106 protein-coding genes, 1 tRNA gene, 1 pseudogene and 1 riboswitch (2 of these 109 cut by a window edge) are annotated in these 114060 nt (G+C 64.6%); of the genes and pseudogenes, 42 read left to right on the top strand and 66 right to left on the bottom strand.

The annotated features are described in order from the left end of the window. Positions 1-80 (top strand): annotated as a pseudogene (locus DGI_RS19020) (sulfide/dihydroorotate dehydrogenase-like FAD/NAD-binding protein); its annotated part reaches 754 nt to the left of the window's first position; the annotation flags it as partial. Next, complete coding sequence (gene gltA, locus DGI_RS19015; protein ID WP_202961842.1) at positions 54-1529, top strand: NADPH-dependent glutamate synthase; 1476 nt, start codon at positions 54-56, stop codon at positions 1527-1529. The pseudogene DGI_RS19020 and the gene gltA, both read left to right, overlap by 27 nt. Positions 1530-1829: 300 nt before the next feature. Here gltA and DGI_RS07415 read toward each other — a convergent pair whose 3' ends face one another. The 8 genes from DGI_RS07415 to DGI_RS07380 form a co-directional block, all read right to left on the bottom strand. After that, entirely contained in the window at positions 1830-3191 is a 1362-nt protein-coding gene (locus DGI_RS07415) for an SLC13 family permease (RefSeq protein ID WP_021760254.1), read from the bottom strand. Positions 3192-3450: 259 nt separating this feature from the next. After that, complete coding sequence (locus DGI_RS07410; RefSeq protein ID WP_081696882.1) at positions 3451-4818, bottom strand: SLC13 family permease; 1368 nt, start codon at positions 4816-4818, stop codon at positions 3451-3453. 122 nt (positions 4819-4940) lie between these two features. After that, entirely contained in the window at positions 4941-6254 is a 1314-nt protein-coding gene (locus DGI_RS07405) for a malic enzyme-like NAD(P)-binding protein (RefSeq protein ID WP_021760250.1), read from the bottom strand. A 60-nt stretch (positions 6255-6314) separates the two neighbouring features. Then, entirely contained in the window at positions 6315-6860 is a 546-nt protein-coding gene (locus tag DGI_RS07400) for a Fe-S-containing hydro-lyase (RefSeq protein ID WP_021760249.1), read from the bottom strand. Continuing rightward, on the bottom strand, positions 6860-7696 hold the full coding sequence (locus DGI_RS07395; protein ID WP_021760247.1) for a fumarate hydratase: 837 nt from the start codon (positions 7694-7696) through the stop codon (positions 6860-6862). Before DGI_RS07395 ends, DGI_RS07400 begins: the two co-directional genes overlap by 1 nt. Then, positions 7677-8471, bottom strand: a complete 795-nt coding sequence (locus DGI_RS07390) for a fumarate reductase iron-sulfur subunit (RefSeq protein WP_021760245.1) — start codon at positions 8469-8471, stop codon at positions 7677-7679. The genes DGI_RS07395 and DGI_RS07390 overlap by 20 nt, the downstream gene beginning before the upstream one ends. Before the next feature lie 16 nt (positions 8472-8487). Then, positions 8488-10371: a fumarate reductase flavoprotein subunit gene (locus DGI_RS07385; RefSeq protein WP_021760243.1), complete on the bottom strand. Its 1884-nt coding sequence runs from the start codon at positions 10369-10371 to the stop codon at positions 8488-8490. Between the two features lie 9 nt (positions 10372-10380). Next, positions 10381-11037 carry a fumarate reductase respiratory complex gene (locus tag DGI_RS07380; RefSeq protein WP_021760241.1) on the bottom strand — a complete coding sequence of 219 codons (657 nt, stop codon included), beginning with the start codon at positions 11035-11037 and terminating at the stop codon, positions 10381-10383. Between the two features lie 385 nt (positions 11038-11422). On the opposite strand from DGI_RS07380, the gene DGI_RS07375 reads away from it, so the two are divergent. The 11 genes from DGI_RS07375 to pnp all read left to right on the top strand — a co-directional run bounded on the left by DGI_RS07375 (position 11423) and on the right by pnp (position 22527). Then, positions 11423-11498: transfer RNA gene (locus tag DGI_RS07375), tRNA-Gly, on the top strand. 175 nt (positions 11499-11673) lie between these two features. Then, positions 11674-12333: a ribosome maturation factor RimP gene (locus DGI_RS07370; protein WP_021760236.1), complete on the top strand. Its 660-nt coding sequence runs from the start codon at positions 11674-11676 to the stop codon at positions 12331-12333. Further along, a complete protein-coding gene (gene nusA / locus DGI_RS07365) occupies positions 12330-13670 on the top strand; it encodes a transcription termination factor NusA (RefSeq protein WP_021760234.1) in 1341 nt (446 codons plus the stop codon). The genes DGI_RS07370 and nusA overlap by 4 nt, the downstream gene beginning before the upstream one ends. Further along, positions 13660-13935 carry a DUF448 domain-containing protein gene (locus DGI_RS17880; protein WP_235619955.1) on the top strand — a complete coding sequence of 92 codons (276 nt, stop codon included), beginning with the start codon at positions 13660-13662 and terminating at the stop codon, positions 13933-13935. Before nusA ends, DGI_RS17880 begins: the two co-directional genes overlap by 11 nt. Further along, positions 13925-17104, top strand: a complete 3180-nt coding sequence (gene infB / locus DGI_RS07360; protein WP_027193196.1) for a translation initiation factor IF-2 — start codon at positions 13925-13927, stop codon at positions 17102-17104. The genes DGI_RS17880 and infB overlap by 11 nt, the downstream gene beginning before the upstream one ends. Positions 17105-17137: 33 nt before the next feature. Beyond that, positions 17138-17431: a DUF503 domain-containing protein gene (locus DGI_RS07355; protein ID WP_021760228.1), complete on the top strand. Its 294-nt coding sequence runs from the start codon at positions 17138-17140 to the stop codon at positions 17429-17431. 4 nt (positions 17432-17435) lie between these two features. After that, a complete protein-coding gene (gene rbfA / locus DGI_RS07350) occupies positions 17436-17837 on the top strand; it encodes a 30S ribosome-binding factor RbfA (RefSeq protein WP_021760226.1) in 402 nt (133 codons plus the stop codon). Next, on the top strand, positions 17752-18789 hold the full coding sequence (locus tag DGI_RS07345; protein ID WP_081696884.1) for a DHH family phosphoesterase: 1038 nt from the start codon (positions 17752-17754) through the stop codon (positions 18787-18789). The genes rbfA and DGI_RS07345 overlap by 86 nt, the downstream gene beginning before the upstream one ends. Next, on the top strand, positions 18782-19732 hold the full coding sequence (truB, locus tag DGI_RS07340) for a tRNA pseudouridine(55) synthase TruB (protein ID WP_021760222.1): 951 nt from the start codon (positions 18782-18784) through the stop codon (positions 19730-19732). Before DGI_RS07345 ends, truB begins: the two co-directional genes overlap by 8 nt. A 56-nt stretch (positions 19733-19788) precedes the next feature. Next, positions 19789-20058 carry a 30S ribosomal protein S15 gene (gene rpsO, locus DGI_RS07335; RefSeq protein WP_021760220.1) on the top strand — a complete coding sequence of 90 codons (270 nt, stop codon included), beginning with the start codon at positions 19789-19791 and terminating at the stop codon, positions 20056-20058. Positions 20059-20232: 174 nt separating this feature from the next. Further along, on the top strand, positions 20233-22527 hold the full coding sequence (pnp, locus tag DGI_RS07330; protein WP_021760218.1) for a polyribonucleotide nucleotidyltransferase: 2295 nt from the start codon (positions 20233-20235) through the stop codon (positions 22525-22527). 135 nt (positions 22528-22662) lie between these two features. On the opposite strand, the gene DGI_RS19520 is transcribed toward pnp, so the two are convergent. Then, entirely contained in the window at positions 22663-24555 is a 1893-nt protein-coding gene (locus DGI_RS19520) for a VTT domain-containing protein (protein WP_021760216.1), read from the bottom strand. Positions 24556-24740: 185 nt separating this feature from the next. Between DGI_RS19520 and DGI_RS07315 the strand changes: the two genes are divergently transcribed. After that, complete coding sequence (locus DGI_RS07315; protein WP_021760214.1) at positions 24741-25157, top strand: rhodanese-like domain-containing protein; 417 nt, start codon at positions 24741-24743, stop codon at positions 25155-25157. 173 nt (positions 25158-25330) lie between these two features. Here the strand turns inward: DGI_RS07315 and DGI_RS07310 are convergent, their stop codons facing one another. The 7 genes from DGI_RS07310 to DGI_RS07280 all read right to left on the bottom strand — a co-directional run bounded on the left by DGI_RS07310 (position 25331) and on the right by DGI_RS07280 (position 33167). After that, positions 25331-26215 (bottom strand): sirohydrochlorin cobaltochelatase, encoded by an 885-nt coding sequence (locus tag DGI_RS07310; RefSeq protein WP_021760213.1) that lies wholly within the window; start codon positions 26213-26215, stop codon positions 25331-25333. 130 nt (positions 26216-26345) lie between these two features. Next, positions 26346-26532: riboswitch (cobalamin riboswitch) on the bottom strand. A gap of 24 nt (positions 26533-26556) precedes the next feature. Then, positions 26557-27600: a GDP-L-fucose synthase family protein gene (locus tag DGI_RS07305; protein WP_021760212.1), complete on the bottom strand. Its 1044-nt coding sequence runs from the start codon at positions 27598-27600 to the stop codon at positions 26557-26559. A 67-nt stretch (positions 27601-27667) separates the two neighbouring features. Beyond that, complete coding sequence (locus DGI_RS07300) at positions 27668-28597, bottom strand: delta(1)-pyrroline-2-carboxylate reductase family protein (protein WP_021760211.1); 930 nt, start codon at positions 28595-28597, stop codon at positions 27668-27670. Continuing rightward, positions 28594-29382 (bottom strand): MBL fold metallo-hydrolase, encoded by a 789-nt coding sequence (locus DGI_RS07295; protein ID WP_051286601.1) that lies wholly within the window; start codon positions 29380-29382, stop codon positions 28594-28596. The genes DGI_RS07300 and DGI_RS07295 overlap by 4 nt, the downstream gene beginning before the upstream one ends. Further along, on the bottom strand, positions 29382-30158 hold the full coding sequence (locus tag DGI_RS07290) for an enoyl-CoA hydratase-related protein (protein WP_021760209.1): 777 nt from the start codon (positions 30156-30158) through the stop codon (positions 29382-29384). Before DGI_RS07290 ends, DGI_RS07295 begins: the two co-directional genes overlap by 1 nt. 34 nt (positions 30159-30192) lie before the next feature. Then, positions 30193-31359, bottom strand: coding sequence for a metallophosphoesterase (locus tag DGI_RS07285; protein ID WP_021760208.1), 1167 nt, complete (start codon positions 31357-31359; stop codon positions 30193-30195). Positions 31360-31505: 146 nt separating this feature from the next. Then, positions 31506-33167 (bottom strand): ABC1 kinase family protein, encoded by a 1662-nt coding sequence (locus DGI_RS07280; RefSeq protein ID WP_027193197.1) that lies wholly within the window; start codon positions 33165-33167, stop codon positions 31506-31508. 233 nt (positions 33168-33400) lie between these two features. Here DGI_RS07280 and DGI_RS19410 point away from each other — a divergent pair, with 233 nt between their 5' ends. Next, positions 33401-35905, top strand: coding sequence for a transporter substrate-binding domain-containing protein (locus DGI_RS19410; protein ID WP_158407297.1), 2505 nt, complete (start codon positions 33401-33403; stop codon positions 35903-35905). On the opposite strand, the gene DGI_RS07270 is transcribed toward DGI_RS19410, so the two are convergent. From DGI_RS07270 to DGI_RS07260, 3 genes are all read right to left on the bottom strand, one after another. Next, positions 35886-36713 carry a PP2C family protein-serine/threonine phosphatase gene (locus DGI_RS07270; RefSeq protein WP_051286603.1) on the bottom strand — a complete coding sequence of 276 codons (828 nt, stop codon included), beginning with the start codon at positions 36711-36713 and terminating at the stop codon, positions 35886-35888. The genes DGI_RS19410 and DGI_RS07270 overlap by 20 nt on opposite strands. Continuing rightward, the gene (locus DGI_RS07265; RefSeq protein WP_027193198.1) at positions 36706-37659 is read right to left on the bottom strand and encodes a PP2C family protein-serine/threonine phosphatase; all 954 of its coding nucleotides are present in this window, start codon (positions 37657-37659) and stop codon (positions 36706-36708) included. Before DGI_RS07265 ends, DGI_RS07270 begins: the two co-directional genes overlap by 8 nt. A gap of 176 nt (positions 37660-37835) precedes the next feature. Continuing rightward, complete coding sequence (locus DGI_RS07260) at positions 37836-42113, bottom strand: acyl-CoA dehydratase activase (protein WP_235619956.1); 4278 nt, start codon at positions 42111-42113, stop codon at positions 37836-37838. A 344-nt stretch (positions 42114-42457) separates the two neighbouring features. On the opposite strand from DGI_RS07260, the gene DGI_RS07255 reads away from it, so the two are divergent. From DGI_RS07255 to DGI_RS07240, 4 genes are all read left to right on the top strand, one after another. Continuing rightward, positions 42458-42874: a hypothetical protein gene (locus DGI_RS07255; RefSeq protein ID WP_021760202.1), complete on the top strand. Its 417-nt coding sequence runs from the start codon at positions 42458-42460 to the stop codon at positions 42872-42874. A gap of 241 nt (positions 42875-43115) precedes the next feature. Next, the gene (locus DGI_RS07250) at positions 43116-44195 is read left to right on the top strand and encodes a phosphotransferase (RefSeq protein ID WP_021760201.1); all 1080 of its coding nucleotides are present in this window, start codon (positions 43116-43118) and stop codon (positions 44193-44195) included. 95 nt (positions 44196-44290) lie between these two features. Continuing rightward, positions 44291-45025 carry a superoxide dismutase gene (locus DGI_RS07245; protein ID WP_021760200.1) on the top strand — a complete coding sequence of 245 codons (735 nt, stop codon included), beginning with the start codon at positions 44291-44293 and terminating at the stop codon, positions 45023-45025. A gap of 136 nt (positions 45026-45161) precedes the next feature. Beyond that, positions 45162-45605, top strand: coding sequence for a response regulator (locus DGI_RS07240; RefSeq protein ID WP_021760199.1), 444 nt, complete (start codon positions 45162-45164; stop codon positions 45603-45605). Between the two features lie 87 nt (positions 45606-45692). On the opposite strand, the gene DGI_RS18735 is transcribed toward DGI_RS07240, so the two are convergent. Beyond that, positions 45693-46499, bottom strand: coding sequence for a glutaminyl-peptide cyclotransferase (locus tag DGI_RS18735; RefSeq protein WP_034607723.1), 807 nt, complete (start codon positions 46497-46499; stop codon positions 45693-45695). Between the two features lie 105 nt (positions 46500-46604). Between DGI_RS18735 and DGI_RS18730 the strand changes: the two genes are divergently transcribed. The 3 genes from DGI_RS18730 (at position 46605) to DGI_RS07220 (ending at position 48013) form a co-directional block, all read left to right on the top strand. Next, the gene (locus tag DGI_RS18730) at positions 46605-47171 is read left to right on the top strand and encodes a hypothetical protein (RefSeq protein WP_021760197.1); all 567 of its coding nucleotides are present in this window, start codon (positions 46605-46607) and stop codon (positions 47169-47171) included. Between the two features lie 202 nt (positions 47172-47373). Beyond that, positions 47374-47715 (top strand): hypothetical protein, encoded by a 342-nt coding sequence (locus tag DGI_RS07225; RefSeq protein WP_021760196.1) that lies wholly within the window; start codon positions 47374-47376, stop codon positions 47713-47715. Between the two features lie 10 nt (positions 47716-47725). Further along, a complete protein-coding gene (locus tag DGI_RS07220) occupies positions 47726-48013 on the top strand; it encodes a hypothetical protein (RefSeq protein WP_021760195.1) in 288 nt (95 codons plus the stop codon). 64 nt (positions 48014-48077) lie between these two features. Here the strand turns inward: DGI_RS07220 and DGI_RS07215 are convergent, their stop codons facing one another. Beyond that, entirely contained in the window at positions 48078-48764 is a 687-nt protein-coding gene (locus DGI_RS07215) for a metallophosphoesterase (RefSeq protein WP_027193200.1), read from the bottom strand. A 65-nt stretch (positions 48765-48829) separates the two neighbouring features. Here DGI_RS07215 and DGI_RS07210 point away from each other — a divergent pair, with 65 nt between their 5' ends. Both DGI_RS07210 and DGI_RS07205 read left to right on the top strand, forming a co-directional pair. After that, positions 48830-49453, top strand: a complete 624-nt coding sequence (locus tag DGI_RS07210) for a 5-formyltetrahydrofolate cyclo-ligase (RefSeq protein ID WP_021760193.1) — start codon at positions 48830-48832, stop codon at positions 49451-49453. Continuing rightward, on the top strand, positions 49438-50187 hold the full coding sequence (locus tag DGI_RS07205) for a polyphenol oxidase family protein (protein WP_021760192.1): 750 nt from the start codon (positions 49438-49440) through the stop codon (positions 50185-50187). Before DGI_RS07210 ends, DGI_RS07205 begins: the two co-directional genes overlap by 16 nt. A gap of 157 nt (positions 50188-50344) precedes the next feature. On the opposite strand, the gene hisF is transcribed toward DGI_RS07205, so the two are convergent. Continuing rightward, positions 50345-51124 (bottom strand): imidazole glycerol phosphate synthase subunit HisF, encoded by a 780-nt coding sequence (hisF, locus tag DGI_RS07200; protein WP_021760191.1) that lies wholly within the window; start codon positions 51122-51124, stop codon positions 50345-50347. After that, the gene (gene hisH / locus DGI_RS07195; RefSeq protein WP_021760190.1) at positions 51114-51755 is read right to left on the bottom strand and encodes an imidazole glycerol phosphate synthase subunit HisH; all 642 of its coding nucleotides are present in this window, start codon (positions 51753-51755) and stop codon (positions 51114-51116) included. The genes hisF and hisH overlap by 11 nt, the downstream gene beginning before the upstream one ends. A 158-nt stretch (positions 51756-51913) precedes the next feature. Here hisH and DGI_RS07190 point away from each other — a divergent pair, with 158 nt between their 5' ends. After that, positions 51914-53233, top strand: coding sequence for a M12 family metallo-peptidase (locus tag DGI_RS07190; RefSeq protein ID WP_158407296.1), 1320 nt, complete (start codon positions 51914-51916; stop codon positions 53231-53233). 50 nt (positions 53234-53283) lie between these two features. On the opposite strand, the gene rlmD is transcribed toward DGI_RS07190, so the two are convergent. After that, positions 53284-54681, bottom strand: coding sequence for a 23S rRNA (uracil(1939)-C(5))-methyltransferase RlmD (gene rlmD, locus DGI_RS07185; protein ID WP_021760188.1), 1398 nt, complete (start codon positions 54679-54681; stop codon positions 53284-53286). Between the two features lie 142 nt (positions 54682-54823). Here rlmD and DGI_RS18930 point away from each other — a divergent pair, with 142 nt between their 5' ends. After that, positions 54824-54970: a hypothetical protein gene (locus DGI_RS18930; RefSeq protein ID WP_021760187.1), complete on the top strand. Its 147-nt coding sequence runs from the start codon at positions 54824-54826 to the stop codon at positions 54968-54970. Between the two features lie 451 nt (positions 54971-55421). Here DGI_RS18930 and rfbA read toward each other — a convergent pair whose 3' ends face one another. Further along, the gene (rfbA, locus tag DGI_RS07180) at positions 55422-56321 is read right to left on the bottom strand and encodes a glucose-1-phosphate thymidylyltransferase RfbA (RefSeq protein WP_021760186.1); all 900 of its coding nucleotides are present in this window, start codon (positions 56319-56321) and stop codon (positions 55422-55424) included. Positions 56322-56378: 57 nt separating this feature from the next. On the opposite strand from rfbA, the gene DGI_RS17870 reads away from it, so the two are divergent. Continuing rightward, positions 56379-57191 (top strand): MogA/MoaB family molybdenum cofactor biosynthesis protein, encoded by an 813-nt coding sequence (locus DGI_RS17870; protein ID WP_021760185.1) that lies wholly within the window; start codon positions 56379-56381, stop codon positions 57189-57191. A 30-nt stretch (positions 57192-57221) separates the two neighbouring features. After that, complete coding sequence (locus DGI_RS07170) at positions 57222-58085, top strand: 4-hydroxybenzoate octaprenyltransferase (RefSeq protein WP_021760184.1); 864 nt, start codon at positions 57222-57224, stop codon at positions 58083-58085. A 93-nt stretch (positions 58086-58178) separates the two neighbouring features. Here DGI_RS07170 and DGI_RS07165 read toward each other — a convergent pair whose 3' ends face one another. Further along, a complete protein-coding gene (locus DGI_RS07165) occupies positions 58179-59372 on the bottom strand; it encodes a response regulator (protein WP_027192823.1) in 1194 nt (397 codons plus the stop codon). Positions 59373-59646: 274 nt separating this feature from the next. Here DGI_RS07165 and DGI_RS07160 point away from each other — a divergent pair, with 274 nt between their 5' ends. The 3 genes from DGI_RS07160 to DGI_RS07150 all read left to right on the top strand — a co-directional run bounded on the left by DGI_RS07160 (position 59647) and on the right by DGI_RS07150 (position 61602). Continuing rightward, the gene (locus tag DGI_RS07160; RefSeq protein WP_021760182.1) at positions 59647-59985 is read left to right on the top strand and encodes a TraR/DksA family transcriptional regulator; all 339 of its coding nucleotides are present in this window, start codon (positions 59647-59649) and stop codon (positions 59983-59985) included. A gap of 523 nt (positions 59986-60508) precedes the next feature. Beyond that, entirely contained in the window at positions 60509-60850 is a 342-nt protein-coding gene (locus DGI_RS07155) for a DVU0772 family protein (protein WP_021760181.1), read from the top strand. A gap of 86 nt (positions 60851-60936) precedes the next feature. Then, positions 60937-61602: a GNAT family N-acetyltransferase gene (locus DGI_RS07150; RefSeq protein ID WP_021760180.1), complete on the top strand. Its 666-nt coding sequence runs from the start codon at positions 60937-60939 to the stop codon at positions 61600-61602. A 201-nt stretch (positions 61603-61803) separates the two neighbouring features. On the opposite strand, the gene DGI_RS07145 is transcribed toward DGI_RS07150, so the two are convergent. The 16 genes from DGI_RS07145 to hcp all read right to left on the bottom strand — a co-directional run bounded on the left by DGI_RS07145 (position 61804) and on the right by hcp (position 77481). After that, complete coding sequence (locus DGI_RS07145) at positions 61804-63270, bottom strand: ammonia-forming cytochrome c nitrite reductase subunit c552 (protein ID WP_021760178.1); 1467 nt, start codon at positions 63268-63270, stop codon at positions 61804-61806. A 14-nt stretch (positions 63271-63284) separates the two neighbouring features. Then, positions 63285-63713, bottom strand: coding sequence for a cytochrome c nitrite reductase small subunit (nrfH, locus tag DGI_RS07140; RefSeq protein WP_034606889.1), 429 nt, complete (start codon positions 63711-63713; stop codon positions 63285-63287). Positions 63714-64141: 428 nt separating this feature from the next. Beyond that, positions 64142-65023, bottom strand: a complete 882-nt coding sequence (gene hisG / locus DGI_RS07135) for an ATP phosphoribosyltransferase (RefSeq protein ID WP_021760174.1) — start codon at positions 65021-65023, stop codon at positions 64142-64144. Further along, positions 65023-65412 (bottom strand): phosphoribosyl-AMP cyclohydrolase, encoded by a 390-nt coding sequence (hisI, locus tag DGI_RS07130; protein ID WP_021760172.1) that lies wholly within the window; start codon positions 65410-65412, stop codon positions 65023-65025. The genes hisG and hisI overlap by 1 nt, the downstream gene beginning before the upstream one ends. 135 nt (positions 65413-65547) lie before the next feature. Beyond that, positions 65548-66594, bottom strand: a complete 1047-nt coding sequence (gene rlmN, locus DGI_RS07125; RefSeq protein ID WP_144284139.1) for a 23S rRNA (adenine(2503)-C(2))-methyltransferase RlmN — start codon at positions 66592-66594, stop codon at positions 65548-65550. Between the two features lie 75 nt (positions 66595-66669). After that, positions 66670-68016: a tRNA nucleotidyltransferase/poly(A) polymerase family protein gene (locus DGI_RS07120; protein ID WP_021760168.1), complete on the bottom strand. Its 1347-nt coding sequence runs from the start codon at positions 68014-68016 to the stop codon at positions 66670-66672. 42 nt (positions 68017-68058) lie between these two features. Further along, complete coding sequence (locus DGI_RS07115) at positions 68059-69324, bottom strand: dihydroorotase (RefSeq protein WP_021760166.1); 1266 nt, start codon at positions 69322-69324, stop codon at positions 68059-68061. 2 nt (positions 69325-69326) lie between these two features. Next, positions 69327-70268: an aspartate carbamoyltransferase catalytic subunit gene (locus tag DGI_RS07110; RefSeq protein ID WP_021760165.1), complete on the bottom strand. Its 942-nt coding sequence runs from the start codon at positions 70266-70268 to the stop codon at positions 69327-69329. A 241-nt stretch (positions 70269-70509) separates the two neighbouring features. After that, positions 70510-71217 carry an adenosylcobinamide-GDP ribazoletransferase gene (locus DGI_RS07105; RefSeq protein ID WP_021760163.1) on the bottom strand — a complete coding sequence of 236 codons (708 nt, stop codon included), beginning with the start codon at positions 71215-71217 and terminating at the stop codon, positions 70510-70512. A 44-nt stretch (positions 71218-71261) separates the two neighbouring features. Then, the gene (locus DGI_RS07100) at positions 71262-72182 is read right to left on the bottom strand and encodes an SAM hydrolase/SAM-dependent halogenase family protein (RefSeq protein WP_235619900.1); all 921 of its coding nucleotides are present in this window, start codon (positions 72180-72182) and stop codon (positions 71262-71264) included. A gap of 58 nt (positions 72183-72240) precedes the next feature. Next, positions 72241-72900 carry a redox-sensing transcriptional repressor Rex gene (locus DGI_RS07095; protein ID WP_021760159.1) on the bottom strand — a complete coding sequence of 220 codons (660 nt, stop codon included), beginning with the start codon at positions 72898-72900 and terminating at the stop codon, positions 72241-72243. A gap of 84 nt (positions 72901-72984) precedes the next feature. Then, positions 72985-73317: an ATP synthase F0 subunit C gene (gene atpE, locus DGI_RS07090; RefSeq protein ID WP_021760157.1), complete on the bottom strand. Its 333-nt coding sequence runs from the start codon at positions 73315-73317 to the stop codon at positions 72985-72987. A 67-nt stretch (positions 73318-73384) separates the two neighbouring features. Further along, positions 73385-74089: a F0F1 ATP synthase subunit A gene (gene atpB, locus DGI_RS07085; RefSeq protein WP_021760155.1), complete on the bottom strand. Its 705-nt coding sequence runs from the start codon at positions 74087-74089 to the stop codon at positions 73385-73387. Next, entirely contained in the window at positions 74090-74560 is a 471-nt protein-coding gene (locus DGI_RS07080) for an ATP synthase subunit I (protein WP_021760152.1), read from the bottom strand. Then, on the bottom strand, positions 74557-75306 hold the full coding sequence (locus DGI_RS19515) for an AtpZ/AtpI family protein (RefSeq protein ID WP_327022670.1): 750 nt from the start codon (positions 75304-75306) through the stop codon (positions 74557-74559). Before DGI_RS19515 ends, DGI_RS07080 begins: the two co-directional genes overlap by 4 nt. Positions 75307-75843: 537 nt before the next feature. Then, positions 75844-77481, bottom strand: coding sequence for a hydroxylamine reductase (hcp, locus tag DGI_RS07070; protein WP_021760146.1), 1638 nt, complete (start codon positions 77479-77481; stop codon positions 75844-75846). A gap of 193 nt (positions 77482-77674) precedes the next feature. Here hcp and DGI_RS07065 point away from each other — a divergent pair, with 193 nt between their 5' ends. Continuing rightward, the gene (locus DGI_RS07065) at positions 77675-78349 is read left to right on the top strand and encodes a Crp/Fnr family transcriptional regulator (RefSeq protein ID WP_021760145.1); all 675 of its coding nucleotides are present in this window, start codon (positions 77675-77677) and stop codon (positions 78347-78349) included. A 113-nt stretch (positions 78350-78462) separates the two neighbouring features. Here the strand turns inward: DGI_RS07065 and DGI_RS07060 are convergent, their stop codons facing one another. From DGI_RS07060 to DGI_RS07050, 3 genes are read right to left on the bottom strand one after another with little or no spacing between them, the layout of a single operon-like run. Beyond that, positions 78463-79551, bottom strand: coding sequence for an A/G-specific adenine glycosylase (locus tag DGI_RS07060; protein ID WP_027192830.1), 1089 nt, complete (start codon positions 79549-79551; stop codon positions 78463-78465). 18 nt (positions 79552-79569) lie between these two features. Further along, positions 79570-80487 (bottom strand): DUF362 domain-containing protein, encoded by a 918-nt coding sequence (locus DGI_RS07055; RefSeq protein ID WP_034606905.1) that lies wholly within the window; start codon positions 80485-80487, stop codon positions 79570-79572. Between the two features lie 8 nt (positions 80488-80495). Continuing rightward, positions 80496-81404, bottom strand: a complete 909-nt coding sequence (locus DGI_RS07050) for a rhodanese-like domain-containing protein (RefSeq protein ID WP_021760142.1) — start codon at positions 81402-81404, stop codon at positions 80496-80498. Positions 81405-81791: 387 nt separating this feature from the next. Here DGI_RS07050 and DGI_RS07045 point away from each other — a divergent pair, with 387 nt between their 5' ends. Then, on the top strand, positions 81792-83594 hold the full coding sequence (locus tag DGI_RS07045) for a methyl-accepting chemotaxis protein (protein WP_021760141.1): 1803 nt from the start codon (positions 81792-81794) through the stop codon (positions 83592-83594). A 225-nt stretch (positions 83595-83819) separates the two neighbouring features. Here DGI_RS07045 and flgM read toward each other — a convergent pair whose 3' ends face one another. Continuing rightward, the gene (flgM, locus tag DGI_RS07040) at positions 83820-84137 is read right to left on the bottom strand and encodes a flagellar biosynthesis anti-sigma factor FlgM (protein WP_021760140.1); all 318 of its coding nucleotides are present in this window, start codon (positions 84135-84137) and stop codon (positions 83820-83822) included. Between the two features lie 45 nt (positions 84138-84182). Next, the gene (locus tag DGI_RS07035; RefSeq protein ID WP_021760139.1) at positions 84183-84599 is read right to left on the bottom strand and encodes a DVU0524 family FlgM-associated protein; all 417 of its coding nucleotides are present in this window, start codon (positions 84597-84599) and stop codon (positions 84183-84185) included. A gap of 142 nt (positions 84600-84741) precedes the next feature. On the opposite strand from DGI_RS07035, the gene DGI_RS07030 reads away from it, so the two are divergent. Both DGI_RS07030 and DGI_RS07025 read left to right on the top strand, forming a co-directional pair. After that, entirely contained in the window at positions 84742-85419 is a 678-nt protein-coding gene (locus DGI_RS07030; protein WP_021760138.1) for a Maf family protein, read from the top strand. Next, positions 85416-86165 carry a CbiQ family ECF transporter T component gene (locus DGI_RS07025; protein ID WP_021760137.1) on the top strand — a complete coding sequence of 250 codons (750 nt, stop codon included), beginning with the start codon at positions 85416-85418 and terminating at the stop codon, positions 86163-86165. The genes DGI_RS07030 and DGI_RS07025 overlap by 4 nt, the downstream gene beginning before the upstream one ends. An 8-nt stretch (positions 86166-86173) precedes the next feature. Here the strand turns inward: DGI_RS07025 and pspC are convergent, their stop codons facing one another. From pspC to DGI_RS07010, 3 genes are all read right to left on the bottom strand, one after another. Further along, on the bottom strand, positions 86174-86554 hold the full coding sequence (gene pspC, locus DGI_RS07020) for an envelope stress response membrane protein PspC (RefSeq protein WP_027192831.1): 381 nt from the start codon (positions 86552-86554) through the stop codon (positions 86174-86176). Positions 86555-86615: 61 nt separating this feature from the next. After that, on the bottom strand, positions 86616-86858 hold the full coding sequence (locus DGI_RS07015; RefSeq protein ID WP_051286238.1) for a hypothetical protein: 243 nt from the start codon (positions 86856-86858) through the stop codon (positions 86616-86618). 33 nt (positions 86859-86891) lie between these two features. Next, positions 86892-87557 carry a PspA/IM30 family protein gene (locus tag DGI_RS07010; protein ID WP_021760134.1) on the bottom strand — a complete coding sequence of 222 codons (666 nt, stop codon included), beginning with the start codon at positions 87555-87557 and terminating at the stop codon, positions 86892-86894. Positions 87558-87717: 160 nt separating this feature from the next. On the opposite strand from DGI_RS07010, the gene DGI_RS07005 reads away from it, so the two are divergent. Next, on the top strand, positions 87718-88734 hold the full coding sequence (locus DGI_RS07005) for a sigma 54-interacting transcriptional regulator (RefSeq protein ID WP_021760133.1): 1017 nt from the start codon (positions 87718-87720) through the stop codon (positions 88732-88734). A 189-nt stretch (positions 88735-88923) separates the two neighbouring features. Here DGI_RS07005 and DGI_RS07000 read toward each other — a convergent pair whose 3' ends face one another. The 6 genes from DGI_RS07000 to DGI_RS06975 form a co-directional block, all read right to left on the bottom strand. Then, positions 88924-89943 carry an Electron transfer flavoprotein alpha/beta-subunit gene (locus tag DGI_RS07000; RefSeq protein WP_021760132.1) on the bottom strand — a complete coding sequence of 340 codons (1020 nt, stop codon included), beginning with the start codon at positions 89941-89943 and terminating at the stop codon, positions 88924-88926. 9 nt (positions 89944-89952) lie between these two features. Next, positions 89953-90759, bottom strand: a complete 807-nt coding sequence (locus tag DGI_RS06995; protein ID WP_021760131.1) for an Electron transfer flavoprotein beta-subunit — start codon at positions 90757-90759, stop codon at positions 89953-89955. A 42-nt stretch (positions 90760-90801) separates the two neighbouring features. After that, positions 90802-92658 carry a 4Fe-4S dicluster domain-containing protein gene (locus tag DGI_RS06990; RefSeq protein ID WP_021760130.1) on the bottom strand — a complete coding sequence of 619 codons (1857 nt, stop codon included), beginning with the start codon at positions 92656-92658 and terminating at the stop codon, positions 90802-90804. Positions 92659-92775: 117 nt separating this feature from the next. After that, entirely contained in the window at positions 92776-94845 is a 2070-nt protein-coding gene (locus DGI_RS06985) for an acyl-CoA dehydrogenase family protein (RefSeq protein ID WP_021760129.1), read from the bottom strand. Positions 94846-95036: 191 nt separating this feature from the next. Beyond that, on the bottom strand, positions 95037-95822 hold the full coding sequence (locus tag DGI_RS17085; RefSeq protein WP_158407295.1) for an AraC family transcriptional regulator: 786 nt from the start codon (positions 95820-95822) through the stop codon (positions 95037-95039). Positions 95823-95848: 26 nt separating this feature from the next. Continuing rightward, complete coding sequence (locus tag DGI_RS06975) at positions 95849-96244, bottom strand: cupin domain-containing protein (RefSeq protein WP_021760127.1); 396 nt, start codon at positions 96242-96244, stop codon at positions 95849-95851. Between the two features lie 137 nt (positions 96245-96381). Here DGI_RS06975 and DGI_RS06970 point away from each other — a divergent pair, with 137 nt between their 5' ends. Then, positions 96382-97251 (top strand): B12-binding domain-containing radical SAM protein, encoded by an 870-nt coding sequence (locus DGI_RS06970; protein ID WP_021760126.1) that lies wholly within the window; start codon positions 96382-96384, stop codon positions 97249-97251. A gap of 29 nt (positions 97252-97280) precedes the next feature. On the opposite strand, the gene DGI_RS06965 is transcribed toward DGI_RS06970, so the two are convergent. From DGI_RS06965 to DGI_RS06940, 6 genes are all read right to left on the bottom strand, one after another. Then, positions 97281-97724, bottom strand: coding sequence for a DUF488 domain-containing protein (locus DGI_RS06965; protein WP_021760125.1), 444 nt, complete (start codon positions 97722-97724; stop codon positions 97281-97283). Further along, on the bottom strand, positions 97717-98334 hold the full coding sequence (locus DGI_RS06960; protein ID WP_021760124.1) for a DUF488 domain-containing protein: 618 nt from the start codon (positions 98332-98334) through the stop codon (positions 97717-97719). Before DGI_RS06960 ends, DGI_RS06965 begins: the two co-directional genes overlap by 8 nt. Positions 98335-98350: 16 nt before the next feature. Next, complete coding sequence (locus DGI_RS18350; protein ID WP_144284138.1) at positions 98351-98776, bottom strand: hypothetical protein; 426 nt, start codon at positions 98774-98776, stop codon at positions 98351-98353. A gap of 356 nt (positions 98777-99132) precedes the next feature. Beyond that, entirely contained in the window at positions 99133-100032 is a 900-nt protein-coding gene (locus tag DGI_RS06950) for a phosphoribosylaminoimidazolesuccinocarboxamide synthase (RefSeq protein ID WP_021760122.1), read from the bottom strand. A gap of 8 nt (positions 100033-100040) precedes the next feature. Further along, positions 100041-101384 (bottom strand): histidinol dehydrogenase, encoded by a 1344-nt coding sequence (gene hisD, locus DGI_RS06945; RefSeq protein WP_021760121.1) that lies wholly within the window; start codon positions 101382-101384, stop codon positions 100041-100043. A 125-nt stretch (positions 101385-101509) separates the two neighbouring features. Continuing rightward, entirely contained in the window at positions 101510-102952 is a 1443-nt protein-coding gene (locus DGI_RS06940; protein WP_021760120.1) for an outer membrane homotrimeric porin, read from the bottom strand. Between the two features lie 329 nt (positions 102953-103281). Here DGI_RS06940 and uvrC point away from each other — a divergent pair, with 329 nt between their 5' ends. After that, positions 103282-105186: an excinuclease ABC subunit UvrC gene (uvrC, locus tag DGI_RS06935; RefSeq protein WP_021760119.1), complete on the top strand. Its 1905-nt coding sequence runs from the start codon at positions 103282-103284 to the stop codon at positions 105184-105186. A gap of 7 nt (positions 105187-105193) precedes the next feature. Here uvrC and DGI_RS06930 read toward each other — a convergent pair whose 3' ends face one another. The 3 genes from DGI_RS06930 to DGI_RS06920 form a co-directional block, all read right to left on the bottom strand. Next, a complete protein-coding gene (locus DGI_RS06930; protein WP_051286240.1) occupies positions 105194-105709 on the bottom strand; it encodes a DUF1499 domain-containing protein in 516 nt (171 codons plus the stop codon). A gap of 2 nt (positions 105710-105711) precedes the next feature. Then, positions 105712-106629, bottom strand: coding sequence for a nitroreductase family protein (locus tag DGI_RS06925; protein WP_021760117.1), 918 nt, complete (start codon positions 106627-106629; stop codon positions 105712-105714). 62 nt (positions 106630-106691) lie between these two features. Continuing rightward, positions 106692-107258 carry a DUF3426 domain-containing protein gene (locus DGI_RS06920; RefSeq protein WP_051286242.1) on the bottom strand — a complete coding sequence of 189 codons (567 nt, stop codon included), beginning with the start codon at positions 107256-107258 and terminating at the stop codon, positions 106692-106694. Between the two features lie 525 nt (positions 107259-107783). Here DGI_RS06920 and DGI_RS06915 point away from each other — a divergent pair. After that, positions 107784-108191 (top strand): cytochrome c3 family protein, encoded by a 408-nt coding sequence (locus tag DGI_RS06915; protein WP_034606893.1) that lies wholly within the window; start codon positions 107784-107786, stop codon positions 108189-108191. Positions 108192-108438: 247 nt separating this feature from the next. Here DGI_RS06915 and DGI_RS06910 read toward each other — a convergent pair whose 3' ends face one another. Beyond that, entirely contained in the window at positions 108439-111057 is a 2619-nt protein-coding gene (locus DGI_RS06910; RefSeq protein WP_144284137.1) for a glycosyltransferase family protein, read from the bottom strand. 149 nt (positions 111058-111206) lie between these two features. Here DGI_RS06910 and DGI_RS06905 point away from each other — a divergent pair, with 149 nt between their 5' ends. The 3 genes from DGI_RS06905 to DGI_RS06895 all read left to right on the top strand — a co-directional run. Continuing rightward, positions 111207-112352, top strand: coding sequence for a glycosyltransferase family 4 protein (locus DGI_RS06905; protein ID WP_235619901.1), 1146 nt, complete (start codon positions 111207-111209; stop codon positions 112350-112352). A 28-nt stretch (positions 112353-112380) separates the two neighbouring features. Further along, positions 112381-113520 carry a glycosyltransferase gene (locus tag DGI_RS06900; RefSeq protein WP_034606895.1) on the top strand — a complete coding sequence of 380 codons (1140 nt, stop codon included), beginning with the start codon at positions 112381-112383 and terminating at the stop codon, positions 113518-113520. 83 nt (positions 113521-113603) lie between these two features. Continuing rightward, positions 113604-114060: the start of an SO_0444 family Cu/Zn efflux transporter gene (locus tag DGI_RS06895; RefSeq protein WP_021760107.1), read on the top strand. Its footprint extends 635 nt past the window's final position; 457 of the gene's 1092 nt are visible here — the first part of the coding sequence; the start codon lies at positions 113604-113606; its stop codon lies off the right edge, out of view.

Genomic DNA, 114060 nt, shown 5'->3' with positions numbered 1-114060 from the left:
TTGCCGAGCTGGGCATGCGGCTCAGGGCCTTCAAGCCCATGGAAAGCCAGTCCATGGAGGCCTACCGGGAATGCCGCTGCAAGGCCGCCGAGGGCAAGCCGGTGAAAAAGAAGAAGGCACTCGCCCCCCGCGTGCCCATGCCGCATCAGGCCCCGGCGGAGCGGATCAAGAATTTTAACGAAGTCGCCCTGGGCTACACCTCCCAGCTGGCCATGGAAGAAGCCCGGCGCTGCCTGCAGTGCAAAAAACCCGCCTGCGTGGAAGGCTGCCCGGTGGAAGTGCCCATCCCGCAGTTCATCGCCCATCTGGCGGCCGGGCGCATTGAGGACGCCTACAAGACCATCAAGACCACCAACAGCCTGCCCGCCATCTGCGGCCGGGTCTGCCCCCAGGAAGTGCAGTGCGAGGGCAACTGCATCCTGCTCAAGAAGGGCCAGCCCATCGCCATCGGCCGGCTGGAACGCTTTGTGGCCGACGAATACCTGCACCGCGACGCCTGCGACCTGCTCGCCGATGGCGCCAAGGAAACCTGCCCCGTCATCGACCCCGAAAAGAAGGTGGCCTGCATCGGCTCCGGCCCGTCCTCCCTCACTGTGGCCGGCTATCTGGCCTCGCGCGGGTGCAAGGTGACGGTGTTCGAGGCCCTGCACGAGCTGGGCGGGGTGCTGGTGTATGGCATTCCCGAGTTCCGGCTGCCCAAGAACAGGATCGTCCATAAGGAAATTCACGCCCTCAAGCAGCTGCAGGTGGAGTTCAAGGTCAATGCCGTGGCTGGCAAGACCTTCACGGTCCAGGATTTGTTCGCTCAAGGCTTCAAGGCGGTGTTCATCGGCGTGGGCGCAGGCCTGCCGCGGTTTTTGAACATTCCCGGGGAAAACGCCATCGGCGTCTTTTCCGCCAACGAATACCTGACCCGCGTGAACCTGGGCCGGGCGTATGACTTCCCCAATTACGACACCCCCATCATCTGCGGCAAACACGTCACCGTGTATGGCGGGGGCAACGTGGCCATGGACGCCGCGCGCACGGCCCTGCGCCTGGGGGCGGAGAGCGTGCGCATCGTGTACCGCCGCACCGTGGACGCCATGCCCGCCCGGCACGAGGAAATCGAACACGCCATCGAGGAAGGCGTGATCATGGAGTGCCTGGCCGCGCCCCTGGAATTCACCTGCAATGAACATGGCCACCTCAAGGCCGTGCGGCTCCAGCGCATGGAGCTGGGCGAGCCGGACGACTCCGGCAGACGCTCTCCGCGTCCCATTCCGGGCGACACCTACGAGCTTGAGACGGATCTGGCCGTCATCGCCGTGGGCACCCGGTCCAACCCGGTGATGCTCGACAACGAACCCCTGCTGACCACCAACAAGTGGGGCTATGTCCAGGTGGATGAAGCCACCTGCGAGACGAGCATTCCCAACGTATTTGCCGGCGGCGACATCGTCACCGGCGCCGCCACGGTCATTCTTGCGGCCGGGGCGGGACGCACGGCGGCCAAGGAAATGGCCCGCCGGCTGGGCGTGGATTCCTGACCCAGGAATCCTGCCTGGTGCTCTGCAAGCCAATGGCCAGCCGTGCTGGCTTGAGGCGGACGGTCCCGGCACTATCTCCCTTGGCCCCGCCGGGGCCGTCCACTCTTATACGACAATACAGCGTTGCTCTGGCAAGGCCCCTGCCTTGGCAACACCCCTGGATCGCCGGGAACGTGGCCCCAACCGCCGCGTTTCCGGCGTGTTTCATTTCCCGTCGCGTGCAGGCCTTATAAACACGACGGGGATGCAGGCGCAAGCCCCGCATCCCCGACATGACAAGAGAAAACAAGAATTGAGCAGTTACTTGAAGGGCCAGATCATCGGGATCAGCACCACGCACATGATGTAGCTGATCACCTGCAACGGCCAACCGGCCTTGAAGTAGTCCATGAACCTGTAGTTGCCCGGTCCCAGCACGATGGTGTTGGGCGGGGTGGCGATGGGCGTGAGGAAGCAGGCCGAGGCGCTCATGGCCACGCCCATGAGCAGCGGCAAGGGAGACACGCCGCCCTGCATGGCAATGGGCACCGCAAGCGGCGCCATCAGCGCTGCCGTGGCCGTGTTGGACATGAAGTTGGTGACAATGGCCGTCAGCGCACAGACCACCGCCATCAGCGCGTACGGGTCGCTCACCTGGGAGACCACACCTGTGGCGATGAGCTTGGCCGCGCCGCTCTTTTCCAACGCCGTGGAAAGCGCCAGGGTGCCGGCGAACAGGAAGATGGTGGTCCAGTCAATGGACTTGAACGCTTCCTTCATGGTCATACAGCCGGTGATAACCATCAAACATGCGCCAAGCATGGCTGCGGTCACCAGATCGATGAATTCCGAGGCCATCACCGCCACCACAAAGGCGAAGATGCCCAAACAGATCCACATCTTTTCCGGCCGCTGTACCTTGGGCACCTGGGTTTCCAGGCGCTCGTCGTCTTCCAGCTTGCCGGCGACGGTGTTGGGCAGAAACTTCTTGCCGATGAGGGCGAAGTACAAAATGCCGACGATGGTCAAGGGAATGCCAAACATGGCGAACTCGAAGAAGCCGAAGGGCTTGAAGCCGCCATCGCCCATCTTGCTGAGCACGGAGTTCACCAGCCCGTTGGGCGGCGTGCCCACCAGGGTGATGCACCCGCCAAGCCCGGCGGCAAAGGCCACGGGCATGAGGATGCGGCTGGCAGGGATGTTGGCCCGCATGCACATGCCCATGATCATGGGAATGGCCACCACCGTGGTACCGGTGTTGGACAGGAAAGCCGAAAGGCCGGCGATGGCGATCATCGAAAAGATGAGCAGCTTTGCTTCGCTGCCGCCGGAGAGCTTCACCGTGAGCTGGCCGACCTTGTCCGCAAAGCCGGTGACGAAGGTTGCCTCACCCACCACGAACATGGCCATGAAGATGACCACCCACTCGTTGCCGAAGTTGGCAAAGGCAGCCTTTGCCGGGATGATGTTGAACAGACTCAGGGCCACCGGAACGAGCATGGCGGTAATGGGCAGGGGCACCAGTTCCGTAAAGAACAGGATGCCGGCGACGGCGAGAATCGCCAATGTGATGTAAGCATGGCTGGCTGGCGGTGGAGGAGGCGCGTCAGCAGCAAAGCAGATGCCTGCAGTCACAAGCAGCGTGATCGCAACGAAACCCAGCAAGGTCAGAAACCTTTTCATAAATCCTCACTCCTTGGGGAGCATGTGGATGCCACGAATCGCAATGCGCACGAATTCCGCTTCACAATAATGACCCGCCAGCCCCTATCGTGTGATGGGCAAGCGGATCTGGTGCTGAGCCCTCCTGGGCGCTCTCTTGTTGGTTATACGCCGGTGCTCGTCCGTACAAGGCCGGCGCGGATCAGGGCTTCTCGCTCCCCGCCCTGCCCTGTGCATGCAAGGACAGGACGGGGAGCGCATGGACGCGTTGGGTTGGGCGTTAGAACGGCCAGATCATCGGGATGAACACCACGCAGATGATGTAGCTGATCACCTGCAGCGGCCATCCGGCCTTGAAGTAGTCAATGAACTTGTAGTTGCCGGGTCCAAGCACGATGGTGTTGGGCGGCGTGGCCACCGGCGTGAGGAAGCAGGCCGAGGCGCTCATGGCGATGCCCATCAGGAGCGGCAGGGGCGAAACGCCGCCCTGCGTGGCGATGGGCACGGCCAGGGGAGCCATGAGCGCCGCCGTGGCCGTGTTGGACATGAAGTTGGTGACGACGGCCGTCAGCGCGCAGACCACGGCCATGAGCAGATACGGTTCGCTCACCTGGGAAACCACGGCCGTGGCGATGAGCTTGGCGGCGCCGCTCTTGTCCAGCGCGGTGGAAAGCGACAGCGTGCCGGCGAACAGGAAAATGGTGGTCCAGTCGATGGCGTTGAAGGCTTCCTTCATGGTCATGCAGCGGGTGGCCACGATGAGACAAGCGCCCAGCATGGCCGCCGTCACCAGGGGCATGAAGTTCGTGGCCATGGCCACCACCACGAAGAGAAAGATGCCCAGGCAGATGTACATCTTGTTTTCGCGCCGCGCCTTGGGAGCCTGCTCGGCCAGGGACTCTTCCACCGTGCAGGTGGCCGCCGTATCCGGCAGAAATTTCTTGCCGATGAGGGCATAATAGCCGATGCCGGCCAGGGTCAGGGGGATGCCGATCTTGGCGAATTCAAAGAAGCCGAAGGGAGCCAGCCCCTCGCCGCCCATCTTGCCCAGCACGGAGTTCACCAGCCCGTTGGGCGGCGTGCCCACCAGGGTGATGCACCCGCCAAGCCCCGCGGCAAAGGCCACAGGCATGAGGATCTTACTGGGACGAATCCCCGCCGAGGCGCACATGCCCATGATCATGGGAATGGCCACCACCACGGTGCCGGTATTGGACAAAAAGGCCGACAGCCCGGCCATGGCCACCATGGAGAAAATGAGCAGCTTCGCCTCGCTGCCGCCGGAGAGCTTCACCGTGAGTGCGCCCACCTTGTCGGCAAAGCCAGTGATGAACGTCGCCTCCCCGATGACGAACATGGCCATGAAGATGACCACCCATTCGTTGCCGAAGTTGGCAAAGGCCGACTTGGCCGGGATGATGCCAAAAAGCCCCAAGGCCACCGGAATGAGCATGGCCGTGATCGGCAGTGGTATTATTTCCGTAAAGAAAAGAATGGCCCCCACGCCCAGGATGGCCAGGGTGATGTAGGCATGTTCAATGGGAGGCGGAGCTTTGTCCTGGGCGAAACACACACAGGCGAAGGCCAGCACCATAAAGGCGGCCAGGCCGGCAATTTTAAGATACTTGTTCACCACAACAACCCCCATACCGGTATGCTTTCATGTGCGAGACACAGCGGGGCGAAACACACAGTCACAGCGATTTTTTCGGAACCCCGCCCGGCCCATAACGGGCCGGGCGGCGCAAGTCTCAGCCAGTCGCTACATGGCTATTTGTAGCTCTCCACAAAGGCGTTGATACGTTTACGGGACGCGGCCACGCGGTCGCGCAGGGCCACACGATAGGCATCCAGATCGGCAATGGGCTTCTTGGCCACGCCGGTTTCCATGGCCGCCTTGGCCACAGCCACGGTTTCCCATTCCAGAATGCGGGAATCCAGCGGCTTGGGAATCACGTAGTCCACGCCGAAGGTCAGTTCCTTCACGCCGTACATGTCGCAGATCTCCGCCGGCACCGGCTCCTTGGCCAGTTCGGCCAGGGACCTGGCAGCGGCGATCTTCATGGCTTCGTTGATTTCCGTGGCGCCCACGTCCAGCGCGCCGCGGAAGATGTACGGGAAGCCCGAGACGTTGTTCACCTGGTTGGGGTAGTCCGAACGGCCGGTGCCCATGATGCAGTTGGGGTTGGCGTCCTTGGCATCGTTGTAGGTGATTTCCGGATCCGGGTTGGCCATGGCGAAGATGACCGGCGACTTGTGCATGCTCTGGACCATCTCCTTGCTCACCAGATTCTTGGTGGAGAGGCCGAGGAACACATCCGCACCCTTCATCACGTCGGCCAGGGAGCCGAGGTCTTTTTCCTGGGCAAAGGCGTCCTTGTACTTGTTGCCCGTGGGACGACCCTTGTGGATGAGGCCCTTGGTATCGAACATGAAGATGTTCTTGGGGTCCACGCCCAACTGCACGTAGAAGTTGGAGCAGGCGATGCCCGCGGCGCCGGCGCCCACCACCACGATCTTCAGGTCTTCCAGCTTGCGGTTGCAGATTTCGCAGGCGTTGATCAGGCCCGCGCCGGAGATCACGGCCGTGCCGTGCTGGTCGTCATGGAAAACGGGGATGCCCATTTCCTTTTTGAGTGTTTCTTCAATGTAGAAGCACTCGGGGGCCTTGATGTCTTCCAGGTTGATGCCGCCGAAGGTGGGCTCCATGGCCTTGACGATCTGGATCAGCAGCTCCGGATCGTTGCAATCCAGGTTGATGTCGTAGACGTCGATGTCGGTAAAGGTCTTGAAGAGCACGCCCTTGCCTTCCATCACCGGCTTGCCGGCCAAGGGGCCGATATTGCCCAGGCCGAGCACGGCGGTGCCGTTGGAGACCACGGCCACCAGGTTGTCGCGGCCGGTGTACAGGCTGGCCTTGGACGGATCTTCCTTGATGGCCTTGCAGCACTCGGCCACGCCGGGGGAATAGGCCATGGAGAGGTCTTTCTGGTTGTTGCAGGGCTTGATGGGCACCACTTCCACCTTCCCGCGGCGGGGAAACTCGTGGTAGGCCAGTGCTTCTTCTTTGGTGAACAACGCCATGAGTCTGTCTCCTTGCTGCGCCGCCCCCCGATGCGGGGGGCGGGATTGATTACCGGATCTTTACAGGGGGTAATTGGGTTTGGCGTACAGTTCGCCGCCGTGGGCATCGTTGATGACCAGCAGCGGGAAGTCCTTGACCGTCAGCTTGCGGATGGCTTCGGGCCCGAGATCATCATACGCGATGGTTTCGGAGGCGGTGATGCATTCCGCCAGCAGTGCGCCGGCGCCGCCCGTGGCGCCGAAGTACACGCCATTGTGCTCCTGCAGGGCATCGCGCACGGCCTGGTTGCGTTTGCCCTTGCCGATGGAGGCCTTGGAGCCCAGGCTGTGCAGCCGGGGGGCGTAGGTATCCATGCGGCCGGAGGTGGTGGGGCCGGCGGAGCCGATGGGCTTGCCGGGAGGGGCCGGCGTGGGGCCGACATAGTAGATGACCGAGCCCTTGAGGTCGAACGGCAGCTGTTCGCCGGCGTCCAGGGCGGTCATGAGTTTTTTGTGCGCCGAGTCGCGGGCAGTGTAGATGATGCCGGTGAGGTACACCACGTCGCCGGCTTTGAGCATTGCCACGTCTTCTTCGGTCATGGGGGCGTTCAGATGGTAGGTGGCCATTAGAGCACAACCTCCTGGGTCCGGGCGGAATGGCACTGCACGTTCACGGCCAGCGGCAGGCTGGCGATGTGGCAGGGATGCATTTCAATCTTCACGGCCAGGCTGGTGGTCTTGCCGCCCAGGCCCATGGGGCCGATGCCCAGATTATTGATGGCTTCCAGCAGTTCCTTTTCCATGGCGGCGATTTCCGGGTCCGGATTGGGCACGTCCAGGGGGCGGAACAGGGCCTTCTTGGCCAGGGTGGGGGCGAGGTCGAAGCTGCCGCCGATGCCCACGCCCACGATGGTGGGGGGGCAGGGGTTGGGGCCGGCCTCGGCCATGCGCCGGACCACGAAGTCCTTGATGCCTTCCCAGCCCTGGGCCGGGGTGAGCATGGTGCAGCGCGACATGTTTTCCGAGCCGCCGCCCTTGGCCATGAACTGGATCTTCAGCTTGTCGCCGGGGACGAGTTCAAGGTGGATGATGGCCGGGGTGTTGTTGCCCGTATTCTTGCGCTGCAGCGGATGGCACATGGACTTGCGCAGGTAGCCTTTGTCGTAGCCTTCCACCATGCCGGCGGTCAGGGCTTCCTTGAGGCCACCTTCCACGCGCACGTCCTCGCCCATTTCCACAAACAGCACGGCAGAGCCGGTGTCCTGGCACAGGGGCATGTTGGTGGCCTTGGCCAGATCCGCGTTCTTGATCAACTGGTCCAGCACCTCGCGGGCGCTGTCTGTGGTTTCGGAGTCCCGGGCCTCCACAAAGGCCTTGTAGATGGGCTCGGGCAGAATGCGGCAGGCCGTGATGATCATGTCACGCACGGCAGCGCTGACATCCTCAGCTTTGAGCATGCGCATGGCAGCATCCCTTCTTCTTGATGGTTTCAATGAGCGGCCGCGGCAGCACACCCTTGACCGAGTGCATGGCCATCATGCGGCGCATGATGCCCAGCTGGTCCTGCAGGGGGATGCCCTTGGGGCACACGTCTTCGCAGGCCAGCAGGCCCATGCAGCCGAACACGCCCTGATCGTTGCCAATGACGTCGTAGTAGTCGTCCTCGGAGCGCTTGTCCCGCGGGTCCAGGTAGAACCGGGCCACGCGCATGATGGAGACCGCACCCAGGAAGTCCGTGCGCATGCGGGCCGTGCCGCAAGCCGCCACGCAACAACCGCACTCGATGCAACGGTCCAGCTCGAAGATCTCGTTGGCCAGGTCGTTGTCCATGCGCATTTCGTCGGCCGTGGGATCAAAGGCCTTGTCGTCGCTGTGGCACCAGGCTTCAATCTGCAGGCCGGTCTTGCGGAACCACGAGCCCGTATCCACGGACAAGTCGCCCAGCAATTGGAAGAACGGCAGCGGATGCAGGGTGATTTCCGCGGGCAGGTCTTTGGTCTGGGTGTGGCAGGCCAGGCCCGGACGGCCGTTGATGACCATGGCGCACGAGCCGCAGATGCCGGCGCGGCAGCAGAAGTCCACTTTGAGGGTGGGATCCTTTTCATCGCGGATCTGCGTGAGCGCGATGAAGAGGGTCATGGAATCGTACTCCTGCACCGTGAAAGTCTGCATCCGGGGCTGGGAATCCGGATCCAGCGGATTGTAGCGAAAGATGTTCAACGTCAACATGCGATTCATGAGGCTGCTCCTTGTCCTACAGCTTGGCCTTCTTGAGGTTTTCCTTTGCCGCTTCAGGAATGACAAACTTTTCCGGGGGCAGCTCGTTGGCAATGGTCACGCCGCCACCGTACCCGCGGTCGCCCGGGGGCATTTCGTAGTACGGGGAGGCCTCTTCATATTCAAGGGTCGGCATGCTGGCGCCTTCCTTCCAGTACGACAAGGTGCGGTTCAGCCATTCCTTGTCGTTGCGTTCGGGGAAGTCTTCGCGGGTATGCGCGCCGCGGGATTCCGTACGCATGAGCGCGCCGTACGCCGTGCACTGCGCCAGCTTGACCATGCCGCGAATGCGCAGGGCCGTGGAGAGCTCCGGATTCATGCCCTTGCAGGCCGAGGACAGGCTGATCTTCTGGGAGCGGTCGTACAGTTCTTCCAGCTTGTTCACGGCCTTCTGCAGATCCGTGCCGTTGCGGAAGATACCCACGCCCTCCATCATGATGTCGTGCATTTCGTCGCGGATCTTGAAGGTGTTTTCCTTGCCCTTGCGACCGGTGACGATATCCGTGATGCGTTCCTGCACCTTCTTGTGGGCATCCTCCACGTACTGCATGCCGAAGGACGGCGTGGCGCCCTTGGTGAATTCCACCATCCGCTTGCCGATGTAGCGGCCAGCCACCACGGTTTCCGCCAGGGAGTTGCCGCCCAGCCGGTTGAAGCCGTGCATGTCCCAGCAGGCGGATTCGCCGGCCGAGAACAGCCCCTTGAGGCCGTAGGCTGCGCCGTCGCGGTTGGTGCGCACGCCGCCCATGGAATAGTGATGCGTGGGCCGCACGGGGATGAGCTGATGGATGGGATTCACGCCCAGGAAGTTGGTGCAGATGTCGTACACTTCCCGCAGCTTGGTGGTGATGTGCTTCTCGCCCAGGTGGCGGATGTCCAGCCAGAGGTGATCGCCGTAGGGGCTCTTCACGCCCAGGCCCTTGCGCATGTGCTCGGTCATGCGGCGGGACACCACGTCGCGGGAGGCCAGTTCGGCCTTGTCCGGCTCGTAATCGGGCATGAAGCGGTACTGGTTCACGTCCAGCAGGGTGCCGCCGTCGCCGCGGCATCCTTCGGTCACCAGGATGTCGGTGGGCACGGTGCCGGTGGGGTGGAACTGCACGGCTTCCATGTTGCCCATGGGGACGAGGCCGGTATCCAGGGCGATGATCTGGCCGCCGCCGTCGCAGATGACGGCGTTGGTGGTGGCCTTGTAGATGCGGCCGTAGCCGCCGGTGGCGATGAGCGTGGACGTGGCCAGATACGCCACCAGCTCGCCGGTGCGCAGGCAGCGCGCGATGCAGCCCAGGCAGTTTTCGCCGTCGTGAATCAGGGCCTCGGCCTGCATGCGGTCATGCACCGTCACGCCGTATTGCAGGCATTTGGTGTCCAGGGTGTTGAGCACGGAACGGCCGGTGCCGTCCGCGGTGTAGCAGGTGCGCCACTTGGCCGTGCCGCCAAAAGCGCGGGCGTGGATAAGGCCGGCCTTCTCGGCCTTTTCCTCGGCCTCAAAAGGCTTGCCGCCTTTGTAATAGGTGTGCTTGCCAGGAACCACGCGGTTCCAGGGCACGCCCCAGTGGGCCACTTCGCGCATGACGATGGGCGCGGTATCGGCAAAAATGCGGGCCACTTCCTGGTCGCAGCCCCAGTCGGAGCCTTTCACGGTATCGGCAAAGTGCACGTCGGGGCTGTCGCCGTCGCCCATGATGGCGTTGCCCAGCGCCGCCTGCATGCCGCCCTGGGCAGCAGAGGAGTGGGAACGCCGCGGCGGCACCAGGGAGAGCATGATGGTCTTCAGGCCGGCCATGGAGGCTTCCACGGCCACGCGCTCCCCGGCCAGACCCGCGCCGATGCACAACACGTCGGTATGGTAAATCTGCATTGCCTCACCCTATCCTTGAATATTCAACAGCATGAAGCGCACAAGCGTCAGCAGGCCGATGGTGATGAAGCCGATCATCATGAGGTTCTCGGTCTTCTGGAACCACTTGCGCTTGTTGCGGCCGACGAAGCCATATTTGACGCCAATACGGTAAAAGCCCACGCCCACATGCAGCTCGGCCAAAGGCAGCAACACCAGATACAAATACAACCAACCGCTCTGAATGCGCGCCGCGCTCTTGGCTGCCGTGATGGGCAGATCCGTCAGCACCACGAACATATGCACCGCGCCAAGCACCAGGATAAAGATGGCGCTGATCACCTGCACCAGCCACATGGTGGTGTCCTTGTGATGCAGCATGCAGGCATGCACGCGGAAGGTCTTCCATTCATCCTGCTTGAACGGCATCTTGCGCGCCGCCAGGATGAAGTGGACCACCATGAGCACAAAGATGGCCGGCCCGCCAATCTGCGCCATGTACGTCGCCTCGAAGAACCAGGCGATCCCGTTCATGAGACTGGGGCTCAAAATGACGCTGGAAACCAACATCATGTGCGCCCACAAGAACAGGATCAACAGCACGCCGCTGACCATCTGGAAAAAATCCATCCGGCCGGCAATCTTGCTGCGTTGGGGGACATGCAAGGTAATGGTGCTTGCATTCATGAAATGACGCCTCCCTTCTAGGGTCTTTCGTTCGTGCATGGCCAACAAGCCCATGCCATCCTCTACCGGGTTGCAGGTGTGTCTTCCGTCTGTATGGGGCGGCGCGGGCCTGCCCGGGACTCCTGCCGCCGTCAACCCTCCTAGCATGCCGCGTACCAAGTCCCCCCGCAAAAAAAATTTGATTTATTCTATGACCGTACACCGTTATGTTGATTGGCCGATCAGCCATTTTCCTGCATCACAGGAATGCACCTTTCCTGTAGGAAAGGAATTCGGCGGGCCGGAATCCGCCTGACCAGCCCTGCTGCCTGCCGCACCTTCTCATGCACAACCATATTGGGCTTGACAGACCCCACTGCAGCGGGTAAATACTTTCGTTTGGAGAGCGGGTGTAGCTCAGTTGGTAGAGTACAAGCTTCCCAAGCTTGGTGTCGCGGGTTCGAATCCCGTCGCCCGCTCCAGGTCGTTCATCTTTCTCGCTATGCGAGCGCCCACCAAGCTGCTGCAGTTTGTGTTACAGGGTGGATGAGCAACCGCATCCTGGCCGTTGCCGAAACGTCGGGGTGGGCGATTCGCCCCCCCTTTTTTTTCATTTGCTTGCTGAGATATCGTAACCGTTTGCAAGGATTGACGCCTTTGGCAGAGACGCATCCCGCTTCCGCATGCTCCTCCCCCCGGGCCGCCCTGGATCGCCTGGCGCGTTCCATGGCCACGGGCCTGGGCTACGCCGTTTGGGGCGTGGAGTTCACCGCCGGCCAGCACCGCGCCGTGGCCCGCATTTATCTGGATTTGCCCGGCAACGAACATATTCCCTCCGGCCCGGACCGCCCGGAAGTGGATGTGGACCAGTGCGCCGAGTTCTCCCGTCACCTGAGCGTGGCCCTGGACGCCGAGGATGTCATCCCTGGCGCATACACGTTGGAAGTCTCCTCCCCCGGCATGGAGCGGTTGTTTTTCCGTCTGGAGCAGCTGCCCCCGTACGTGGGCCGCGAGTTGGCGCTGCAGCTGGATCGTCCCTTGCAAGGCCCGGCCTTCCAGGACGCCTGGTACGCAGACCGCAAGCGCCTGCGCGGCCGGCTCCTGGCGGTGGAGGACGGCGCCCTGACCCTGGAGAGCGAAGGCCACACCCCGGTTATCTCGTGGGCGCAGGTGCGCCAATGCCGGCTCATTCATGAATTCGAGGCCCCCAAGAAGCCCAAGGGCGGATCGTCCAAGAAGAAATCCGCCTCCCCTGCTCCCGCAGCCCCCGGTGAGCCCTCTTTTCCCGAGCACAATGATGAGGAGGACGCGTCATGAGCTCCGAGCTCAGAAAAGCCATCGATCAGATCAGCAAGGACAAAGGCATCGACCGCGACCTGCTCATCGACACCCTGGAAGAGGCGGTGCGCTCGTCCATTACCCGCAAGTACGGCCATGCGGACGACTTTGAAGTCGGTTTCAACGAGGAAACCGGCGAAATCGAAGTCTTCCAGTTCAAGGTCGTCGTGGACGACGTGTACGATGAAGACAGTGAAATCTACATCGAAGAAGCCCGCGAGCACGATCCCAACGTGGAGCTGGACGACGAAATCGGCTTCCGCCTGAAGATCGAGGATCTCGGCCGCATTGCCGCCCAGAGCGCCAAGCAGGTCATCATCCAGCGCATGCGCGATGCCGAGCAGGAAATCATTTACGAAGAATACAAGGACCGCAAGGGCGAGATCGTCTCCGGCATCATCCAGCGCCGCGACCGCGCCGGCTGGATCATCAACCTGGGACGCACCGAAGCCCTGCTGCCCAAGGAAGAGCAGATCCCCAAGGAACGCTTCAAGCGCGGCGACCGCGTGCAGGCCTTCATCGTGGATGTGCGCAAGGAAGGCCGCGGCCCGCAGGTGGTCGTCTCCCGCTCCCACCCGGACTACATGGTCTCGCTGTTCAAGCGCGAAGTGCCCGAGGTGGACGACGGCACCGTGCGCATCATGGGCGTGGCGCGCGATCCGGGCAGCCGGGCCAAGGTGGCCGTGCTCTCCCGCGACCGCGATGTGGATCCCGTGGGCGCCTGCGTGGGCATCCGCGGCTCGCGCATCCAGAACGTGGTGCAGGAGCTGCGCGGCGAACGCATCGATATCGTGGTCTGGAGCCCGGAAATCGCCACCTATGCAGCCCATTCCCTCTCCCCGGCGGTCATTTCCCGCATCATGGTGGACGAGGACGAAAAGCTCCTGGAAGTGGTGGTGCCGGACGACCAGCTCACCCTGTCCATCGGGCGCAAGGGCCAGAACGTAAAGCTGGCCTCCAAGCTCCTGGGCTGGAAAATCGACATCTACACCGAGTCCAAATACAACGAAATCAACGCCGGTCGCGAAAAGCTGGACCAGCTTGCCAGCGTCATCGACGCCCCCGCCGACATCTTCTCCAACGCCGGATTCACCTGCGTGGAGGAAGTGATCGACTCTGAGGACGACGAACTGGCAGAGCGGCTGAACCTCACGCCGGATCGTGTGGGCAACCTGCGTTACGCCCTGCGCATCATGGGTTTTGAACCAACCCTGCAGATGAATGCCCCGGCCGACGAGGCTGATGAGACCGATGAGACCGACGAGGCTGATGACGCCACGCCGCAAACCCCGGGAGGCGATGCCAGTGGCAACTGATGTTCCGGCGCGCTCGCCCATGCGCAGTTGCGTCATCTGCAGGCAGACCCTGCCCAAACACGCGCTGACCCGCTACGTCCTTGCCAGGGCGCAGTCGGGTGCCGCAGGGGCTGCCCTCATGGAAGATCCGCGCAAGCGGCTCCCCGGCAGAGGCTGGTACTGTTGCGCCGAAGACCTGTGCCGGCGCAAAATCTCTTCATACCAAGGCTGGCGGCGACGGGCCAAGGCTGGAGACGGCGGCGAAACGGGGGTGCATCGTGTCTGATGAAATACGAGTCAAAGATCTGGCGGACGACCTTCACGTCAACGCCAAGGATATTCTCCAGGCGTTGCGAGAGCTTGGCCATCCTGCCAAAAGTTTGGTCCATGTACTGTCCGAGGAGGACGTGCAGGCGGTGAAAATGCATTTGAAAGATCACGCGGGCGGCGTGGACGACGGTCGCCGCGTTTCCAATTCCGGCGTCATCGTACGCAGACGGCGCAAGCCCAGCGGCCCCGAACATGCTGACATGGCTGCAGACGCTCCCGAGGCCGCAGCCGCCACGCCGCACGACATGTCCCAAGGCGTGTCCCAAGGCGTGTCCCAAGGCGTGTCCCATGATGAGAGTGCCGCTGCAGAACACGTCGCGGAATCTGCCGATGCCGCCATGGCCGAACAGCCCGCGGAAACCGCGCCAGTCACGCCGCGCCAGCAGTCGGAAAGCCCCCGCAAGGACCGTGAGGCCAGGCCCCGCGACGCCGCGCCAGCCAGAGCCCGGACGGGCCGCGCCCCCAGCGAGCCCGCCCCTGCCGCGCGCATCATTTCCACCCCGGAAAGCCAGGCTGCCGCCGAACGCAAGGCTGCCGAACGCAAGGCCGCCGAGGAAAAAGCCGCCGCGGAAGCACAAGCTGCAGCCGCAGCGCAGGCCGCTGCGCAGGCAGCAGCGCAGGCCGCCGAGCAGGCTGCCCAGCCCGAGCCGACGTCCGAACCTGCGGCCGCACAGCCTCAGGCTGCGACGACCGAGCCCGGCGTGCCCGTCGAATCCGAGCAGGCTGCCCAGACTGCCCAACCTGTCCAATCCGACCAGCCTGCGGAAGCAGCCGCCCCTGAAGGCGCTGCCAAGGCGCCGGCCGACGAGGACGGCACCCCCCCGGCGCAACGCAAGAAAAAGCCGCGCGTCGCGGAGAGCAGCCCCCAGGTGCGCATCATTTCCATGCCCGACCCGCAAGCCCCGCCCCGGCAGCGTCCCGAAGCCTCCCGCCCCGGCGGCACCGGCTCCGGCGGACCGGGCGGACCCGGCGGCCCCCGCCAGGGCCAACGGCCCCATGGTCCGCGCCCCGGCGGTCCCCAGGGCGCAGGTGCGCCTGGCGCTGCACGGACCGGTGCGCCCGGTGGTGCGCCGGGAGCCCCCGGAGCGCCGGGAACCCCCGGCACCCCTGCGGCCCCTGGCACGGAATCCGAGGCAGACCGCAAACGCGGCCGCAAGGATCGGCGCGTGGTGGAATTCACCTCCGGCCTGTCCGAGGAAGAAGATCGCCGCCGCGCCAGCCTGCAGGCCAAGAAGAAAAAGTCTTCTCCCATCCGGGACAAGACCGGCGGGCGTGCACGTGCCGGCGGCAAACGCCGCCGCGACGGCTTCGGCGATTTCGAAATGGTCTCCACCACCATGGCCGAGCAGGCGGCGCAGCCCCTCAAGCAGGCCAAGCGAAAAATTCGCGTGGACGAGGCCATCCGTGTATCCGACATGGCGCATCAGATGGGTGTCAAGTCCCAAAGTCTCATCAAGGTGCTGTTGGGCCTGGGCATCATGGCCACCATCAACAGCTCCCTGGACATGGACACCTCCACCCTCGTGGCCAATGAGTTCGGCTACGAAGTGGAACGCGTGGGCTTCACCGAGGCAACCTACCTCGCCGTGCAGGCAGAGGAAGATCCCGAAGCCCTGCGGCCCCGGCCTCCCGTGGTGACCATCATGGGCCACGTGGACCATGGCAAGACCTCGCTGCTGGACGCCATCCGGGAAACCAACGTCACCGAGGGCGAAGCCGGCGGCATCACCCAGCACATCGGGGCGTATCACGTCTCCACCCGCAAGGGCGACGTGGTCTTCCTGGATACTCCCGGCCACGAAGCCTTCACCGCCATGCGCGCCCGCGGCGCCCAGGTGACGGATATCGTCGTCCTGGTGGTGGCTGCAGACGACGGCGTGATGGACCAGACCCGCGAGGCCATCAGCCACGCCCGTGCTGCCGGTGTGCCCATCGTGGTGGCCGTGAACAAGATCGATAAGGAAGGCGCCGACCCCGACCGCGTGAAGCGCGAGCTCTCGGACCTGAACCTGCTTCCTGAAGACTGGGGCGGCGAGACCATCTACGCCCACGTCTCGGCCAAGCAGCGTGTCGGCATCGATGAACTGCTGGAGCTCATCCTGCTGCAGGCTGAAGTGCTGGAACTCCAAGCCAACCCCGAAAAGCCCGCCCGCGGCCACATTGTGGAAGCCCGGCTGGACAAGGGCCGCGGCCCCGTGGCCACCATCCTGGTGGCGGAAGGCACCCTGCGCCAGGGCAACGCCTTTGTCTGCGGCGTGTTCTCCGGCAAGGCCCGCGCCCTGTTCAGCGACCAGGGCAAGAAGATGAAAAAGGCCGGCCCGGCCTGGCCTGTGGAAGTGCAGGGCTTTGAAGGCGTGCCCGAAGCCGGGGACGAATTCGTGGTGGTGGAAGACGAAAAGGTGGCCCGCCGCATTGCCGAAACGCGCCTGATGAAGCAGCGCGAAAAGGAGCTGGCCAAGGAATCCCGCATCACCCTGGAAACCTTCCTGGCCCGCCGTGGCGACGTGGCTTCCCAGAACCTCAACCTCATCCTCAAGGCTGACGTGCAGGGTTCCCTGGAAGCCGTGACCGAAGCCCTGGCCAAGCTCTCCACGGATGAAGTCAAGGTCAAGGTCATCCATAGCGGCGCCGGCGCGGTGAGCGAGTCCGACGTCATGCTGGCCAGCGCGTCCGAAGCCATCATCATCGGCTTCAACGTGCGGCCCACCGTCAAGGCCAAGGAACTTGCCGAGCGCGAAAGCATTGACATTCGCTTCTACGACATCATCTATCAGTTGGTGAGCGACATCAAGGACGCCATGAGCGGCATGCTCTCTCCCACGGTGCGCGAAGTGTACCTGGGACAAGCCGAAGTGCGCGAAACCTTCAGCGTGCCCAAGGTGGGCACCATCGCCGGCTGTGCCGTGGTGGATGGCAAGCTCGTCAGAAACGCCGGTGTGCGACTGCTGCGCAATGGCGTGGTCATCTACACCGGGGCAATCTCATCCCTCAAACGTTTCAAGGACGATGCCAAGGAAGTGCTCAAGGGCTACGAATGCGGCATCGGCCTGGAAAAGTTCAACGATATCAAAGTGGGCGACTACATCGAGGCCTTCGACCACGTGGAAGAGGCCAGAACGCTGTAACACCAAGCCCGCCTGGCGCGGCACGCCTGCATCATGGTTATTGGCACCCTGCTCCTGGAGTTCACCCTGCACGGCAACGACTCGCTCAAAGGCAAGCGCAACGTGGCCCAAAGCCTCAAGCGCAAGCTGCGAAACAAGTTCAATGTGGCTGTGGCAGAGGTGGACTCCATGGAGAGCCATACTCGACTGGTGCTGGCCTGCGTCACCGTCTCCAACGACGCGGCGCATGCCCAAGGCTTGTTGACCAAGGTCCAAAACATGGTGGAAGCCGCCACCGACGAAGAATTGACCGACAGCCAGATGGATATTCTGCGCTGCGAGAACTGACAGCATGAAGCGAACCGACTCCCTGCACGCCCGCCGGCTGAGCGATCTGATCCTGCGCGAAGTGGCAGACATCCTGGCCCGGGACATGGGCGACCCCCGACTTGAAGGCGTGGTCATCAGCGGGGTTCGGCTCAACCCGAACTTGCGCGTGGCTGAAGTGCTCTATACCATGGAGAACGACGAGGCCCGCCGCCAGGCCACGGCCAAAGCCTTGGCCACCGCCTGCGGCCGCATCCGTACCCTGCTCGGCCCCCGGCTACGCTCCCGCGCCTTGCCGGAACTGCGCTTTGTGTTGGACAGTTTTCTTGAGGAAGTCATCTATGCGAGACCACACGAAGAATCCGGAGACGACGCCCCGGACGGCACCCCAGGCGACCCCCCTGGTCCGGATTCGTCAGCTCATTGACGCCAACCAGCGCTTCCTGGTGGCCTCGCATGCCAATCCAGACGGCGACGCCCTGGGCTCCAGCGCCGCCCTGGGTGCGCTACTCCAAGCCCTGGGCAAGGACGTGCGGCTGTACAACAGCACCGGCCGGCCCAAATTCCTGGAATGGCTGCCCCTGCCCTGCCCCCTGGTCACCAGCCTGGACGAGCTGGGCGATTTTGTCCCGGACTGGGCCTTTGTGCTCGACTGCGGCGACATGGCCCGCGTGGGCGAGGAAATCGCCGGCAGCTCCCTGCAGTTGGTGAACATCGATCATCACCTGGGCAATCCGGATTTCGGCGCGGTCAATTGGGTGGATCCCTCCCAGGCTGCCGTGGGCTGCATGATCGCCGCCCTGGCCCGGGAATTCGGCGTGCCCCTCACGGGGGCGCTGGGCGAGTCCCTCTATCTGGCCATCGTCAGCGATACCGGACAGTTCAGCTACGGCAACACCACCCCTGATGTCCTGGCCCTGGCCTCGGAAATCGTCGGCAGCGGTCTGGATGTGGGCGAATTCACCGCCCGCTGGCAAAACCAGTGGACCCTCTCGCGGCTGCGGCTGTGGTCCCTGGCCCTGGCCAACGTGCAGGTGTATGATGACGGCGCCATCTGTGTGGTCGGCATCACCCGGGCCATGCTGGAAGCCGCCCAGGCCACCAAGGAAGACTGCGAAGGCCTGGTGGAAACCATCCGCAGGGTCCGCGGCGTGCGCATGTCCATCACCCTGCGCGAGGAAGTGGCAGGGCAGATCCGCATCTCCTTGCGCTCCTTCGGCGACGACGACGCCCAGGCCGTGGCGCAACATTTTGGCGGCGGCGGACACCGCAACGCCTCCGGGGCCACGTTTGTCGGCACCATGACCGAGGCGGAAGCAGCCGTGGTGGCTGCGGCATCCGCCGTGCTGACGTCCATGCAGGAACCGGCGCATGGCTAGGCGCTCCCGTCATCGCGGCAGCGACCGCCAGCTCCATGGCGTGCTGGTGCTGCACAAGCCGGAAGGCCCCACCTCCGCGGCGTGCCTGGAACGCGTGAAGCGCGTGTGCGGCCAGCCGCGCATCGGCCATGCCGGCACCCTGGACCCCCTGGCCACAGGGGTGCTGGTGGTGCTGCTGGGCCAGGCCACCAAACTTTCCAATTACCTGACCGGCGCGGACAAAACGTACGTGGGCGAACTGGAACTCGGCCGCACCACGGACACCTATGACATCCAGGGCACGGAAACCAGCCGGGCGGACTGGTCGTCCCTCACGCCGGAGACGGTCGCCGCCGCCGTGACCGCCTGGCAGGACGACACCACCCAGGAAGTGCCGGCCTACTCTGCCGCCAAGCACCAGGGCGAGCCCCTGTACAAGCTGGCGCGCGAGGGCCGTGACGCCCCGGTCAAGGTCAAGGAAATCACTATTTACGAGGCAGAAGCAGTCACGCTGGATCTGCCTCGATGCATCTTTCGGGTCCGCTGCAGCGCCGGCGCTTATGTCCGGTCCCTGGTCCACAGCCTGGGGATTCGGCTGGGCTGCGGCGCTGTGATGACGGCGCTGACCCGAACCCAAAGCCACCCCTTCACCCTGGACATGGCCGTCTCCCTGGACGACATCCTGGCCGAACCCGAACGTCTTGGGGAACGCATCATTCCCCTGGAACACGCGCTGCCCCACTGGCCGCGCGTGGCCCTGGACGCCCGGCAGGCCGAGGAACTCAAGCGCAGCGGCAGGCTGCCCTGGGAGGCCGGAACCACGGACGCGCAGGCTTTTGCACCCGGCCAGCGCGCCCTGTTTCTGGACCAGCACGGCAAGGCCCTCGGGCTCATGGAAACCGGGATCGAGAAGACGGGCGGCGCCGCGGTATGGACTGTGCTCAGAGGCCTCTGGGAGGCTTGAGACAGTGCAGCCGCGTCCAACTCAATCGGCGCACGACGCCCAAGGAGGTTGACGCTGTGGTCATGACGACGGACGACAAGGCCAAGGTCATCGAAACGTACAAGACGCACGAAGGCGACACCGGTTCCCCGGAAGTGCAGATCGCACTGCTTTCGTCCCGCATTTTGTACCTCACGGATCACTTCAAGGTGCATTCCAAGGACTTCCACTCCCGCACCGGCCTGCTCAAGCTGGTCGGTCAGCGCCGGAAGCTCCTCAACTACTTGAAAAAGAAGGACGTTCAGCGCTACCGCGATATCATCGCACGCCTGAACCTGCGCAAGTAGCTCGCGCCAGGGGGGATGTCTTGTCGGCATCCCCCCGCACCACAACACCACGCGCAGCGCGCATCACCCCGGCCGGCTGCCCCCTCGCGCAATCTGGCGCTGCATGGAACATTTCCGTGCACTCCCAGATTGCGGGACAGGACCAGCGGCCCTACCCCAGGAGTTTCTCCCTCTATGCAAAGTGCTTTCAATCCCTTGCGCCTCACCACCACCGTTGCCGACGTCCCCTACATCCTGGAAACCGGCCGCCTGGCCAACCAGGCCGATGGCGCCGTGTGGCTGCAGTGCGGCGGCACCGTGGTACTGGTGACCACCGTCACCCAGACCACAGAACGCGACATGGGCTTCTTCCCCCTGGTGGTGGACTACCAGGAAAAGATGTATGCCGCCGGCCGCGTGCCCGGCAGCTTCTTCCGCCGCGAAATCGGCCGCCCCAGCGAACGCGAAACCCTCTGCTCCCGGCTCATCGACCGCCCCATCCGCCCGCTCTTCCCCAAGGGCTTCAAGGATGAAGTGCAGGTCATCGCCACGGTGCTGTCCGCGGATCAGGAAAACGATCCCGACGTGCTGGCCATCACCGCCGCCTCTGCCGCCCTGCACATGAGCCGCGTGCCCTTCCTGGGGCCCATCGCCGGCGCACGCATCGGCTACGTGAACGGCGAGTTCGTCTTCAACCCCACCAGCGAAGTGCTGGCCCAGTCCAGCCTGAATCTGGTCATGGCTGCCTCCCGCGAGGCCGTGGTCATGGTGGAAGGCGCAGCGTCCTTCATCCCGCAGGATGTCATCGCCAGCGCCCTGCAGTGGGGCCATGAAAAGCTGCAGCCCCTGCTGGATCTGCAGGAGCAGCTGCGCGAAAAGGTCGGCGTGGAAAAGATGGCCTTCAACCCGCCGGTGGAAGATGCGGAGCTGAAGGAAGCCATTGAAGGATTGGCCATGGCCGGCCTGTCCGAAGCCCTGTACGTGCCGGAGAAGATGGCCCGCAAGAAGGCCAAGTCCGCCGTCAAGGAGCTGGTGCACAAGGCCCTGGCCGAGGACGCCCGCTTTGCCGAGACCCCCGATCGGCTCAAGCGCACCAACGAGTTCCTCGCTGCCCTGGAAAAGCGCATCGTCCGCCAGCGCATCAAGAACGAAGGCGTGCGCATCGACGGCCGCAACACCTCCACGGTGCGCGAAATCAAGACCGATATCGCCCTGCTGCCCCGCACGCATGGGTCCGCCCTCTTTGCCCGCGGCGAAACCAAGGTGCTCTGCGTGGCCACCCTGGGCTCCAGCCGCGACGAACAGCGCGTGGAAGGCCTGATGGGCGACGGCGCCAAGCGCTTCATGCTGCATTACAACTTCCCCCCCTATTCCGTGGGCGAAGTGAAGATGCTGCGCGTCTCCCGCCGGGAAATCGGCCACGGCGCCCTGGCCGAACGCGCCCTTACCCCTGTGCTGCCCTCGGCGGAAGACTTCCCCTTCACCATGCGCGTGGTGGGCGAAGTGATGGAGTCCAACGGCTCCTCCTCCATGGCCACGGTCTGCGCCGGTTCCCTGGCGCTCATGGACGCCGGCGTGCCCATCTCCGCCGCGGTGGCTGGCATCGCCATGGGCCTGATCAAGGAAGGGGACGACTACTTCGTCCTCACCGACATCCTGGGTGATGAAGACGCCCTGGGCGACATGGACTTCAAGATCGCCGGCACCCGCGAAGGCGTGACCGCGTTCCAGATGGACATCAAGATCGCCGGCATTCCCCCCGAAGTGATGGCCAAGGCCCTGGCCCAGGCCACGGACGCCCGCCTGCACATCCTGGGCGAGATGGACAAGATCCTCGCCGCGCCGCGCCCCCAGCTCTCCGAGTTCGCGCCGCAGCTGGAAGTGGTGCAGGTGAACCCGGACATCATCCGCATGATCATCGGCCCCGGCGGCAAGAACATCAAGGCCATCACCGCGGACACCGGCGCAGCCATCGACATCGAAGACTCGGGCAAGGTCTCCATCTTCGCCCCCACCCTGGAGGCCCTGCAGAAGGCCAAGGAACGGGTGATGCACTTCGACCAGCGGCCGGAAGTGGGCACGATCTACGAAGGTCCGGTGCGCAAGATCCTGGAAATCGGCGCCATTGTGGAAATTCTGCCCGGCGTCGAAGGCCTGGTGCACATCTCGCAGCTGGCCCTGGAACGCATCGACAAGGTGACGGACGTGGTCAAGCTGGGGGACACCCTCAAGGTCAAGTGCCTGGAACTGCTGGATGGCGGCAAGATGCGCCTCTCCCGCGCTGCGGTGCTGGCCGAGGAACAGGGCGTTGAGTTCAAGGATTCCCCGCCGCGTTCCGGCCGGCCTCCGCGCCGTGAAGGCGACCGCAACGACCGCCCCCGTGGCGACCGTGGCGGCCGCGGTGATCGCAACGACCGTCCCCGCGGCAACCGCGAAGGTGGCGGCAGCCGTGGCGGCAGCGGCGGCGGCTTCACCGGCTTCGACGAATAGCGCGCTTCAACCCTCCGGGGAAGGCACCTTTCAGCAGAAAGGTGCCTCCCCCGGAACCCCTTCCCGGAGACGTGTTCCGTGGGAAGGATCTCGCGAGGGGGAACCTGTTCCAGGGTTTCCCCTCGTGTTGTTTCCTCACCCTTTCGCCTCCATCCGCGCCAACCGGCGCTTGAGCCGCAAGCGGTGCACATAGGTCATGGGGGCCTTGGCCACCTTGCTGCGGCCGGCCAACGCCCGTTCCGGCGACTGTGTCGGAGACTGTTCCGGGGCAAAGAGCACTTCGCCCAGGTGCATGGTGGGGGCCACGCGGGCCAGGAATCCCGCACAGCCGGCGCAGTAGGTGACGATGGGAGTCGAGCCAGCCAGGGACGCCCGGCGGGACGTCCAGGCCTTGGCCAGGTCCGGCCGGTGCAGCCCCACGCCGCCGCCCTCCCCGCAGCACAGGGTCCGCCGTCCGGAATGCTTCATGGATTTGACGGCCACGCCGCGCGCCGCCAGCAAGGTGCGCACCGCCCGATGGATGCCCTCTTCCCGGCGCAGGGGGCAGGGATCGTGCACCACCACGGCCGGGCCGGAGGCAGACGGCGACAACTCCGCCGGCATGGTCCCGGCCAGATGCTCATACACCGTCGTCACCGTCAGAGGCGCGCCGTAGCGGGCAAAGACCTTGTGGCAATTGGGGCAGGCCGTCAGCACCTGCGTCACGCCCAGGGCCAGCAACCGGTCGCGGATCAGGCCGAATCGTTCCAGAAAATACGCCTGCCGGCCCAGGTCGTGCGACGGTTTGTGGCAGCAATCCAGCACCATGGTCAGATCCGGGATATCCTGCCGCAGCCGTTCAAAAAACCGCCAGGTGATGTCCGGCCGCGTGCCGGGCAGGGTGCAGCCGGGAAAAAACACCGTGCCCGTCCCCCCGGCCTGCCGCGGCGGATACCAGGCAAAGCGGTGGGAATGGCCGCGCCGCTCGTAGCCCAGCAGCCGGGCATAGCGGGACAGATCCACCCTGCCCCCGGCCACGGCCTCCCGGCGCAGGGTCAGGAAAAATTCCGCCGGCGTCACCCCCTCGGGGCACACCGCCTCGCACAGGCCGCACAGGCTGCAGGCGTGGGGATCGACGATGGCGCGACCCTCCAGCACAGATCGGGCGATGGCTCCCGGCGTGCCGGCATCCTGCAGGAACGGGCACTGCCGCACGCAGGCGCCGCAATCCGTGCAGGCAGCGGCGATGGCTCCAGCCTGGCGGGAGACCTCTTCTGACGGCACAGGCGCAGACGATCCCTGCCCGCCCGGCACGGCCGGCCCAGAGGGTGCAACCTGTCCAGATGGCACGGCCGGCCCGGATGGCGCATTTCCCGTGCGCCGCCGGTACCACGCCAGCCCCTTCTTGCCGGCCAGGGGCAGCAGCCCCAGCAGGGCCAGGGCCAGGAGCAGGCGCGGGGAAAAGATGTCCGCCGGCGAGGTCAGCCGGCCCAGCTCGCTGCCTGCGTTCACGTAAACGATGGTCCCCGGCAGCATCCCCAGCTGCGAGACCCAATAGAACGTCCGCAGCCGCATGGCCGTGAGGCCCATGGCCAGATTGATGACAAAAAACGGGACCACCGGGATAAGCCGCAGGGAGAAGAGATAGAACGCGCCCTCGCGGGCCATGCCCTGATCCATTGTGGCGATGACCTGGGGAAACATGCGTTGCACCCAGCCGCGCAACAGATATCGGGACATCAGACAGGCCAGGGTGGCCCCCAGGGAACTGGCAAAGGACACCACCACCGTGCCCACCAGCCCGCCGAAGATGGCCCCGGCCAGCAAGCCCATGATGGTGGCCCCGGGCAGATTCAAGACCACCATCGCCAGGTAGCCGGCCGCGAAGCCCAGAAGCGCCGGGCCGGGGTGCTCGTGATAGAAATCCTGCAGCCTGGCCTGGGACGCCTTGGCGGCCTCGAAGGTCAGATGCTCCTGCAACCCCAGGGCGAAGAAGCCGCCCGCCAGGGCCAACAGGACCACGCCCAGCGCGATTTTTTTCCAGGGCACGACGGCGCTCCTCCCGTTGCAGGTCCTGCGGCCGCATCAGCCGCCTTGTTTCCGTATCAGAAAAAGGGGAGAAACCTAAATCGATAATTGCGCCCACTTTGACGGACTCTGATTCGCATTATGGATTTCTCCACTGCCGGCAGGCCTGTTATGCTGCGGCAACCATATCCTGAGGAGGATCGTTCATGCGCAACATCGCGTCCCTTGTGCTTGCCTGTGTGCTGTGTCTCGCGTCCGGGGCTGTCGCCGCCGAGGCGAAATTCAACTACATCGCCCCGGAGGCGTTGCAGCAGCGCCTGCAGGCAAAAGACACCATGATCCTGGTGGACATCTGCTCCGTGGAACAGTTCAAGAGCGGGCACATTGCTGGGTCCCTGGAAACCAACGCCTATCCTGTGGACACGGACGAGGAAAAAGCGCGGCTGGCCGCCCTGCTGCCGACCATTGAGGCATCCACGGCGGACGTGATCATCGTCTGCCCCCGCGGTGGTGGCGGCGCCAAGAAGACCGTCGCTTTCTACATCTCCAAGGGCGTGGACCCCAAACGCCTGTTGATCCTGGAAAAAGGCATGGACGGCTGGCCCTTTGACAAGACATCCTAGGGCATTTTGCTTTTGAAAAAGGAATTTGCGAGAGGGGAAACCTTTTTGCAAAAGGTTCTCCCCTCTCGCGCTCTCCCCTNGGGAAGAACCTTTCTGTAGAAAGGGTTTCCCCCGAGAACTCCTTTCAAAGAGAACTTGCCCCAGGCGTCCCCTCTTGTCCTGCGACGCCGTGCCTACTCCTGCAAGGACGCCATTGCCGCTTCCAGATGGGCCAGCCACAGATCCGCCAGATCCGCGTTCTCCAGCGTCCCCGCAAGCACCATCTGCACCGTGTAGCCGGCCTTGGTGAGGACGGACTTCCAGCTGTCCTCCTCGTCCCCGGCCATATCGTTGTTGGCGTGGTCCCCGGCCACGGCCATGAAGGGCAGCAACCAGACCGTGGCCGGCTTTTTCCGCGCCAGATCGGCCACGATATCGTCCAGCGAGGGCGAACCCTCCACCGTGCCCATGAAGGCCATGGCATCGCGCTTCCACAAATAATACTGCAAGGCCGGATACATGGCATTGCCCACATGGTGCGTGCCGTGGCCCATGAACACCACGGCGTCCTTGGCGGTGCGGGTCTTGGGCAGGCCGGCCAGCAGGGCATCGGCCACCACGTTAAAATCCTCGGGCGACCCAAGCAGGGGCAGACCCACGGCAACGCGCTTCAAGCCCTTGGGCATGCCCTGGAACCGCCGGGCCGTCTCCATCAGCATGTGGAATTCCTGCCCCGGGATGGTCTGCAAGGACTGCACGGCCACGTGGGTGAATCTGTCTTCCATGAGCCGGGCCAGGGCCTCGGCCGGGGAATCCACCTCTTCTGCCCCTTCCATCTGGCGAATCTGATGCGAGGACCATGCCCAGCGCACCTCCACGCCGGGGAACTTCGCCCGCACCCTGGCCTCGAAGTCCTGCAGCGGCCCACGGGCCGTGGCATACGAAGTGCCGAAGGCCACCAGCAGGATGGCCGTTCTGGCCTCCTCCCGCGACTTGTGGCCCCCATGAGCCTGGGCCGGCCGCAGGCCCAGCATGCAGATGACCAGCAGCAGCGCGACAAGGCACAATGCCTGTTTCATGATAATACTCCTTGCATTGCGCGGACGGACGGACAACGAAAAGCCCCTTCTCCGGTATGAAAACCAGGAGAAGGGGCCGTTTTTCCCTTGTCCAAACAGGGCCGGGCCGGCAAAGTCCGCGTTGCCGGTGGCGAGTCTCTGGTGCCGGGCAGGTCTTCCGACTCGTCCCCCGCCGCCCCGGCCTTCCCGGATTCACACGAACCCAGTGGCACACGAAGGGGTGGCGGTTGTACGGGACTCACGGCGGCGGGTCCGCTCCCGACTTGCACGGGATTCCCTATTAAGCCTTTGCAGGCGCCCGCCTCTTGAAACCACATTCCCGCCGGGGGGTCAAGCTGCCGTCACGCCAGCTGCGCAAGATACCAGGCATAGGCGCGGCGGATGCCCGTCTCCAGGGGGATGGACGGCCGCCAGCCCAACCCCTGCAGCCGGCTCACGTCCAGGAGCTTGCGCGGCGTGCCGTCGGGCTTGTCCGCATCCCAGACGGTCTCGCCGGCAAATCCCACGATGCGCCGCACGGTCTCGGCCAGCTCGGCAATGGTCAGGTCTTCGCCGCAGCCCACATTGAGCAGGCGCGGCGGCGCGGCGGCATCCAGCTGGAGGACATGGACCACGGCGGCAGCCAGATCGTCCACATGCAGAAATTCCCGGCGCGGCGTGCCCGTGCCCCAAAGCACCACCCTGGGCGTCCCGGCAAGGCTGGCGCGGTCCTCGGCGAGGCCCATGCAGGCGGCGATATCCGCCGGGATGGGGCCGAAGCGGGCTTCGTCCGTGCGGATCCCCGGCAGGTCGCCCTGGCTGGCCAGTTTGGCCAGGTGGAACTTGCGCAGCATGGCCGGCAGCACATGGCTCTTCAGGAGGTCGAAGGAATCGTTATCGCCATAGAGGTTGGTGGGCATGAGCTGCCAGAAGTTCGCCCCGTACTGCTGATGATAGAACTGGCACATGCGCACGCCGGCGATCTTGGCGATGGCATAGGCCTCGTTGGTGGATTCCAGGGGCCCGGTGAGCAGGTCTTCCTCGCGGATGGGCTGGGGCGCGAGCTTGGGGTAGATGCAGGACGATCCCAGAAACACGAGCTTCCTGACGCCGCACTCCCAGGCACTGTGGATGACATTGTTTTGAATCGCCAGATTTACATAAATAAAATCGGCAGGATATGTCTTGTTTGCCAGGATGCCGCCCACGTGCGCCGCCGCCAGGATCACGTACTCCGGCCGGGTTTCGCGCATGAAGGCTTCCACCTCGGCCTGGCGGGTGAGGTTCAGCTCTCTGGACGTGGGGCCGATGAGATTGGTGCAGCCGGCCTGTTCCAGGGCGCGCCAGCAGGCGCTGCCGACCATGCCGCGACGGCCGGCCACAAAAATGCGAGCATGTTGTTCCACAACCGTATCCTTGGCAGTGTCTTGAGTGCGTGGGGGAGGCCCACCGTAGCGCGCGGCCGCCGGAGAATCAAGACGCCGCAGCGGCCACCCGGCCGGCGGCAAGGTCGAAGTAGGCGCAGCCCACGCTTTTGTAGACCACCAGTCCCGGCGTTCGAGGAGTGGGCGGCGCATCCAGCAGGGTTTCCAGGGCCGCAATCCGCGCCCAGTCCAGCCCGGCCAGGAGCACATCCCCGGCTTCGTGGCGGGCGGCCTCCAGGGAATCCACCACCACCCGCGCCCGGCGCATGAGCGAGGCCGGAATTTCCGCCTGATCGGCATGAAAGCTGCCCACGGCCACGATGCAGGTGCCATCTCGCATCTGCCCCGGCGCATCCGGCAGCACCGGCACGGGACTGGTGGTGGCGGTGACGACAAGCGGACACCGATCCAGCACGGCCGCAGGATCGGCGACGGTCTCGGCCGTCATGCCCAGACTGCGGGCCTGGTCGGCCAGGGCCTCGGCGGACGCGGCGGAGCGTGCATGCACGAACACCCGTTCCACCCCCAACATCTCGCGGAAGGCTGCCACATGCGCCGCGGCCTGCACCCCCGCGCCGACGACCAGCAACGGGCCGCGCGGCCACGCAGCCAGCGTGCGCACGGCCAGAACACTGGCCGCGGCGGTGCGCCGGGCAGTCACGACGGCGCCGTCCAGCAACAGCAGGCGCATGCCCGTGCGGGCGTCCATGACGGTCATCTCGCCCTGAATCACCGGCAATCCCGCGGCCCTGTTGGCGGCATGCACGGTGATGAGCTTGGTCACAGCCACGTCATCATCCGCCGCGGGCATGCACAGCAGGGAGCCGCCCCGGGGATCCTGCGGCCGCAGCCGGACCACCAACCGCTCCGGGGCCTGGGCCGTACCGGCCGTCTTGGCCCGCAGCACACCGGCCACGGCTTCCACCAGGGCGGCATAGGGCAGCCGGGCAGCCGTGGCGGCGGCGTCGCACACAATCATACCCTGCTCCGCATGCGGGCAGCCCGTTCCAGATTGGCCTGATGCGTCTCGCGATAAAAAGACGGCATCTGCGCGGGCACGGCAGGCTCGCGGCCTTCCCGCAGCGCGGCGAGATACCGGAGGGTGACGTCCAGACTCTCGCGGCCGGCGGCAGGACCGTGGGCAGGGCCATGGGACGGGAGCACCATCGTCACGCGCGCATCGTCCCGCCAGCGCTGCAGGCCGGCAATCCAGCGGTCCAGCGAGGCCTCCTCCCAGTCCACGCAGGGCAGGGGCGCTTCGGCAGTGTCCCCGGCCAGGAGCAGGCCACGCTCGGGCACAAAAGCCACCAGGGAGTCGGCGGTGTGGCCGGGAAGGTGGTGCAACTGCAGCGTCAGGCCGCCCAGGTCCAGGGTCAGGGAATGGGAAAAGGTCAGGTCCGGGGGGATGAGGACCACGTCGTCGTACAGGCCGGGAGATTCGCCGCGCAGTCGGGCCAGACGGCGGGGCACGTCGTCCTCAAAACGGGCGCGGCAGGCCTCGTGGGCGATGACGGCCCGGCGATCCGCCAGGGCCGCCGTGCCCTGCACGTGATCCCAGTCGCCATGACTGTAGACCGCCAGCACGTCCCGCGCCTCCAGGCTGGCCAGCAGAGGCTGCAGCGCGTGCATGTCTGCGGGCCGGCAGCCGGTGTCGAAGACCACAGCCCGCCGGGATCCGGCGACCACGGCCACGCGTACGGCAAAATCAGGCAGCTCCAGGGTGAGGACGTGCACGCCAGGACAGCACGCCTGCAGGCCGGGCATCACGAGCCCGTCCAGACCGGCTCGCGCTTTTCCAGAAAGGCACGCGGCCCTTCCCGGGCATCCGTCGTGGCGGTGATCTGTTGCCAGAGGCGGTCGTTCAGCTCCCAAAGCCGGGCCTCTTCCGCGGCCAGGGCGGCCCGGGCCAGGGTCAGGGAGGCCCGCACGCCCAGGGGCGCCTGCCGGGCAATCTCCTCGGCCAGGGTCAGGGCGGCGTCCAGGGCCGTGCCGGCAGGAACCAGACGGTTGACCAGCCCCAGCTGGTGGGCCTCGGCGGCGGAAAGCCGCTTGCCCGTGCACAAAATTTCCATGCCCACGTTGGGAGGCACCTTGCGCATGAGCCGGAAGGCTCCGCCTGCGGCCGGGAACAGGCCCACGCGGACTTCCGGCACGCCGAAGAACGCGCCGTCGCCAGCCACAATCATGTCGCAGGCCAGGGCCGTTTCGAAGCCGCCAGCCAGGGCCGGGCCTTCCACGGCAGCGATGAGGGGCTGTTCCAGGCGATGCGCGGCCACGCCGGCAAAGCGGCCTTCGGCGTCATTGATGGCCGGCCACTGCCCGTCGAGGTAGGCGGCCAGATCCATCCCGGCGCTGAAGCAGGTCTCGCCGCCGGTGAGGATGACCGCACGCACGGCCGGGTCTGCGCCCACCTCGGCCAGGGCCTGCCGCATGGCGTCGGCCAGGGCGGCATCCACGGCGTTGCGTCGTTCGGGGCGATTGAGCCGCAGAATGGCCGTCGGGCCGCGGCGTTCCACCGCCAGCAGGGAGGATGCATCCATCAGGATCTCCGAGAAGGCGCAGGCGGCGGCGGGCTCAGGCCACAGTCGCCCTGCGCAGGGTGATGAGGGTCATTTCCGGCGGCACGCCCAGGCGGATGGGCGGTCCCCAGTAGCCAGTGCCGCGGCTCACGTACAGCCAGCTCCCCTGGTGGCGGTACAGCCCGGCCACATAGCCCTGGGTGAAGCGGGCCAGCAGGTTGCCGGGGAAGTACTGCCCGCCGTGGGTGTGGCCGGAGAGCTGCAGGTCCACGTTGTACTGGCAGACCTCATGAATGCTGGAGGGATGATGCGCCAGCATGATGGTGGCATCGCGCCGGCCGGTGTGTTCCAGGGCCTTGTCTGGCTTGGTCCAGTGATTTTCCAGATACCAGCCGCCCTGCACATCGTGCACGCCGGCAATGCACAGTCTGGCGTCGCCGCGCACCAGCATTTCGTGCTCGTTCTGCAGGGTGCGGTGGCCCATGGTCTGCATCAGATGCACCCAGTGGGCCGCGCCGGAATAGTATTCATGGTTGCCGGTGACAAAATAGACGCCGTACTTTGCCGACAGCTCGGCCAGGGGCTCCAGGTCGCTTTCCAGGGCGTGCACATGGCCGTCCACCACATCGCCGGTGACGGCGATCATGTCTGCGCCAAGGTCGTTGCACTGGCGCACCACGTCCAGACACTGGCGGCGCTTGATGGTGGGACCGATGTGGATGTCCGTGAGCTGGGCGATGGTGAAGCCGTCGAACTCCTTGGGCAGGTTGGCGATGGGCACGTCCACTTCCACCACTTCCGGCCGGCCCTTGGCCTGAGCCACGCCGCAGCCGGTGAGCAGCAGGGAGGAACCCACCACGCCCAGGTTGGCCATGTCGTAAAAAAAGGCGCGCCGCGGGGGCGGCAGGGCGCAGGCCTTGCCGGTGCAGCGACGGTGGGTGGCCCTGGCCAGCACGGCCGTATCCCGCAGGGCCTGGGCCAGGGTGAGCATGGTCATGTAGCCCAGGGCGCCGTACATGATCCAATAAAACGTGTCATGGTAGAAGAATGTGGAATAGTGCCATTGCAGGTGCGTCACCAGGGCCGGCAGACTGGCCAGAAAGACCAACAGCCCGACGCAGCACAACTTCCAGAGCAACGGCATGCGGGAGGGCCAGACCATCCGCACGCATAAATAGACGGCGCCGACGAAAAGCCCTGTGGAGACCCAATAATAGAACACATTCGCTCCATGCGGCGGCAGCCATGGCCTTCATGGGAGAACCGCCTGCGATCGGAAATTCCTGGTGCAGGAGGACTGTGTATCGCTTCTCCGGCCCTTGTCAATGCGAGCTGTGTAAGAGTTTTGTTTCAGAAATCAGGACCACATCAACCGCCCTTCATCACCATGTGCAGCACAAGCCAGACGCTGAACAATCCCGAGAGGATGAAGCCGATGAGTCCGAACACCGGCAGCTCGCCCCAGTGCGGCCCGATGTTGGACAAAAACAGCAGGGAGGACCCGATGACCAAACTGGCGGCGATGAGCGCCGCAGCCAGCCGGTTGGACACCTGGCGCAGGTTGGTCATCATGTCTTCGTGGTCCGCCATCCTCATGTCCATCCGCAACTGCCCGCTTTCGACGACGTTGAGCAGCGTTTCCAGCCGGGAAGGCAGGGTCAGCAGGCTTTTGGCGTTCTCCTGGATTTCCTCAAGCAGGGGCTTGTCCGAGAACAGCAGGGAATAGCGCTTCACCAGCCAGCGCAGGGCCACGGGCTGCAGGGACTGCACGGCGTTGAAGGGCGGATACAGGGCCTGGCCTGCGGCCTCCGTGGCGATGAGGGCCCGGGCCATGAGAATGTAATCCGACCGCACGGTGATGCCATAATTGCGGCACAGGCCGGTCAAATCCAGCAGAAAGCGACCCAGGTTCACCTCGCCGTGCAGGGGGGCGCGCACCGTGTCCAGCAGGAACATGATGTCTGTCTGAAAGCGCTCGCGGTCCAGCAGGGGGGGCACCTTCACGGCCATGGCCATGGCCACCTTGGACACCTTTTCGGCATCGTTCTCCACAATGGCCAGCACGTAATCCACCAGGGCCGAGCGCTGGGCGCGGGTGAAGTGCCCGGCCATGCCCCAATCCATGTAGCACAGGGTGTCCTTGCCCACGATTTTCAGGTTGCCCATGTGCGGATCGGCATGGAAGAACCCGTGGACCATCAGCTGACGCACCACGGCGTCCAGGCCCTTTTCGGCCAGGGCGCGGCGGGTTTCCAGATCGCCCTGGAACTCGTCGATGCGCACGCCGTCAATGAATTCCATGACCAGCACGGCGCTGGTGGTCAGCTCCGGGAACACCTCGGGGGCTGTCACCTGCGGGTCGTCCTCGAACATCTTTCTGAAGAGTACGATATTGCGGGCCTCGTTGCGAAAGTCCAGCTCACGGGTGAGGGTCTTGCTGATCTCGGCCACCACGTCCGGCAGGTTGTATGGCCGCAGGGTCTGGGCGCGTTCGTGGATGCGCACGGCCAGAAAGCGCAGGATCTCCAGATCCGCCAGGATGGTGTCCATGATCTTGGGCCGGCGGACCTTCACGGCCACCACGCGGCCATCCTTGAGAATGGCCTTGTGCACCTGGGACAAGGACGCCGCGGCCACAGGCTTGACGTTGAAGGAGGCGAACACGTCCGTCAGTCGTTTGCCATAGCTGTCTTCCACCACCTTGACGATGGCGGTGTATTCCTCGTGATAGACGTCTTCCTGCAGTTCGCGCAGGGTGTCGCACAGCTCGGCCGGCACCAGATCCGGCCGCATGGAGAGGATCTGCCCGATCTTGATGGTCGTGGGGCCCATGTCCTCCATGATGTTGCGCAGGCGTTCCCAGATCGTCAAATGCGGGGTGGCGTCCGGCCCTTCCTGGCGACGGGGAAAGAGCTTGTACCGATGCCCCAGCAGCCCGGCCAGCTCGCCCATGCCGTATTTCAGGAACAACGTCACCAGCGACTTGAGCCGGCGCGCCGCCAACACTGAACGCAGTTGGAAAAATTGCATGGACGATTCGGCCCTTTGCTGGTTGCAGGATGACGCCAGCCCTGCGCCGGCGGCGAGGCGCTGCCCCTTTCGCTTCGGCGGACAGGATGATACAAGCAACTGCCGAACGGGGACCGGCACGACGGGACGCCGCGGGCACACTCGCGCTGCTGCAGGGTTCGGACAAGACTAGGGGATCCGTCGCAAGGCGGCAAGGGGCAAGAGGGGCTGGTTCAAGAAGCAGCAGGATCGACGTGACGAAACGGCATATCTTCCCCTGGAGGGAGCTGCGGGTGCGGGCCTTCGGCATGGCGCTGGCCTGGATCCTGGCATGCGTTGCGCCCTGCCTGGCAGCCTCGCCGACGCTCACCACCGAAGAGCAGGGCTTCCTCGCCGGGCACCCCATCCTCCGCGTGGGCGTGGACCCCGGCTTCCCGCCCATGGAATTCATGGATCGCACCGGCCGCCTCCGGGGCATGAGCCTGGACTACCTGCAGCTCCTGGAAACACGGCTGGGCCTGCGGCTTGTGGTGGCTGGCGACATCCCCTGGGATGAGACGATCAAGAAAATCCGCGCCCGCGAACTGGATATCCTGTCCTGCGTGGCCGAGACGGAGCGGCGCAAGGGGTTTCTGGTCTACACCCAACCGTATCTGACCGTGCCGTCGGTCATTGTCGTGCGCAACGATTTCCCCCTTACCTGCAACGGCCCGGCCGTCACCCTTGCCAGCCTGGCCGGGCGCACCATGGCCGCGGCCGAAGGCGGCTACTCCTTTGACCGACTGCGCACCGACTTCCCGCAAATCCCCCTGCTCATCACCCATTCCCCCGGTGCGGCCCTGGAGGCGGTGGCGTTGGGCAAGGCCGATGCCGCACTGGAAAACCTCGTCACCGCGTCCCAGTTCATCAAGGATCTCGGCCTGCTGAACCTAACCATCGCCGGCCGCAGCGAATATGGTGACGACCACTTGACCATGGGCGTGCGCAGCGACTGGCCCATCCTGGTGGAAATCCTGAACAAAGGCCTGGCTTCCATCACCAAGGAAGAGCATGCCGCCATCCTGGCCCGGTGGTCCACCGCCCAGCTGACCCCGATACAGGAACCGATCTTTTTTTCCACGCCCACGTTGATGACAATCCTGCTGGTCTTCGGCACCGCACTGCTGCTCTTTTTCGGCTGGAACTGGTGGCTGCGCCGTCAGATCCACCGCCGCAGACAAGCCGAAACCGCCCTGCGGGACAGCGAAGCCCGGGTGGCCATGATCCTGGCGGCCACCGGCGACGGTCTGTGGCAATGCGACCTCGCCACCGGCGCCTGCCACTTTTCCCCCAGCTGGTACAGCCTGTTCGGCTATGCCCAGGGCGACATGCCCGCCCGCTGGGGAGCCTTTGAACACCTGACCCATCTTGAAGACCAACCCGCCCTGCTGGCCCTGCGCAAGGGTGCCTGCATGGACGAGAACGGCCGCTTCCGCGTGGAGCTGCGCATGCTGCGCAAGGATGGCGTCTGGCTGCCCGTGCTGGCCCGGGGCAAGGTGGTGGAGTACGACGCCGACGGCGCGCCCCGCGTGGTGGCCGGGGTGCATTCGGACATCACCATCCGCAAGCAGACCGAGCAGGCCTTGTGCGCCAGCGAGCAACGGGCCCGGTCCCTGTTCGAGAACTCCCCCGTCTCCCTGTGGGATGAGGACTATTCAGACGTCAAACTGTATCTTGACGGCCTCAGGACCCAGGGCGTGCGCGACATCCGCGCCTATTTCGAGGCCCATCCCCAGGCCCTGCGCTACGTCGTGGCGCTCGTCAAAGTCCGTCAGGTCAACGCCACAACCCTGGCGCTCTTCGAGGCCCCGGACGAGCAGACCCTGCTGCGGAGCATCGATGCTGTCCTGTGCGAGAGCGCCTACCAGGCCGTGCTCGAAGGCCTGACGGCGTTCTGCAACGGATCCACCACCTTTGAGGTGGAAACCCAGCACATGACCCTGACCGGCAAAACCCTCCAGGTGCTCCTGCGCGCCCGGATCGCCAAGGGCAGCGAAGACACCTGGGACCAGATGCTGGTGAGCATGCAGGACATCACCGCCCTCAAGGAGGCCGAGACCCTGCGCCAGGAGATGGACCGCATCACCCACCACGACCTCAAGAACCCCCTGGCAGCCATCATCGGCCTGCCGCGCCTGGTCCTGGAAGACGAGACCCTGCCCCCGCAGCATCGCAAGACCATGGAGATGCTGCACGAAACAGGCAGGCGCATGCTTCGCATGATCAACCTGTCCCTGGACCTCTACAAAATGGAGCGCCGTGCCTACCGGCTGGCCCCCGTGCCCGTGGACATGGCAGCCGTGGCCGCAGACGTGGTGGCGCAGGCCCGCGCCACCGCCGCCGAGCGCAATCTGACTGTCCACCTGCTCCGCGAGGACGGCCCCGGCGCCTACATGGCCCTGGGCGAGGAATTGCTGATCTTTTCCCTGCTCTCCAATCTGGTCACCAACGCCATGGAAGCCTCGGACAAGGGAAGCACCGTGAGCGTGAGCCTGGAGCGCAACCTGCACTGGATCAGCTGTCGCGTGCACAACCATGGGCTGGTGCCGGACCACATCCGCGATCAGGTGTTCGAAAAACACGTCACCACCAAGCCCGGTGGCACGGGCCTGGGCTGCTACTCCGCACGGCTCATGGCCGAGACCATGCGCGGCGATATCGCCCTCGCCTCCTCCCCGGCCGCCGGCACCACCGTCACGGTCAGGCTGCCCCGGACCTGATCCCGCCGCGCTCCTGCACCTGCAGCCGCACGGCCAGACAGGTGATGTTGTCTTCCCCGCCGCGGGCCAGGGCCAGGGCCAGCAAGGCCTCGCACGCCCTGCGGGGCGTATGCCGCAGCAGCACGTTCTGCAGTTCCTCACGACGCACCGTGCCGGCAAGGCCATCGGAACACAGCAGCAGCACATCGTTGTGGCGGGGAAACGTCTCGAAAAAATCAGGCGTCACGACCTCGCGGGTGCCCACGGCCCGGGTGAGCATGTGCCCCAGCTTTTCCCGCAGCGACTCGGGCAGCCGACGGCCCAGCGCCGCCTGTTCCGTGGCCACGGTATGCGCGACGGACAGCTCCCGCAGCACGCCGCCGCGGAGCAGATAGATGGGACTGTCGCCCACGTTGGCGGCCACCAGCACATTGCCGCGCAGATACACCACGGCCACGGTGGTGCCCATGCCCTGCAGCTCTGGCGAATCCTGCGCCCTGGCCAGCACCGCCCGGTTCGCCGCCAGAATGGCCGTGCGGACCTCGTTGGCCGCGACGCTCAGGCTGGGATCGCGCTGCGAATCCGGCCCGCTTGCGGCAGACTCAGCGGCCTGCATGTGGAGCATGTGCTGGTGGATGGTCCGGACCGCAAGCTGCGCCGCCACCTCCCCGGCCTGATGCCCGCCCATGCCGTCCGCCACCACGTACAGCCCCAGCCCGTCATCCATGAGCAGGCAGTCTTCGTTGCGACTCCGGTGCAATCCGACATCCGTGATGCCGTGGCTTTCCACCACAATGTGCGGCGCGTGCCGTGCGTGCAGGTCAGCCATGGATCCTCGCGCCCGACCGGCAAAGGGGTCCCGCGGTCGCCTGTCGCAGGGAGAGGGCCGCCCCGGAAGACACACCGACCAGACGACGCAATACCCGCCCAATGAAGGGGATCACTCCCCGCTTCTGATCGTCCTGCACCATGCCGAGCCGGCAGACGATCACCGTCACGTTGTCTTCACCGCCCCTGGCATTGGCCAGCATGATCAGATTCTCGCAGGCCATGCGGAGGGGAAAATTCAGGCAGATGGCCATGATCTCCTCCGGCGTCACCTTGTTGGAAAGCCCGTCGGAGCACAGGCAGACGATATCCCCTGCCCGGGCGGGCATCTGGCAATGATCCGCCGTCACCTGCCGCTCCACACCCATGGCCCGGGTGAGGAGATGCCGGGCGCGGGCCATGTCCTCCGGGTCCACGGGCTCGCCAGTGCGGAGCAGCTCTGCCTCCAGGCTATGGGTCGTGTGCATGGGCACCACGCAGCGGTCGCGAAAGAGATAGATGGGACTGTCGCCCACGTTGGCGGCCAGCCAATGCCCCCGGTGCAGCAGCACCACCGAGGCCGTGGCGCCCATGCCCCGGCAGCGGGGCTGCCGCAGGGACTCCGCATGCACCCGGACATTGGCCTGCAGGAAGGCGTCCTGCAGGGGCTGGGCGTCCGGACCGGCCAGACAGGTGTACGTGGAACTGCCGCAGGGGCGGGGCAGGTCGGCGGCAGGCAGGATGGCGGCGGCATCGGCGGCCCGTTGCAACGGCAGCAGCAGTTCGCGCAGGCTGTCCACTGCCACGGCGCTGGCCACCTCGCCGCAACAGGCGCCGCCCATGCCGTCGGAAAGGATGCAGATGCCGGCCTCGGCATCCACAAAAAACGCATCCTGATTGGACAGGCGCACGCGGCCCTGGTCCGTGCAGCCGCAGGCCTCCACGATGGGATCCTGTCCCGGCCGCACAACACCCATCCTGGCGGGTGCAGAGCGAACAGTGGAAGCATCCATCCCGCTGCCCATACAGAAAGCCCTGGCGGAACACAAGTGCTGTAACAGTCCGGCAGCCGCAACAAACAGGGGGAGATTCCCGCATGCGCAGCAATCTCCCCCTACTGGTGATGCCGTTGCCGCTGGCAGAATCAGGTCTTGAGGCCTCGTTGCAGGCGCTCGAAGCGGGAATGGGCCTGCTCCATGAAGGTTTCCAACTGCAGCCGCGAGGTGGGCGAGGCCGTGCCGTCGAAGGGCATGGCCACGGCCGGGGCATTGAACCGTTCCGAGAGGGCCCTGAGCATGGCCGAGACGATGGATCCGGGCATGCAGCCAAACGGCATGGCGTTGACGATGCCCACGGCGCCGCGGCTCAGCATGTCCACGCTTTTGCCCACGGAAAGGATGGCCTCGCCGCGGAAGGTGGGATGCAGGTACTGCATGGCGTTGTTGATGACCTCGTTCACATGCGGTTCCTGCATGGTGGGATGGAAGGCAGCCACCACGCTTTCCTGCTTGTGGGCGATGCGGTCCTGGAACCAGTGCTTGAGGGAGAGCTTGAGGAAGCGCGACCAGTCCTTGGCCATGCGGGCATCCACGCGCGCGCCCCAGTTGATGTACTTGACCCATTCGTCGATGGGCGCCGTCCACACCTCGCCGCCCATGGCCTCGATGCGGCCGATGAGTTCTTCGTTGGCGAAGCGGTTGGAGCGGACGTAGATTTCCCCCACCACGCCCACACGCGGCTTGAGCGGGGCGTTCGTGTCTCGAATATCATCGAATTCCTTGCGGAACTGATCCAGCAGGGGCAGGAAGTCCACCTTGCCCGGCGTGGCGATGTGCTTTTTCAGCCGGGCGAAGGCGTCGTCATAGAGCTGGTTGGTGGAGCCGGCCACCTTCTCGTACGGCCGGGTGGCGTAGAGGAACTTGAGCAGGATGTCCACGGCCACCAGGCCTTCCCAGCTGCGCTTGGCAAAGCCTTTGCCGATGGTGCCCAGGGTCTTGTACAGGTTGGCGTCCTGCACCGGGGACACCATGGGCACGTCCCCCATGCCGGCCTTGGCCAGCAGCATGCGCTGCAGCACGTTGTATTGGCCGAACCGGCAGGGACCGGTACCGCCCCACATCAGGAACGCCGCGCGAGACGGGTCGAAGTCCTTCTGCATGCCGCGATGGATCATGTCCCCCAGGGTGACGCAGAAGGGGTAGCACTCCTTGCCGGACACATGCTTGCGGCCAAGGGCCAGACTCTCGGGGGTGGTTTCCGGCAGCACCTCGGAATTGACCCCGCAGGAGGCGAAGGCTGCCTCCAGGGCATAGGCATGGTTGCACATGTGCGGGATGTACACCGTACGGCGCACGCCCTCGGCCAGACCGGCATGGGAACGGCTGAGGGGCGCGGGCGGCGTGATGCGCCGGGAGGTCTGGGCCCGCTCCTGCATCTCCAGGCTGTCCAGGAAGGCTTCGCAGCGGGTGACCACGCCGGCGTCGGCGGAGTGCTCGTCGATCTCGATATGCAGGGACGGCTTGCCGCCCAGCTCGCGCTCCATGTACGGCTCGATGAACGAATCCGGCCCGCAGGAGAAGTTGCCGATGATGAGCGGGTGCAGCTTGGGATGCTTGCGGATATGGCGCACGGCCGACAGCATGCGCTGGCCGGAACGCCAGTACATTTCCGGCCATTCAGTGTGGATTTCCTCGGGGGGCAGGAAGTCCATGGGAATGGCCTGAACATTCAACGTGGCCAGTTTTTTGGGAATCTCCAGGTTCAGGCCCATGTCGAAGGCATTGTAGGGCCGTCCGACAACAACCAGGGTCCGGCCGGAGGAGGCGTCCGCCTCTGCCAGGGCCTGCCGGCCGCGGGTCTGAATCTTTTCCCGGAACGTCCGCTGGGCGTGCTCGGCGGCGTCCATGGCGCGCTGCAATTCGTCGTCGCGGATGCGGAAGGGCGCGGCCAGGGCATCCTTGAGCCCCTGGAAGAGCTGCTTGCGGCCAAAGCGGTGCGCCTGCACCGGCGCCAGAATGCGCGTCCCGCCCGCGGCAGGTTCCGCGGCTTCGGCCAGGGCCTGCCGCACCTGATAGGGGAAGCTCTGCGTCAGGGGACAGGCATGCCCGTACTGGAAGGGGCCGTTCTCCTCGGCCATGTTGGTGAAGCTGGGCAGGAAGATCTGCTCCACGCCGTTGTTGAGGAGATGCCGCACATGCCCCAGGGCGGCCTTGATGGGGAAGCAGGTGTCCGCCATGGTGGCCTGCACGCCCAGGCCGATCACCTGCCGGTTGGTGCGGGGCGAAAGCACGGGCTCGAAGCCCAGCTCCCACAGCAGGGTGGCGTAATAGGGCAGGAAATCATGGAAGAAGAACACCCGGGGCAGACCGATGCGGCCGCGTTTGGCCGGCCGGCCCACGGCCTCGTGGCGGTCCGTGTAGGCCTGATGCGCGGCCTCCAGGGCCTGTTCGCGGAAGCCGAAGAGATCCGGCAGGGTGGTCTGCACGGCCTTGCGGATGTCGTACTTCTCGCAGCGGCCGCCGTAGAAGAGGAAGCCGTCTTCGCCGTCAATCTTCAGCCGGTTGATCTCGCACTGGTTGTCGCAGGCCTTGCAGGCGAAGCTGTTCTGGGTGTAGCCGCGGTCGGCCACTTCAAAGCCCTTGAAGGTGGAGTCCTTCCCGGTGGTCTGGTGGTGCTCCCGGGCGATGAGGCCCATGCCGATGGCCCCGGTATTGTCATGATGCGGCGGGACGGTGATCTGACGATCCAGGAATTTTTCGAAGGCCGCCACCACGCCCTTGTTAAAGGCCGTGCCGCCCTGGAAGAAGATGTTCTTGCCCACGGGCCGGCCCTGGACCACGCGGTTGATGTAGTTCTCCACGATGGAATAGGAAAGCCCGGCCAGCAGATCATCCTTGCCTGCACCCTGCTGCAGGGACGCCTGCAGGGAATTCTCCATGAACACGGTGCAGCGCTCGCCCAGACGGCAGGGATTGCCCGCCCCCAGGGCCATGGGGGAGAACTCGGACTTCACGCACACGTCCAGCTTCTCGGCCTGTTCCTCCAGGAAGGAGCCGGTGCCGGCGGCGCAGGCCTTGTTCATCTCAAAATCGACGATGACGCCATCCTTGAGCTGGATGTATTTGGAATCCTGCCCGCCGATTTCAAAGATAGTGTCCACCGTGGGATCAAGGTGCACCGCACCCATGGCCTGGGCGGTGATCTCGTTCTTGACCACATCCGCAGCGATGTAGTCCGCAATCATGTAGCGGCCCGAGCCGGTGGTGCCCACGCCCTTGATGACGACCTTCGGCCCCTGGCGTCCGGCCAGCTCCTGGCCAATCTCGCGCAGGCCCTGGCGCACGGCCTCGATGGGCCGGCCGGCGGTGCGCAGGTACCGGGTGGTGAGCACGCGGCCGGCGTCGTCCACCAGGGCCAGGCAGGTGGAGATGGAGCCGATGTCGATGCCCATGTACGCAGGCAGCTCGCCGCCGGCGGTTTCATCCACCGGGGCCAGCTCATGGCGTCCGCCGTTCAGGTGGCGATCGGCAAAGAGATCGCCATGCACCACCAACGGGACACGGCCGGAGTCTGTCAGCTCCTCGGCCGCGGCCAGGGTGGCCAGGGCGGCCACGTTCAGCGGGACAGCAGTCTTTTCCTGCAGGGCCTTGAAGGCCACGCCGGCGGCGCCATAGATGGTGGGCGGATCCGGCACAAAAAGATCGGGCTGGGCCAGCACGTCGCGCATGGCGGCCACCACACCGGCGTTCAGGGCCACGCCGCCCAAAAAGGCCACCCGCGGCAGCACCGTGCGGCTGCGGATGATGGCCCCCAGATAGTTGCGGGCCACGGCGTAACACAGGCCGGAGACGATGGCCTCCATGGGGGTGGCGATCTGCTGCAGGTGAATCATGTCCGACTTGGCGAACACGCTGCAGCGGCCGGCAATGCGCGCCGGCGCCCCGCCCTTTTCCAGATACGTCCTGGCCATGGCCGAGAAGGACTCGATGGTCAGCTGGAGGCGTTCTGCCTGCTGATCCAAAAAGGAGCCCGTGCCGGCAGCGCAGACGGAGTTGAGGGCAAAATCATACACCTGCCCGTCGCGCAGGAAGATGCACTTGGCATCCTCCCCGCCCATCTCAATGATGGTCTGCACGTCTGGATGCAGGGTTTGCATGGCCAGGGCCAGGGCGGCCAGCTCGTTGACGGCTGGCGCCTCCAGCTTCCTGGCGATGAACGCCCCGGCCGTGCCGGTGCAGGCCAGGCGTGCGCCGGGGAACCGGGCGGCATAGTCAGCCAGCAGGGTGGCGGCCACATGCAGGGGCTGGCCTTTGTGGCGCTGATAGACGGTATCCAGAAGCCGGCCGTCTGCTGAAAGGGCGGCGAGCTTGACGCTGACGGACCCGGCGTCAAGACCGAGGATCACGGGTGTGGACACATCCATGGAAAACGTCCTTCCTCAATGAAAATCGAGTAATGCGACTGGTCGTGTGCTCTGGGGCATGGCGTTGGCCGGGTGCCGAGGGTGCATGCCCCCACTGACTTCGGGGAACCTTCGGCAGCCAAATGGACAATATCCACAACCCGGCTGGTGTGCAACACGAAAAATGACCGAGTGGTCATATCGCGCAAACGTCAAAATTCCAACGCCTCCAGCAACCGCCCTCCTCCACTTCCGGCGGCAATCCCCCCGGACAGCGCCGGTCTGCGGTCGCACGCAATCTTGGCAGGATTCTTGCTTTTCACGAATCACCCCACCAACAGCACTACCCCAGGAGAGGCGTTGCCATGCTCTTTCTCTTGACCGGACAAGACAAGGCCAAGCGGCAAAAGGAAAGCTGCGTTGACGAAACCACAAAACGCGTCAAGGATCTCTTCATCGCCGGCCGGTTTCCCGTGGTGACCACGGATACCATGGAAGGCCGGTCCATTGAGCGCGTGCTGGGCCTGGTGGCCTGCCGTGGCTACGATTCCGAGGAAGCGTTCTTCGGCATGGCCTCCCGCGCCGTGGCCAAGGGCGCCCAGGGCATTGTGGGCTATACGGAAAACGTGGCGTTTCACCCGGATGGCAGCAAGTATTTCTCCTGCTACGGCACGGCCGTGCAGTTTGCCCGCGCAGGGGGCGGGGCAGGCGCTGGCCAGGGTGCCGGCCAGGGCGCTGCACCGGCAGCGCGGCCGGGCAACACCGTGAGCAAGAACGCCTGAGGCTGCACCGCCGGCACGCTCTCCCTCTCGTCCCTTCTTGTCCCCTGCCGTGCAACCATTCGCGGCAGGGGGCAGGCTGTCCGTGCCGCCATGCCGGCGCGACGCCTCCCCAAACATGTCGCCCGGACTTGACCAACGCCGCCTTCCTGCGTCATGCCTGTCTGGACGCCGCCTTCCACGCGCCGCAATCGCTTCGTTATCATCCACCACGCGTTGGATCGCCGCCGTCCCGAACCGCACCATGCCAGCACCACTCGACCGCAGCCCCGACGTGGCGGCCTTTCTGCAAGCCGCCGCCTGGATTCCCGGCACCCTGTCCGCCCCTCTGGCCCCCGGCGATGTCCGGTTTCTGGCCGCCGGGGAATACAACGAAAACTATCAGGTCATCGCACCGGACGGCGCCTGCTACGTCCTGCGCCTCAACCACGGCAGCCAGATCGGCCAGGACCGGCAGATCGAGTATGAATACAACGTGCTGCACGCGCTGATGCATTCCGGCGTCACGCCCAAGCCCCTCATGTGCGATCCCACGCCCCACGGCCTGGACCACGGCGCGCTGCTCATGGAATTTCTTCCCGGCCACGCCCTGGAATACCGGCGCGATGCCGCCCTGGCCGCCTGGATCTTCGCCCGCATCCACACCCAGCCCGTGCCCGCGCCCCGGGATTACGACCCGCCGCTGCTGGTGCAGCCCGAGCCCGTGGCCGCCATTGCCCGGGAAAGTCTGGGGCTCTTGTGGCGCTATCCCGAGCATCCGCGGCGCGACATCTTCACCCGGCTCATGGCCTATCACGACGAGGTGATGGACCTGCATCGCGCCCAGGGAGGCATGTTCGCCGACGAGCCCCTGGTCATCGTCAATACCGAGGTCAACTCCGGCAATTTCCTGGTGGATCGCAGCCCCTACGGCAATCCCGAGCAGGACCGCGGCTGGCTGGTGGACTGGGAAAAGGCCGTCATCTCCGTGCGGTATCAAGATCTTGGACACTTTCTCGTCCCCACCACCACCCTGTGGAAAACGGATTGGCAATTCTCGAACGCCGATCGGCTGGAATTCCTGCGCGCCTATGGCGAGGCATTGACGGAGGCCGGCGGACCAGCCATCCCCCTGGACGAGCTGTCTGCCAAGACCCGGCTGCTGGAACGCGCCATCCTGCTGCGGGCGCTTTCCTGGTGTTACATGGCCTGGTTCGAATACGTGCGCATGGATCGCGGGCTCAAACATCCCCGGACATTCCAGGTCATTGAGCGCTATCTCGACAAGCTGGATGCCTTCCTGGCCCACGCCCGGGCCGGCACCGGCCCGGGCTGCAGCCCGTGAAGCAGGCTTGACAGCCTGCGCAGATGCCGTCACAACGAAGACACTGGAAATCTCCCTCGTTCCCTCTTTCCGGATTTCTTCACAAGGAGACGGCAATGCATTCCTGCAATTCTTCCTGTCTGCCCCGTCGTGAATTCCTGAAGACCGTGGCCCTCGGCACGGCCGTGGCAGCGGTGGCTGCGTCGAGCATGTCTTCCATCGCCTTCGCCCAGACACCGGCAGACGGCCCCGTGGTCCTGCCGGCCCTGCCCTATGCCCCCAATGCCCTGGAGCCGGTGATTTCCGCCAATACCCTCGGCTTCCACCACGGCAAGCACCACGCCGGGTATGTGGCCAACACCAACCGCCTGCTCAAGGACAGCGGCATCGCCGCCACGTCCCTGGAAGACATCGTCAAGGCTGCGGCCGAACAGAAGAAACAGGGCCTCTTCAACAACGCGGCCCAGGTGTACAACCACAACCTGTACTGGCAATCCCTCACGCCCGGCGGCGGCAACATCCCCGCTGCCATGCAGGAACTGCTGACGCGGGACTTCGGCTCTGTGGACGCCGCCAAAAAGGCCCTGGCCGACTGCGCCGTGAACCGCTTTGCCTCGGGTTGGGCCTGGCTGGTGGCGGACCCGGCCGCCAAGAACACACTGAAGATCGTGGATACCATGAACGCGGAGACGCCCCTGACCATGGGACTGACGCCGCTGCTGGTCATCGACGTCTGGGAACATGCCTACTACCTGGACTATCAGAACAAGCGCGCCGACTACGCCAAGGCCGTCATCGACAAGCTGCTGAACTGGGACGCCGCCCTGGCGCGTCTCCAAAAGACGGCCTGACGCATTCTCACACGGGGATGCCGGTCCGGCCGGCATCCCCGTCCTTTGCTCGAAAATGTCTCGATTTGCTTGACCATGTTGCGCGCTGGGGCTATCTGATAGACATCGTCATGTCACGCGCGAGACCATACCGCCCATGATCTGTCCCATCGAATATCCCCTGCCCAGCGACGCCGCCGGCCTGACCTTTCTGGTGGTGGACGATTCCACTATCATGCGGCGGGTGGTGTGCAATCATCTCAAGGCATTGGGCATCACCACGTTCCTGCAGGCTGCAGAGGCGGAAACCGCCTGGACCCTGCTCCAGTCGTCCCCGGTGGACTGCATCCTGTGCGACTGGAACATGCCCGGCATGAAGGGCATTGAATTGTTGAGCCGGGTTCGCGAGGCGCCGGCGTTGCGCCACATTCCCTTCCTCATTGTTTCGGCCGAGGCGCAGCCAGACTACATTCTGGAAGCCATCAGCCGGGGCGTGACCAACTACCTGACCAAGCCCTTCACCGGCCCGGCCCTGCACCGCAAGGTGGCGGCGGCCCTGCAGGTGCGCCGTAAGGCCCAGGCCGGCGCGAATTATCCGTGAAAAAGCATGTTGCGAGAGGGGAAACCTTTTTGCAAAAGGTTNTTCAAAAGGTTTTCCCCCGAGAGTTCTTTTCAAAAACAACGTGCCCTAGTGCGGCAGGGCAATCTGGAACAGCAGGGGCCAGCGCTTCCCGGTAACGAAGAGCCGGCGGCCGGCCTCGTCCCAGGCAATGCCATTGACCACGTTGTCCGCATTGCTCACGCCGCGCGGCAGGGCCTGCTGGCAGGGCGTGAGATCCAGAAATCGTTCCACCACGCCGGTCCCTGGATCGATGACGGCCACATACGGCGCCTGCCAGATATTCGCATACAGCTTGCCCTCCACCCACTCCAATTCATTGAGATTGTGCAGGGGTCTGCCATTGGCGGTGACGGGCAGGCGGCCGGTGACGCGAAACGTCTGCGGATCCAGCAGCAGCACCTCGGCTTTGCCCTGGGTCAGGTACAGGTGCTCGGGACCCATGGCCAGGCCCCAGCCCTCGCCCTCCACGTGAAAGGTGCCGGCCAGCTCCAGCGTCTCGGCATCCCACAGCAATCCCAGACCCTCGCGCCAGGTGAGTTGCGCCAGACGGCCGCCAATGAGGGTCAGGCCCTCGGCAAAATACCGTGCGTCCAGCTTTTTTTCCGCCAGCACGCGGCCGGTCTCCAGGTCTGTCTTGCGCAGGCGGGATTCGCCGTACAGTCCCCCGCTTTCATACAACACGCCTTTGTGAAACAGCAGCCCCTGAGTGTACACGGCGGCATCGTGCGGGTATGTGGCCACGATCTCGCACGGCGTCACCGGCGCAGCCGGAGCCGCCAGGGCCGGCGACAGCCGCCACTGGCACAGCACCATGCAGACCAGCAGCACGCCGGCGGCAGCCTTTACGCAGGCAGGAAAAGTGCGTACGCTCATAAAAATGTCCTCATGTTCGTTGCCAGGGCTCCATGGCGACACTGGTGCTCCATGCACAGCCGGCATTGCGCCGGCGCAACACCACAACCCCACAGGACGCCACCCATGCATTGCACGCTTCTGCAGGCCGCACGCCGCTCCCGGACCATTCTTGCCACCCTGCTGCTGGCAGGAGCCCTGTCTCTGCCATGCGCCGGACCAGCCCACGCCGAGCAAGACCCCCGCGTGCTGCAGCTCAAGCACCTGATTCTTGATATCCAGAACAACAGCACCCTGGCCATAACCAATATGACCCTGTGCAGCAAGATAGAGGGATTCGCGTCCTACGAGCCGCTGCCCACCACCGTCATCCCCCCGGACGGCAAGTTCCTGGTGTATTACGAACCGCTGAACTGGTTCACCCGGCAGGCTGACGGCCGCTACGAGATTTCCGTGGTGCAGGACATGCGCATCAAACTCGGCGAGGAAGTAATTTACTTCCGCGAGAATCTGTACACCCACGCCCTGACCTCGCAGCATCCGGTGCTGGACTTTTTCGCCATGAACACCCTGGATCTGCATGCCCTGCCGCCCGGCGAATACACGTATGAAGTCATCTTTAAGGACCTGCTCAAGAAGCAGGAAGTCACGGCGTCCACGCCGTTCCAGATCGTCAAGCCTGCGGGGCAATAGGGCAAGCTCTCTTTGAACGGAGTTCTCGGGGGAAAACCTTTTGCAAAAAGGTTTCCCCTCTCGCAATGTCCTCTTTCAAAATTACAATGCTCTAGCCCAAGCACTGCCTCGCACCTGCTACGCCGCGCCCGGGATGCTGCATCCTTGGCGCGGCTTTTGCTTGCTCCTGGCATCCTGTCAATTTGATGTCAAGGAGACCGCCATGTCCCATTTCGCCCCTCCAGCCGGGCAGTTTGCCGGCCAGTCCCTGCAGGAACAGCTGCGCCGCCAGATGCTCCGCCAGCTCAAGGACGCCGGCCTTCGCGAAGCCATGCTTTCGGAATACAAGGAAATGGCTTCCACAGTGAGCGCGTTGCTCCACGTGCTGGCCCAGGAAGGCGTGCCCGACCGCCTGCCCGCCGAGGCCCAGGCACAATATGGCGAGTGCATGGCCCGGCTCACCCAATCCAGCATCCGCTGCCAGATGCTGGCCCAGGAATCCATCAATGCGGACGCCGTGCTGCACCTGGCCGTGGCAGACACCAGCGGCGACCGCGTGCAATAAGGAGTTGCTTATGGACGGCATTTCCCGTCTTGCCGGCACCTTTCCCAGCCTTGCGCCCGACCGCGCCTCCCAGCGAGACGAGGTGCAGGTGCAGGAACAGGAAGAGGCGCCCCGTCAACGTCCCGACACCGTCACCCTGCGAGGCAAAGCCCTGGCGGATCAGACGGCGCCTATGGACATGGCCGAGGCCCGGACTCTGCTGGAGCGCATTGCCGCCGAGCCCGAAGCCCTGCTGCATGCCCACGACACCTTTTCCCCGGCCAGCGTGGCGCGCCTGCTGGAGCTGGACGCGGCCTGATCCAGGACACCTCACGGGGATTCCTCAATGATGCCGAGGCCTCCCCGTGAGCTTCCCCTGCCCCTCACTGCTGCAGCAGGCGGGCGGTGAAGCCGCCTGGCCGCAGGTCGATGCGCGCGTAGCCACCGGCATCCAACGCACCGGGATTGATAAGAATGGTGCGGCCGAGTCGGTCTTCGCAGGCGCTTTCGTGGATATGCCCGGTGAGGCACACATCCGGCTGCACCCGCTCCAGAAAGGCCCGCACCGCCGGGCTGCCCACATGCACCCCGCCGCCAATGGTGTCCGCCTGGGTATCCTTTGGCGGATTATGAATGACCACAAGCAGATGCCGGAATGTCCTGGCCTGCTCGTAGGTGGTCTCCAGCCAGTGCTGCAGCCGCTCCTCGCTCACCTCGCTGGGGGTGCCGAAGGGGGTGAAGGTGGATGCCCCCACGCCCATGACGCCCAGGGCCGGGTATTCGGAGTCCAGCACCCGGGCGGCGCAATGCAGGTTGATGCCTTCGCGCTGAAGCAGACCGGTCACGATGGGCATGTCCATGTTGCCAATCTGGGCCAGCACGTTGGGATTGGCCTTTCTGGCGGCCGCCAGGATGCGGGCTGCCTCCTTTTCGCCGCCGCGGTTGGTCAGGTCGCCGCTGAGAATGATGCCGCGGGCCTGGGCCACGCCGGGGATGCTGGCCAGACGGTCCACCTGTTGATGAATATCACCCACACCGATCCAATAATCACCGATTCCTGCTTGCTGCATCGTGCCTTGCTCCGGTATGCTTTGTCCTGCTGATACGGGCATACTGTTTCAAAATCGACGCCATCATGCAAGCATCCACCTCGCCGCCCCCACCTGCCCCGGACTCGGACGCCCGCAAGGCCGCCCTGCGCCGGGAAATGCTGCGCCTGCGGACCGGCATTGCCGGCGAGGCGCACGCCCGTTATTCCCGTGCTGCCCAGGAACGCCTGCTGGCCCTGGACGCCTGGCAAGCCGCAGCGGAAATCTTCTGCTACTGCGCCGTGCGCAGCGAACTGGACACCCGCCTGCTGCTGGAGGATGCCTGGGCCCGCGGCGTGCGGCTGCTGCTGCCGCGTTGTGTGCCCGACCAGCCCGGGGTCATGGATCTGGCCTGTGCCTGCGACGCCGCCGTGCTGCGCCCCGGCGCCTTCAACATCCCCGAGCCGGATCCTGCCCACTGCCCTGCGGCGGGAGCCTGCGCGCCGGATGTGGCCGTGCTGCCCGGCGTGGCCTTCGATCGCGCCGGCCATCGCCTGGGGTACGGCGGCGGCTATTACGACCGTCTGCTCGCCAAGGGCCGGGTGCAGCCCAGGTTGCGCGTGGGTTTGTGCTTCTCCGTGCAGCTTGTGGACGCCCTGCCCGCAGACCCCTGGGACGCGCCCGTGCATGTGATTGTCACCGAATCGGAGGTTGTGTGGATATCCAGGTGATTCCCTTCGCCTTTCCCAACGTGCCCGGCGTCCGCTGCGCCTTTTCCACACGCCTGGGCGGGCTTTCTGACGGGGCGTATGGCCGTGCGAACATGAGCTTCGACGTGGGCGACTCCCCCGAGGCCGTGCGCGCCAACCGCCGCGCCCTGCAGGCATCCCTGGGCTTTTCCGTCTGGACCGAATGCCGCCAGGTGCACGGCGACGTCACCCTGTTTGATCCCGACTTCGGCGACGTGGACGCCCCCGGCAGCATGGACGGCGACGGCTTGGCCACCACCGAACCGGGCCGGGCGCTGATCATCAAGACCGCAGACTGCCAGCCCGTATTCATCGCCCATGCCGGCGGCCGGCATCTCCTGGCCCTGCATGTGGGCTGGCGCGGCAACCGCATCGGCTTCATCCAGGCTGCCATCGGCCAGTTCTGCGCCCGCTACGACCTCGCGCCGGCAGACCTGCTGGCCGTGCGCGGCCCCAGCCTGGGGCCGGCCGCCAGCGAATTCATTCATTTTGACGCCGAATGGGGCGAGACATTCTCTCCCTGGTTCCAGCCCCAGACGCACCGCGTGCACCTCTGGCAGCTCACCCGGGATCAACTCCTGGCCGCCGGCCTGCCGGCCTGTCACATCTATTCCCTGGATCTCTGCACCGCCAGCCTGCCCGGGCACTTCTTCTCGTACCGCCAGTCCCGCATCACCGGCCGCATGGCCAATGCGATTTGGCGGGAAGAGGGATAGGAAAAAGCAAAAGGAACCAGGGGGGATAATCCCCCCTGGCCCCCCTGATAGTGTTGGCCCCTGCGGCGGAGCATATACTCCGCCGCAGGGGCCAACACTATTGGAGGGGGCTTGGGGGAAACCAGTTCCCCCAAACACGCGCTTTTCTCTTCTCTCTCTACCAGATCTGCCGCACTTTCACGCCGCAGCCGGCGATGTGCTCCTTGAGCTGGCGGATGGTGTACGTGCCGTAGTGGACAATGGAGGCGATGAGGGCGGCGGAGGCGCGGCCCTGGGTCAGGGCATCCACCATATGATCGGGGTTGCCCGCGCCGCCGGAGGCGATGACGGGGATGGTCACGGCGTCGCTGATCATGCGCGTCAGGGTCAGCTCGTAGCCTTCCTTGGTGCCGTCGGCATCAATGGAATTGAGGCAGATTTCACCTGCGCCCAGGGCCTCGCCGGTCTTGGCCCAGTCCAGGGCATCCAGGCCGGTGTGGGTGCGGCCGCCATGGATGACGATTTCGTAGCCGCAGGGAATCTTTTCGGAAACAGGCACCTTGAGCACGTCCATGCCCAGCACCACAGCCTGGGAACCGAAGGCCGCCGCGCCCTGGGAGATGATGTCCGGATGCTTCACCGCGCCGGAGTTCACGGAGACCTTTTCCGCCCCGGCCAGCAGGCAGGCGCGCATGTCTTCCACGGTGTTAATGCCGCCGCCCACGGAAAAGGGAATGAAAATCTTGGACGCGACCTCGTTCACCACATCCAGAAAGGCCATGCGGCCTTCATGGGAGGCGGTGATGTCGTAAAAGACAATCTCGTCCGCGCCTTCCTCGTAATAGATGCGGGCAGATTCCACGGGATCGCCGATGTCCACGTTGCCCACGAACTTGACGCCCTTGGTGAGGCGGCCGTTGCGCACGTCCAGGCAGGGGATGATGCGTTTAGACAGCACGGCGTTCCTCCTGGCAGTATTCCCAGAAATTTTTCAGGAGCCTCAGGCCCGGGCGGCCGCTTTTTTCCGGGTGAAACTGCACGGCCCACAAGCCCGGCGCACCGTGCACGGAACAAAAGGCCTGGCCGTACGTGGTGGTCCCGATGACGAATTCCGCCTTAGGATCGGGATAATACGAGTGCACAAAGTAAAACTCACTCTCCGGGGCAATACCCTCGAACAGCGGGCAGGGGGCGTGCAGGTGCACGCGGTTCCAGCCCATGTGCGGCACCCGGATGGACGAGCCAGTTTCGTCGGTCCAGGCCGGATTGAACAGCACGCATTCGCCGGGAATGATGTCCAGGGCCTTGGTGTTGTTCTCCTGGGAATAGGACAGCAAAATCTGGCAGCCCACGCAAATGCCCAACAGGGGCTTGTCCGCCTGGACCATCTCCCGTATAAGATGATCTAGGCCCGTGGCCTGCAGCTCCCCCATGGCCTGGCCCGCCGCGCCGACCCCCGGAAAAATCAGGCCGCGCGCCGTGCCGATGACGGCAGGATCGTTGGTGATGGCATTGGGAATGCCCAGGTGGTCCAGCGCCCGCTTGACGCTGGTCTGGTTTCCGGCCTTGTAATCTAGGATGGCAAGCATGCTGCTCCTCCCGAAAGTTAGGCTGGTTGGATAGCAGAGGACGCAGGCAGGAGCAAGGGATGCCGGTGCGGCAGTTGCGGCGGGGCAGGCGTTGCGTCAACGCTTTGCAAGCCATGCCCGCATGTTGCGAAATGGCAGTTTTTCACGGCGGAGGGATTATGAAATGGCTCTTGTTGCTGATAGGAATGCTCTGTATCGGGCTGATGCTGCTTTCCCCGGGACAGGCCCTGGCGGCAGGCGCCGTCTTCACCCCGGCCCCGGACATGGCGGCGGACGCCAATAACGCCAGCGCATCCCAGCCAGCCAAAGTGCTCCGGGCGCGCGTTGTCACCGTCAACACCTTGCTGCTGTTTCCGGAGACCAAAGGCAACGCCACGCCGGATGCGGCCGCTGCGTTGGCGTTCAATCTGTTCGACAACATGACGGTGCAGGTAACGCCCACACGGTGGGAAACCTCCAGCGATGGCAACACGACGATCTTTGTGGGACAGAACGATGCCGCCGTGGGCGGCGAATCCCGCATCGCCAACACCGGCGGCGTGCTGTATGGCATGATCCGGACCGGCGGCAAACTGCTGTACGAGCTGCTCCCGGCCGGGGGAAATGCGTATCTGCTGCGGGAAATCGACCAGACCACCTACCCCGACGAGAAAGAGGCCCTCCCCCCAACGCCGCTGCCCCAACTTGATCCTGCAAGAACAAGCTCGCAGCGGGATGATGGCTCAGCCATCGACGTCATGATGGTCTACACTGCCGCCGCCAGAAATGCCGTGGGCGGCACGGCAGCCATGGCCTCCCTCATCAACCTGGCCTTCAGCGAAACCAACCAGGGGTACGCCAACAGCGGCATGGTGCAGCGCTACCGCCTGGTGCATGCTGCGGAAGTGAGCTACGACGAAAGCTCCGGCTTCGACGACGCCCTCTCGCGCCTGCAAAACACCTCCGACGGGTACATGGACGAAGTGCATACCCTGCGCGACCAGTACGGCGCGGACATCGTCACCCTGCTCATCGACAACAGTGACTATTGCGGGCTGGGCTACCTGATGACCTCCCTGAGCAGCGATTTCGCCGCCTGGGCCTTCAACGTGGTCAGCCATTCCTGCGCCACGGGCTACTACTCCTTTGCCCACGAATGCGGCCACAACCAGGGCGCGCATCACGACAGGGCCAGCACCAGCGGCCAGGGCGTCTACAGCTATTCTTACGGCTACCAGCAGCTTTCCGCTTCGCCGCAGTTTCGCACCATCATGGCCTATAACTGCTCTGGCGATGGCTGCGAGCGGGTGAACTACTGGTCCAACCCTGAGGTGTCCTACAACGGCTATCCCACTGGCGTGGTGTCTACCGCAGCGGACTCTGCGGATAATCGCATGACGCTGGACAACACCCGCACCACGGCGGCCAACTGGCGGCAGGCCGTTGCCCCCAAAAGCAGCACAACGGTTGCGCCGCAACTGCTTCTCTTGACAAACTGAGCAACATGAACACCGGGCCGGCGCTGGTGTGCCGGCCCGGTGCATTCCGATTATCCAAGACGTTCCAGCCGCACCGCCACTTCCACGTGCGGCGTGTGGGGGAACATGTCCACGGGCTGCACGGCAGTCACGGCATAGGCCTGCCCCAGCTTCGCCAGATCCCGGGCCAGGGTGGCCGGATTGCAGGACACCGCCACGATGCGCGCCGGCAACGCCTTGAGCAGCCAATCCACCACGGCCGGCTCCATACCGCCGCGGGGCGGGTCCACCACGACCACATCCGGTACAAAGGGCGCGCCCTCCACGCCGCGGCGCAGGTTCACCGCCTTGAAAGACGGGGCGACATCCCCCAGCACGGCCTTGTTGGCCGTGGCGTTCTTTTGCGCATCGCGGACGGCTTCGGCCGAGGCGTCCATCCCGGCCACGGCCGCGGCATGCCGGGCCAGCCACAGGGCGATGCCACCGGAACCGCAATACAGGTCCAGCACCTTTTCCGTCCCGGTCAGGCAGGCCATTTCCCGAATGGTTTCGTAGAGTTTGACGGCGCCCTGGGTGTTGGTCTGGAAGAATCCGTCCGCCGAGACGTGAAACACCAGATCACCCAACGGCATGGGCAGCCGCAGGGGGCCACCGTGCCGGCGCAGCTCCTCGCCCTGGGCCAGGGGCACGGGAGAGACCCGCACATGATGCACCACCGCCGCCACGCTCAGGAACCGGGCCTTGAGCACACGGGTCAGCTCGGCCACGGCCAGGTCTGCCTCCGGATGCCGGGCGGTGATGAGCTGCACGAACATCTGCATGGGCAGATCGGTCCCGGCATCGGCCTGACGCAGGGTGCAGAACCGCCAGCAGCCGGTGCGGGTGGCTTCGTCCCAGGCTGGCAGACCGCTCTGGGCCGTCCAGGCGCGCACCTGCTCCAGCACGGCCATGGCCTCGGGGTGCATGAGCTTGCAGGCCGTGACATCAAGCACTTCATGGCTGCCGCGCTTGCGCAGGCCCAGGTGCAGGGGGGTGCGGGAGTCGCCGGGCATGAAGGCGAACTCCATCTTGTTGCGATAGCCATACTCCAGGGGCGAGGCGATGCACGGGGCGACCAGATCGGCCGCAGCCTTGCCCGTCTCTCCGCCCAGGCGGGCCAGGGAGTCCTGTACCAGACGGGATTTCCAGCGCAGCTGCTCGGGGTAGGCCAGGTCCTGCCAGGTGCAGCCACCGCAGGGACCAAAATGCGGGCAGGCTGGCGTTGTCTGGTGTGGGGAGGGCTCCAGCACGGCCACGGCTTCGGCCTCGGCGAAACGGCCCTTGACTGTACCGGTCAGGGCTTTCACGCGCTGGCCGGGCAGGCCGCGCTCCACAAAGACCACCATGCCGCTGGCGGCGTCCCGCGCCACGCCGCGGCCTTGCAGTTCCAATGAATCAATGGACAATTCGACGATGTCGCCAGTGTGCATGTCGCTCCCGGGCGGCGGGGTCCGCCGCATCTTGAATCTTGACAGAAGGGGACATTCCGGCAAAGATGCCGTCCCAGTCCCTGTATGTGAAACCATTCACGTCCACTGCCTTGGGGTGTGGACAGTTCGAGGAGCCTCCGTTATGGAAACCCTGGCCGAGCTTTACCACAACATGCTGCAGTCCACCTTTGCCGGCACCTTGGGCGTGCTGGGTATTTTCACGTACATGGGGCTGATTCTTTCCACCGCCATGTACCGCATTTTCAAGGGCGACCACATGCATCATTAAGATACTCCGTATTATTCCCCCCGGCAACCCGGATGGAATGTGCGGAACACCGACTCCGTAGTATTCCCCCCGGCAACCCGGATGGAATGTGCGGAACACCGGTCAAGGCCTGCCCCCCATCTGGCGGGTGGCACTTGCCTGACGGTGAAGCTCCCCGCTGGCCATGTGCATGGCTGGTGCGGGGCTGATGTATTGTTGTTACGCCAAGATACGTGCAGCCATGGGCTGCCTGATCGTCGAAGGGAAGCCCGGCGCTGGTGCAGGGCTTCCCTTTTTGCACGGCCCGGGAGCGGCCCTGTGGGGCCCGGGTGCTCCCCTCTCGCGCGCTCCCCTTCCAACACTTTGCTGGTGACGTTGAATCACCATACAAGTCTTTGGAAAGGGGGTTCGGGGGAAGAACCTTTCTTTAGAAAGGTGTTCCCCCGAGGGTTCTTTTCAAAATCAATATGCCCTAATCTTTCTCTTTCCACCACAGGCAGCCGTCCTGATCTTCCGCCACCTGCATCAGGTACTTGCCGTATTCGTTCTTGATCATCTCCTGCGCCAGGGCCTTGAGCTGCTCCGCATTGATGTAGCCCATGCGAAAGGCGGTCTCCTCCACCGAGGAAATGCGCGTGCCCTGCCGGGACTGCACGGCCTGAACGAAGCTGGAGGCCTGGTGCAGGCTCTCGTGGGTACCGGTGTCCAGCCAGGCAAAGCCGCGACCCAGGAATTCCACGGTCAGCTCGCCGCGCTTGAGATACTCGTTGTTCAGATCCGTGATTTCCAGCTCGCCGCGCGCCGAAGGCTTGAGCCCCTTGGCCAGCTCCACCACCTTTTCATCATAGAAATACAGCCCGGTGACGGCAAACTTGCTCTTGGGCTTGGCAGGCTTTTCTTCGATGGACAGCACGCGGCAGTCCTGGTCGAACTCCACCACGCCGTAGCGTTCGGGATCATTCACCTTGTAGCCAAACACCACGCCGCCCTTCTCCACATTGGTGCAGCGGCGCAAGATCTCGGGCAGGCCGTGGCCGTAAAAAATATTGTCTCCCAGCACCAGGCAGGCCTTGTCCCCGGCCAGGAAGTCTTCGCACAGCACAAAGGCCTGGGCCAGGCCTTCGGGCTTGGGCTGGACGACGTACGTAAGCGACAGGCCAAACTGCGAGCCGTCCCCGAACATGGCCTCGAAGCGCGGCAGGTCCACAGGCGTGGAGATAATGGCGATCTCGCGCAATCCCGCCAGCATGAGCACCGAAAGCGGGTAGTAGATCATGGGCTTGTCGTAGATGGGCAGGAGCTGCTTGCAGACGCCCCGCGTCACCGGGTACAGCCGCGTGCCGGAACCGCCGGCCAGGATGATCCCTTTCATACTTCCTCTGCGCGTTGGTGGTTGCAATCACTGGCAGGCCTGATACCTTGTTTCCCCATGGAAGGAAACCCCGCCCCCGCTCCTGGCCCAGGGCTGCGCTGCCGCCGTGTGCGTGGCAGCGCCTTTGATGTGGACGACATCTTTCTGCTGGCCGACACGCCGGGCCACGGCGCGGATCTGCTGGCCCTGGCGCCCATCCCCCCCCTGCCCGTGGGCAGTCTGTGGGGCGATGGGACCACGCCATGGCTGCAGGTGCTGGGCCGCGTGCTGCTGCCGGCCTGCACGCCCCATGCATGCATCGGCTGGTGGTGCCGTTGTCTGGATCCCACCCCGTTCTTCCATGAACAGGAAGTGGACGGACGACTGTGGAAAACCGGCCTCTCCCTGGCCTGGATCACCCTGAGCGACAAGGGCGCAGCCGGCCAGCGCGAAGACAAGGGCGGTCCCCTCATCGAGGAGACGGCCCGGGCGCACATTGCCCTGTGCCACGCCGCAGGGTTTCTGCTGCCGGACGAGCCCCGGGCCCTCAAGGCCCTGCTCATGGATCTGGCGCTGCATCAGGGCTATGATCTGGTGTGCACCACCGGCGGCACCGGCCTTTCCCCGCGGGACACCACGCCAGAAGCCACCCTGGCCGTCATCGAGCGTCGGCTGCCCGGCTTCGAGCAGGCCATGATGCAGACCAGTCTGGCCAAGACGCCCACCGGCGCGATCTCCCGGGCCGTGGTGGGCACCCTGGGGAACGCCATCCTCATCAACCTGCCCGGCAGCCCCAAGGCCATCCGCGAGAACTTCGCCGCCATCCTGCCGGCCCTGCCCCACGCCCTGGCCAAACTGCAGGGCGACCCTGCCGACTGTGCCGCCCGTTAACCCCTACCCAAGACATCCCTGCACATCCCCATGAAGAACATCCTTTCCGCCATTGCTGTGCTCTGCCGCATGGTCAAGATTGAGCACTCCGTCTTTGCCCTGCCCTTCGCCTATCTCGGGGCCTTCGTGGCCGCCGGCGGCTGGCCGGGCTGGCAGCCCTTTGCCCTGCTGACCATCGCCATGGTGGCCGTGCGATCCTTCGCCATGGCCTGCAACCGGCTGGTGGATGTGCGCTACGACCGCGAAAACCCGCGCACCAAAGGCCGCCCCCTGGTGACGGGAGAGATCACCCCGGTCCAGACGCAACTGTTCCTGCTGGCCACGGCTCTGGTCTTCGTGGCGGCCTGCGCCGGCCTGAACCGGCTCTGCCTCGTGCTTTCGCCGGCAGCCCTGGCGCTGTCCGTGCTGTACAGCTACACCAAACGCTTCACCTGGCTGTGTCATTTCGTGCTGGGACTGGTCATCGGGCTGGCGCCGGCGGCGGGATGGATCGCCGTGCAGCCGGACTTTGCCATGCCGGCGGCCTTGTGGTCCCTGGGGGTGCTGTTCTGGGTGGCGGGATTTGATCTGCTGTATGCCTGTCAGGACGTGGACTTCGACCGCCGCATGGGCCTGTACTCCCTGCCCGCGGCCTTCGGCATCCCGACGACCCTGGCCGTCTCCACCTTCAGCCACGCAGTGACGGCGATCTTCTTCCTGCTGGCCGGCTGGGGTGCGGGGCTGGGCTGGCCGTATTTCGCGGCCTGGGGCCTGTGCTCCGCGCTGCTTTTGTGGGAACACACCCTGGTGAAGGCGGACGACCTCTCCCGGCTGACCCTGGCCTTCTTCACCCTCAACGGCGTCATCTCCATCGCCCTGTTCGCCGGGGCGCTGTGGTCCCTGCTGCAGGCATAGGCCAACGCCGTTAAGAAAAATCCGTGCGAGAGGGGAAGAGCCTTTCTTCAGAAAAGTTTTTCCCCTGAGCGCTCTTCTTAAAAAGACAAGGCCTTACCCCAGCCCTTCCAGCTCCTGCAGCTCTTCCAGGCGGTGCTGGCTCATGGGCAGGGCCTCGCCACGATTGACCTTGCGGTAGGTCGCAAAGGTGTGGCGGGCCACCATCACCACATCGTGCAGGGACGGCATGGCCGCCAGCAGGCTGCGGCGCTCCGGCAGCCGCTGCGGTGCGGGCTCGGCATCGTGCATGATGTCAAGGAACACATCCATCGACGTGGCGCCCACGCCCTCCCTGACCAGGGCATCCGCCAGCTGGCGGGCTGTGTCGTGCGGATGGGGCGTGAAGCAGCAGGCGCGGCGGGCAGCGTCATAGACCATGGCCGGCCGCTTGGTGCGGCGCAACGTCTGGCCCATCAAGCCGGCGGCAACCGTCAGCTCGCCGTCACGCACGCAGGCTTCGGCCACGGCGCAGGCAGGTTCCACCTGCGGATTGGCCTGCCGCAAGGGATCCAGCATGGCCCAGGCATCGTAGCTTTTGCCGGCCCTGGCCAGGGCCTTGGCGCCTTCCTGCAGGTGATGCCGCACCTTGTCCGGGCGGCCTTGTTCCTTCCATTCCCGGGCCAGCTGCCGATGCTGCGCCGCCGGGCATTGCGTTGCAGCGGGCGGAGGTGGGGGCGGGGTGAACGTCCGCTCAATCTCCACCTGAATGGATTCCAGAGCCGCCAGCTTGCCCGCGAAGGCCCCTTCGGAACAGGCCTGGCCGTTGAGGGAATCCAGAATCTCCTGCGCCAACACGGGCGCGCGCTGCACGGCCCGCAGGCTCTCGCGCAGCAGGGCTTCCGGCGAATAGGGCCGCAGGCAAAAACCGGAGCAGCCCGCAGCCATGGCCTGCAACACCGTGGAAGACCGGCTGTTGGTGGCCAGGGCCACCACCGGCGTCGTGGCCAGTCTGGGATGCAGCCGAATGAGCCGGACGAACTCCACGCCGCTCATCTCCCGGCAATCCTCATCCACCAGCACCAGATCCGCCCCATGTTCTGCCAGATGCCGGGCAGCTTCCAGTCCGGAAGCCAGCCAGCGAGGCTGCGGCAGTCCCAGTCCACGCAGCACCTTGGCATCGATGCGGGCATGGGTCTCCGCCTTGGCCACGCACAGGATGCTGGCGTTGGCCGGCAGGCCGCCCATGGCGGCGCGAGCGGCGGTATGCACAACGGCTGGCCGGGGGGCATGATAGGACGGTGCAGGCATGGCGGGCGCTCCTGGATTCACGATGTCGATCACCTTTGTTCATCGTCCATCCTGGCCAGGAGTTTAGAGCCGGGCTGCACCTTTGGCCAGCTCCCGGGGACTCGTCTCGCATCCGTCATACGAATCCCTGGCTGCGGGGCGGCATAAAAAAACCTACATGAATCCATGCCACTCCGCATCACGACGGAGGAGCCCTGTTTTTTGGAACCCGCCATGGTCCTGTAACAACGCAATGCTACAAGAGTGCATCCATTTTTATTGAGGAGGATCAGTCATGACGCATTCCCATCTCCACGAAATCCGCTCCTGGCTGGAAACGCAACTTGCCCGGCTGGAGTCCGAACGCTACGATCTGGAAGTGGAATCCTGCGCCGACGAGAACGAGTTTGCCTCCCAGGTGGCAGAAGCCCACATCAAGGTGGCCGTGCGTGAACGCGTGGCCCAGCAAGTGCGCGAAATCCAGACCGCCCTGCGCCGGCTCGACCGCAGCGACTTCGGCTGCTGCGAGGAATGCGGCTGCGAAATAGGCGTGGCCCGGCTCAAGGCACGGCCCACGGCGCTGCTGTGCGTGGACTGCCAGACCGAACGCGAAAGCCAGGCCGCCGGCTTCTAACACAAACGACTGCTGAAACGAGCCCTCGGGGGACAACCTTTCTGGAGAAAGGTTCTTCCCCCGAACCCCCTTTCCAAAGACTNAAGGAGTTCTCGGAGGAAGAACCTTTCTGAAGAAAGGTTCTTCCCCCGAACCCCCTTTCCAAAGACTTTTATTAGCAAAAACAAGCCAATAAAGAGTTTCGGAAGGGGGCGCCCGGTTGCGAAGGGGCAGGGAGAACCCTTTCCAAAAGGGATCCTCCTTCTTTGCGCCAACCTGTGACGTTGCGCGCCTCGTTCGAGAGCGCAACACCGGCTCGTTTTGTTCGCGCTGCACCCACTGCCATGCCACATGGGGTTGCATGGGCGCAGTCGTCCGCCTTGTCTTTCTGCCGACTCACCCCGGGACTGTTCGTGCCCGGGTTTTTTTTCGTCCAATGACTTTTGGGGGCAGCAATCTCTTGACGAAACACCACGACGTGATACTATGTAAGAAAGATTCCGAAGACGAACACCCAGCACCCATGCACTTGAGGAGGGCCACAATGCAACTCGACGCCTACAAGAACTGCCAGATCAACTGGGACCTGACGCCCGAGGAAGCCGTGACCCTGTACCTCGAATGGGGCAATAACAACTGGCACGGCAAGCACCCGCCTGTGCGCTCCAAGCACGATGTGGCCCACTATTTTGTGGTGGACACCTGGGGCGAAAAGCCCACCGTCCGGCTGGTGCGACGCAACAGTGAAGAAGCCGTGGACTTGGCCGCCCTGCCCCTGCCGGAAAATCTGGCCGGAGAATTCCGACACGAGACCGGCAGCCGAAAAGGCATCTACCACCCCACGGAACCCATCAAGGACTGGCTCAAGGGACAAATGCATCACTGAGCCGCCACGACATTGACCGTTCACAAAAAGTGTCTATGAGCAGGGAGCCCGCCTTGGGGCTCCCTTTTTCATGGCAGGAAACCGCAATGTTCTCCGCCCCCTCTCCCCTGCGTCCGGCCACGCTGGCAGATGCCGCTTTTCTGGCGACGGCAACCCTGGGCGCGTCGCGCTCGCACCTGCCTGCGGGGTATTTTGACCTGTTTTTCCCAGGTGACGATGCCTTCCGTCTGGCCCTGCTTGAGCAGGCGCAGCATACGACGCATCGCGGCTGGGGGCACTGGTCCGACTACCACATCCTGTCTCCGGCCGGTGCGATATGCGCCTGCCCGGCGGCGGCCCTGCCGGCGTTCCCGTTTCCCGTCGCCGCCTTGCACGAGGCCGCCACGCGCCTGGGATGGACAGCGGCCGAGGTGCAGGCCGCCCAGGCCCGCATTGACGACTATCTGTACAACATTGACGATCTGGAGATGGCAGGGGACGCCCGCACCTGGTTCGTACAGTTCCTGTACGTGGCGCCACAGTGGCGGCAGCGCGGCATTGCCCGCAGGCTGATGACCCATACCCTGCGAGAGGCCCGGGAAGCGGGAATGCGCCGCGTCGAACTGTTTACGGACACCGGCAACGCGCCGGCGGAACAGCTCTACGCCAGTCTGGGCTTTGCCTGCATCGGGGAATATCGCTACCAGCGTCTGCCGCCCGAGCAGGTGGCGCTGCTGGGGCCAGGCATGCGGCGCTGGATGCTGTCGCTTTAGAGCAAGTTATCTTTGAAAGGAGTTCTCGGGGGAAACCCTTTNAGAAAGGTTCTTCCGCCCTTCAAGAGCTGGCCCCCTTTCCAAAGACGTTTATTATACTTTCAGGCTACTATCAAAGTTTTGGAAGGGGAAAGCACGAGAGGGGAAGCCTTCTTAAAAAGGCTTCCCCTCTCGCAACGTCCTTTTCAAAGCTGGTTTACTCTAGAAGAACTTGTCCTGCAGCCCGAAGGGGTCCTTGAATTCCAGGGCAGGATCGAACCTGAGCTTCTTTTCGCCGCGGTTGTCCACGTACTTTTCGAGTTCCAGGTCAATGGACAGCGGCACGTCCACGCCGGCCTGGGCCAGCATCTGGCGCAGGATGCCTTCCGCCTTGGTGGAGAAGGCCACGGAATCGCCCAGAATGCGCATGCCTTCTGCCGGGTTGTGGAAGCCCACGGAGTTTTCCGCCCCCATGAACAGCTGGCGCAGGAAGCCTTCCATGTACAGGTCCTTGGCCTTGTCGTACATGTCCTGCTGCACCTGCACGCCTTCGGCCTGCTTGGCGTGGGTCAGCTCAAAGAGCTTGGCCACGGTGGCGCTGGCGTAGCCCGCGCGCAGCATCAGGGACACAGTACGGTCCTGGATGGAGAACACACGTTCGCGCAGCCAGTCCGTGCTTTCGGCGTGGCACTGGCGGCAGGCCTTCATGTCGCCCTGGACAGGACTCATGACGCGGTGGTCGCTGATCTTTTTCACACCCATGGTAGTGTAGGGCATGTGGCAGTCGGCACAGGAGGCGCCGGCCTTGAAGTGCGTGGAGCCCATGGTGAAGTATTCGAATTCAGGATGCCGCATGAAGGGCATGCCGAAGCCGGTGACACTCTGCTTCCATTCGATGACCGTAGGGTCGTTGCGGATCTGCTTGATGATGTTTTCCACGCTGATGTTGCCCCAGGTGCTGCCCTGCCAGGGGAAATACAGGGCCTCGGACTTCTTGTCCGCATCCTTGGGGATGTTGTACGTCACATGACACTGGGCGCAGATGGCGGAACGCATCTGCTGGCGGGTCAGCGTTTCCGCCGGCGCGCCAATTTCCTGCAGGGCCTTGGTCAGGGTGAAGCCACGGGAGACCTGCAGGGTCAGATCCTTGTTGTTGTGGCAATCGATGCATGCCACGCCAAGTTCCCGATCTTTTTCCGGAATCTGGGCGAGGACCTCGCTGAAGGGCTTGGCGTAATAGTCCTTGCCCATTTCCTTCTCAAGTCTGGCGGCATAGGGGGATTTGCAGGAAAGGCACACCCCGCCAGACTTCAGGCGGGAGGAGTCGATTTCCAGCTGATCGCGCACCATGTAGGCATGGCCGCGGGGTTCGTTGTATTCGATGCCGAAGCCCCAGCCGTTGAACAGCAGGGCCATGTAGGGGAACTGGGAGAGCTTGTCCACGGTCACCTGGCCGCCATCCATGCCGGTCTTGTACTTGCTGCGGCGGGTGTCCACGGGTTTTTCGGTGAGCTTCCAGGTTTCGTACTGCTCGGGGTAGGCCTTGCCCCAGACGGCGGGGTCGATTTCGCCATCGGGGATACGCACCGGCTGCACCATTTCCGGTTTGGGCGGCGCCTGGCAGGCCCACAACCCCAGCAGACACAGCACCGCCAGCCACATGCCGAATCGTTTCATCGTGCGTTGCATTCGCTGTCTCCTCCTCAGAAAGTTTCCCGCGCGCCGGCCCGCTTGTGCTGCAGCATGCGATGGCACTCCCAGCAGGGGCGTTCCTGGTCGATCATTTCCACCCGGCCTTCATGGCAGCGGATGCAGTTGTCCTGGACAAACTCTTTTCCATGGTCGGAAATTTCAATGAACTCCGGCACCTTGCCAGCGTTGAAGACATAGACGTCCTTCATGCCGTCAATGCCTTTCCAGGTGTAATACTTGATCTTGTTCTGGTGGGGCAGGTGGCAGTCCACGCACTTGATGGACCGGTGCGCGCCGGTGTGGAACCAGGCCTCGTACTGGGATTCCATCACGTGGCAGGAGGCGCAGAATTCCGGGCTCTCGGTCTTGGCCATGAGCCCGGGCGGGCCAAAGGCCAGAAACACCCCTCCCGCCGCGCCCAGGGTGAGGCTTGCGAGCATCACTTTCCACCAACTTCGTTTGGGGGGAGGACTGAGCTGGTTTTTCGTCATCGATGAGCGCCTCCTTTGTCGGCAGGGGGTGGAGGTGAATCGAAACAGACGACAGAGAAATTATCTATTCTTAATGTTTTGCCGATTCCTTGATGTAGGTCAAGAAACGCCGGGATAACAATATCCGCAATCCCATTTGCAGCCAGGTTGTTAGGCACGCAAAAAAGTGCACCCCGTAAAAAAACATGCCGCCCGGCAGGGCTGATCTTCATCGATCAACCCTGCCGGGCGGCGAATGGGGGGCGGAGGGGAACTTAGGGCATTTTAATTTTGAAAAAGGACATTGCGAGAGGGGAAGAACCTTTCTTTAGAAAGGTTTCCCCCCGAGAATTCCTTGCAAAGGCAACCTGCGCTAGTCCCCCAAGGCCTTCCTTTCCTTACACGACCTTGTTCAGCGCGTATTCGATGATGCCTTCCGCGCCCTTGGCCTTGAGTTCGGGGATGAGCGTGCGCACGGTGTGTTCTTCCACCACGATTTCCACGGACAGCCACTTGCTGTTGAACAGATGGGCCACGGTGGGGGAATTGAGGGCCGGCAGCACGGCCATCACGGCCTCCACCTTGTCTTCGGGGACGTTCATCTTCAGGCCCACGAGCTTTTCCGCCCGCAGCGCGCCTTCCAGCAGCATGACCAGCTGCTCGATCTTGGCCCGCTTCCAGGGGTCGGCCCAGGCGGTCTTGTTGGCGATGAACTTGGTGTTGGTGATGAGGATTTCGGAGATGATGCGCAGGCCGTGGGCCTTGATGGTGGTGCCGGTCTCGGTCACTTCCACGATGGCATCGGCCAGGCCTTCCACCACCTTGGCTTCGGTGGCGCCCCAGCTGAATTCCACATCCACATCAATGCCGGCCTGGGAGAAATACCGCTTGGTGAAGCCCACCAGCTCGGTGGCGATCTTCTTGCCCTGCAGGTCCTCGGGCCGCCTGAAGGGGGAATCTCCGGCCACGGCCAGCACCCAGCGGGCCGGACGATTGGAGGTCTTGGAGTACACCAGATCCGCCACCTCGATGACGTCGGACTCGTTCTCCAGAATCCAGTCCTTGCCCGTGAGGCCGCAATCCATGAGGCCGGATTCCACGTACCGGCTCATTTCCTGGGCGCGGCACATGGAGCAGACGATCTCGGCGTCATCCACCTCGGGGAAGTAGTTGCGATGCGCAGGGCGGATCTTCCAGCCGGACTTGGCGAACAGCGCGATGGTGGCGTCCTGCAGGGAGCCCTTGGGAATGCCGAGTTTGAGACGGTTCTCGCCGGCCATTATTTGTAGACCTCCTTGGGGTCGAAGACATAGGCGGAGCAGGTGCTGCAGGCTCCGTCCTTGAGTTCACGATAAAAACAGCTGCAGTAGCCTTCGTGGCAGGCAGCGCCGCCAATCTGGTCCACCAGCAGCAGCAGGGTGTCGTTGTCACAGTCGATGCGGATGGAGACGATCTTCTGCACATGGCCGGAGGTGCCGCCCTTGTGCCAGAGCTTTTTCCGGCTGCGGGACCAGTAATGCGCCTCGCCCGTCTCCAGGGTTTTGGCCCAGGCTTCCTCGTTCATGTACGCCAGCATGAGCACTTCGCCGGTCTTGTGATCCTGGGCGATTGCCGGCACCAGACCGCCCTGCTTGGCGAAATCGGGAGTGATGGATGTCGTGTCTGCCATTGCAATCCGTTCCTTGCAGAAAAAAACCGCCCGCCGATGCGGCAGGCGCAATTCTTTCACTTATCCCGATTTTTCCCGGGTCGCAAGCCGCTTCGAGTGGCATTTGCGGGGAGAATGTGTCGGCTGCGCGCCGAATCAGCCTTCCTGTGCCTTGAGCTGCCCGCAGGCAGCGGCGATATCCGCCCCCTTGGAGGCCCGGCGCAGCACAGTCATGCCCTTTTTCTGCAAAATGGCCATGAACTCCGCCACATCCGCTTCCTGCGGCGCAGCATACGGCGAGTCCACCCCCTGGGGCGGATTGTAGCAGATCAGGTTGATCTTGGGAGACGAGCCCTTGAAGTGCGCGAACAGCCGCACCAGTTCCCGGGCGTGCTGGGGCTGGTCGTTCACCCCGCCCAGGAGCACGTATTCCAGGGTAATGCGCTGCCGGGCCTTGAGGGGATACGCCTCCAGCAGGGCCAGCAACTCCTCCAGGGGCAGGGCCTTGGCTGCCCGCGGCATGAGCTGCTCCCGCAACGCCTGGGTGGGCGCATGCAGCGAGACGGCCAGGCTGCACAACCCCGTTTCCCCCAGCTCCACCAGCCCGCGTTTGATCCCCACCGTGGACACCGTGACGCGCCGGGTGGAAAAGTCCGGCCCCAGGGGATGCGTGAGGATATGCAGCGTATCCAGCAGGTTGTCATAATTGAGCAGGGGTTCTCCCATGCCCATGAAGACCAGATTGCGCAGGGGCAAGGCAATGCCGCGTTCGGCCAGCACCTGCCGGGCGGCCAGCACCTGCCCGGCCATCTCGCCGGCGGTCATGTTTCTGGTGAAGCCCAGGGTGCCCGTGGCGCAGAAGGTGCAGCCCATGGCGCAGCCCACCTGGGTGGAAAGGCACTGGGTGGTGTGATCCTTTTCCGGGATGAGCACGGTTTCCACGCGCTCGCCATCTTCCAGGGCCAGGAGCAGCTTGAGGGTGCCGTCCTTGCTGGCCTGGGTGGTGACGACCTCGGGCAGGGCGCAGGAGCATCCGGCCAGCAGTTTTTCCCGAAAGGCCTTGGACAGATTGGTCATGGCGGACACATCCACCACGCCTTTCTCCCAGATCCATTGAAACAACTGCTTGGCGCGAAACCCCGGCTCGCCCAGGCTGGCGCAATACTGCTCCAGGGCCGGCAGGGGGAGGGACAACAAAGACATCTTGACCATAATCGACCATACCCAAGAGGGGGCTCGGGGGAACTGCGTTCCCCCGAAAACATGTTGGTGCCCGCCCTACCCCAGCTTTTCCCTGGCCACGTATTGTTTCACGAACTCCACAGCCTCGGGCACGGATTGCACGTCCCCGCGGATCTGGGCCTGCAGCAGCTGATCGCGCAGCACGCCCACCTGCGGCCCGGGCTTCAGGCCGGTGAAATCCATGATTTCGTTGCCGTTGAGCAGCGGTTCCAGCATCTCTTCGGGCACATCGGCGCGTTCCAGGAGCTTCAGGTTGTGGTTAAAGCTCTTGTAGCTGCCGCGCATGGCCTTGAGACGGGCGCGGGCCATCTCGATGAGCCGGGGGTACTCGTCCAGGGCCTTGAAGCGGCGGATACCCTTGTCCGACAACATGTACGAAAACCGGTGATGGTGCCGGACCAGGTGGCAGATGAGATCCGTATCCTCGGGGGAAAAACGCAGGCGGGTGAGAATTTTGCGGGTAATCTTCGCGCCCACGTCCGCATACTGGGAGAAGTGCCACTCCCCGCCGGCCACCTGGGCGGTGTACAGCTTGCCCACGCCGTGGAACAGCAGGGCCATGCAGCCGAACCAGTCGTAGGGCAGCTCTTCGGGGTAGCAGCGCATGGCGTCGAAGGTGTGCTGCAGCACGGTCACTTCCTCGCCGCCGTCCTCGCTGGTCTGCTTCACGCGGGTCAGCGCCGCCACTTCGGGCATCAGGCCGTGGAGAATCTGGGCGTCGTACATCAGGGAGGCAAACAGGGAGAGATTCTCGGCCTCCACCTTGCGCCATTCATCCATGATGTCCGTGATGGAGACGTAATCCAGCACACGGCGGGCGCTGCGGACAATGGCCAGCCAGGTGTTGGGCTCGATGGGCAGATTGAAGTTGGCGGCAAAACGGATGGCCCGCACGGCAAGCAGGTAGTTGCGGCGCAGGGTTTCGTCGGGCATGCCGGCCAGCCGGATGACGCCGTCGGTCATGTCGGCAAAGCCCTCGTTGGGGTCCGCCACCCGGGGCAGCCAGGGGCAGGCCAGATCCAGGGCCGGCGCGCCAACGCTTTCCAACGCCTTGACGATGCGCGGCGTAATCCGGGCCACTGCGGCTTCCGGGTGGGCGCATTCGGCCATCTCTTCGGGATAAAACCGAAACCGCACGCCGCCCTGGTCCACGATGGCCGTGAGGTGATTTTCGTCCGGCGCCTGGGCTTCAGGCAAAATCTTGAGGAGATCGTCCAGACAGGCATCGGCCACAATATCCACTTCCTGGCGGCCGGTGAGGCGGATCACCTCTTCCTGCAGTTGCGGGTTGACCACATAGGCATCAAACCCGTTGCGGCAGATGGCCTTGCACAGGGACAAGGCGTCGCGGAAGGGAATGCTTTCGTGCAGCGAACCAGACATGCGCGTCTCCTTGCATGGTCGGGATACAATGTGGAAATGGGATCAGATGACGGCAACGCCGGCCAGATAATGCGCCACCACGCGCCCCCGCAGGGTCTCGCCCAGGCAGAGGGCGTTCTTGCCCTTGGAGTGCAGCGCCTCGGGGGTCACGGTCCAGACGGCGTCGGGATCGAACAGGACGATATCCGCCGGGTCCCCGGGGCGGAAACGGTTCACGCCCAGGCCGAAGCGCTCGCCCGGCCCGGTACTGGCCGCCATGACGAAACGTTCCTCGCCGATGACCCCTGCCCGCACCAGTTCCCAGCACTTGGCCAGGGCCGTATCCAGCCAGCTGATGCCGTTGGGGGCTTCCTCGAAGGGATGCTCCTTCTCGTGCATGGCATGGGGGGCGTGGTCCGTGGCCAGAAAATCGATGACGCCTTCATTGACGGCCTGGATGAGCGCCAGCCGGTCATCCTCCCCGCGCAACGGCGGGCTGACCTTGGCCAGGGTGTTGTACCCGCGCACGGCGTCTTGCGTATAGCACAGGTAATGCGGGCAGGTTTCGGCCGTCACATCCACGCCCTTGGCCTTGGCCCAGGCGATGAGCTCCACGGCCTCGCGGCAGCTCACGTGGGCGATGTGCACCGGCAACTTGAGGTAGCCGGCCAGCAGCACATCCCGGGCCACCTGGGCCGCCTCCCCGACGCTGGGCTGCCCCTTGAGCCCCATGCGCGCCGTGAGGGCGCTTTCATTCACGCCCGTGCCCGGGGCCAGGAAGGGGTCCTCGCAATGATCGATGACCATCTTCCCCAAGTCGGCGGCATATTCCATGGCCCGGCGAAAGCGTTCGCTGTCCAGCACGGGCAGGCCGTCGTTGGAAAAGGCCACGCAGCCGGCCTCGGCCAGTTCGGCCAGGGGCGCCATGTCCTGCCCCTTGAGGCCCATGGTCAACGCGCCGATGGGATGCAGCCAGGGGCCATTGGGGTGGGATTTTTTGGCCTGGCCGAGCATGAAGGCCGTCACCGCGCCGGCATCGTTCACCGGTTTGGTGTTGGCCATGCAGCAGATGCGGCCAAAGCCGCCATGGGCCGCGGCAGTCAGCCCGGTGGCGATGGTTTCCTTGTATTCCAGGCCGGGCTCGCGCAGGTGCACATGCACATCCACCAGACTGGGCAACAGCACCAGCCCGGCGGCGTCCCGCACCTGGGCGGCCTCGATGCAGCGAGCCGGATCATGCGCCAGCACATCCAGCACAACGCCGCCTTCCACCAGCACATCCACCGTCCGGCCCTGCAACGTGGCGCCGCGAATGAACAGATCGGCCATGATCAACCCTTGCGTGTAAGATGGAGGAAAAGCAGGGCCATGCGTACAGCCACGCCCGCGGCCACCTGATCCAGGATGCAGCTTTCCGGGGCGTCGGCCACGTCCGCGGCAATTTCCAGCCCGCGATTGATGGGGCCAGGGTGCAGCACCTGGGCATGCGCATTGGCCAGGGCCAGGCGCCCGGCGGTGAGGCAATATCTGGCGGCATATTCGCGCAGATCCGGCAGCAGGCCGGCCTGCTGGCGCTCCAGCTGCAGACGCAGGCACATCACGGCGTCCACACCGGCCACGGCATCTTCGACCCGATCGTAGACCGTGACCGGCCACGTCTCCACGCCGTAGGGCATGAGGGTGCGCGGGCCGCACAGCCGGACGTTCACGCCCATGAGATTGAGCAGAATGACATTGGACCGGGCCACGCGGCTGTGGGCGATATCCCCAAGAATACACAGGGTTTTGCCGGCCATCATGCCCCAGTGCTCGCGCAGGGTGTAGGCGTCCAGCAGGGCCTGGGTGGGGTGGGCGTGGCGGCCGTCCCCGGCATTGATGACCGAGCACTCCAGCCGGTTGGCCATGAACTCGGCAGCGCCATTCTGCTCGTGGCGGATGACGATGGCATCCGGCCGCATGGCCTGCAGGGTGAGGGCAGTATCCTTGAGACTTTCGCCCTTTTGCAGACTGGAGCCGGACTTGGCCAGGGAAAAGGTATCGGCCGAGAGGCGCTTGCCGGCCACATCAAAGGAAGTCTTGGTCCGCGTGCTGGGCTCGGCAAAAAACAGCACCACGCTGCGGCCCTTGAGGGTGGGGACTTTCTTGGTGGGACGGGTGTTGATTTCCTGGAAATAGTCGGCCGTGTCCAGGATCAGCAGGACATCTTCCAGGGAAAGCTGGGAGATGTCGAGGAGGTCCTTGTGGCGCCAGGACCGGGCGGTGTCGTGCTGCATGGGTGCAAGGCTCGCCGTGGCTGCAGGGTTCGTCAAAGCGGTGGATCACCCTACACTGCTTTGGTCCGGTTTCCAAGCGGCAGCCGGGGGCGACGCCAGGGAGAAGTGGGAGGAACGTGCCTAGGGCAAGTTATCTTTGAAAGAAGTTCTCGGGGGAAAACCTTACTAAAGAAAGGTTCTTCCCCCNTTTTGCAAAAAGGTTCTCCCCTCTCGCAATGTTCTTTTTCAAAAGTAAAATGCCCTACGCCGCCAGTAACCAGGCCGCCAGGACCGCCAGTTCCGACAGCAGCGCCGCGCTGCCCAGAAAATCGCCGTTCAGCCCGCCCTGTGCCCGGCCCAGGGCCAGCAGCCGCCAGCAGGGCACGGCGGCCAGGGCCAGCGCCAGCAGCAGGACGGTCCAGGCCTGCATCCCGGCCACCCCCAGCCACAGCAGGATTGTCCAACCCAGCACCCAGGCCAGCCGGGCCGCGGTGGCCTCGCGCAAAAACGTGCCGCCCAGGCCGGGCCGGGCCAGGGGACGCGCGACGCAGGCCAGGGCCACGATCATGCTTCGCCCGAGCATCGGCGCCAGCAGCAGGGCCACGCCCAGGCCCCGATCCAGGCATGCGCCGGCCAGGGCGGCCATGAGTCCCATGCCCAGCACCACGCCCATGACCCCGAACGCGCCCACGCGGCTATCCTTGCAGATCTCCCAAAATCGTTCCCCGCGAGCGCCGCTGCCCCAGGCGTCGGCGATGTCCGCCAGACCATCCCAGTGCAGGCCACGGGTGGCCCACCAGCCCAGGGCAGTGTACAGCCAGCCCTGCGCTGCGCCCAAGGCACTCAAATCCCACACCAAAAACAGCCCGGCCTGCACCAGGCCAAGCCCAAGGCCCATGCCAGGGAACCACGCCAAAGACGCGCCCACGGCTGCCTGGCTGAAGGCGCGCGCCGGCCCGAGACGGGACAAAAATCCCGCCCCGAAAGCCAGCCCTTCCAGGGACGCCCGCAGGTTCAGGCCGGACTCCCGGCAGCAAGGGTGAGGATATCCCCAGGATGCAGCCCCAGCTTCCGCGCAGCCGAGGCCCTGGACAAGGCCAGCTCCAGATACCCCTGGCTGCCGGCGAGCACGCCCAGCGGTGAGCCTTCGGCCAGCTCGGCATAAGTGTTCGCCAGGACCGCGGGATGCGCAACGCCGTCCGCCGTGTGCACCTCCAGCCGCGCCCAGGCAGCGAGAGTGCCGTGCCAGGAGTCCACCGGCGCATTGAGGATGCAGTTGCCGAAGCGATCCACATGCAGCACCCGCAGGACAAGGGCGCCGTCCTCGCGCTGCTCGGGATCCACACTGGCAAGGCGCACCACGTCTTCCAGACGCAGGGCCGCGCCGATGCCGGCGGGAGAATCGCCCTGCGCCAGCCGGGCGGCCAGGGGGGCGAAGAGATCCCGGGCATGAAAGGTCCGGCTGGCGGCGTGCAAGGCCTCGGCCGACGGCGTGAGGTCGAACACCGCGGCGTGGCCGGGCTCGTCCAGCAACTGGGTCAGAATGCCGTTATCCGGGGCGAGAAAGAGTCGGCCGTCCCGCGCCAGGCAGACGATGCGCCGGGCCGTGCCCACGCCGGGGTCCACCACCGCCACAAACACGGTGCCGCGCGGAAAATGATTCTGGCTCACCTGCAGAAAAAAGCCGGCCTGCTCCAGGCGAAAGGGGGTGCACTCGTGCGAGATGTCCACCAGTTGCACGTGGGGCGCACGCCGCAGGATGGCGCCTTTCATCTGGGCCACGTACGGATCGGCATGTCCAAAATCGGTCAGCAGGGCAATGACCGGCCGAATGGCCTCGGTGGCCAAACGACGACCTTTCCATTGTGCAGAAGCCGTCGCACCAGGGGTCTGGCTGACAGCGCCGGCGTCGGGAGGAGTGATGTGCTGGTTCACGAACTCTCCATACCTGACAGCGGGAGAGAACGGAACAGCCGCCTGCTGCCAGGATGCGCTATTTTTGCTGCGACAAGGTGATATTGAAGGCCACGGAATACAGGTGGTGGAAAAAGTCCACATATTCCAACACCACATGCTCGGGAACGGTGATGCGGGCCGGCGCAAAATTCAGGATGCCTTTGATGCCGGCTTCCACCAGATGGTTTGCCGCACGCTGGGCGCGCTCCGGCGGGGTGGTGATGATGCCGATTTCCACACCCAGTTCGTGGGACTTTTCCATGAGCCGCTTGGTGCACATCACTTCAAGGCCGGACACTTCCTCGCCGATCTTGAAGGGATCGCAATCGAACGCACCGATGACCTCAAAGCCGCGCAGCTTGAATTCCTTGTGGTTCAACAGGGCACGGCCCAGGTTGCCCACTCCCACCAGCACGGTTTTCCAGGTATGGTCGATGCCCAGACAGCGTTTGAGGGAGGCAATAAGGTCCTGAATGTAGTAGCCAACACCGCGGACGCCGAATTTGCCAAAGTAGGCGAGGTCCTTGCGAATCTGCGAGGGGTTCACATCGCAGGCCTTGGCGAGGCTTTCAGAAGAAATCACATCGGCACCTTCGCGCTGCAAATCCTCCAGCACTTGCACATACAGGGCAAGACGCTGGATGGTAGCGCGAGGAATGCTGTCGCTTTTAAGAGAGAAGAGGCGAGGATTTGGCACGTATTTTGTGAATATAGTAACAAATGAATGGGGGAAAAACGGGAGGCCGCGGTAAGCCGCGACCTCCCGAGTCATGTGCGTGACTTAGACGTAGGGGTTGGCCATGATCAGCAGGATGTTGATGACCAGGGCGTAAATGGCCAGGGATTCCACGAAGGCCAGGCCGAGGATCAGGGAGGTCATGATCTTGCCGCCGGCATCAGGATTGCGGGCGGTGCCTTCGAGGGCGGCCTTGAGGCCCATGCCCTGACCGATACCGCAGCCAGCAGCAGCGATGGCCATGCCAATACCAGCGGCGAACAGGGTCAGGCCCAGGGCGGGGGCGTCCAGCTTCACGCCACCATCAGCGGCGAAGGCAACGGCAGCCAGGGAGAGCATGGCCAGGGTGTTCAGCACGATCATGAGGGACTTGCGCATTTGAAAGCTCCTTGAACAGTATAGTGTTTCGGTCGTAAGACCATTTCCCCGATTGTAAAGACCCGACCTAGTGGGCGTGTTCCAGCGAGCCCTTGAGGTAGATCATGGTCAGCATGAAGAAGATGAAGGCCTGCAGCACCTTGCCAAGCAAGAAGAGGAAGTAGATCGGAATGGTGCCCAGGATGGGAGCCAGGATGAACATCAGCAGGATGGCAACTTCCTCACCGCGGATGTTGCCGAAAAGACGAAGCGTGAGGGAGACAGGCCGGGCCACGTGGGAGATGCACTCCAGCACCAGCATGAACGGCGCCATCACGGCCATGGGGCCCATGAAGTGCTTGATGTAGCCGGGACCCCAGCGCATGATGCCGATGGCGTTGTAGTACACGAACACGGTCAGCGCCATGGCGGCGTTGGTGTTCACGTTGGCCGTGGGGGCGTCGCAACCGGGCACCAGGCCCAGCAGGTTCTGGGTCAGAATGAAGATGAAGATGATGCACAGCGGGCCGAAGACCTTGCGGCCATCTTCACCCACGTTCTCCACCACGAAATTCTCCAAGCCCCCTACAACGGTCTCCATCACGTTCTGCAATCCGCTGGGGACCATCTTCAGCTTGCCGCGCAGCAGGATGGCGATGCCGAAGAGGATGGCCATGGCCACCCACGTGTAGAAGATGTGCGCGGCGCTTGAAACGCCAAGCGCCTTGGAAAGCGCACCATTCACGCCCGTAAGTTCCGCGAACAGTACCGGATGTGGCAATCCGCCGGCCATTTACGCCTCCTTCGAGTGTTGCGCGAGATATGATTCCACGCCCCAGATAAGGATGGTGGCGACCACAGTGGAAAGCCCCGCCAAAAGGGCCGCCAGGGAGATTTTACCAAAAACAAGCAACACAGCCAGCAAGACCCCGGTGAGGATCAACCGGCCGTAAAAGCGAACAATCGTGGACGCCACCAGCGGCCCCTGCACCCCGGATTCAAGCCGTCGGGCAATGGAGGTCGCCAGAAAATAAAAGTTTGCGGTGACGATGCCCACCCCGATGCCGAAATGCAGCAGCCAGGGATGAAAAATGCCGCCTGCCACACCCACGCCCATCGCCACCACCGCCAGCAGGCACTGCCGCGCGAGCAGCGCGCGCACGGAGGCGTTGCGGACCCCCCTGGCATACAGGTGGGCTTCGATGCGGTGCCGCAGCGCACGCCAGGGCTGCAGCAGGGTATCCAGGACAGTGGAACGGCTCATGATTCGTTTGATCGTGCCTTGTGTGGGGCGTGGTTGCCGGGAAGGGCCTCCCGGGTTTCGGATGCATCCTGCCCACATTCAGCTCCACAAATCTGTGAAACCATTTCGGATGCTTCCGAGCCTGCCTGCTGCTTGAGCAGCATGCGCAGCGCCTCGGCCGTTTCCGGATCGGCCTTGGCTTCTTGCAACTCGCGAATCAGTGCCTGTCGAAGGGCCTCTTCGTCAAGCACTTCGTCACTTTTTTCACCTGCCGGTGACGCGTTTTTTGGTTCACCTGGCAGGGAGACATCCGCACTCTCTGGCCGGGCTGGAGAATCTGACGCATCCGGCCCGCCTAGCCCGTCTGGTCCGTCAGGCCGCACCGGGGAGACGTAGGTCTTGGCGAAGTGCTCTTTCTTGAAGAACACCAGCCGCCCGCTGTCTGTTTCCGGGGGCGCCTCGCCCGCATCCTGCGCGGCGCGCACGGCGTCATCCTGTTTGCGCATGCGCTGGGCTTCGCGCCACATGTTGCGGAATCCCTCCACAATGCCCATGCCAAGGAACACAATCATCAGCCACGGCTTGGTGCCCAGCCACTTGTCCAGGAACCAGCCCATGGCCAACCCCACCGCAGTGGAGCTTACCATATGCAGCCCCAAGAGGCCTGCATTGGAACTCACCCCGGCCAATACCTGCAGCGGCCCGCCCTCTTTTTTGGACGGCGCAGCTCCGGTGCCCTGGGATCGCGAGTCGTGTTCGGCCATCATCCTTCCTGCAGTGCTGCCGGCAGACCCTCAGATCGCCACGTGCATTCCTTCACAAGTGAATTGGCTCTAGCACGGACCTTGCCGCGCGTCAACGCCAGGAGGCTGCTTTCTTTGAAGCCGGCGAGGGAGCCGCAAGGCAGGGAAATTCCCCGGTTCAGCCTACAAAACCGTAATCTCGCGGCAATGTCCCGGCAAGGTTCGGCGGGGTATTGCTTGCATCACCCTGGCGGCTGCTTCCCCCTGCCGCCACGCTCACCACCCCCCCCTCCTCGACAAACCCCTCGCGTTCTGCGGGGGGTTTGTCGTTTAGCGCATTTTGCTTTTGAAAACGAACGTTGCGAGAGGGGAAACCTTTTTGCAAAAGATTCTCCCCTCTCGCGCTCTCNAAGAACCTTTCTTTAGAACGGTTTTCCCCCGAGAACTCTTTTCAAAAACAACGTGCGCTAGTCCGGCGTTTTTTGCGACTGCACAACAACAGGCCCCGCCAGGCAATTGCCTGACGGGGCGCGTTCGGTCGGTCGAATCCGGTCGTGCCGGTTACGCAGCGGATCCCAGGATGGCCTTGATGTCTTCATCCGGGGTGGAGATGGGCATGATGTTGAACTGTTCCACCAGGAAGTTCAGCACATTGGGCGTGAGGAACGCCGGCAGGGTCGGCCCAAGGCGGATGTTCTTGATGCCCAGGGAGAGCAGCGTGAGCAGGATGGCCACGGCCTTTTGCTCGTACCAGGAAAGGACCATGGACAGGGGCAGATCGTTCACGCCACAGTTGAAGGCCCCGGCCAGGGCCACGGCGATCTGGATGGCGGAGTAGGCGTCGTTGCACTGGCCCACGTCCAGCAGGCGGGGGATGCCGTCGATATCGCCCAATTGCTTGTCAAAGAAGCGGAACTTGCCGCAGGCCAGGGTCAGCACCACGGTATCCTGGGGCAGTTTTTCCACGAATTCCGTGTAGTAGTTGCGGCCGGGCTTGGCGCCGTCGCAGCCGGCCACCAGGAAGAAGTGCTTGATGGCGCCGCTCTTCACGGCGTCGATCACCTTGTCCGCCACGCCCAGCACGGCGTTGCGGGCAAAGCCGGTCAGCACGGCGCCCTTGTCCAGGTCGTCAGTGAAGCCGGGCATGGCCAGGGCCTTTTCGATGACTGCGGAGAAGTCGCCGTTGGGCACATGGGTGGCGCCGGGCCAGCCCACCAGACCGGTGGTGAAGATGTGGTCCATGTACGTGGCGGCCGGCTTCTGGATGCAGTTGGTGGTCATCAGAATGGCGCCGGGGAACTCGGCGAATTCGCGCTGCTGGTTCTGCCAGGCCGTGCCGAAATGGCCATAAAAATGCTTGAATTCCTTCAACTTCGGGTACCCGTGGCACGGCAGCATCTCGCCATGGGTGTAGATGTCGATGCCCTTGCCTTCGGTGGCCTGGAGCAGGTTGTACAGGTCGTGCAGATCATGGCCGGAGACCAGGATACACTTGTTCTTGCGGTGGCCCAGGGGCACGCTCACCGGGGTGGGATGCCCGTAGGCGCCGGTATTGGCGGCGTCCAGCAATTCCATGGCCTTGAGGTTGGCCTGGCCGCATTCCATGGCCATGTTCACCCAGAAGCCCAGGTCCTTGTCCGTGGTCAGGGATTCGGACAGGGCCTTCTCGATGTAGGCGTACACGGCGTCGTCCTGCTGGCCCAGGATGTAGGCGTGGTCGGCATAGGCGGCAACGCCCTTGATGCCGTAAATGCAGGTCTGCTTGAGGGATTCGATATCCGGATTAGGATCGCGGTGATCGGGGATGGCCTGGCCTTCGCCCTGCTTCACCAGATCCTCAAGCGAGACGGCGGGCTGGAAGTCCGCGGGACCGGCGGGGAAGCTCACGCCGGGATTCTTGGCCTTGATGGCGATCTTGAGGGCCTCGCGCTTGGCCACCAGCTCGTTCAGCTGCACCTGGAAGCGCTGGGGATCGAAGTTCACGTTGGTCAGGGTGGAGAACATCGCCGCGACCATGAAGGGGCCCACCGCGGGATCCACCACGCCGGCTTCGCGGCCCGCGCTCGCCACCTGGGCCAGACCCTTGAGGGCATACACCGTCAGATCCTGCAGGGCGGCCACGTCGGCCTTTTTGCCGCAAACGCCCATGGTGGTGCAGGCCTGGCTCTTGTTCGTCTGTTCGCACTGGTAGCAAAACATGAAGTCTCCTCCTTGTGTCGCGCCCTGCCCCTTCGGAACGAAGCAGCCGACGCGGCGTGTTGTCGTGCATGAGTCACAACTATCCCGCCTGTTGACTTCCTGCCTTGACACATATCAAAAAGCGTGGACTTTTTCTTCCCTCTGATGTCAAAACAGGCCCATTGGACATTACATATTGGAAAGGATTCATTCCATGGAGCTCATGCGTGCGGTGGGCGGCACGTCCCTTTTCCAGGGACTCGCCCCCAAGCAGCTGGAACGACTGGCGAACATTGCCACCTCCCGTCAGGTGGACAAAGGGCAGATCATCTTCACCACCGGCGAGGAGGCCAAGGGCTTTTACAGCGTGGCCACCGGCAAGGTGCGCATTTTCCGCGCCGTGCCCTCGGGCAAGGAGCATGTGCTGCACGTATTCGGCCCGGGCGAGGCCTTCGGCGAGGTGGCCGTCTTCAAAGACATGCGGTTCCCCGCCACGGCCCAGGCCCTGGAGAACTCCCGCCTGCTCTTTTACCCCCGTCTGGCCTTCGTGAACACCCTCAAGGACGATCCGGACCTGGCCATGCAGATGCTCGCCCTGCTCTCCGAGCGGCTGAAGTTCTTCGTCAAGAAAATCGAAGATCTGAGCCTGAAAGAACTGCCCAGCCGCCTGGCCGGGCACTTTCTGGTGCTGGCCGGCTCCCACCACAAGGACACCTTCAGCCTGGACATGCCCAAAAGCCAGCTGGCCGCCTACCTGGGCGCGCTGCCGGAAACCCTCTCCCGGGCCCTGCGAGACATGCAGGACCGGGAACTGATCCTCGTGGACGGCCGGACCATCACCCTGAAGGATAGAGAGACGCTGGAGTTGCTGGCCCGGGGCGAGCTGTAGGGAGAGCGCAGAAAGACGAAAAGAGAAGAGAAGAGAAGAGAAGAAAAATTTGGGGGAACTGAGTCCCCCCGGCCCCCCTCCGGTGGGGGGGGCGGCATTGCCGCCCCCTACCCTCACGCAAATCGCAGATCCCGCTCCATCAGATCAATCAGCTTCCGGTGCCCGGCCGGGAAGGCGTAGTGGGCCAGGTCGCGCAGGGTCACCCAGCGGGCGTCCTGGGCGGCGGTGAGCTGCGGGGCGGGGATGTCTTCCGCGGCGGGATCAATCTCCAGCCGGCAGGCAAAGCAGTGCAGGGCCACCTTGTAGGTGGTGTACCCGTGGCGGACGAGGGCGATTTTATCCGTCACGGCCACGGGATAGCCCGTCTCTTCCAGCAGTTCTCGCACCACGGCCTGATGTGGCGTTTCCTCGGGTTCGATGCGGCCGCCGGGAAATTCCCACAGCCCGCCCCAGGCGCCATGCGGCAGCCGCTTCTGGATGAAGATGCGGCCGCGATGCACCAGCACGCCCGTGGCCACTTCCAGGGGGATGATGGCCTTGGCCTGGGTCGGCACGGGACGTTCTTCCACGATATTGAGGCGATGCGCCTCGCAGTGCCCGGTCAGGGGACAGGCCGAACAGCGCGGATTCTTGCCGCAGACCAGCGCGCCCAGTTCCATGAGGGCCTGGTTGAAATCCCGGGCATGGCCGGGGGGGATGATGGCCGCGGCCGTCTCCCACAAAAAGGCCTGAGTCTCGCGGGAGGCGATGGGCTCATCCAGGTCGAAGAGCCGGGCAAAGAGCCGGGCCACGTTGGCATCCACAATGGGCACGGGCAGGTTGAAGGCCTGGCTGAGCACGGCGCCGGCCGTATAACGGCCCACACCGGGCAGGGCGCGCACGGCGTCCAGATCCTGCGGAATCTCCCCGCCGTACTGCGCCGTCAGCGCCTGGGCCGCGGCTTGCAGGTTGCGGGCCCGGGCGTAGTAGCCCAGCCCCTCCCAGGCCTTGAGGACCTCTTCCTCAGAGGCCGCCGCCAGGGCGGTGGGGGAAGGAAAGCGGTCCAGAAACACCGGCAGCCGCGCCGCCACGCGGTCCAGTTGGGTCTGCTGGCCCATGATTTCGGCCACCAGCACATGCCAGGGATGGTATTCGGTGCGCCAGGGAAGCGGACGCTGGTTGACGGCGAACCAGTCCAGCAGGGCGCGTTGCATGGAGTTCATCCGGTCCCCTTACCGCGTTCAGCCCAGACGCGCCAGCAGTCGCTTGCACGCCCCGCGGGCGAGTTGCAGCGGATTGAACGTCACCGGCCGCAGTACCCCGGGCACCTGGAAGCCGGCGGCGGCGAAGTCGCGCGGGTGCAGGCGCGGAAAATCGAGCTGCTCCAGCCGGGATCCGGGGATGCCACGCCGCAGGGATTCCTGCCAGATGGCCGACTCCTCCGGCGTCACCCCCAGCACGGTGGCCAGGGCCGTATCCAGGGCCACGGCGCTGGCCGAGGCGCCCAGCAGTCCCAGGGCAAAGGGCTGCCCGCCCATGGGACCGCGCACATGCATGGCCGTGATGCCATCGATGAGATGGACCATAGCCGGCAGCGCAGCCAGGATATCCAGCAGCATGGATTCAAAGCGCGTGCCCTGCTCGCCGTAGCGGGCATGGGCCAGGGGCTTGCGCATGCCTGCCACGCAGCCGAAGCAGTTCTTCACCGCCAAAGACAGCCGCATCTGGACGTGCACCTTGCACTTGGGCACGTTGACCAGCAGCTCGCTCTCCAGGGCCACGGCCGAGATGCCGATGCGCTCGCCGAAGGACAACGCCACGGCCCGCGGCCGGTCCAGCTCCACCAGGGACACGGGCAGGTCCCTGAGCGCCGCGACAATCCCCACCTTACGCGCCACGAGACGCCCCGTGCCGAAGGCCGGCGAATCCCCCACCTGCACCCGGCAGCCGTGGGCCAGCAGGTATTCGCACACGGCCCGGACCACGGCGGGATGCGTGGCCGCCAGACCGGCATCCGCCGCGCTGATGAGATTGGGCTTGACCAGCACGCGCGTGCCCGGCGTCGGCCGGCAGCCTGCCCCCTGGAGCAGCTCTCCCACAAGCGCCGACAACCCCGGCGCGCCATAGGCCGGGCAGCGATCCAGAGACACCTGCAGCATGGGCATGCTCACGCGACAGCCAGGCGTTCGAGCCGTTCCAGCAGAAAGCGGGCGTGCTGCTTCTCCTGCTGGGCCAGATCCAGAAAAATCGTCTCCATGGCCGCGGCATCCGCCTCGGACAAGCCCGGCAGCGTGCGCGCCTGACGGGCCACGGCACGATACAGGTCATGGGCGGCATATTCCACTTCCAACCCCAACTCGATCACGCTCAGGCAGCCGTCTTCCAATGCCATGGCCTTGGCCACCCAGGGGGCCAGCTCGTCCAGCTTGCGACCGCCTTCCAGCACGTCGCCGCCGGCTTTCTTGAAAAGCGTCTCGAAATCCGGGGGCGATCCCTCTCCCCACTGCCCCACCAGAACCTGATACACCTGCCGGGCATGGGCGGATTCCATGTCCACCAGTTGGGCGGTGAGGGGATCCGCCTGGCATCCTTCGCCGGGACGGCCTGCACGGCGGGCTTCGGTGTCCAGGGCGGTGTACAGCGTGAGGGCGGCCTTTTCCATGTCCAGGGCGGCCAGGAGCATGGTTTTCAACGGCGCGTGCAGCGGGAGCGCTTCCAGGCGGGGGATGCCCTCCAAGGCCGTGCCGGTCCAGGCAAGCATGCCGCCGTCCAGGGAATAGACCGCACCGCCCCCCCGGTTCGAGGCCAGCATCTGCCGGGCCGCCACCCGGGAACGATTGCCGGAATGGCAATAAAAAATGATGGTCCGATCCGCAGGAAACGGCAGTGCCGCGCCGGTTTCCAACAGATGCACGAATTCTGGCAGGGGCAGCAGATGGGCCCCGGGGATATGCCCGTGGCGAAACTCCACTGGCTGGCGCACATCCACCAACTCGTAACTGCCTTCGCGGTGCGTGGCCAGATACTGCTGCAGTGCCTCTGCAGTCATATGGCCCATGGGGGCAGGTGCGTGCATAGAGACATCCTCAAGAAGACGGCACAGGCGCATGCGCCCCGGCGTCTCCGGTTGCGGCGTGTGAACAATCTCTACGTCATATACTGCAAGGCTGCAGGGGTTGTCTTCCTTCTTTGTGACACCGGCCAGGATTCTCCCTGCCGGTGCACCCCAAACAGCTTGTCGCTGTTCACCACCCTGGACCTTTGGCAGTCACTATCGTGCTAGATTCTGCCGAAACCGCTTCACCCGTGCATCGAAGCGGTTTTCACTGCGCTCTCGCCTGGGGGATTGCGGGGACATCTGCTGATTTCTTGCAGAATTCGCCGGGATACGTGGGCACAGCGCCCAACGGCAGCACCATGCCGGGTCTGCCGCAATCATCATTGCCCTGCCAGGAGTCATTACGTGAAGACCCTGCCCATCGCCACGCGGCTGTTGTTGCTGTTTGCCGTGTCCGCCTTTGCCGCGGCCGTCATCTTCGCCGTCGGCGTCTATTCGTCGAACCGCCTGGCCGACGTCGGCGCGGCCGAGGCCCAGCAGGTGATGCTAGCCGGGGAGCGCGCCAAGATCAAGGTCGCCACGGATTCCATGGCCCAGGCCCTGAGCAAGGCGCTGGCCGCCATCCCCGGGGAGGACGCCAAGGTCGCCCACATGCGCGAGGCCATCAAGGATGCCTTCTTCGAAGCCGACCGGTCCGGCTATTATTACATCTATACTGGCACCACCAACGTGGCCCACCCGGTCAATCCCGCCCTGCACGGCAAGGATCTGGTGGATCTCAAGGGACCGGACGGCGTGTATTCCGTGCGCGATCTGGCCAAGGCCGCCACGGCCGGCGGCGGGTTCGTCAACTTCACCTGGGCCAAGCCCGGCAAGGGCGACACACCCAAGCTCGGCTACGCCACCATGATCCCGGGCACCTCGTACTGGATCGGCACCGGGGTGTACGTGGACAACGTGGACGACACCGCCGCCGCCATCGCCGGCCGCATGAACGCCGCCGTGGACAACTGGACGCTCATTGACGGCTTGGTCTTTGCCGTCATGTTCCTGCTGGTGCTCCTGCCCCTGAGCTTCAAAATTTCCCGCAGCATTGTGGGACCCATCAAGGCCACCACCGCCGCCGCCGCCCGCATTGCCCGGGGCGATCTGGACGTGCGGCTGCAGGCCTCGGGGGCGGACGAAATCAGTCAGCTGCAGCAGGCCCTGGAAACCATGGCCGCCGCCCTGAAGCGCAACCTCGACGCCCTGACCGACAAGGAAGCCATGGCCATGCGCGAGGCGCAGCGGTCCCAGCAGGCCGCCGCCGAAGCCCAGGAGGCCGTGCGCAAGGTGGAAACAGCCCATGCCGCCATCCTGGCCACGGTGAACGGCCTGACCGATGTGGTGGCCCAGCTGGACACCGCCACGCGCGACCTCACCGCCATTGGCCGCGACATCCAGCAGGGCGCACAGGGACAGCAGGAACGCCTGGAGCACACCGCCGAAGCCATGAGCCAGATGCGCGACGCCGTGGGCAACGTGGCCGCCAATGCCTCGGACGCCGCCAGCGTCACCGGTCTGACCCGCGAGGCCGCCTCGGAAGGCGAAGCCATCATCAGGCAGACGGTTGCAGCCATGGGCGGCCTGAAGACCCTGGCCGACTCCCTGAAGACGAACATGAACCAGCTGGGCGTGCAATCCGAAGGCATCGGCGCCGTCATCCAGGTCATCTCGGATATTGCCGATCAAACCAACCTGCTGGCGCTCAATGCCGCCATCGAGGCCGCCAGAGCCGGCGACGCCGGCCGGGGCTTTGCCGTGGTGGCCGACGAAGTGCGCAAGCTGGCCGAAAAAACCATGGCCGCCACCGGCGAGGTGGGCCAGAGCATCAAGGCCATCCAGTCCATGACCCGCGACAACCTCGCCGGCGTGGACAAGACCATGCGCGCCGTAGACGACACCGCCGGCCTGGCCCACGCCTCCGGCGAAAAACTGCGGCAGATTCTTGGCGCCGCAGAACAGGCCGCCGCCCAGGTACGGACCATCGCCGCCGCGGCAGACCAGCAGGCCGCCTCGGCCCAGGCCATCATGCGCAGCGTGGACGAGGTGAGCGGCATTGCCCGCAACAGCGCCGGCCACGCCGCGGACGCCGCCCGGCACATCCAGAAACTCTCGCAGCAAACAGGCGCCCTCACCGGCCTCATCCGACAGCTGGACAAGCGATAGGGCACGTTGTTTTTGAAAAGAACTCTCGGGGGGAACCCTTTGCAAAAGGTTTCCCCTCTCGCAAGGACCTTTTTTCAAAGAGCCGTGGCCCTGGCGGCGTGGCCAGGAAAAATACCGGCGGGAAATCCCCCTGCACAGCAAAACGCCCTCCCGGCAGCGGCCGGGGGGGCGTCGTTTCTTTGGCAGGCGTCAGTATGCTGCGCCCGAACAGTCAGCGTCTTGGCGCTAGAGGCCAAAAAATTCCAGATCGTCCTGCACCACTTTGGCGGCGATTTTCTGCGTATCAATCTTGTATTCGCCGGCGGCAATCTGGGCTTTGATGGCCTCGATCTTGTCCCTGCGGACATCCGGCGCGCTCACGGCGGAAGAATATGCCTCCGTACGCAGGCGTGCATCGTCGGAGAAGTTCACCTTGTCCCCGCGCGCACCCTCGGAGGAACCGGCACGGGAACGCCGGCCCCGCGTGGCGCTCTCCGTCTCGGATTTCTCCAGACGCGCCGGGTCATACGCCTCCAGGCCTGTGAACAACTTCTTGATATCCATACGGCTCCTCCTCCCCGTCATGCAGTGCCGACGGGGACCTTCCCGTTACAGCATGGTCTCGTCCACAATGTCCAGGGTGATCTGCCACATGCGATTAAGGATTTGCACCTTCTCATGCGGAGCCACCTCACGAGGACCGTTCGGCGTTTCGGCAAACACTAGCAAATCTTGTTCCGATGGAGGAAAGGTGAACGACAAACTGTTGCCGAATTCCTCGTTGAGCTGCTGTTTGATGGCCGCCACCACCTGATTCTCGCTGCCGGAAAGAATGAGGTTTTCCACAATTTCCCGAGCCACGCGCTCCACCAGCGCCCGGCGCTTCAGATCGCGTGCCATGCGCGCGTCTTCGTCCTGCCCTGCCGGGTGCAGGCTGCGCGTGTAGCGAGCCAGCCGCCGGCCGGTGACGAGCTGCCGGTCATAGCCCCGCAGCATATTGCGCACGTATAACGATCGAAGCGTCATGCTTTCTTCCCTCTCTTCTTGCCTATCGTCAACCAGCAGCAGAGTCTTTAGGCCTGGGACAACTAAAAAAATCGCGCGATTTCAACTTGTTGAATTTTTCACTGATTTGCGGCATGGTTGGGAAAAATCACAGGAGTCTGCCGTGTCCGAGCCTTCCACCGCCCGCGCGCCGCTATTCGCCACCAGTCTGCCTCTCATCCTGGCGTCGGCCTCGCCCCGGCGGCAAGCCTATCTGAATGCCATTGGCGTGGAATTCACCATCCGCCCCAGCCAGGTGGAGGAACCTCCCCGGGAGGCCGGCGAAGCGCCGGAAGCATACGCTGTGCGTGCCGCCCGCAGCAAGGCCCTGGACGTGAGCACGCGCTATCCTGGCAGCATCGTGCTGGCGGCGGATACGGTGGTGGCCCTTGGCGGCCATTTGCTGGGCAAGCCGCGGGACAAGGACGACGCCCTGCAGATGCTGCACCGCCTGTGCGGACGCGATCCGCATCGCCCCAGCCGCACCCGCAGCCATCAGGTGGTCACCGGCTGCTGCCTGGCCCGGCCCAAGGCCGGGGACGAGCCGGGGCCCTCGCCGTTTCTGGTGGAATTCGCCGTGGTCACGGAAGTGGTGATGGCCATCCAGCCGCACAAGGTGCTGGCCGCCTACGCGGCCACCCGGGAGCCCATGGACAAGGCCGGCGCCTATGCCATCCAGGGCAAGGGCGCGTTTCTGGTGCGGGAGGTGCGGGGATCGTACACCAACGTGGTCGGTCTGCCCCTGGCGGAGATTGTGGACGTGCTGACATCCTGCGGGGTGATCGCCCCTGGCCGGGGATGAACGCACCGCGCGCCCTGAACACGCTGGACCCGCGGCCCGTGGCCCTGCTCTGTCTGGTGTTCGGCATCCTGACCTGGCAGACGGACGCCCTGGGCGCGGCCTGTCATCTGGCGCTGTTCCTGGGGCTCATCCTGTGCGCCCCGCGCCTGGGCGGTTCCCGCGGGGGGCAGAACCCGGCAGGCCCGCCCCTGCTGCGCGCCGGGCTGGTCTTCGTGGGCATGTGGACGGCGGTGAAGTTCGTCATGCTGTTGTGGGAGGCAGGCTGGAAATATCAGCCGGCGCACCTGACCGACGCCGGCCTGCTGGGCCTGCGGCTGTGCGCGCTGCTGGCCATCGGCGTGGCGTTGACGGCCCTCACCTCTCCCCTGGCCCTGTGCCGGGCCGCGGCCTGGACGCTGCGGCCCCTGCTGAAACGCCGGGCCTGGGAGCCGGCCCTGGCCCTGGCGCTGATGCTGCATTTTGTGCCCCTCATCTGGGGCACGGCCGGGCGCATCCGGCTGGCCATGCGCTGCCGGCAGTTGCCGCTTTCGCGGCGGCGGCAGACGCTGCTGTTCTTGCAGACCCTGCTGCGAGCCCTGGCCACTGGAGCCTGGACGCAGACCCTGGCCATCGCCGCGCGGGATCTCGACCGCGACGACGCCTGGCGCTGGCGCAGCCACACCGCCGGCCACGCCGTGCCGCCTCGCGCCGTCTGGCTCGCCTGCCTGACCCTCATGGCCGCAGGCCTGTGGCTGGCCCTGCGCTGAGTCTCAGGTTACTTATCCTTGGAGAACCGGCGATCCCAGTCGTATTCCTTGCTGGTGACGATGTCTTCCATGCGCCGGACGCGCCGGTCCATGTTGTCGAACTTGTCCTTGAGCCGATGTGCCGCGCCCTGGCGGGAACCGGCGTAGGAGTCATAGAACTCCCGGGCGCCGTCGTTGGTCGTAGGCAGCACCGGTTCGAGCTTCATGATCAGCGCGGCGACGACGTACAGCCCCAGCACCGGCCAGAACCCCGTGAACACGGCCAGGAGGATCACCCCCAGCCGCAGCCAGCGCACCCGGATGTCAAAGTGCCGGGCCAGCCCCTTGCACACCCCGGCGACCATGCCGTCCCGGGCGCGATAAATGCCGCTCGTATTCTTGAGCATCATGACGACGCCTCCTTGTGGATGCTGTGGGAGGAATGCGGGGGAACGCACGTCCCCCGCCCGGTCATTCCGTGCCTTCCCGCTCCCGTCGCCGCAGTTCCGCCGCGTCCAGGAGCAGGGTTTCCAGGGACTCCACCCGCCGTTCCATCTGGCTCAGGCGCTCGTAGCACTCCTGGATGATGCGCGCCTCCTCGTCTCCGGCCTGGCGCTTGCCGCCGCTGAAGAGGCGGATGAACAGCCAGATACCGCCGGCAATGACCAACGCAGGCACCAGCACGAGCCAGAAGCCGAAGATCAGTTGCCCCATCGGTGGACCTCCCATGAAATAGTGATGCACGGGTTACTTCCCGCCGGCAATGCGATCCTTGAGGGCCTGGAGCTGGGCCTCCACGTCCTGGTGTCCTTCCAGGGTGGCGAACTCGTGCTCCAGATCGCGCCGCTTGGGAGGCAGCACCATGTCCGCCTCGGCTTCCATGCGCTCGATGCGGTGCTCGAAGTCCTCAAAACGGGCCATGGCTTCCTCGCTGGCGGCGCGACGCACATCCTGACGGGCGCGGCGGGACACATCGGCCCGGATATGACGCTGCACCAGAATGCGCTTCTTCTCCTTGGCGTTCTGCAACTTTTCTTCGAGCACGGCAATGTCTGTCTGCGACTGTTCGATGAGGGCCTCGAAGCGGGTGCTCTCCTCTTCCAGGCCGGCGAATTTCTCGCTGTAGAACAGCTTTTCATTCAGAGCCTCGCGGGCAAGATCGTCCCGGCCGCGCTGCACGGCCAGGCTGGCCCGGCCTTCCCAAAGCACTTCCTTCTCGCGGGCAAGATCCAGCTCCCGGCCCACGCGCTTGGCGTCGGCCATGGCCCCGGCACAGGCGCTCTTGAGTTCCACGAGGGTTTCCTCCATCTCGCGGATCATCAGCTTGATCATCTTTTCGGGGTCTTCCGCCTTGTCCAGCATGGCGTTCATGTTGGCGCTGACAATATCCTTGAATCGCGTGAAGATGCTCATGGCGTCCTCCTGTTGGTATGCATATGAACGGACAGCCTGAATAAAGCAGAGAGCGTGCCAGGGGACTGCGTGTTGAAATCACAGCATATTTTCGGCAGATGACACGATTGTAAGGCGACATGCGCCATTTTTTGGATATATTCGCCATATCGGAGTGCACATGACCACGCTATCCACGGAAGCCCTGGGGCGCAGCGAAGCCTTTCTCGAAGTTCACGAGCGTCTGGCCCTGGCCGCCAGGATCGACCGGCCCGTGCTGCTGGCTGGCGAACGCGGCAGCGGCAAGGAGCTGGCCGCCGCCCGGCTGCACTTCCTCTCCCCGCGCTGGCAGGGGCCGTTCCTCACCCTGCATTGCGCGGCCCTGAGTCCCGGCGTCTTGGAAAGCGAGCTCTTCGGCCACGAGGCCGGCGCGTTCACCGGCGCCGTGGCCCGTCGCAAGGGCCGCTTTGAGCTGGCCGACGGTGGCACGCTGTTTCTGGACGAAATCGCGCACATCCCCATGCCGATGCAGATCAAGCTGTTGCGAGTGGTGGAGAGCCAAGTCTTCGAGCGGGTGGGCGGGGTGCAGGCCATCCGGACGGATGTGCGGCTGGTGGCCGCCTCCAACCGGGATCTGCCGGCCCTGGCGGCGCGGGGCGAGTTTGCGCCGGATCTGCTGGATCGTCTGGCCTTTGAGGTCGTCACCCTGCCGCCGCTCAGGGCGCGGGGCGAGGATGTGCTGCTGCTGGCGGACCACTTTGCCCGACGCATGGCTGTGGAGCTGGGCCGCTCGGAACCGCCGGTTTTTTCGGACCATGCCCTGCACCAGCTGCGCGCACACCCCTGGCCGGGCAATGTACGGGAACTGAAGAATGTGGTGGAGCGGGCCGTGGCGCGGACCATCGGCCAGGAGGACGGCGACGCAATCCGCGTCCTGGATCTGGATCCCTTCGACTCGCCCTGGCGGCCCGTGGAGGCGCAGCAGGTGGCGACATCTTCAACGACGCAGCCGCTCCATGCGGACCTGCTCCGGCTGCCCCTGTCCCTGCCCGATGCCGTCGCCCGGCTGGAGCGGCAGGCCCTGCACACGGCGCTGGCCGCCTCAGGCAACCGGCAGGGCGAGGCCGCCCGGCTGCTGGGGCTGACGTATCATCAGTTCCGGGCCTTGTACCGAAAACACAAGGCCAACCCGGAATAGGACATTTTAATTTTGAAACAGGATATTGCGAGAGGGGAAANAAGGTTCTCCCCTCTCGCAATATCCCCTTCCAAAACTTTGATAATATCTTGCAATTCTAACAAGAGTCTTTGGGGAGGGGGGGTCTGGGGGAACCCCTTTCTGCAAAAAGGGGTTCCCCCAGAAAACTCTTCGCAAGGGGATTCTGCCCTAGCCTTTCAGCAGGGCATTGACTTTTTCCATGACCGCGAAGGCATCGGCCACGTAGAGCACGTCGGCCTTGCCCTGGGCCCAGCCGCAGGAGGCGTCCAGGTTCACGGCCCGGCGTTCGGTGATGAAGCGCCAGCCCACCACGTGGGGTTCCTCGCCGTGGCAGCAGGTGGCCAGGCCTTTCTTGTGGCGGGGGGTGGAACCGGTCTGGCCCACCTGGTGCATGTGCGAGAGGAAGGGCAACACGCCGTGGCCTTCGCCGCCCAGATCCACCAGGGACTTGGTGCTGCCCAGGGAGGACTGGGTGGCGTCCAGGAAGCCGAGGATCAGGCTGCTGGCCTCTTCCAGACGAACCGCACCGGCCTGCTTCTTGGTCCAGCCTGCGCCGGTGACAAAGAGCAGCTGCGCATCGGGACGGATGGTCTGGGCATCGGCGGCCGGGGCATCCACACCGGCGATGCGCGTGGCCGAAGCTGGCACGGCAAAGGGCACAGCCGTGGCTGCGGCCTGACCGGCAGCGCCGGCATAGGGCGCGGCGCAACCGCCGGCAAGGCTGATGCACCAGGGCCGCTGCGCACGGCTCTGCTTGGCGGCCATGCGCTGGCGGTAGTACCAGCGGGTGATCACCGGCGCGCCGTTCTCGGCGGCCAGTTCGGTGACAAAGGTATCAACACGGCCGCCGGTGCGCTGGGCCACACCGGGCAGGATGCGGGCCAGACGCGAGGTGGCCGGGGCCAGCACGATGGACGGCGCAGCGGCCTGCACCAGGGCCGCCGCAGCGGCGGCGTCCGTGGCATAGCGGGGCATGCCCAGGGCATCATCGGACACGGCGAAGAAGGCTTCCGCACCGCAGCCGGCCAGTTGATCGGCCAGGGGCTGCACGGTCTTGCCGAAGAGGCCCACCTTGAAGGTGGCGCCCAGATCCGTGGCCAGGGTGGCGGCGGCCGTCACGGCCTCCAGGGAGTTCTTGCCCAGCGTGCCGTCGAGTTCAGGGGCGAGCAACAGCAGAATGGTTTCCATGACGGCTCCTTAGCTGCGAATCCAGTCCGCAATTTCGCGGGCAATGTCATCCACGGGGACATCCTTGACGACGCGCGTTTCGCGGCGCTGCCTGGGCAGCTCCACGGCGGCATAGGTCACGCCTTCCGCGCCCACCTTGGCCGGCTGCGCCTTCTGCAAGGCCGGCATCACCAGACGCATGTTCTGCATGCCCACCTGGGGATTGTTGGGCGGCTCAGGCAGGGAACCGGTGGCCCAGCCGAGCACGGCCGGCGGGTTGGCCAGCTCGCTCACCAGATAGCTGCCGCCTTCGATGCGTTCCTTGATGAGCAGGGAATCGCCCTGCACCTGGCAGAGGTCCACACCCTGGAATTGTTCCGTAATGCCGAGCAGTTCACCCAGAATCTGCAGGGTGGCGCCAGCCCCGCGCGAGGCGGACTGCCAGCCGCCGAAGAGCAGCAGGCGGCTTTTGTCCAGGCCGGGGATGGAGTTCACGGCCTCGGCCAGCACGGCGGCCACTTCGGCTGCATCCACAAAGCCGCCGGCAGGGCCATCGCGCACCACCAGCTCAAAGGGGGCCTTCTGGGCCACCTGCATCATCACCTGCTGCAGCTTGGCCTTGGGCCCCAGGCTGACCAGCGTGACCTTGCTGCCGGGAACCTGCTTGGCCAGATTGGCGGCCTCGAACAGGGCGTGCGCGACCCAGGGGTCCAGCACGGCGGGCAACTGCAACTCGTTCTTCAGACCCCAGCCGGCCGGACCGAGGGCCGGTTCCAGGGTCTGCAGCGGATCGGGAACAATGCTCCCGCACACAACGATATGATAGGGCTGACTCATGGTTTCTCCTTCAACACGCCTTGCCGGCGAATCAGTGGCGGATCAGTTGTCGGCGGAATGCAAACCGCCTGCGCCGGCCAGAAAGTCCACATTGGTGCGTTCGGGATGCTGCGGATGGTTTTTGGAACAATTCCACAGACAGGCTCCGCAGTGGACGCATTTTTCACGATCAAACAGCGGCGGGCCATCTTCCGGATTGGTGGTGATGGCCTGGCCGGAACAGGCCTCCACGCACACCTGCTCGCGACAGTGGCGGCAGAGTTCCGGAGAGGCGAAGCGCACATGGTCTGCATAGCCTGCCGGGGCCTGGACCTTGCCGCCCAGGAGCAGGGCATCCTGGTGGGAGATGAACAGCTCGCCGTCCAGGGGGATTTCCGGCCAGCCGGCGCGGTCCATCAGGGCATCGTGCAGGGAAAGGCCCTTGGCCTTGCACTCCTTGCGGATGGCTTCGATGTCCTCGGGGGCGATGCGGCCCTTGTAGTAGGCCTCCACCGTGGGGATGCGGGACTGCGGCGTGCGGGATTTGGCCGGCCAGTTCCAGCGGCCGTTGGTCATCCCCGCCAGCCCCACGCCCAGGAGCCCCTGGACCAGGGACTTCTGGAAGCCGTCCCGGGCATGGGCGGCGCGCAGGGCACCGGCCTCCACCCAGGAATTGCGACGGCGGCGCAGGTAGGTGGCCTCCAGATTCTCCTTGGTGAAGGGCTTGTTTTCCTTCAGGAGTTCCAGCACGGCCTCGCCCAGCATCGCGCCTGTGGCCCAGGCTTCGTCCACGCCGGAATTGGTCAGGCAGTTGGTGGAGCCGGATCCTTCGCCGATGCGGGCAAACCCGTCGCCCACGAGGAAGGGTTCGCCCTGCTTGCCGGCTTCCTGGATGGACTTGGCGCCCCAACTCAGCAGCTTGCCGCCCTTGATGATATTCTGAATGTACGGGTGCAGCATCCAGTGCTGCAGGTAGCGGTAGGCCGTGCGCACCGGGGAATCGAACCAGGAGGGGACGAAAATCCCCATGGATGCGATGTTGTTGGGATACACATACAGGAAGCCGAAGATTTCCGGCTCCGGGTACCCCAGGGTGTGCAGCACGCAGCCGGGCTGCAGGGGGCAATCCGCGGGCAGTTCCACCACCATCTTCATGCCCACAGCCCAATCGCGCTGATGGTGGCCGTCGGGCAGGCCCAGGGTCTGATCGAGCTGGCGGCCCACCGCGCCCACGGGGCCATCGCCCACCACCGTGAGCTGGGCCTTGATGTCCATGCCGGGCATGAAGCCGGCCTCGGGGGTGCCGGCCTTGTCCACGCCCTGATCGGCCAGGCGCACGCCCACCACCCTGCCCTGCTCCAGCAGGGCCTGCTGCACGGGCATGCCCGGCCAGACCTGCGCCAGACCCGAGCCCATCACATTGGCCCCGGCCCACTGGCAGAACTGGCCGATGGAAAGCACCAGGCCGCCGTGCTTGTCCAGAAATGGCGGGATGTACGGCAGTTCCACCGCGGCGTCGCGCGCTTTGAGGGCCAGTTTCATGGCCTTTTCGCCCAGGGTCAGGAGTCTGGAGCGCCGCGAAGGACCTTTGGGGCCCTGCGGATCAAACATCCAGACCACCTTTTCTTCGGTGACACTGTGGGCGTTGGGAATCTCGCTGAAATCCTGGTCAGGGAAGGAAGCCTTGATGGCTTCCGCCTTGGTGACCACGCCTGAGACGCCGAAGCCGACGTCATCCGCGCGTTCGTAACAGATCACCTGCGGCGGCATGCCGGGCATGGCCACGGATTCGGCCACGGGCATGCCGTGTTCGTCCACCAGCCCGCGGGACAGGGTGGTGAGGAACCCGGCCGAGGCAGGCCCGAAGCCCACGCAGACGATATCCACATCCATGGACTGGCGTTCGATTTCCATCGTCATGTCAGGTAGATCCTGTGCAGGAAAAATCGGGGTTGAGGGCATTCCCGGGAGCAGACGTCCTCGGAAAGAGGGCCGGGAGGCGTGTGCAACACCTCCCGGCCAACACCACGGACGTCCCTATTGAGGGTAGTCCAATGCTTCGGGGATCATCACCTGGGTCACGGCGTGGGCAGCGCGGTCCTTGGCCAGACGGCAGCCGGCCAGACGGGCTTCCACGGCGCAACGCAGGTTGCAGTAGGTTTCCCACTCGGGGAGGCTGGCGGCATCGCCTTCGGGCTGCAGGTAGCCCAGCACCAGCTCGGCCACGATGCGGCCCACTTCGCCGGCCGTGCGCGCGGCATGCACGGTGAACAGGTCCATGAAGAACTGCACCGTGCCTTCCAGGCCGTCGGCCACCACCGGGTTTTCCGGGCCCTTGGCTTCCAGCTCCAGCACGTCCAGCAGCTGGCAACGGGCGGCCATCAGCCAGGCCACGGCATCGGCCATGGCGAAGGACACACCCTGACGCTTGGCGTGGAAGAGCGGCTTGCCCTGGGGATCCTTGCTCTTGGTCAGGTAGTCCAGCGCCCACATCCACAGATCCATGGACGCAGCCAGGGCCCCGGCGCCGGTGGCGGGGCGGTCTGCGGCAATGGCTTTCAGTTCGGCAGTCCAGTTCCGGCACAGCGCCAGGAAAACCGGCTGATCGATGGTGGTCGTGAGCTGACGGCGCTGCACGGACTCAGGGCCTTCATAGGTGGCTTCCAGCTGGGCATCCATCCACTTCATGCCCAGGAAGCCGGGGCAGTCTTCGGTGATGCCGTAGCCGCCCATGAGGGACACGGCCTCGCGCATCATTGTCGCGCCAAAGCCGGTGTTCCAGAGCTTGCAGCTGGGGATGAGCACGCCGGTCATGGCGTGGTGCACCAGGAACTGCACCAGCACGTCGGCTTCCGCGTCGGCAATGATAGCGGCGTCGCCATCGGGCTTGCCCACTTCGGCCAGGTAGGCCAGGGCCTTATCCTGTACAGCCTTGAGGGCCTTGGCCTCGGCGCGCACGCCGGAGATGCCCTGGCTGTGCAGCAGCGCTTCCTTGCCCTTTTCCAGGGCATCGAAGCGGTCGCAGATGCGGGACGTCTCGAAGCCCAGGGAAGCCCCGGCCTCGCCCGTGGCCCAGACATCCACCAGACGATGGCAGGGATCCTCGTTCATCTGCAGGCCCAGTTCGTAGCGCGGAGAGCCCGGCTGGGCCGCCTCGCCGCCGCGGAAGCGCTGGCGCTGGTAGCGGATGACCGGTTCCACGGCCGACAGCAGCTTGGCCGAGGTCATCACGCCCACGGGAATCCGGGTGCGGGTGAAGACCGAGGCGATGGCGTCGGAGTGGGAGACGTTGGGAACGATGACGCCGTCCTTCACGGTGTAGCCGCCGATGATCCGGCTGGCCGGCACCTTGACATTGAGCACGGGATCATTGGTGGCGGACAGCTGATGCACCAGCTTCTTGGTGGGCGCACCGGGATCCCAGGAGCCTTCATCGTCCTTGAGCAACAGGATGATGCAGGAGGATTTGATGCGGGGATCGTCGCTGGCCACGGCGGCGGTGACGAAGTTGGCGAATTCCATGTTGGTGATGAAGCGGCCGCGCTTGTCCACCTGCAGCATGGGCTCCTTGCCCTCTTCCCACTCGGCCACGCGCACCTTGCCCACCAGCACACCGGTGTCCACACCCACGTACGGCAGGGGTTCGGTGAGGGCGAAGGCGCCACGCCAGATTTCGCGGTCCTCGCCGGGCTGGGGCGGGCAGATGTTGGGGAAGACGAAATCCTTCTGTTCCTCGGTGCCCTTTTCGTTGATGGGCGCCAGGGCCAGATCCGACGCCAGGGCGCAGGTGGCCGCGCCACCGTCCACCCAGGCCAGTTCAAAGGCCGTGAGGCTCATGGCCAGGTTTTTGGGACCTTCGATGTACCCGCCGTATTTCGGCTCCAGGAACATGGAGGTAACGCCGGCCCCGTCCATGGCGGTGAGCAGCGAGGCCTTTTCCGCGGTCCATTCGTGGGTGGTGCGCTGGCCGTCGGCCACCAGACGTGCCGCCACGCTTCTGGCCACCGCGCGGGTGGATTGCACCAGCATTTGCAAATCGAATCTGTCGGCAAATCGCCACATGATCTGTCGAACGTCGTCGCCCGGCAGGGTGCGCAATGTCTCCATGTGCATCATCCTGAGTTATGTTAGCGTGTTGACCAAATGGCCAGACGGTGGGTAGTCCTGATTGGACAAGATAGGTATGTGGCACATACTGTATCATGGCGTTCGAGTCAACGCACAGGCCATTTGTACCATTTGTGACAATGCACCTGGACGCATGTGGCGGCCACGTGACACTCGAATGATGGAGGAGGTCAGCAGCCCCGCCAGACCGTCGGGGCCATTCCAAGACAGCCGTTAAAGATCCGGCACAACTGACTTTGATCACAGCACCCCACAGCCAGGGCGGCCTCGGCCAGGGAGATGCCTGACTCAAGCAGGGTACAGGCCCGGCGAACGCGTTCGCGCTGCTGAAATTCCAGGGGCGAAAGGCCCGTGGCCCGCAGAAACTTCCGCTGAAAATGACACGCCGACAATCCCGCCACCTCCGCCACCTCCGCCAGCCGCAAGGGCTCGGCATGATGCTCGCGGATGTACGCCACGGCAAGCGCCAGGCGGGGATCGTCCTCCCCCAACGCCAACGCCGTCCCAGACGCCGCCCCAGACGCCTGGACGCCCGGCGCAGCATGGCGGAGCAGCTCCCACACAAATGCCTGCAACGGCTCCGCCCGTGCGCGCACGGGCCCGGGGCGAAGCAGCAGCCCGGGCAAGTGTCGAAACTGACGGGCCAGTTCGGCATCGTCGATCCATGTACGAGAAAAATACGGCAACTCGCCATGATCCATCAATGATCGCACCAGGGCCGCGGGCAGCCGCAGCACCTGGTAGCTGTGGGGGCCAGGACTGTGGCACTGATGCCGCGCCCCGATATTGATGACGAACAGCTGCCCAGGCTCAATGACGTACGACACCTGTTCCAGGGTCACCACCCGCACGCCGGCATCCAGCAGGCCCACGCACAACCCGTCATGTGCATGCGGCTGAAATCGCGACCAGATCCCGCGGGCCAGCACCAGCTCCACCCCCTCCAGGCCAGCCACGGCGACCCTGCGAAGGCGACCCCGGCTCATTTGAGCGCCGGTGCAAAGGTGGCCCGCAACCACAGGCCGTCCGCACTGGCCAGCACTTCATGGTGCACGCCCTGGGGAATGACGGCCACCACCCCCGGCGCATAGGCCATTGCCTTGCCCTGGACCAGGGCCTGGCCGGAGCCGACCACCACCTCATGCAGTTCCAACTGCTGCTCGTGGACGTGGGATGCCAGACTGCAGCCCGGCTCCACGCGCACCAAGTGGCAGGAAGCTCGGCCGCCCGTCTCTGCGCCGCAGACCAAGTGCTTCACCCACACCCCGGCATAGACGGGATGCGGGGACCAGGGAATGCCTTCGGCGTCCACCCGGGCGTGCAACGTTTCCACCGCGCCATTGGCCAGGCACTCGCCGTAATGAAGAGCATGATCCATATCCGTATTCCTTTGCAAGACGTTACAGTTGCCCGACACCGTACGTCAGAGCGCAGCAAGCGTCTTGGCGGATCTTGCGATCTTTCCTTGCATCCCCTGCCCTGCCCCGGCTACCCTGCACGCCACAGGAGACACCTATGGATCTGCAAGGTTCCGTGATCCGGCCCCCCGGCGAGGCCGATTCCATCCTGCTCCAGGTCACCCTGGGCTGCACGCACAATGCCTGTACCTTTTGCGGCGCATACCTGGGCAAGCCGTTTCGCGTCAAACCCTGGGAACGCATCCAGGCCGATCTGGACTGGGCCGCCCGCCACTGCCGGCGCATCCGTCGCGTCTTTTTGTGCGATGGCGATGCCCTGTGCCTCTCTCAGAACAAGCTGCTGCATCTGTTGGGGATGATCCGCGAAAAGCTGCCCTGGGTGGTGCGCGTGGCCACGTATGCCGCGGCGCGCAATGTGGCGCGCAAATCGGACGAGGAATTGCGGGAACTGCGGGAGGCCGGGCTGTCCCTCTGCTATCTGGGCCTGGAAAGCGGGGACGACGCCGTGTTGGCCGCCGTGCACAAAGGCGTGGATGCAGCGACGCAGATCGCCCAGGCGGGCCGGCTCATGGCTGCGGGCATGAAGCTGAACGTCACCGTGCTGCTGGGTCTGGCCGGGATGGACGGATCCATGTCCCACGCCCGCCGCACCGGCGAGGCCCTGACGGCCCTGCAGCCGGACCAGACGGCGGCGCTCTCCCTGATGCTCATTCCTGGCACGCCCCTGTACGACGCGGCGCAGGAGGGACGCTTCCAACTGCCCGATGCCCACGGCCTGCTGGCCGAACTGCGGGAACTGCTGGCCCATACTCACCTGGAACGCGGGCTGTTCCTGGCCAATCATGCGTCCAATCACCTGCCCATGACCCTGCGCCTGCCGCGGGACAAGGACGCCACCCTGGCCCTGCTGGATCAGGCCCTGGCCGGCAAGGTGGCCCTGAAAGAGGAGCGGTTCAGGCGGTTGTGAGGCATGCCCGCGCCGATATCCTGGCAGCGTTACAAATGTTGCACAACAAGCCCTGGCAATTGCCGTTGAAGCCATTCAGCCACCAGCCTACGGTGACAGCAATCGGCCGTTACCTCGCTGCAAAGTAGGCAAGTGCGATCCAAAGCCTGGATGGAAAAATCCTTTCTCGCAAACCGTTCTTGCAGCAATTGGTCAAACTGGCTCGCGTAGTCACCCCACGCGATTTCTTTTTTTTTGTATGCATCGAGCAATGCGGCGGTCGGCGCCCATTCGGGACGATGCATATACTCACACTTTATGATGCGGTTCAGAAAAAAGATCAAATCTTCTTTTTTTGTAAATCCGGCAAGATGGGACGTATTCTGCAAACGGACGTCAATGATCGCGCGGATGCCGCTGCGCTCAAGCATGGTGAAAAACGATTCGGCAGATTTTTTTGTGAAGCCTATCGTAAAAAGAATACCTTCATCCATACCCGGCCCCTGCGTCTGTGTGCATGCGGAATGCAATTTCTCGTCCATGCCGCCGATAGGCCTCAGCTTGGGTTGCATCCGCCCCCCCTCCGCCAAGCGGCAAAAGGAGCTGATCCAGGCCATATCGCCTGCACATGCGCGCTTCCAACTCCGCGTGCGACTCCAGGGAACCATCCGCGAGTATATGATGAATGGCAAGCCCTGAAATGGTTTTCATCGCCTGCCGAGACACGAGCACGGCGCGATGGCAATCCAAAGGATCCTTTTCGGCACAGAGAAGACACACCGTAAAATGGCGCACCCCCTCGTCAAGTCGCTTCAGCCCCTTCCTGAATAAATCCGTCTCTGCAATGCGTTCGTACACGGCAATGCCATGTTCAAGCACTGCTACATCCGTATAGCGGGCCCCCAGGGAGTCCCCCAAATAGACGTAGGCGATTCCCTGCTGCCGGAGAAAAAGCTGCAATTGATCGCCATTAAATTCAGGCTTGAACGAGGTGCGCGGCACAGAACGTACATCCGCCAATGCCGTCACACCATAGCGCAGCAGGTACCCCGCCAAGCTCTCGAGGGTCAGTGGCGCATATCCTATGGTGTACAACACGGGCATGGCACAACATCCTCACTCAGAACATCGGCGTATCCCAATCCGAGAAGAGCGGATCAGGGAATGTATGTATGCCGTTTACCTGCAGCCAATAGCCCCGTCTACCATCATGGGGGGATTCCCATACCCGGCTCAAGCCTATGCGCAGGAAGACATCCTCTGCATAGTCGATAAACCGTCGCATCCGGCGAAGTACGTCGTCATCCAATTGGTTATTCTTCATATATTCGACCGGTAACAAGTCTTTATATGGACGCACAAACCGCATTCCTGAGCCGTCCTGAAAGCCCACTCGCAGTTGCGGCTCTGCCCTGTAATCATCCCAATACAGCTGGATGGAATCCGGCGCAACGCGGATGGTGACAATGGACTTTATTGGGCGACACGCTTCCGAATAAAGGCTTTTCTCGCCCACCGGCAACTCGCAGCCAAAGCCTTCTGCCACTGAACCCGCCTGCGTCCGTTCCAGGGCGCATCGAAGGTGTGCCCTCTCCAGACGCCCATACATCGGTTGACCCTGGGGACGATGGTCCTCCACATGCGGAGGGGGACTCCCGCTGGAATCGAAATCCCCCTGCAATCCATCCCCAGGCATTAGTCCCCTGGCCCGGCAGGCGTGTACCGTCCATTTCAAATCTGGGCGAATACAAAAATCGCTCCCGAAAAGCACCCCGGCGATACATACATGCTGCCCGCTGAGCATTGTCATGTCAGTCAATATAATGTTCATGCCATATACTAGCCAAAACGAAGTCGCCTTGCAATATAGACATGACACATTACACCGCAGGTTATTCTCTCTTACCCCACCGGCAACGCCTTCCCCGTCAGCCGTTCGAAGGCGTCCAGGTACTTGGCGCGGGTCTGGTCGATGATGTCCTGCGGCAGGGCCGGCGGCGGGGGTTCCTTGTTCCAGGGCTGGGCAGAGAGCCAGTCCCGCAGGAACTGCTTGTCAAAGCTGGGCTGGCCCTGGCCGGGCTGGTAGCCGTCTGCCGGCCAGAAGCGGGAGGAGTCCGGCGTCAGCACCTCGTCGATGAGCAGCAATTCGCCGTCCAGCACGCCGAATTCGAATTTCGTATCCGCAATGATGATGCCCCGGGAGCGGGCATAGTCCCGGCCCTTGTTGTAGATGGCCAGGGCCAGGGCCTCGGCCTGGGCGGTCAGCCCCTCGCCCGCGATGGCCTTGGCCTGCTCCACGGTGATGTTCTCGTCGTGCGCGCCCAGCTCCGCCTTGGTGGACGGCGTGAACAGCGGCTGCGGCAGCTCCTGGGATTCCAGCAACCCCGCCGGCAGGGCATGGCCGCAGACGGCGCCGGTCTTGCGGTAATCGCTCCAGCCAGAGCCGGTGATGTACCCGCGCACAATGCATTCCACGGGCAGCGGCTTGCACTTGCGCACCAGCACGCTGCGGCCCTGCAGTTGGGCGGCGTGCTGGTGCAGCGGGGCGGGCATGTCCTGCACGTCCGCGGCCAGCAGGTGATTTTTCACCAACGGGGCCATCATCTCCATCCAGAAGAGTGTGATCTGATTGAGCACCGCACCTTTCTGGGGGATGGGCTGATCCATGACCACATCATAGGCCGAGATGCGGTCCGTGGTGACCAGAAGCAGCGCTTCCGGCGAGATTTCATAGATATCCCGGACCTTGCCGCGATGCAGCAACGGGTACTCGGGAATGCTGGTCTGGATGACGGCGTCCATGACGGCTCCTACGAGGCTTGATCCTTGTTGCGGCATTCCACGGCGCGGGCGTGCGCCTCCAGGCCTTCCAGGCGGGCAAAGCGGGCAATCTTGTCCCCATGGGCCTGCAGAAACGCCGGTGAGGTGGCGATAACGCTGGACTTCTTGCAGAAATTGTCCACGCCCAGGGCCGAGGCGAACCGCGCCGTGCCCAGGGTGGGCAACACGTGGTTGGGGCCGGCAAAGTAGTCGCCCACGGGCTCGGGGGTATGATCGCCCAGAAAAATCGCGCCGGCATGGCGGATTTTGCCCAGCAGCGCCCAGGGATCAGCCACGGCCAGCTCCAGGTGTTCCGGGGCAAAGCGGTTGGACAGCTCGGCCGCGGTGTCCAGATCCGGCACCTGCACCAGCGCCCCGAAGTCCTTGAGGCAGCGGGTGGCGATCTCGTGCCGGGGCAGGGCCTGGCACTGGCGCTCCAGCTCGGCGCGCACGGCGTCCAGCAGGGCGGCGGAGGGCGAGATGCACACCGCGGCGGCCAGAGCGTCGTGTTCGGCCTGGGAGAGCATGTCCGCAGCCAGCCAGGCAGCGCGGCGGGTCAGGTCGCGGCCGGGAATGTCCTCGGCGATGATGCAGATCTCGCTGGGGCCGGCGATCATGTCGATGCCGATCTCCCCGATGAGCAACTGCTTGGCCGTGGCCACATACAGGTTGCCAGGACCGGCGATGACATCCACAGGCCGGATGGACTGCGTGCCGTAGGCCAGGGCCGCCACGGCCCAGGCGCTGCCCGTGGCGTACACTTCCTCAATGCCCAGCAATGCAGCGGTGGCCAGAATGTACGGGTTCAGGGTGCCGTCCTTGCGCGGCGGCGAGACCACGGCAATCTCCGCCACGCCGGCCACCTGGGCAGGGATGGCGTTCATGAGCAGGCTGGAAATGAGGGGCGTTTCGCCGCCCTGGCCGCCGGGCACGTACAGGCCCACGCGGTCCACGGGCCGGACCAGCTGCCCGGTGATGCTGCCGTCGGCGTGGGGCCGCCACCAGCTCTGCTGCACCTGGGCCTGATGGTAGGCGCGGATATTGGCCGCGGCTTCCTTGATGATGTCCATATCCGCCTGGAACGTCGCATCGTCCGTGGCCAGGGCCGCAGCAAGGGATGCCGTGGGCACCTTGAGCATGGCGGTGGTGAAACCGGGACAATCGAAGCGGGCGGTGCAGTCTGCCAGGGCGGCATCGCCCTCGGCGCGAACACGGGTCAGGATCTCCCGAACCACGCTCACCACATCCAGGCCGGGGTCCTTGCGCTGCGCCATGTGCGCGGCAATGGCGGACCAGCTGTCGGGATCAGGGTATTGCCAACGAATGCAAGCCATGGGGTCTCCTCGGGTGTTGGTGGACCCATCGATAATAATGCGCGGCGAAAAAGTCGAGGGTAAAGAAAATGCAAAAGGCCGGGACCCGAAGGTCCCGGCCCGGACAAGCCAGTCGTCACACGGTCTTAGAACTTGTAGTTCAGACCCCAGGCCACCTTGTAACCAGTGCCTTCGTCGGCGATGGTGTACAGGGTGTTGCCGTAGTTCACGTGCATGAGGCCCAGCTCGAGGATAAGAGCCAGGTTTTCATACAGCATGTACTTGCTGTCGAAGTTCACTTCGAAGAGCTGGTCGGCGGTGGTCAGTTCGATACCGTCGGTCACAGGAGTGACCAGCACGGTGCCGTTGGCCAGCTGGGTGCGGATGCGGCGGCTCTTGGAGCTGTTGGTACCGCCACCGTAGAGGAAACGCACCTGATGGGTGAGGTCTTCCACGAAGGAGATATCCTTGAACAGGAGGGCAACGCCCCACTTGCCAGCGGGGTTGTTGTGGCTCAGGTCGGCAGTACCGGCCAGGGCGCCACCGGAGGAGATCAGGTCGCCACCGTCCCAGGCAAAGCTGGTGGGGTTCCAGTCGCCAGCAACCATGGGCAGCTGCTCGGAGCCGTTGCGCCAGGAAGCGTCTTCACCGGAAGCGTACCAGCCCATCAGACCAACGGTCATGAAGTCCAGGGCGTAGTCGATTTCAGCGGCCAGGTAGAAGCCCTTGCGGTCAGCGGCGTCATGCTTGGCTTCGACGGAGCCGTACAGGCCTTCAAGCATGAAGGTGAAGGGGTCGAACATGTCGAGGGTGAAGGTCGAGCCAGCCCACCAAGCGAAGGTGCGCTGATCAAGAGCGGCGCGGGAAGTGGGGACCACGGCGCCGGAGTAGATGGCGGGGGGCAGCAGTTCGGGGGTGTTGCCCACGCCGCCATTCAGGTAGTTGAACACGTAGTCACGGCCCACGAGGGCGAACACGAAGTAGGGGTGCAGCATCCAGCCGTCGCCCTTGATGGGGGCGAGGATGCCGAACATGTCGAGTTCGTCAAAGGGGTTGGGGGTACCATTGGTGGCGACATCATACAAACGGGCCCAGAAGGCGCCGATGGTGATCATGTCGTTGATGGGGTACTGCGCCAGCACGGCAGCCACGTCGTCGTCGAACAGGGGGGAACCCGCGATGACGCCGGGGGCGGCCAGGCCCTGGATACCAACGGAGAACAGCAGGTCGGTGTCAGGGATGTTGAACTGAATGAAAGCGCGCTTGGTTTCGACGTTCACGCCGTCAGCGCCCAGAGCGCCACCGGAGCCGCGGCCCACGGTAGCGGCGCTGCCCCAGCGGATTTCGCCGATTTCAAACATCAAGATGCCCTGCAGGTTTTCGCTGGCGATGAAATCAACCTGCACGCGGGTGCGCTGACGGGCGTCAAAGTGGTCGGTGTCGTCAAAGTCAGGACCGAAATTGCCGAGATCGATGTACGACCAGTTGAACTGGAAGTTACCCTTCACTTTCACTTCGACGGCCTGGGCCATGGCGATGGAACCCAGAACGAAGATGGCGGCGAGGGCGAGGGTCATAATGCGCTTCATGAGCCTTCTCCTATTGCTTTTGCTGAAAGACACGGTTGACTGCTTGTCCATCTCAACCTTCCGGTGCCCCTTTTACCCCCACTCCACACCCCTGGCAAGTCGTTTTGTTGACGGCAGTCAAAATTTTTATACGGTCAAAATTCTTATACTCGCCCCCCCGAGCGCCCTGCCGCCCAATAATTCAATACAACAGTCTGAAATAAAACGTCATACCCTTGCTTCAGGACGGCATTTGCGCGTCGGATTACAATCCGTCCATCAAAATTTTTCCACTCGCCACCCCGTTGCCCCGGGCTTGCCCTCCCCTGCCCCCCGAATTATCAGACCCCATGCACACCCCCCACCCCCTGGCCGCCAGCCTGCCTGCCCAGCCCCTCACCCCCGGCGTCTATCTGTTCAAGGACGCCCAGGGCCGCATTGTGTATGTGGGCAAGGCCAAGGTGTTGCGCAAGCGCCTGGCCAGTTATTTTCAGCGCGACGACGCCCTGCCGCTCAAGACGAAATCCATGCTCAAGGTGGCGACCTCCCTGGACACCCTGTGCACGGACACGGAAAAAGAAGCCCTGCTGCTGGAAGCCTCCCTCATCAAGAAGCATCGCCCGCGCTACAACATCGTCCTGCGCGACGACAAGCAGTACGCCCTCTTCAAACTGGAGAAAAAGCACCAGTTTCCCCGCCTGACCATCACCCGCCGCGTGGTCCGCGACGGGTCCGTGTACTTTGGCCCCTTCACCTCCGCCAAGGTCGCCCGGGACGCCTGGAAGGCCATCCACCAGATTTTCCCCCTGCGCCGCTGCTCCGGGCATGTCTTCCGCAACCGCGTCCGGCCCTGCCTGTATCATCATATGGGGTTGTGTCTTGGCCCCTGCGTGTACGACGTGGACGTGCGCGAATACGCCCGCATGGTGGAACGCGTGGAGATGCTGCTGGCCGGCCGGTCCCGCGAGCTCATCGAGGTGCTGGAGAAGCAGATGCACGCCGCCGCCGAGGCCCTGGAGTTTGAGGACGCCGCCCGCCTGCGCGATCAGGTGGCTGCCGTGCGGGCCACGGTGGAGCAGCAGGTGGCCGTGCTGACCACGGAAGAAACGGTGGATGTGCTGGCCCTGGCGCAGTCCGAGGCCGGCCTGGGCCTGGCCCTGCTCTTTGTGCGGCGCGGCCGGCTCCTGGACAAAAAGCAGTATTTCTGGCCCGGCCTCACCCTGGAGCACGGCCCCGAGGCCGTGGCCGGCTTTTTGATGCAGTATTACGAGGCCGGCCGCTTCATCCCGTCCCGCATCATCATTCCATATGATATCAATGTGATGGATGCAGATCAGGACTTCTCCTTGAGTCAGGAGCACGCCCAGGTGCTGACCGAGCGGCGCGGCGGGCCGGTGCGACTGCTGCCGCCGCGTTCCACCACGGAAAAGAAGCTGATGGCCCTGGCCCAGACCAATGCCCGCGAAGCCGCCCGCCAGGAATCACGCGCCGGCGACGATCCAGAAACCCTGCTGGTCGCCGTGCAACGCGCCCTGCACCTGCCGGCCGTCCCGCGGCGCATCGAGGCGGTGGACGTCTCCCACACCCGGGGGGAGCAGACGCGTGTGGGGGTCATCGTCTATGTGGACGGGCAACATCGCAAGGATCAGTCCAAGGCCTACGCCTTTGATCCGGACGCCCTGCCCGGCGCGCCCGGGGACGATTACGCCGTGCTCCACGCCTGGGCCGCCCGCCGCCTGGCCTCGGGACCGCCCTGGCCGGATCTGCTGCTGGTGGACGGCGGTCGCGGGCAGCTCGCTTCCACCCTGAGCGGCTTCCACAAGGCTGCCTGGACCGAGTCCTTTCCCCTGGCCGCTATCGCCAAGGGCCGCGTGGAGGACGAGTCCGCCGCCGGAACCACGCGCCTGCGACGGCAGCGGCACAGCCTGGAGGACATGATCTACCTCCCCGGCCGCAAGAACCCGTTGCCCCTGCGCCCGGGGTCGCCGGAGCTGCTGTTTCTGCAGCGTGTGCGCGATTCGGTGCACCACTTCGCCATCGGCAGCCATCGTCGTTCCCGCGGCAAGGCCGTGCTGCAGAGCGAACTGCTCCAGGCGCCCGGCATCGGCCCCAAGACGGCCCGGCTGTTGTGGGATCATTTTCAAACGTGGGATCGGATGCTCGCAGCCACCCCCGAGGAGCTGGCCCAGGTGCCGGGCCTGGGCCAAAAACGCGCCGGACGCATCGCCGAGAAGCTGGCCGCCTTGCGGACCTGATGCCGGATTATTGCACCGCGGCGAACTGGGCGGCAATCCGCTCCAGACGGCGGCGGTTGGCGCCGAAATCCCAGTGTCCCACACGGGAGGCGCTGTAGCAGTGGATGACGCCTTCCTTCGTCTGCGCCGCCTGCCCGGAAATTCCGGCCAGCTCGGCCCTGAAGAACAGGTCGTCCATGAATCCAAAGAAGTTGCTGTGCAACCGGGCCTGGATGGAGCTGGGTCCCACGGTCACGATTTCCAAGCCGGGCGTGGCCCGCAGGAGGGCTTCCAGGGCGCGCATGGCCTCGGGCGCACCGCCGTGGAAGGGAATGGGGTCGATGCGGAAGCGGGACGCCGCCGTGGCCGGGCTCTTGCTGGAGACGCAATTGGGCGTCACCCCGCACACGGGCACGGTTTCCCAGAATGGCGGCGTCAGGCCGGTGCTCAGGTGCGCCAGCCAGTACAACCCGCCGACCACCATGGCCAGCAGGGAAGCGCCCCAGAACAGCATGACGCGCGCATGGGCCATGGTTATGGTCATATTCAATCTCCTGCCACGCGGATGATCGGCATGCGACGCAGCGCCACGTGCTGATAGCGTTCGTCGGGCCAACCCAAGGCGATGACGGCATAGATGCATTCCTCGCCCGGCACGCCCAGCCGCTGCTGGATAGTCGGGTCCCGCCGCATGGCGGCCACGGCATAGCCAATGAGGCAGGTGCCCAGCCCCATGGCGTGCGCGCCCAGCAGCATGTTCTGGGTGGCCAGCAGGGCATCCTCGGCCGGGCAGCTCGCCCCGGGGGCGCAGCCCACCAGAATGGCCGCCGGCGCACTGTGGAACAGCCGGTCGATGCCATGCTCCTGCCAGTCCCGATACGCCCGGGCCACGGCCCGGTAATAGGACCGGTAGTACTGCTCCAGCTCCGGCTGGCCCAGCAGACGCAGGCCCAGGCGCAGCCAGCGCTTTTCCGCCTTTTTGTTCAGGGCGTTGAAGTAGCCGGCCACGTCTTCCACGTGCCGCGCCACGGCCGCGCGGGTGGGCAGCAGGGTGAAGGTCCAGCGCTGGGAGTTGGTGCCCGAGGGCGCGGCAATGCCGAGCTTGACCAGATCCTCCAGCATGTCGCGGGAGACCGGGGCGTCTTTGAAGTTGCGACACGACCGCCGCGAGGCCATGAGTCGCGCCAGGACGCCGGGATCGTCCTTGCCGAAGCCGGACCACTCGGACGAGGCCGAAAACGTGGCAAATTCGTAGGTGCGCGGGTCCAGCGTGGTCACCTGCACCGCGCCCGTGGGGCACACAGCCTGGCAGTGCCCGCACTGGATGGACGTGCGCCCGGTGGGCTTGGCCTTGCCGTCCACCATACGCAGGGTCCGCGACGGGCACACCCGCACGCACAGGCCGCAGCCGATGCAGCGTTCCTCGTCCACAATGGTGCGGACTTCCTGATACAGACTCGACATGATTGGTTTCGTCCAGAGAAAAAATGTCTCGTCCTGCAACGCACCCGCCCAGGACGTTCCCGCTAGGCTTCCGCAGGCTGGGCGTCCGCCACCTTGACGGCAAACTCCGTCACGCCTTCCGGCGGATTGAAAAAGACCACCATGAACGGCACGGAATCGCCGCCGGCCACATTGCGGTTGGTGGTCAGGATGCCGGCCTCGTCGTTGAGCAGGGCTTCGATGTCCGCTTCCAGGAAGGTTTCCAGCTGGGAGAGCGCCAACGTCACGCCGGCCATGCCCCGCTTGACCATGAGCACCGCACCGCCCGCGCCAAACAGCGTGGCCTCCACTTCCACCAGATCCACCGGCTCCCTGCCGGCATTGACCACCCGGCCCTCCACCACCAGCATGGAGCCCAGCCGCTCGTTTTTGACGTAATACTGGCGCACGCCCTGGAGCTTGAAGCGCTTGTCCAGATCCGGCAGCCCCGTGGGGCCGGCGGCCATCTGCACATAGTCCCCTCCGGCGCTGGCAGCCGGGGCTCCGCCGTTGCTCTCGACCGGCTGGCGGGAGGCGTCCCCGGCGTTGGCGCTGGCTCCAAAACAGCCGGGCAACACGGCCAGCGCCAGGAGCATGGCCAAAGCCAGCATGCGCCGCACACCGGGTGCGGCTCCCCTTGCAACAGTCTGTGCCAATGTCTGCGTGGTGTTCATCCTCTGCCGCATGCCTCAAGTTGCCACCCTTGGCAAGCGTGTTCCGCTCGATTGATTCGCCAATATGTACAATCAAGACGAGATACGGCGGACAGTTGCCGCAAATTGCCGTTCCTGCGCAGACATCCCGCCCAAAATAAGCCCGCCGCCAGGAAAGCCTGAAATGCCCGCGGAGCAAAGCCTGGCGCGCCTTGGCGGGAAACGCACCCGGGGTTGCCGCGCATTGTCCACTTGACAGCCTTGTTACTTCTATCACATTAGGTTGCGGTGACTGCAGGACGCCAGCGCATTCTGCAGTTCACAATCTGCTGACGGCAACGTCATGTGCGCCCAGGCGCGCATGTTTTTTGAAATGGTGGTTGGAATGGGAAGACGGCCCTGCGGCCTCAGCCGACAAGGACCGACACGGGCGCCGGCATGGGCGTCGGCACCTGACAGTGACCTTACTGGAGGAGAATTTTCATGACCAAGAAGCCCCTCGTCATCGGCCTGGCCTGCTGTTTCATGCTGTGCGGCATCATGCTGCCTTCCTTGCAGGCCCTGGATGTGCCCTGCAAGGTCGTGATCACCGCGCCCGAAGGCGAAGACCCGCATCCTCGCTTCGGCAAAGTGGAGATGAGCCACGCCAAGCACCGCAACGTCTCCTGCGTTTCCTGCCATCACATGTTCGACGGCTGCGGCGACTTCCAGAAGTGCGCCGACTGCCACATCGACCGCGACGATCGCAGCTACGAACGCGGCTTCTACAAGGCCTGGCACAGCGAAAGCGAAATCAGCTGCCGCGGCTGCCACAAGGCCATGAAGGCCAAGAACGAGCAAACCGGCCCCATCGGCTGCCTGCAGGGCTGCCACGAAGCTGCCCAGAAGTAACGGCAGCTCGCATCAGGACGCACCTCGCCGGGGCAGGATTTTCCTGCTCCGGCGTTTTTTATGACGCAGGGAGCGGCGGTGCGCATGCCGCATTAGAGAATTTTAACCTTGAAAAAAGAAGTTGCGAGAGGGGAAACCTTNCTTTGGAAAGGGGGTTCGGGGGAAGAACCTTTCTTCAGAAAGGTGTTCCCCCGAGAGTTCTTCTCAAGAGCAATACGCTCTCGCCGCCCTTCGGAATCCTTGCCCCTCAGCCCATGTACCGCACCAGCAGGAACACCAGCGTGCCGGTGTGCAGCACATGCGCGGCCACGCAGGCCACGGCCGACGGCCAGTGTCGCGGCGTTGCAGGGGCAGGCTCCAGCGTCACTGCGCGCAGCGTCGCCGCCAGCCACACCAGCCCGGCAAGGCCCAGCACCACGAAAAACCCGTACGGGTAGCGCACGAACACCCACGGCAGGCCATAGCCTAGTTCCGCATACAGCACGCCCAGCCCCAGCACCGCAGCGCCGGCCAGCACGGTGCGGCACGATGGCCCCGCGCAAGTGGCGCCGCCGGGCGTCACGCTCCCGCGCAGCCACCACCAGCCCAGCAGCGGAAACCCCGCCGCCATGGCCAGATGCAGCCCGTCCACGGGCAGCCAGTTGAAGACATGCGGCAAGCTGAAGCGCATCACGCCCAGCACCAGCACCAGCGCGATGCCGGTCAGCAGCCAGCCTGTCAGCAGTCGCACCCCGGCGGGGGAACCCGGCAACACCGCCTGGGGCCGCCTGCCCGTGCCCACGGTCACGGACCAGCCGGCAAAGACTCCGGCCAACAGCGCGCAGTATCCGGCCAGCAGATACCGGCCGTGCACGTTGGGCAAGGCCCGCTCCTGGCCGGCGGCGGCAGCGGCCAGACCCGTGGCGACGATGAATCCCCAGCTGCCGGCCAGCCAGCCGCACAGCCGCCAGCCCAACGCGCCTTGGCGTTGCCGGGAGGCCTTCCATCCCAGCAGCACCACGCCCATTCCGGCCAGACCGGCCAGCACCTGCACCACGCGCGGCGGCAGCAAGGCGTCGTGCCAGCCGAAGCCTCCCCAGAAGGTGCGGGAAAGCAGCAGGTCCGGCTCGCGGAAGGACAGCAATGTGGGAAGGCCATGCAGGATATCGAGCCAGAAGCGGGGCTCGCCTCCCGGCGGTGGCATGCACGGCTGCATCCGGTACTGCTGAAATCCCGAATACACACAGAGGATTGCCCCAACCACGGCCAGCAGGCCCGCGCCGCACCGCCCCCACCGCGCCAGCCCTGCCGGCATCCCGGGAAGGTACCGGACAAGCCATTCCAGACCGCATGCCGCCCCGCAGCCGACCCAGATCACGAGCAACGGCGTCCACCATGGCGCAGGGCCGGCCATGCCGGCCAGCCTGCCGCCCACGCGCAGCAACTGCGCCATCTGGTCGGATCCCGTCCCAAGTCCCAGCAAGGACGCCCCCAGGCCAAGCCCGGCCCAGAATCGCCAGGCGCCGCCGGGGGTCTGCCCCCTCCCGGGCACGCCGGCCACGGCCATGCCCAGCACGAAGGCTCCCGCCGCCACGCCCGTGCTCGCGCTCAACACCAGCAACGCCGCGCCGGCTCCGAGCCAGCACCCAAGCAGCAACTGACGTCCGCCGTCTTCCCGCAGGAGCACGGCCAGCCCGGCGCAGGCCAGCAGCACGCTTGCCGACATGAACTGCGCATAATTGGACACATGCATGGCGAAAAAAGGCGCCGCCGGCACCAGAAACAGGAACCACGGCCACGCCTGCCGGCCGGTCAGGGAAAACAGCAACGCCGCGCCTGCCCAGACAGCCAGGGCATAGCACACGGCATTGGCCAGGCGGATGCCCAGCACGGCCCGGGCGGCCGAATCCATGGCGATGAGTGGTCGAATGCCAGACCAGAAGGCCGTGGTCAGGGCCGAACGGGTTTCCATCATGGAGTCGCCCACCAGCTCAATGCCGTCGTCGTCCTCCACCTCCCAGGGCACGGGGAACGGCGCGCCGATGTCCCACGGGCCGAAGGTCTCGAAGGGATTATGCTTCAATCGCTGAAAATGCCCCACCTGCGCCAGGCGGTGGGCGTCCGTCTCCAGGGCCGGGTTGTCCGTCAGGCGGGTCCAACTCAGGAAATGATCCGGCTCATCCGGCGCCTGGAATGGCGGCGTCACCACGGCGTAGGCCATCCCCAGGGCCAGGGAGCACAGGCCGCAGGCCAGGGCAGGACGCCCGGCCCGCAGCGCCAGGCCAAGGCTGGACAGACCCGCCGCCGCCGCAAGGATGCCAAGAATCCAACCGCCGTGCGGTGTGTCCCACATGGCGGCCAGCAGCCGGAGCCGCGTGGCCCTGGCGGGCTCGGGCTGCCATAACCACAACCCCAGCGACGCATACCCGTCTTTGGTTTGCAGGAAGCTTTCCGTCAGCACGTCCCGGGTGACAAGGAGCGATGCGGACCCATGATCCAGCAGCTTCATCCGCAATGTTCCCGTCAGGACCTCGCCAGGGGGCAGGCCGGCGCAGGCATTGTCCGTTGGCAAAAAACGCAGGGGACTCCTGTCCCACAGCAGTCTGGGACCGGTCTCCAGCCGGCAGGAGGTCCCCTCGAACTCCAGCACGGCATTGTCCAGGCGCAGGGCGTATCGGCTGGTGGAAAAATACAGTTCCACAGCCCGCAACCTGTCTCCCCCGGTCAGGGGATACAACGTGACTGGCAGGCGCCATCGGCCTGGGGTGTCGCGCTCCAGAGGCAGCGCCGTGGGGGGGGTGAAGCCGGGCGTCAGTTCCGACGCCTTGATGAACGTCCTCGGCAGGCAGAGCGCCGCCGCCAACACCGCCAGACACAGAGCCGGCACAATGCAGCAGCAGAAGAGAGAAGGTGCGCGAGGAATCATAATTCGTGACACTACCCGGTTCCTGATCCGGCAGCAATGCATCTGGCGGGTTGATGTGCCGCGTCTGGACGTGTAAGGAGCGGACAATTCCTCCAGCAGCCTGTCCGAACATGGAACGCCCCCGCATGACACCGCCCGTCATCCTCGTCAATGCCATTCCATTGGTGCAAGTGGCCACCGGCATCTGCCGTTACGTGCGCCAGGTGTACGCCGCCCTGGAGCGCCGCCACGGTCAGGAGGCGCGGTTCCTGTATTTCGACGGCAGCACCGCCAGCCCCGCCATGCCGGAGCCCGCCGCCTGGAGCGCCCGGGCCGGGCTGTTGCGCAGGCTGCCCACCCCGGCGGCCCTGGCCGCCCGGCTGGCCGTGCACGCCCGCCGGGAACTGGCCTTTGCCCGCGTGCTGCGCCGGCATCGGGTGGATGTGTATCACGAGACCGCCTTTTTTCCATTCCATGTCCCGGCCGGGCTGCCCACGGTGTTCACCGTGCACGATCTTTCCCTGCAGCGCCATCCCCAGTGGCACCCGCGGGAGCGCGTCCTGTATGCGCGGCTGTTTTTTCGCAGCCGCCTGCCCGATGTGACACATTTCCTGAGCGTCTCGGCCTTCACCGCCCGAGAGCTGACCGCCTGGGCCGACATTGCGCCGGCGCGCATCACCGTGACGCCCCTGGCCCATGATCGAACCCTGTTTTACGAGCCGGACACGGCCGCGGTGGCTGCCGTGCGGGCCCGGTACGCCCTGCCCGAGCGTTTTTTTCTGTTCCTCGGCAGCGGGGATCCGCGCAAAAATGCGGCCCTCATCCCCCGGGCCGTTGCTGCGGCCGGGCTGGACGTGCCCGTGGTGGGCGTGGGCTGGCGCGGCTGGGACGATCCTTCCGGCGGCATACGCAGCCTGGGATTCGTGCCGGATGCAGACCTGGCCGGCCTGTACGCCACGGCCCTGGCCCTGGTCTACCCCAGCCGGTACGAGGGCTTTGGCCTGCCCGTGCTGGAGGCCATGGCCTGCGGCTGTCCGGTGGTGACCACCCGCGCCGCCAGCCTGCCCGAGGCCGGAGGCACCGCCGCGCTGTACATGGATTCGCCCGATGATGCCGCCGGCCTGGGCGATCTGTTGCGCCGCCTTGCCGAAGACGACGATCTGCGCCACCGCTGCCGGCGTGAAGGCCTGGCCCACGCCGCCCGATTCTCCTGGGACCGCACCGCCGCTGCCACCTGGGAGGTGCTGACCAGGGCGGCCTCCCGCACTGCCCCCTGAACAACCGCAACCCTCACAAGGGATCCGCATGGCCGACGCCCCCCTTCGCGTGCTGCACGTCTATAAGGTCTATTACCCGGACTCCCACGGCGGCATTGAGCAGGTCATCTGCCAGTTGGCCGGCGCGGCCAACGCCATGAACGTGCGCAGCCGCGTGCTTTGCCTCTCGCGCACGCCGCGGCCGCAACCCATCGAACGGCCCGAATGCGTGGTCCATCAGACCAAGACCCTGCTGGACAAGGCCTCCACGCCCATCGGCCTGGAAATTTTCCGCGCCTTCCCCGCCCTGGTCCGTGAGGCGGACATCCTGCACTACCACTTCCCCTACCCCGTGCAGGACCTGCTGCATGTGCTCCACCGGCCGCGGCTACCCTCGGTGGTCACCTACCATTCGGACATCATCCGCCAGCAGCGCATCAAAAAAATTTACGAGCCGCTGCTGATGCATCGCTTTCTGGGCCAGGTCTCGTCCATCGTGGCCACTTCGCCCAACTATTTCCGCACCTCGGACATCCTGCAGCGCTACAAGGACAAGGTGACGGTGATTCCCATCGGCATCGACCCCGACGCCTACCCCACGCCCACGGCGGAGCGCCTGGCGCACTGGCGGGCCCGGCTGCCGGAGCCGTTCTTCCTGTTCGTGGGCGTGCTCAGGTACTACAAGGGGTTGGACATCCTGCTGGATGCCGCGGCCGGTTCGCCGCACCGGGTGGTCATCGCCGGAGCAGGGCCATATGCCGAGACGCTGCAGCGCAAGGCCGCGGCGCTGGGGCTGGACCGGGTGCAGTTTCTCGGATTCATTGACGATGCCGACAAGATGGCCCTGCTGCAGTGCTGCCGCGGCGTGGTCTTCCCGTCCCACCTGCGTTCCGAGGCCTTCGGCGTGACGCTGCTGGAAGGCGCCATGTGCGGCAAGCCGCTGATTTCCACGGAAATCGGCACCGGCACCAGCTACGTGAACGAACACAACGTCACCGGGCTGACCGTGGCCCCCTCGGACCCGCAGGCCCTGCGCGCGGCCATGGACACCCTGGCTGCGGACGAGGCCCTGGCGGCCCGGTTCGGCCAGGCGGCCCGAGCCCGATTCGAATCGCACTTCACCGCCAGTGAAATGGCCCGGCAATATGTGACGTTGTATCGATCCCTGCTGGAGCGCGCTTGCGTGTAACGATTGATGCAACTGTGTAACCCATTGCGCAACCATGTTGCGAACGTTGCACTCTTTCCCCTCAGGGACTATCAGCCTGCAGCATGATACTCACATTCCTTTTCGAGCTGTGCACGCACACGTGGAACATGGTGGCCCTGGCCGGGCCGTGGATGCTGCTGGGGTTGGTCATGGCCGGTCTGGCCAAGGGGCTGCTGCCCGACCAGTTCGTGGCCCGGCACCTGGGCGGCGCGGGGCTCAAACCCATTGCCCTGGCGGCGATCATCGGCGCGCCCCTGCCGGTGTGCAGCTGCGGGGTGTTGCCCCTGGCCGCGGGCCTCAAGAGCCAGGGCGCACGGCGTGGTCCCCTGGCGTCCTTTCTGGTGGCCACGCCGGAAACGGGGGTGGATTCCGTGGCCGTCACCTACGCCCTCATGGACCTGCCCATGACCATCTTGCGGCCGCTGGCGGCAGTGATCACGGCCTTGTGCACGGGGATGGCCGTCTCCCGCACGCCCGACACCAAGAGCCTGACGCCGCTTGTCCCCATGCGCATGGCCG

Origin of the sequence: Megalodesulfovibrio gigas DSM 1382 = ATCC 19364 (genome assembly GCF_000468495.1) — a bacterium.
GTDB classification, from domain to species: Bacteria; Desulfobacterota; Desulfovibrionia; order Desulfovibrionales; family Desulfovibrionaceae; genus Megalodesulfovibrio; species Megalodesulfovibrio gigas.
The sequence above is the reverse complement of the archived record's forward strand: the minus strand, read 5'-3'. Positions and strand labels throughout refer to the sequence as shown.

Coding starts and splice junctions, on each gene's coding strand:
- gltA (WP_202961842.1), top strand. CDS start 54: ATGGAGGCCTACCGGGAATGCCGCTGCAAGGCCGCCGAGGGCAAGCCG.
- DGI_RS07415 (WP_021760254.1), bottom strand. CDS start 3,191: ATGAAAAGGTTTCTGACCTTGCTGGGTTTCGTTGCGATCACGCTGCTT.
- DGI_RS07410 (WP_081696882.1), bottom strand. CDS start 4,818: ATGGGGGTTGTTGTGGTGAACAAGTATCTTAAAATTGCCGGCCTGGCC.
- DGI_RS07405 (WP_021760250.1), bottom strand. CDS start 6,254: ATGGCGTTGTTCACCAAAGAAGAAGCACTGGCCTACCACGAGTTTCCC.
- DGI_RS07400 (WP_021760249.1), bottom strand. CDS start 6,860: ATGGCCACCTACCATCTGAACGCCCCCATGACCGAAGAAGACGTGGCA.
- DGI_RS07395 (WP_021760247.1), bottom strand. CDS start 7,696: ATGCGCATGCTCAAAGCTGAGGATGTCAGCGCTGCCGTGCGTGACATG.
- DGI_RS07390 (WP_021760245.1), bottom strand. CDS start 8,471: ATGAATCGCATGTTGACGTTGAACATCTTTCGCTACAATCCGCTGGAT.
- DGI_RS07385 (WP_021760243.1), bottom strand. CDS start 10,371: ATGCAGATTTACCATACCGACGTGTTGTGCATCGGCGCGGGTCTGGCC.
- DGI_RS07380 (WP_021760241.1), bottom strand. CDS start 11,037: ATGAATGCAAGCACCATTACCTTGCATGTCCCCCAACGCAGCAAGATT.
- nusA (WP_021760234.1), top strand. CDS start 12,330: ATGAGCTCCGAGCTCAGAAAAGCCATCGATCAGATCAGCAAGGACAAA.
- DGI_RS07355 (WP_021760228.1), top strand. CDS start 17,138: ATGGTTATTGGCACCCTGCTCCTGGAGTTCACCCTGCACGGCAACGAC.
- rbfA (WP_021760226.1), top strand. CDS start 17,436: ATGAAGCGAACCGACTCCCTGCACGCCCGCCGGCTGAGCGATCTGATC.
- DGI_RS07345 (WP_081696884.1), top strand. CDS start 17,752: ATGCGAGACCACACGAAGAATCCGGAGACGACGCCCCGGACGGCACCC.
- truB (WP_021760222.1), top strand. CDS start 18,782: ATGGCTAGGCGCTCCCGTCATCGCGGCAGCGACCGCCAGCTCCATGGC.
- pnp (WP_021760218.1), top strand. CDS start 20,233: ATGCAAAGTGCTTTCAATCCCTTGCGCCTCACCACCACCGTTGCCGAC.
- DGI_RS07315 (WP_021760214.1), top strand. CDS start 24,741: ATGCGCAACATCGCGTCCCTTGTGCTTGCCTGTGTGCTGTGTCTCGCG.
- DGI_RS07310 (WP_021760213.1), bottom strand. CDS start 26,215: ATGAAACAGGCATTGTGCCTTGTCGCGCTGCTGCTGGTCATCTGCATG.
- DGI_RS07300 (WP_021760211.1), bottom strand. CDS start 28,597: ATGATTGTGTGCGACGCCGCCGCCACGGCTGCCCGGCTGCCCTATGCC.
- DGI_RS07295 (WP_051286601.1), bottom strand. CDS start 29,382: ATGCCCGGCCTGCAGGCGTGCTGTCCTGGCGTGCACGTCCTCACCCTG.
- DGI_RS07290 (WP_021760209.1), bottom strand. CDS start 30,158: ATGGATGCATCCTCCCTGCTGGCGGTGGAACGCCGCGGCCCGACGGCC.
- DGI_RS07280 (WP_027193197.1), bottom strand. CDS start 33,167: ATGCAATTTTTCCAACTGCGTTCAGTGTTGGCGGCGCGCCGGCTCAAG.
- DGI_RS07270 (WP_051286603.1), bottom strand. CDS start 36,713: ATGGCTGACCTGCACGCACGGCACGCGCCGCACATTGTGGTGGAAAGC.
- DGI_RS07260 (WP_235619956.1), bottom strand. CDS start 42,113: ATGGATGTGTCCACACCCGTGATCCTCGGTCTTGACGCCGGGTCCGTC.
- DGI_RS07255 (WP_021760202.1), top strand. CDS start 42,458: ATGCTCTTTCTCTTGACCGGACAAGACAAGGCCAAGCGGCAAAAGGAA.
- DGI_RS07250 (WP_021760201.1), top strand. CDS start 43,116: ATGCCAGCACCACTCGACCGCAGCCCCGACGTGGCGGCCTTTCTGCAA.
- DGI_RS07245 (WP_021760200.1), top strand. CDS start 44,291: ATGCATTCCTGCAATTCTTCCTGTCTGCCCCGTCGTGAATTCCTGAAG.
- DGI_RS07240 (WP_021760199.1), top strand. CDS start 45,162: ATGATCTGTCCCATCGAATATCCCCTGCCCAGCGACGCCGCCGGCCTG.
- DGI_RS18735 (WP_034607723.1), bottom strand. CDS start 46,499: ATGAGCGTACGCACTTTTCCTGCCTGCGTAAAGGCTGCCGCCGGCGTG.
- DGI_RS18730 (WP_021760197.1), top strand. CDS start 46,605: ATGCATTGCACGCTTCTGCAGGCCGCACGCCGCTCCCGGACCATTCTT.
- DGI_RS07225 (WP_021760196.1), top strand. CDS start 47,374: ATGTCCCATTTCGCCCCTCCAGCCGGGCAGTTTGCCGGCCAGTCCCTG.
- DGI_RS07220 (WP_021760195.1), top strand. CDS start 47,726: ATGGACGGCATTTCCCGTCTTGCCGGCACCTTTCCCAGCCTTGCGCCC.
- DGI_RS07215 (WP_027193200.1), bottom strand. CDS start 48,764: ATGCAGCAAGCAGGAATCGGTGATTATTGGATCGGTGTGGGTGATATT.
- DGI_RS07210 (WP_021760193.1), top strand. CDS start 48,830: ATGCAAGCATCCACCTCGCCGCCCCCACCTGCCCCGGACTCGGACGCC.
- hisH (WP_021760190.1), bottom strand. CDS start 51,755: ATGCTTGCCATCCTAGATTACAAGGCCGGAAACCAGACCAGCGTCAAG.
- DGI_RS07190 (WP_158407296.1), top strand. CDS start 51,914: ATGAAATGGCTCTTGTTGCTGATAGGAATGCTCTGTATCGGGCTGATG.
- rlmD (WP_021760188.1), bottom strand. CDS start 54,681: ATGCACACTGGCGACATCGTCGAATTGTCCATTGATTCATTGGAACTG.
- DGI_RS18930 (WP_021760187.1), top strand. CDS start 54,824: ATGGAAACCCTGGCCGAGCTTTACCACAACATGCTGCAGTCCACCTTT.
- rfbA (WP_021760186.1), bottom strand. CDS start 56,321: ATGAAAGGGATCATCCTGGCCGGCGGTTCCGGCACGCGGCTGTACCCG.
- DGI_RS17870 (WP_021760185.1), top strand. CDS start 56,379: ATGGAAGGAAACCCCGCCCCCGCTCCTGGCCCAGGGCTGCGCTGCCGC.
- DGI_RS07170 (WP_021760184.1), top strand. CDS start 57,222: ATGAAGAACATCCTTTCCGCCATTGCTGTGCTCTGCCGCATGGTCAAG.
- DGI_RS07165 (WP_027192823.1), bottom strand. CDS start 59,372: ATGCCTGCACCGTCCTATCATGCCCCCCGGCCAGCCGTTGTGCATACC.
- DGI_RS07160 (WP_021760182.1), top strand. CDS start 59,647: ATGACGCATTCCCATCTCCACGAAATCCGCTCCTGGCTGGAAACGCAA.
- DGI_RS07155 (WP_021760181.1), top strand. CDS start 60,509: ATGCAACTCGACGCCTACAAGAACTGCCAGATCAACTGGGACCTGACG.
- DGI_RS07150 (WP_021760180.1), top strand. CDS start 60,937: ATGTTCTCCGCCCCCTCTCCCCTGCGTCCGGCCACGCTGGCAGATGCC.
- DGI_RS07145 (WP_021760178.1), bottom strand. CDS start 63,270: ATGCAACGCACGATGAAACGATTCGGCATGTGGCTGGCGGTGCTGTGT.
- nrfH (WP_034606889.1), bottom strand. CDS start 63,713: ATGCTCGCAAGCCTCACCCTGGGCGCGGCGGGAGGGGTGTTTCTGGCC.
- hisG (WP_021760174.1), bottom strand. CDS start 65,023: ATGGCCGGCGAGAACCGTCTCAAACTCGGCATTCCCAAGGGCTCCCTG.
- hisI (WP_021760172.1), bottom strand. CDS start 65,412: ATGGCAGACACGACATCCATCACTCCCGATTTCGCCAAGCAGGGCGGT.
- rlmN (WP_144284139.1), bottom strand. CDS start 66,594: ATGTCTTTGTTGTCCCTCCCCCTGCCGGCCCTGGAGCAGTATTGCGCC.
- DGI_RS07120 (WP_021760168.1), bottom strand. CDS start 68,016: ATGTCTGGTTCGCTGCACGAAAGCATTCCCTTCCGCGACGCCTTGTCC.
- DGI_RS07115 (WP_021760166.1), bottom strand. CDS start 69,324: ATGGCCGATCTGTTCATTCGCGGCGCCACGTTGCAGGGCCGGACGGTG.
- DGI_RS07110 (WP_021760165.1), bottom strand. CDS start 70,268: ATGCAGCACGACACCGCCCGGTCCTGGCGCCACAAGGACCTCCTCGAC.
- atpE (WP_021760157.1), bottom strand. CDS start 73,317: ATGCGCAAGTCCCTCATGATCGTGCTGAACACCCTGGCCATGCTCTCC.
- atpB (WP_021760155.1), bottom strand. CDS start 74,089: ATGGCCGGCGGATTGCCACATCCGGTACTGTTCGCGGAACTTACGGGC.
- DGI_RS07080 (WP_021760152.1), bottom strand. CDS start 74,560: ATGAGCCGTTCCACTGTCCTGGATACCCTGCTGCAGCCCTGGCGTGCG.
- DGI_RS19515 (WP_327022670.1), bottom strand. CDS start 75,306: ATGATGGCCGAACACGACTCGCGATCCCAGGGCACCGGAGCTGCGCCG.
- hcp (WP_021760146.1), bottom strand. CDS start 77,481: ATGTTTTGCTACCAGTGCGAACAGACGAACAAGAGCCAGGCCTGCACC.
- DGI_RS07065 (WP_021760145.1), top strand. CDS start 77,675: ATGGAGCTCATGCGTGCGGTGGGCGGCACGTCCCTTTTCCAGGGACTC.
- DGI_RS07060 (WP_027192830.1), bottom strand. CDS start 79,551: ATGAACTCCATGCAACGCGCCCTGCTGGACTGGTTCGCCGTCAACCAG.
- DGI_RS07055 (WP_034606905.1), bottom strand. CDS start 80,487: ATGCTGCAGGTGTCTCTGGATCGCTGCCCGGCCTATGGCGCGCCGGGG.
- DGI_RS07050 (WP_021760142.1), bottom strand. CDS start 81,404: ATGCACGCACCTGCCCCCATGGGCCATATGACTGCAGAGGCACTGCAG.
- flgM (WP_021760140.1), bottom strand. CDS start 84,137: ATGGATATCAAGAAGTTGTTCACAGGCCTGGAGGCGTATGACCCGGCG.
- DGI_RS07035 (WP_021760139.1), bottom strand. CDS start 84,599: ATGACGCTTCGATCGTTATACGTGCGCAATATGCTGCGGGGCTATGAC.
- DGI_RS07025 (WP_021760137.1), top strand. CDS start 85,416: ATGAACGCACCGCGCGCCCTGAACACGCTGGACCCGCGGCCCGTGGCC.
- pspC (WP_027192831.1), bottom strand. CDS start 86,554: ATGATGCTCAAGAATACGAGCGGCATTTATCGCGCCCGGGACGGCATG.
- DGI_RS07015 (WP_051286238.1), bottom strand. CDS start 86,858: ATGGGGCAACTGATCTTCGGCTTCTGGCTCGTGCTGGTGCCTGCGTTG.
- DGI_RS07010 (WP_021760134.1), bottom strand. CDS start 87,557: ATGAGCATCTTCACGCGATTCAAGGATATTGTCAGCGCCAACATGAAC.
- DGI_RS07005 (WP_021760133.1), top strand. CDS start 87,718: ATGACCACGCTATCCACGGAAGCCCTGGGGCGCAGCGAAGCCTTTCTC.
- DGI_RS07000 (WP_021760132.1), bottom strand. CDS start 89,943: ATGGAAACCATTCTGCTGTTGCTCGCCCCTGAACTCGACGGCACGCTG.
- DGI_RS06995 (WP_021760131.1), bottom strand. CDS start 90,759: ATGAGTCAGCCCTATCATATCGTTGTGTGCGGGAGCATTGTTCCCGAT.
- DGI_RS06990 (WP_021760130.1), bottom strand. CDS start 92,658: ATGACGATGGAAATCGAACGCCAGTCCATGGATGTGGATATCGTCTGC.
- DGI_RS06985 (WP_021760129.1), bottom strand. CDS start 94,845: ATGGAGACATTGCGCACCCTGCCGGGCGACGACGTTCGACAGATCATG.
- DGI_RS06975 (WP_021760127.1), bottom strand. CDS start 96,244: ATGGATCATGCTCTTCATTACGGCGAGTGCCTGGCCAATGGCGCGGTG.
- DGI_RS06970 (WP_021760126.1), top strand. CDS start 96,382: ATGGATCTGCAAGGTTCCGTGATCCGGCCCCCCGGCGAGGCCGATTCC.
- DGI_RS06965 (WP_021760125.1), bottom strand. CDS start 97,724: ATGGATGAAGGTATTCTTTTTACGATAGGCTTCACAAAAAAATCTGCC.
- DGI_RS06960 (WP_021760124.1), bottom strand. CDS start 98,334: ATGCCCGTGTTGTACACCATAGGATATGCGCCACTGACCCTCGAGAGC.
- DGI_RS06950 (WP_021760122.1), bottom strand. CDS start 100,032: ATGGACGCCGTCATCCAGACCAGCATTCCCGAGTACCCGTTGCTGCAT.
- hisD (WP_021760121.1), bottom strand. CDS start 101,384: ATGGCTTGCATTCGTTGGCAATACCCTGATCCCGACAGCTGGTCCGCC.
- DGI_RS06940 (WP_021760120.1), bottom strand. CDS start 102,952: ATGAAGCGCATTATGACCCTCGCCCTCGCCGCCATCTTCGTTCTGGGT.
- uvrC (WP_021760119.1), top strand. CDS start 103,282: ATGCACACCCCCCACCCCCTGGCCGCCAGCCTGCCTGCCCAGCCCCTC.
- DGI_RS06930 (WP_051286240.1), bottom strand. CDS start 105,709: ATGACCATAACCATGGCCCATGCGCGCGTCATGCTGTTCTGGGGCGCT.
- DGI_RS06925 (WP_021760117.1), bottom strand. CDS start 106,629: ATGTCGAGTCTGTATCAGGAAGTCCGCACCATTGTGGACGAGGAACGC.
- DGI_RS06920 (WP_051286242.1), bottom strand. CDS start 107,258: ATGCTGGCTTTGGCCATGCTCCTGGCGCTGGCCGTGTTGCCCGGCTGT.
- DGI_RS06915 (WP_034606893.1), top strand. CDS start 107,784: ATGACCAAGAAGCCCCTCGTCATCGGCCTGGCCTGCTGTTTCATGCTG.
- DGI_RS06905 (WP_235619901.1), top strand. CDS start 111,207: ATGGAACGCCCCCGCATGACACCGCCCGTCATCCTCGTCAATGCCATT.
- DGI_RS06900 (WP_034606895.1), top strand. CDS start 112,381: ATGGCCGACGCCCCCCTTCGCGTGCTGCACGTCTATAAGGTCTATTAC.